Raw genomic sequence first — 115343 nt, 5'->3', positions numbered from 1 at the left:
TGACCGCCGACGCCCAGGCCAGCCTGCTGGCCTATAACTGGCCGGGCAATGTGCGCGAACTCGAACACCTGATCGGCCGCGCCGCCCTCAAGGCCCTGGCCGGTTGCAGTGAACGCCCACGCATCCTCAGCGTCGACAGTGCCCACCTGGATTTGCCGAGCAGCCAAGCCGTCACCGCACCTGTCACTCAAGGCGTAGCAGAGCCGCACCACCAACTGCCGCTGCGCGAGGCCCTCGACACCTACCAGAAACAACTGATCAGCCAGGCACTGGAGCGCCATCAACACAAATGGGCCGCCGCCGCCCGCGAGCTGGGCATCGACCGCGCCAATCTGATCCGCCTGGCCAAGCGTCTGGGTGTGGAAAAATAACTGAGCCGCACCGGGCGTACCGCCCCACAACGGCAGTTACGTTGCTAACCTCAATGGGCTCGTGATGCTAAAAAACCGCTGCGCCAATAGGTAAATGCAATTTGCTGCCCATACTGTAGAGGTAGCTAATGGCCAGCATTCAGCTACTTCCTCCAGAGAGTCTCCATGGCCGATGAAGCCAAACCTGACCGCATCAAAGTCGACGCAGCGCAACTGACAATCGGCATGTATGTGGTTGAACTGGATCGCCCATGGACGGACACCACCTTTCTTTTTCAAGGTTTTCGCATACGCCAGCAGCAAGACATTCGCCTGCTGCAAGAGGTCTGCAGTTACGTCTGGGTGGATGCTCGGCAATCCGTCACGGTAGATGATCAGGTCACCGCCAACATCGCCCAGCCCGCCGTGCTGCTGCCTGCAATCGCCAAGGTCGACTTCAACCTGGAAATGCTCCAGGCCGCCCCAACCTGGCATGCCGCGCGTGAGGAATCACTGCGCATTCTGCAAGCGGTCAAACTGGGCCAGGAGCTGGATGTAAGTGCGGTCAAAGCAATCATCAAAGACTGCGTCGAAAGTATTCTGCGTAACCCGGCCGCCATGCTCTGGCTGGCGCGCATCAAAAACAGCGACGAATACACCGCCGAGCATTCACTGCGCGTCTCCATTCTTGCCATTGCCTTGGGCAAAGAGCTGGGGCTGGCGGCTTATCAACTTGAGCAGATCGGCGTGTGCGGCATGCTCCATGATGTTGGCAAGATCAAGGTGCCCAGCGAGATTCTCAACAAACCCGGCGCCCTCACTGCCGAAGAGTTTTGCATCATGCAGGGCCACGCCGTCGAGGGCCGCAAACTGCTGATGAGCAATCAGCAGGTTACCGCCGCCACGGTCGACGTTGCCTACTCGCACCACGAGCGCCTGGACGGTCAGGGTTACCCGCGCGGCCTGGACGCCAGCAAGATTCCTTACTTCGCCAAAATCATCGCCGTGGCCGACAGCTACGACGCTATCAACAGCGACCGGATTTACAGCAAGGGCAAATCCAGCCTTGAATCGCTGCGGATCCTGCTGGAAGCGGTTAACAGCCATTTCGACGAAGGGATCGTTGGCTGCTTTATCCGCCTGATGGGCATCTATCCACCGGGGGAAATCGTCGAACTCACCAATGGCGAAGTCGGCATCATCATTGGCTGCCAACCCGGCAACAAGCTCAAACCCAGAGTGCTGCGCGTATTGGATGCCGAGAAAAAACCCTGCAAGGAAAGCATCATCGACTTGGCGAAAACGGCCAAGGACGCCAACGACAAACCCTACCGCATCCACGAAGTGCACAGCAGCGGAGCGTTTGGCGTCGACATAGAGGCCTACCGCAGCAAGGGCTTGGTCATCCCAACAGACCTTTGAAAACCCAAACACACACAAGCCCCGGATCTGCATTCGGGGCTTGTGGCTTTATTGCGTATCGGCGCAGCAGGCAAGGCATCCAGAAAGCGAAAGCCTAAGGTAAGTATCAGGGCCGGCCTGCCGACGAAGATCTGTACAGGCGTGTACGAGAACGGCTAAAGGCTGGGCACGGCATTCGAGCTACTGCCCGTCATGCGCAGTGCTCAAGATCCGCGACGCTATCTGATTAGCCAAGCGCAAAAAAGCCCCGCACTGATTCGCTCAGGCGGGGCTTTTTCTTACTTCTTGCTGTCACGCTGCTGTCACGACCAATTCTTCTGCTGCGACAAATAAACGTAAGTGCTTGATTTATATGGTCCAGGCTGGATTCGAACCCACGACCCCTGCCTTCGGAGGCCAATGCGGTACAGGAATTTTGCTTAACCGTATGAGCCTTAAAGTGCCTGCAAGCTATGTGACGTAGGGCTTTGCAGGTTTCCAGAAAACTGAACTCAAGGACTCTTGCCGACACTTAGTGCTCGATAACTTGGGCACAATCACGAGAATGGCTAAATCAATTTTTGACCACTAGCTGAGACGTACCCATTAACCTACTGCTAGGGATGTAGGAGTTCAGAGGGGATCCGCATACGCTCTCACACCGGTAAACCGTATTCGATCGAGTGGATTACTTGCAACACCGCCCGTTGGCCCGATTGCGTCACAATCAGATCAACTGGCCGCTCACACGCTAGCGTCTGAATCGGTGAAGTTAGCCAGCGGAGAGCGCTACCGCCAACGCTGGCATCACGGTTATGCATACGAAGCTCGCGGCGGATGTAGTGCAAATGCTGGCTAGTTCGCAGACAGAGCTGAAGATGTACTCTGCCGGCCTCAACGCTGCTCAGGGTAGTGCACCGCTTCAATCGGGTCTGGTGCAGCAGATCCAACTTAGCGGCACCACCGATGCGCGTTATCCGGCATGATGGCCACCGCTGCAGATATTTCGAAGTTTTACAGCCTGGGCATGATAGCTGCCGCCTAGAGACAATAAACTCGGCCTAGTACCGGGTTTCTGTGCTTGGGATGATGGGCAGTCGGCAATGCAGAACACTGGCCCCTAGCTTGTTTAGCCTGTAGTCGACGGTACAAATTGCCAAGATTACTGCGATCAACACCGGTATAAAACGAATCATCAGTAGAACGATCAGCACCCGCGCGCAGCGCGCCATGCAGCCGATAAAGACCAGTATCATCGTCAGTGCGGTAAGGCCCTGGCACATGGTATTTATCCCTCTAACGAGTTAATTGGACCTCCGGAGCGGCTGGCTGCTTACCAGTACCGCCAGCAACACTTCCTTGTGGTGCACCTCCAAGAGCCCAGCTTACTCAAAACCGAAATTGGGCTACTACGATATGTTTTGCGAGCTCCACTGACGAAGCCTGAAACCCAATGAACCGAGATAAAAAGTACTTTGTATGCAATGTATGAAATATTAGCTGACGCCGCTCATTGAGTTTCCAATTGCCCAACCGACACAAGGTTATGAGTCCGCGATTTGGCTTGGTACATTTAATGTGCCTGGCAAGCTTGAGCCATTGACAGTGAAAATAAGATTGAATGAAAAAACATCTGAATGATCAGCTTTACGAAATCATAATCTCAAGCATTAAAAAGGGTAGGCTTGAACGAGGAACCTTATTGCTGGAGGGACCACTGGCCGAGCTCTTCGGCGTCAGCCGCTCGCCGGTACGTCAGGCGCTGTTGAGTCTGCATCAGAACAGAATGATCTGTACGTTCGATGGCCGTGGGTACCTAGTCGGCAATGAACCAGTCGAGGTTCTCAAGCGGAAGCTAAGCATCAGCGATTTCAAACTCATTGAAGGCGATACGAAAGCACCGAGAAAGACGGAGACTTGGAAGTCAGTCTACGATCGCATCGAACGCGATCTGCTGCATCAGTCACTGTTTGGCAGCTACCGTATCAACGAACTCGAGTTGTCTCGCTACTACTCAATTAGTCGCACGGTTTCCAGTCAGGTACTGACACGCCTTTCGTTAATGGGCCTAGTAGAGCGTGATGAACGTTCGCGCTGGCAACTGACTCAATGGGATGAGGACCGCCTAGGCGAGCTTTACGAGGTACGTCGACGCCTGGAACCTTATGTTCTGATGCGCGCTGCTGAGTTCCTACAACCAGAGCAGATCCAGAGCTACATTGAACGCCTGCATAAGGCCATAGATCTCTACCCGAACATGGATAGTCGCCAGTTCGACGATCTTGAGAGCGACCTGCATATCGAGACCCTAGGGCGCTGCCCCAACCGGCAGATGCTTCAGATTCTGCGCCGCACACATTCGCTGCTGTTGTCGGGTAAGCACATACTGCTCGACAAGAGTTATTTCCCAGATGAGGAGCCTTTCTTCCGCGAGCACCTGTGCATTTTCGAAAACCTGCAGTCGGGCCGTGCTGATGTTGCTGCGGAGAGCATGGAGGAGCACCTGGTCATCGCCGAGCGGAAGGTCAAGCAGCGTCTGGCGTATTTCAGAGAGCACAACCGCATTGCAGCTGTGCCCTATCTGGAGCAGCTTGCCTGAGCGGCAATGCTCAGGCGCTGATATTGACTAGTTGAACCAGCCTGGGTCGGTCAGGTGACCGCGCCCACTTGCCATGGGACAAATTCGTTGTCCCCGTAGTTGTATTGCTCGCTCTTAGACGGCGCCCCCGAGGCAATCTCGATCAGAATGTCGAAGATCTTCTCGCCTGCTTCGGCGACGCTCAGTTCGCCATCGATGATGCCGCCACAGTTGATGTCCATGTCTTCTTCCAGGCGGCGGTACATGTCAGTGTTGGTGGCCAGCTTGATGCAGGGCGCCGGCTTGAAGCCTGATACCGAGCCGCGCCCGGTGGTGAAGCAGATCATATTGGCTCCTGAGGCGACCTGTCCGGTGACAGAAACCGGATCATAGCCGGGGCTGTCCATGAATACGAAACCATGCTCGGTGATGGGTTCACCCCATTCATAAACGCCGTTTAGCGAGCTGCTGCCACCTTTGGCTGCGGCACCCAGGGACTTCTCCAGAATAGTGGTCAAACCGCCGGCCTTGTTGCCTGGGGAGGGGTTGTTGTTCAGCTCCGCGCCATTGATGCGGGTGTAATTTTCCCACCAGGTCAGGCGATCGAGCAGCTTTTGCGCAATGTCGTGACTGGTGGCGCGAGCAATCAGCAAGTGTTCCGCGCCATAGATTTCCGGCGTCTCGCTGAGTATTGCCGTGCCGCCGTGGCGTACCAGTAGGTCAGCGGCGTAACCGAGCGCCGGGTTAGCGGAGATACCCGAGTAGCCATCCGAACCGCCGCACTGCATGCCGACCATGATGTGCTCCACACTTTCCGAGGTACGCTCCAGGCGCCCAATCGCCGCGAGCATGTCGGTGACCTGTTCGATGGCCTTGGCGATGCTGGCACGTGTGCCGCCGACATTCTGGATGTTGAATACGCGGAAGTTCGGCCCTTCGCTGAGGTTGTAGCGCTTCATCAGCGAGGAGATCTGGTTGGTCTCGCAGCCTAGGCCAATGATCAGCGCGCCGGCGATATTGGGGTTGCAGGCATAGCCCCAGATGCTGCGCTCAAGAAACTTGAAGCCTTCCGAGTCGGTGTTGATGGCGCAGCCGCTGCCATGGGTCAGCGCCACTACGCCGTCGATGTTGTATTGCTTGAGCAGTTCCGAGCCATTGAAGTGAGCGGCTACCGCACGGGAAACGGTGGCCGAGCAGTTCACCGTGGAGAGGATGCCGATATAGTTTCGCGTCCCCACACGCCCATCCGGGCGACGGTAGCCCATGAAGCGTCGGCGCTGCTCGGGCGGCAGCACGACGCTGCGCTCAATGGTCGGTGGCAACTCATTGCTGGCATGGCTGTCCGGCATGGCCACGTTGTGAGTATGCACGTGTGCGCCAGCGGCGATGTCCTGGGTGGCAACGCCGATGACTTGGCCGTACTTGAGGATTGGCTCACCTTTGGCGATGTCCTTGCGAGCGATTTTGTGGCCGCTGGGAATCTCTTCAGACGCGTCTAAACCAAGGGTTTCGACACGTACTCCCTGTGTCAGTGCTTTTCGCGCAACGGCGACTGAATCGATATCGCTCAGGACAACAACGGATTGATTTTGCGTAATGAGCTGCATGGGTTTTCTCATTTTTGTTTTGTAGAGTGCTATTTATTCTGACAAAAATGAACATTGCACGCAATATTTTCAATATGCTATGGTCGCTGCCACATAGCCGCCAAGCGGCATACAAAAACAACAATGTGAGGCTTTAAAGATGGCTCTAGCTGCCCATCAATTCTGTTCTTTCCGTACCGGCGCGAAACAGCAACCAGCTTCGTTTCCCAGGCTTGCCTGCCTAGCCGCGAATCGTCCTGACCGCCAGGGTGACCTCCATGCATAAAGTCATCGAAGGCTACTTCACTCTGCTGAAAGTGCTGGGGATCATCTGCCTAATCACCATGGTGGTGCTGGTATTCGGCAACGTCGTCCTGCGCTATGCCTTCAACGACAGCATCCTGATTTCCGAAGAAATTTCTCGGTGGGCATTTGTCTGGCTGACCTTCATTGGTGCGGTGGTGCTGCTGCGTGAGCGCGGCCACATGGGGGTAGACCTGGCACTGCGCGCATTGCCGAGCTGGGGCGAGCGGGGCTGTCTGATCGCCTCGCAGTTGCTGATGCTGGCCTGTTCGGGTCTGTTCTTCTGGGGTAGCTGGCAGCAGGCGCAAATCAACTGGAACATGCCGTCGCCAGTTGCCGGCTGGTCGATGGGGCTGTTCTACGGCTCCGGCGTGTTCTTCGGGGTGTCGGCCTGCGCCATTCACCTCTACGAAATCGCACGACTGGCCAATGGTGGTGAAATCCATCGCCCGGACATCTCTGCCGAACTCCATCAGTAACTCGCCCGCTAGCAGCCCACCACCGACTGGTGGTGCTCCCCACATAATAAAAACCGGAGTGATGTGATGGTCATCATCGCGATATTTGTAATCTCCCTGCTGGGCGCCATGGCGATTGGCGTACCGATTTCCTATTCGCTGATCCTGTGTGCCCTGGCCATGATGTATCACCTCGATCTGTTTGATGCGCAGATCATTGCCCAGGGCCTGATCAACGGGGCTGACAGCTTTCCATTGATGGCGGTGCCGTTCTTCATGCTGGCCGGCGAGTTGATGAACGCGGGAGGTCTGTCCAAACGCATCGTCAACATGGCGGTCGCGCTGGTAGGGCACATCAAGGGTGGTCTGGGTTATGTGACCATCCTGGCGGCCTGCGTGTTGGCCAGCCTGTCGGGCTCGGCCGCCGCAGACGCAGCGGCGCTGGCAGCCTTGCTGGTGCCAATGATGGTCAAGGTCGGGCATGACAAGGCAACCTCCGCGGGGCTCGTCGCTGCGTCGGGCATCATCGCGCCAGTCTTGCCGCCGTCGATTGGCCTGATTCTCTTCGGCGTGGCGGCCAACGTGTCCATTACCAAGCTGTTCCTGGCCGGTATCGCCCCGGGCTTGATGATGGGACTGGCGCTGTGTGTCGCCTGGTACCTCGTGTCGAATCGGGAAACCTTGATCATTCGTCCGCGCGCACCAAGAAAGGAAGTACTCAAAGCTTTCTATGAGGGCATTTGGGCGCTGCTGCTGCCGGTCATCATTCTGGTTGGCCTGCGCGCCGGGATATTCACCCCGACCGAGGCGGGCGTCGTCGCGGCGGTCTATGCGCTGTTCGTGTCGCTGGTGATCTACCGGGAGCTGACCTGGAAAAGCATGTACCAAGTGCTGCTGTCCTCGGTTATGACCACATCGATGGTCATGTTCCTAGTGGCCTCGGCCATGGTCGCGGCCTGGATGATCACCGTGGCCGATCTGCCAAGTGCCGTGGTTGGGGTCCTGGAGCCACTGATGGACAGCCCGCGCCTGCTGATGCTGCTGATCGTGGCGATCATCGTGGTCATCGGTATGGCGATGGACATGTCGCCGATCATCCTGATCCTGGCGCCGGTCATGATGCCGGTGGCAGTCGAGGCAGGCATCGACCCGATCTACTTCGGCGTGATCTTTGTCATGACCTGTGCCATTGGCCTGATTACCCCGCCGGTTGGCCTGGTGCTCAACGTCGTGGCCGGCGTTTCGAAGATCGACTTCCTGGCCACTGCTCGCGGCGTCATGCCGTTTCTGCTGGCGGAATTGTTGGTGATCGGCCTGCTGTTGATCTTCCCACAACTGTTGCTGATACCGGCGCAGTGGCTCTTCTAATCGAAAATCTTGCGCCAGCTGCCCGTGTGCAGTTGGCGTAACCGGGTGCATGCCCATTCCCGTGCCACAAAGGCCGTATAAAAATAAGAGGATCTAGCCATGAAGTTCATCCCTAAAGCTCTGACTGCACTGCTCTGTACATCGGCGATGCTGGTGACCGCTGCCGTACATGCAGAAGAAATCAACCGTCACAACATCAAGGTTGCCTTCGTACAGGCCAAGGATCACCCGCATGGTCTGGGAGCGAAGAAATTCGCGGAGATCGTCAAAGAGAAAAGCGGCGGCAAGATGAAGGTGACGGTATTCGCCAGCGGCACATTGGGTGGCGATGCTCAGGTGATCTCCTCCGTACAAGGCGGCACCGTGGACATGACGCTGGTCACGCCTGGCCTGCTCACCGGTATCGAGAAAGGCTTCGGTTTGTATGGTTTGCCATTCCTCTTCCAGAACGCTGCAGAAGTCGATGCCGTACTCGACGGCCCCGCCGGGCAGAACCTGCTGAAAACGCTGGAGCCGCACGGCATCATCGGCCTGGGCTATTGGGACCACGGCTTCCGCCACGTCACCAACAGCAAGCATCCGGTGAATACGCTGGAAGATATCAAGGGTTTAAAGCTGCGCCTGCAGCAAATCCCTACCGCTATCGAGACGTTCAAGGCGCTGGGTGCCAACGTGGTGCCGCTGTCGTTCACCGAGCTCTATACAGCTATGGAAACCCGCACCGTGGACGGCCAGGAAAATCCGCTAGCGGCTATCGAAACCTCGAAGTTCTACGAAGTGCAGAAGTACCTGTCGCTGACCGGCCACTTCTACGATCCACTGGTGTCGATTTTCAGCAAGCGTACCTGGGACAAGCTTAACGAGACTGAGCGTCAACTAGTGCGTGAGGCGTCCCTTGAAGCACAGGCTTACGAGCGCAAAGTGTCCCGCGAGATGGACGTCAGCTCGCGTGAGGCACTGGCCAAGCAGGGCATGGAAATCAACGAAGTGGCGCCAGCGGAGATCGAGCGCATGCGCGCTCAGGTCAAGCCGTCCAGCGACAAGCTGATTGCCGAATACGGCCCTGATCTGATGGCGGAAATGAACGCCGAGATCGCCAAGGTTCGCGCTGTCCAGTAACCCTTCATCGATAAGGCCGGCACAGCAGTGCCGGCCGCTGCATCCGCAAGCAAGGTGGATCTGTAATGACAACGATCAATGTAGGCTTGATCGGCCTAGGGCTGATGGGCCACGCCATGGCCGACAACATCCAGACCAAGGGCTTCAGCCTTGGTGTAATGGCACACCGTAACCGACAGCCGGTAGATGCTCTGGTGGCTAAAGGGGCGCATGAGTTCAGCAATGCGGCCGAACTAACCCGCGCTGTTGATGTGCTGATGCTGTGCCTGCCGGGCACACCCGAAGTCAGCCAGGCATTAGCCGGCGACACTGGCGTGCTGGCCGGGCTGCGCCCAGGGCAGACCGTGGTCGACTGCAGCACAGGCGATCCAAACCGCACGGCGGAGATAGCCGCGTTAGTCGTCGCGCACGGCGGCTATTACCTTGATGCGCCGGTTAACCGCACGCCGAAAGACGCCCAAGCTGGCCGCCTCAATGTGCTAGTAGGTGGCGATGCCGACGTGCTGGAAAAGGTTCGTCCCATCTTGCTGTGCTTTTCCGAAACCATCCACCACTTGGGGCCTCTGGGCAGCGGCCACAAAGCCAAAGTGATCCATAACTTTATCTCCCAGGGCAACGCCACCATTCTCGCCGAAGCTTTTTGCACGGCCGCGAAAAACGGTATCGACCTGACCGCATTTGCAGAAATTTGCAGCATGAGTGGCGGCAACAGCCGCACCTTCGAGCGGATTATTCCTTACGTTCTGCGCGGTGATGACTCGGGGCAGCAATTCGCCCTGTCCAACTGCGAAAAGGACATGCGTTATTACACCGAGCTGACCAAATCCACCCAGACCACAGGGATTGTTTCCGATGCGGTCTACCAGACGTTCATGCTGGCCAAAGCCCTAGGTCACGGCGACAAGTATGTGCCGCGCCTGTTCGACGTATTGGGTGAGATTAACGGCGTGAGCGTGCGCGCCAAGCCTGCGGAGAGCAAAGCATGAAGCTGCTGCGATACGGCCCACTGGGTTTGGAAAAGCCAGGGCTGCTCGCTGCCGACGGCAGCCTGCGCGATTTGTCACAGCACGTGCACGACATCAGCCCACTTACACTCGACCCCAAGGTACTCGACGAATTACGCGCACTAGACCACAAAAGCCTGCCCAAGGTTGACGGTGAGGTGCGCCTCGGCACGCCAGTGGCCGCCATTGGAAAAATAGTCTGCGTCGGGCTCAACTATGCCGACCACGCTAAAGAATCCAACTTGCCCGTACCCAGCGAGCCCGTGCTGTTTATGAAGGCCACCAGCGCCATCTGTGGGCCGAATGACGCCGTGATCATTCCACGCGGTGCAGAGAAGACCGACTGGGAAGTTGAGCTGGGCATCGTGATTGGGCGCAAGGCGCAGTATGTCGAGCGCGAGCATGCACTGGACTACGTGGCTGGCTACTGCATCGTCAACGACGTGTCTGAGCGCGCCTTTCAACATGAACGCGGCGGCTCCTGGGACAAAGGCAAGGGCTGCGACACCTTCGCACCAATCGGCCCATGGTTGGTAACGGGCGATGAAGTCGGCGATTTGCGCAATCTGGATTTGTGCCTAAGCGTGAACGACCAAGTACGCCAAAACGGCAACACCCGCACCATGATTTTTGCCATCGACGAGATCGTCAGCTACATCAGCCAGTTTATGACCCTCAACCCGGGTGACGTGATTTGCACCGGCACCCCGCCGGGCGTTGGTGCAGGCATGCAACCGCCGCAATTCCTTAAGCCGGGCGACCGCATGCGCCTGAGTATCAGCGGCCTTGGTGAGCAGTGCCAAAACGTGGTGGCTTGGCAGCCGTAAAGACCGGGGCGCAGTCAGCGCCCCTATCGCCCCAACTCGAGGTTTTGACTATGCAACGACGCCTGTATCAAGGGCGCGATTTTCGTCGTGCGCAAAATATTGAAGAACTGCGTGAAATGACCCGTCGTCGCCTGCCTAATTTCTCTTTTGAGTACGTCGAAGGCGGCGCGGACGATGAAGTAACCGTGAAGCGCAATCGCTCAATTTTCGAAAGCATAACCCTGCAACCACGTGCCCTGCGCAATGTTGGCCAGCGCAGCCTGGAGTGCAGCTTCTTCAGTAAGCCGGCGCAATTGCCGTTCATGATTGGCCCGACCGGGTTCAACGGTTTGCTGACCCGCGACGGCGATCTACACCTGGCACGTGCCGCTGCTGCTGCCGGCATTCCTTTTGTGCTGAGCAACGCTTCGACCACCTCAATGGAAGACATTGCCGCCGTCGACAACATCCGCGCCTGGATGCAGATTTACCTGTACCGCACCCGTGACCATGTGGCGCGACTTGTAGAGCGCGCTCAACGTTTAAACCTAGAGGCCATTGTGGTCACTATCGACAGTGCCATTTTGGGTAATCGCGAGTGGGATAAGCGCAACTACGCGAAGCCGCTACACCTCGATGTACGCAACCATTTGGACGTTCTGTGCCACCCACGCTGGATCTGGGATGTGCTGGTGCCTGACGGCGTACCGCGCTTCAAAAACCTCGGGGATTTGTTGCCGCCGGGCAAAGACACCGTCAAGGGCGCAGCGAGCGCGCTGGCGGCTGAACTCGACCCCACACTAAATTGGGATGACATCGCCTGGCTGCGCGATATATGGCGCGGCAAGTTGATCGTCAAGGGCGTGATCCACCCTGACGATGCGCGCTTGGCCATGCAATACGGTGTGGATGGCGTGGTGCTGTCTAACCACGGTGGCCGTCAACTCGACGGGGCTGTTTCCGCGATGGAAACCCTGCCGGAAGTGGCGCGAATCTGCCGTGGGCAAATGGAGGTGTTTCTCGATGGCGGCTTCCGCCGGGGCAGCGACATTGCCAAAGCCTTGCTGCTGGGTGCTTCGGGCGTGCTGATCGGACGCGCCGGGATCTACGGCCTGGCCGCCGGCAAAGGCCCGGGGGCGGCGCATGCCATTGATATTCTGCGCACCGAGTTGGACCGTACGCTGGGGCTGCTTGGCTGTTGCCGCCTGGAAGAGCTCACCCCTGACCTGATCCATGCGCCGCACTGGCGGGCGCGGGCTGAGGCCATTCGTCACTAGTTTTCCCTTCTGTCTCGCACACTCGCCGGTGCGAGGCAGTTTTTTTTATTGCTAGGCCCGTAGCCGCCAGATTGATTCGTCAACGTGGCGGCTATTTTTTGCGGACATAAAAAAGGAGCGGTTTAGCCGCCCCTTGCGTATCACGGCGTAACTTTAGAATGGATAGTAGCGTCCGGCTTCTTGCGCCGCTGTGCGCAACGCGGCCAGCACATCCTCAGGCAAGCTTAAGCCCTGCTCGTATGCCTTGGACCGGCGGGCAATGCCGGCGTGGCCGGGCATACGCACGGGCTGATCTGGCTGGCGCGGGCGACTGCTGAGGCAAGCGTCAACGAAGTGATCCATCTCCGCTTTTAGCTCGTCGACACCGCCGAAGAAGGCTGGGTCAAAGCACAGCACGGTGACGGCTGCGCCCCATTGTTTAACCCCATCTTTGCGCCCGAAACCACCCAAACCTGCGGTTAACGCCTCCACCATTGTGCCGAGAGCGAAGCCTTTGTGGCCAAACTCCAAGCTACCCAAGGGCAGGATGGCGGCCGGTGGCTGGGCAAAGAACGCAGCGGTATCACGGGTGGGCTGGCCGTCCTGACCGATCAGCGCGGGATGCTCCAGTTGAGCACCCGCATGGTACGTTTTATTGACCAAGCCATTGGTGATGGTAGACATGCTGACATCAATCAGAATCGGCTTGTCGCTGGTGGGAATACCGATACCGATTGGGTTGGGTGTGAACACCGGGTCTAGCCCACCATGCGGGGCGACAGAGGCCACGGCAGGGTCTGAGGTCAATACCAGCGGGATCAAGCCTTGCTCGGTGTAGCGCTGCAGATAAGCGGCCAAGCAGGCGATATGGTGCGAGCGGCGAATGGTCGCCACGCCGATGCCAAAGGTGCGCGCGGCTTGGGCGGTAAAGTTCAGCGCCTGCTCAACGCAGTAAGGGCCAAGCAGGTAATCTGCGTCATACAGCACTGCCGCAGGGCTTTGCTTGACGATGCGCAGGCTATCGATGTGGCCTTTGGCGTGGCCGTTGCGCAGGTCTTTCAAGTAACCCTGGGCCAGCTTTACCCCGTGGGTGTGGTGGCCGAGCAAATCACCCTCAACCAACACACGGCTGACCACACTCGCCACCTCGGGGCTGACTTGGGCATCTAGAAACAGTTGTTCGATAAAGTCTTGCAGGTGTTGCGGGGCGATACGGCTCATTCAATAGCCTCCTTAGGCGTTGACAGCGTTGCGGAGGAGCGCATGCGCCACAGCTTGGCGAACAGCGGAAACAGGGCAATCAGCAGCACAAGAAGGGCCAGACTGATGCTGATGGGCCGCTGTAGAAACGCAAGCAGGTTGCCGTCAGCCTTGATCATCGAAGTCATGAAGTTGCTTTCCAGGATATTACCCAGCACCAAACCGAGAATCGCCGGGGCGATGGGGAAATCGGCTGTCGCAATCAAGTAGGCAACCACACCGCAGGCCAACATGATCCAGATATCCGTCAGGCTGTTGTTAATCGCGAAAGCGCCAACCATGCAGAAGCACAAAATAAGCGGCATCAACACCCGAGTCGGGGTAACCGCAAAAATGTGCGCACTGCGAATGGCCATGTAACCAATGGGCAGCAGCACCAAGTTGGCGACAAAAAACGCGGTGAACAACCCATAAGCCATGGCGCTGTTGTCCATGAAAATAGTCGGGCCGGGGTTCATGCCTTTCATGTACAGCACGCCAATCACAATCGCGGTGATTGAGTCACCAGGAATACCGAACACCAACGCCGGCACCCACGCCCCTGCCACGGCGGAGTTGTTCGCCGAGCTGGCGTCCACTAACCCTTCAACATGACCGGTGCCATAGGCTTCGGGGGTTTTCGAGCGTTTCTTGCTCACGGCATAGGCGATCCACGCAGCAATGTCCGCGCCAGCGCCCGGCAGGGCACCAATAAACGCGCCAAGCGTGCTGCCCCGTACCACGTTCTTCCAGTAGCGCTTGAGGTGCATGGGCACTTTGCCGAATACCGTGCCGTGTTGCGGTGCAATGCTCGACGCGTTCGTGCCTGCGGTGCGTTTTCCCTGGCCGTAGAGCTTCATAACTTCGTACATGGCGAAGAAGCCAATCATCACCGGGATGAAGTTGATCCCACCCATCAGATCCGGCACATCGAAGGTAAAGCGCGGCGCGCCGGTGACTAGGTCAAGACCGACAGTGGCCAGCAACAAGCCAACCATCAGCGACAGAAAACCTTTAACTGCCGAGCCTTGGGAGATAAATACCGCACTGCCCAAGCCCAAAATCGCTAACCAGAAGTACTCGTACGAGCTGAAGTTAAGGGCGAATTCTGCGAGCGATGGAGCAATCATCACCAACACCAAAGTGCCGACCAGACCGCCAATAACCGAGCAGGTAACGTTAAGGCCCAGAGCCTCTCTGGCGCGACCCATCCGGCCCATGGCAGCGGAGTCTGCCACATAGGCAGCGGAGGCCGGGGTGCCGGGAATGTTCAGGTAGGTGCCGGGAATATCACCGGCAAAAATCGCCATAGCGGCCGTGGTAATGATGGCCGCAATCGCCGCCGTCGGCTCCATGGCAAAGGTAATAGGGACGAGCAACGCTACGGCCATGGTGGCCGACAGGCCGGGGATCGCGCCGACAAATACGCCGAAAATCGCCGCAACCAAAATCACCAGCAAGGTTGGCAGGTTGAACACCAACAACATGCCTTCAATTAATTCGTTCATCTGTGCTTCCTCAAAAACCCAGCGGGCCGGTTGGCAGGGGGACCTTGAGCAGGTGCCCGAACGACAGGCTGATCACGGCCGTGGCGATCACGCTGATCGCGAGTGCCGGCACATAGCGCACGCCCTGCTGGAGCAACAACACCAGCATGATGGCCCACATCACCAATGCCGAGCCTAAGGTTTCGCTGAGCAGGATGTATGCCACCACCATCAGGCAGGGCAGCAAGACGCCCAAGCTGGAGCGCAGCCAGTCGGCAGGTAAGCTCATAGCCACACCGTTTTGCCGCAGTTTCACCAGCGCACTGACACTCAATATCATGCCGCCACCCAGCATGCCGATGGCGATTAAGGTGGGGAACAAGTCAGCGCCGTATTGCATTCCCGGTACAACCGGGAAGTCGCGTGCAAGGATGATGACGGCGATACCGATCACGATGAAGGTCATACCGAATATGAGGTCTTTCATGGGAATCTGATCCAGCGGGACAATAAAAACGACGCTCCCGCAGGAGCGTAAAGAGGGGCTATGCGGTTACTTCTTCATTCCGATTTTCTCAATGATGCCACCCATATAGGTGTTGTTCTCTTCGAGGAACGTGCTGAAGTCAGCGGTGTTGCGCCACTCCATGCCAAAGCCGAGTTTGCGCATGTAGTCCTGGTACATCTGCGAGTTGTAGGCCTTCTCTATGGCTGCTTCGAGTGTTGCGGTAATTTCTGGTGACAGGTTCTTCGGCCCAGCAATACCGCGCCATTCACCCAGGGAGTAGTCGCTGCCCAAGGACTCTTTCAAAGTCGGGATGTTGGGGAACGCCGGGTTGCGCTCTGGGGAGAGAATCGCCAGCCCTTTGGCTTTACCCGCTTCAATCATCGAGCGTGCTTCGGGAACCGAGGTTGGCACCAGCTGGATACTGCCGGCAGCCAGTTCGACCATGGCCGGTGCAGCGCCCTGGCTCGGTACGAAAGTGATTTTCTGCGGATCGATACCTTGCTCCAGCAGCAACCCGGAGAACGCGACGTGCCAGATACCGCCCAGGCCAGTGCCAGAAGCCTTGATGGTGCCCTTGGGCTCGTTACGAATGGCCGTGAACAGCTCCTCAACGTTGTTGTAGGGCGCGTCGGCGGCTACTTGAATGCCGGGGTAGTCATAGTTGGTCATGGCAATTGGGGTGAAGTCTTTGTAGGTCAGCTTGGTCAGCCCCTGCCAGTGCATCATGTTCAGCTCGCCGGTGATGAAGCCCAGGGTGTAGCCGTCGGGCTTGGCTGCGGTCATCACGCTGTGGCCAACCACGCCATTACCGCCTGCTCGGTTAACCACGTTGATGGTCACACCCAGCTCTTTCTCCAGTGCTGCAGCAATGCCGCGCGCTGCGGCGTCACTGCCACCGCCAGCTGCCCACGGCACGATCAATTGGATGGGCTTGTCTGGGTAAGCCGCCATGGCCATAGGCGAGACCATGAGTGCGGAGAGCAGAAGGGTTTTGAGGGTGCGGCGTGCGGCGCCGGTCGGATAGGAAAGCATATTCAGTCACCTATTGAAATTATTGTTAGTGATTACGCCTGCGTATCAGCTGCCCAGTCGTAATAGCCCGCGCCAGAGAGGCGAGATGGCTAGCACCGTATTGTCTGACAACCTGGGCTGTCTAATGAGGCTTAGTAATCAACCCATAACGAAGAGTTATCTGCCGCTACTAAGCACTTGCTGTAGAGCCTCGTAAAACTGTACGGCATTGGCCGACAGCGGCTCGTCTTTGCGCTGGATCAAGCCATAACCAAGCGAGGGCGTGATGATCGGCGGCTCCAGTAATACCAGCTGTTGCAGGGCGACTTGCTGCTGCACGATGGCATCGGGCAACAGGGCAAGCGCCTGACTATGGTGCAGCAGGTGCAAGGTGGATTGCACGGATGCCGTTTCCACTCGGTTGCCGGGGAGGTGAATGCCGGCATCAGCAAAGGCCTGTTCAATCATCTGTCGTAGCGGGGTATTGGCTGGGTAGACAATCCAGGGCCATTGCTCCAGATCCTTGGTGCTGGGTGCCGCTTGGCTGGCGAGTGGGTGATTGGGGTCAGCGCATAAGCGAAACGGTTCGGTGGCCACCTCCTGGTAGCTGAAGTGTTCTTGTTGGCGAGGGTCGGTAAAGCGCCCGATAACCAGATCGAGCTGTTTGTGTAAGAGCATCTGCAGCAAATGGTCGCTGGTGTGCTCAAGTAATTCGATGGTCAGCAGCGGGCGTTTTTTCTTCAACCGCAACAGGCTGCTTGGCACCACCTGAGCGGTCGCGGCAAAAATGGCACCGATACGCAGATAGCCGTAGCCACCCAAGCGCAGAGTGTCGAGTTCTTGGGAGAAGTGCTGGCAGTCATTGAGGGTGCGATTGGCATAAGCGATCACCACCAGACCCAGCTCGGTCGCCACCAACTCACGCGGCTGACGGTCGAACAAAGGAAAGTCGAACATTAGCTCAATCTCACGCAGCATTTTGCTTACGGCTGGTTGGCTGAGCCCCATCTGCTGAGCTGTAGCATGCATGTTGGTGGTGGTGGCAAGGGAGGAGATTAATTGCAAATGGCGCAGACGCAACCAGTTGTGCAGGGCAGGAAGTTTACTGATGCTCACGTTTACAGAACTCCCAGGCAAGGTAGGGCGATAACTAATGTGTATTGGATGTTAACGATTCGTCATTGGTAGCAGGCACAAGCGCTTCGCTATGGTCGCACAGCGGCGCCATCCGGTATCCATTGACAGGGTAGCGTTGGGTCGCCTTCTTACTTCCCTTATCAAGAGTTTCATTATGGCCCGCTCCCTGATTCTGACCCCTGAGAACACGCTGCCCGGAGATGGCCTTGTCGGCACGTTGCTGGCACGTATCTGGCTGCCTGGTGACGTGCCTGGGCCGTTGCCGGTGCTGTTGCACGCCGACGGTGTATTTGACCTCAGCCCACTAGCGCCGACCATGGCGGGCTTGTGTGAGCTGGATGATCTAGTGACCCGTGTGCGCGCAGCCAGCACGCCGCGCGTTTGCAGCGTTGCCGAGCTATTGGCCAACAGCGGCAGTGAGCGTGACCCGGCGCGCCCGAGCCTGTTGGCGCCCGCTGATTTGCAGGTGATCAAGGCTGCCGGCGTGACCTTTGCCGCAAGCATGGTCGAGCGCGTTATTGAAGAACGCGCGGGCGGTGATCCACAGCGCGCCGAAGAAATTCGCAATCAGGTGCACGGGCTCATCGGCGAGAACCTGCGCAACATCGTGCCGGGCTCAGAGACTGCTCAGCGCTTAAAGACCCTGCTGCAAGCGCAAGGCTTGTGGTCGCAGTACCTTGAAGTAGGCATCGGCCCCGATGCTGAGGTGTTCACCAAGGCGCCCGTGCTGGCGGCCATGGGCAGTGGTATGGACATTGGTATTCACCCCGGTTCGGCTTGGAACAACCCAGAGCCCGAAGTGGTGCTGGTGGTTAACAGCGGCGGCCAGGTGATCGGCGCCACGCTGGGCAACGACGTTAACTTGCGTGACTTTGAAGGCCGCAGCGCGTTGTTGTTGAGCAAGGCCAAAGACAACAACGGATCGTGCGCCATTGGCCCGTTTATCCGCCTGTTCGACGCCAGCTTCAGCATTGATGACGTGCGCAATTGCGAGGTGGACCTGCGCGTCGAAGGTGACGACGGCTTCGTGCTTAACGGCCGCAGCAGCATGAACCAGATCAGCCGCGACCCTCTGGATATCGTCGGGCAAACCCTGAACGCCAACCATCAGTACCCCGATGGTTTTTTGCTGTACCTAGGCACGCTGTTCGCCCCCACCGAAGACCGCGACCAGCCGGGCAATGGCTTCACTCACAAGCTGGGTGATCACGTCAGCATCTCTAGCCGTCAGTTGGGCACGCTGCATAACTGCGTGCAGCACAGCAGTGCCCTGGCGCCTTGGACCTTCGGTTTGCTGGCGTTCTTCAACAACCTTGTCCAGCGCGGCTTGATCTAAACCCGCGCAGGGTTATTCCTCGTCCAGCGCCTGTTGCTCGTTACGCAGATGCTCCAGCAGCAGCGTGGCGAGCGGCGATAGGCTGCTGCCCTGGCGGTGGATGATCGAGCACGGCTCGGTGCGCGATTGCAGCGCCAACGGCAGGCGTCGTAACAGACCGAAGCCTTCGCTGGAGCCGGCTATGGAGTGCGGCATCACGGCCACCAGCAGTGGGTCTTCTTGCAGCAAGCTGAGCATGCTGAAAGTTGATGAGGTTTCCAACAGGTAACGCGGGAAGTCCAACCCCGCTTCCGCGAACTCGCGCTCCAGCACCGCACGCATGGGCGTGCCCGTGGGATACACCACCCAGCTGTAGGTGGAGAGTTCTTGCAGGCTCAGGGCAGGGTTGTCGTGCTGCGGGTGCTCGGGCCCAGCCACCAGCACCAAGCGTTCCGGGTGCAGGCTTAAGCACTCGTAGGCATCGGGGTGCTGGCTTCCGCTGGTGCGGGCGATGGCTAAATCGAGCCGGCCTTCGTCGAGCAGCTTGAGCAAGCGCGAGCTGATGTCTTCAACAATCTGCACCGAAATGCCCGGCTGTAGCTGGCGCAGTTTGGTTAAGGCTTTGGCCACCAGCGGCACGGAACCGGCGATGGTGCCCACCGTTACATGGCCGCCGTGGCCTTGCAGGATGCCCTGCATCTCATCGTGTAAGTGGGCGAGGTCGCTGTGAATCAAGCGCGCGTAGCGGATCACGCAGCGGCCCAGGTCGTTTGCCTGCAAGCCCTGTGCGCTGCGGACAAACAACGGCATGCCGAACGTAGTCTCGATCTCGTGCAGCGCTTTGCTCGCGCCCGGTTGGCTGATGGCCACGCGGTCGGCGGCACGGTGCAGCGTGCCCAGTTCGTCAAGGGCAATCAGCAGCTGTAGCTGGCGAATACGTAGGCGCGAAACGATGTAGGTCAGAGGTGGCAGCATATGGAATAACTAAAGGTTATCACCTGATCAGGAGCTTTCATTAGGCAGCACTTGGGTAACTTTTTAAAGTGCAGAGCAATGAAAGTCGCACGAGCGGCTAACAACGAACAACAGGAGTACTGCAATGCGTCTGATTCAGTTTGAAAACGAGCAAGGCCAACGTCAGGTCGGTATTGTCGGCGACAAGCACATCAGCGTAGTCAAAGGTGTGGCGACCACCCGTGAGCTGGCGTTGCAGGCCATCCGTAATGGCCACGGCTTGGTGGCCGAAATCGAGCGCTTAGGCACTGAGCCAGGCCCGCTTTACGGCGAGCTGATCGCCCAACGCCGCGTGTTGGCGCCGTTGGACCATAGCGATCCGGCTCATTGCTTGGTCTCTGGCACCGGCCTGACCCACCTGGGCAGCGCTTCGACGCGCGATAAAATGCACCAGCAGGTTGAAGCCCAGCAGGCCGACGGCAAGCTCACTGACACCATGCAAATGTTCCAGTGGGGCATGGCCAATGGTCGCCCAGCGGCGGGCAGCGAAGGCGCCCAGCCGGAGTGGTTCTACAAAGGCGACGGCAGCATCGTCGTGCGCCCCGGCGCAGACTTCCCCGTGCCCGACTTCGCCGAAGACTTCGGTGAAGAGCCAGAGCTGACCGGCCTTTACGTGGTGGGCGATGACGGCCAGCCGTACCGTATCGGCTTTGCTCTCGGTAACGAGTTTTCCGACCACGTGGTTGAGCGTAAAAACTACCTGTACCTGGCTCACTCCAAGCTGCGTTTTTGCTCCTTTGGTCCGGAAATGCTGATCGGCGAGCTGCCGCGGCATCTGTCTGGCGTTAGCCGCATTCATCGTGGTGATCAGGTGCTGTGGGAGAAGGAGTTTCTCTCCGGAGAGGACAACATGTGCCACACCCTAGAAAACCTTGAGTACCACCACTTCAAATACCGCCAGTTCCTGCGTGCCGGCGACGTGCACGTGCACTTCTTCGGTACCGCCACCTTGTCGTTTGCCGATGGTGTTAAAGCGCAACCGGGCGACACCTTTGAAGTCAGCTTGGATGCCTTGGGCGAGCCCCTGCGTAACGGCATCAGCGTGCATCAGCCGGCAATCCCGGTCGGTGGCGTGCGTCCGCTGTGATCTGCCCTTTGCCTGCGCCCCCACAAGGGGCCGGGTGCTGTTCTCTTCTTCATTAGGTCGTTGCTCAGGCAGCGACTCGCGCGGGTTCACAAGGCCGGCGCTCATTTATTTACCGTTGTCGGCGGCAATTTAACCGCCGTAACCTCAGGCAGGAGCAAGTCATGCTGAATCTGATTGGCCACAATTACATTGGCGGTGAGCGCCGCGCCTCGGGCAGCATTCAACACAAGAGTGTCGACGCCACCACGGGCGAGGCGCTGCCTTACGTATTCATCCAGGCCACGCCTGAAGAGGTCGATGCCTCAGCGGTTGCCGCCGCCGCTGCGTACCCGATCTACCGCAATCTTTCCGCTGCGCGCCGCGCCGAATTTCTCGACGCCATTGCCAACGAAATTGATGCCCTCGGTGATGATTTCGTCGCCCTCGTCACCCAAGAAACCGCACTACCGGCTGGCCGTATCCAAGGCGAGCGTGGCCGTACCAGTGGCCAGATGCGCTTGTTCGCCAAGGTGCTACGCAGGGGTGATTTTTACGGTGCACGGATTGACCAGGCACTGCCTGATCGTCAGCCAATACCGCGCCCAGATATCCGCCAGTACCAGATCGGTGTTGGCCCCGTGGCCGTGTTCGGTGCCAGTAACTTCCCGCTGGCGTTTTCCACTGCCGGTGGCGATACCGCCTCGGCCTTAGCCGCCGGTTGCCCTGTGGTGTTTAAGGCGCACAGCGGCCACATGGCCACCGCCGAGTGCGTAGCCAATGCGATCATCCGCGCCGCAGAAAAAACCAGCATGCCGCGAGGCGTGTTCAACATGATCTTCGGCTCAGGCGTCGGTGAAGCGCTGGTTAAGCACCCTGCCATCCAAGGCGTAGGCTTTACCGGTTCGCTCAAGGGTGGCCGTGCGCTGTGCGACCTCGCCGCTGCGCGCCCGCAACCGATTCCGGTGTTTGCCGAGATGTCCAGCGTTAACCCAGTGGTCGTTCTACCAGGTGCGCTGCGCGTTCGCGGTGCAACCGTGGCCAAAGAACTGGCCGCCTCAGTGGTACTGGGCAGCGGGCAGTTCTGCACCAACCCAGGCTTGGTGCTCGGCATTCGCTCGGCAGAGTTCACGGCGTTTATCGCCCAATTGGGCGAGTCCATCGCTGCCCAACCGACGCAGACCATGCTCAATGCCGGTGCTTTGAAGAGCTATGCCGCTGGCGTTGCGCAACTAAACGGCCACAGCAAAATCAAGCACCTGGCCGGTGGCGAGCAAAGCGGTAATCAGAGCGTGGCGCAGCTGTTCAGTGCCGACGTGAGCATGCTGCTGGAAGGCGATCACCTGCTGCAGGAAGAAGTCTTTGGCCCCACCACCATTGTGGTTGAAGTCGCCGACCAAGCCGAGCTGACCCGTGCGCTGCACAGCATGCACGGCCAACTGACGGCCACTCTGATCGCCGAACGCGATGACCTCGATACGTTTGCCGAGCTGCTCAGCCTGCTCGAAATTAAAGCCGGTCGCGTATTGCTTAACGGCTACCCAACCGGTGTTGAGGTGTGTGATGCCATGGTGCACGGCGGCCCATACCCCGCGACCTCCGATGCCCGTGGCACTTCGGTTGGCTCATTGGCAATCAACCGCTTCTTGCGCCCCGTGTGCTACCAGAACTACCCCGATGACTTCCTCCCCGAAGCGCTGCAAAACGCCAACCCGCTGAACATCCGGCGCTTGGTAGACGGCGTAGCGAGCCGCGAAACACTCAACTAAGCCCACCGGCTAACCGAATGATGCTGCGCCAGTAATGGCGCGGCGTTATCAACAGCGGTGCGCCTGCACCGTTGGTTTTTAACCTGCCTAAGATAAAAATAAATATGACTAAGCGCATGTGCCGTACCCCCGTATTCGCTGCCAGTAGCTTGGCAATCGCCATTGCCACACTGCCCATGGCCAGCCACGCCGCCGGTTTCGTCGAAGACGCTAAAGCCTCGTTGAACCTGCGTAATTACTACTTCAACCGCAACTTCATCAACCACACGGGCCCCGACGTTCGCGGTGATGACCAAGGCCAAGCCGCCGAGTGGACCCAGGGCTTTATTCTTGATGCGCGCTCTGGCTTCACCGAAGGCACCGTTGGCTTTGGTCTCGATGTACTGAGCATGGCCGCGTTTAAGCTGGATGGCGGCCAAGGCACCATCAACAGCGGCCTGTTGCCCGCTTATGGCAAAGGTAACGACCGCCACCCGGCTGATCAATTCGGCCGCACCGCTGTCGCCGCTAAGGTTCGCGTATCCAACACCGAGTTGAAGCTGGGCGAGTGGTTTGCCGTGCTACCTATTTTACGTGCTGATGATGGTCGCTCGCTGCCGCAAACCTTCCGTGGTGGTCAAATCACTTCCAACGAAATCGAAGGCCTGACCCTCTACGGTGGTCGCTTCAATGGCAATAGCCAGCGCAACGACGCCAGCCTAGAGCGCATGTCTTTCGGCGGCGTCGCCACCAACGCGTTTGATTTCGCCGGGGGTGAATTTAAGTTCAATGAAAACCGCACCCTACTGGGCCTGTGGCGCGCCGAGCTGAACGACATCTACCAGCAAAGCTATCTACAACTGACCCACAGCCAGCCAGTGGGTGACTGGGTGCTGAGCGCTAACCTTGGCTACATCGACGGTAAAGATGACGGCTCGGCCAAAGCCGGTAAGCTCGACAACAAGGTCTACCAGGGCATAGTCTCGGCCAAATACAGCAACAACACCGTCTCCGTGGCGTACCAGAAACTCAAGGGCGACACCAAGTTCATGCGTGTAGACGGCACCAGCGGCGGCTTGCTGGTTAACGATGGTTTCATCAGCAGCTTCGACAGCCCAGATGAGCGCTCCTGGCAGGTGCGCCACGACTACAACTTCGCCGGCCTCGGCGTACCTGGCCTAACCCTTATGAACCGCTATGTCAGTGGCGACGGCATTCACACCGCTAACCGTAAAAGCGCCGAAGAGTGGGCCCGCGAAACCGAGCTGGCGTACACCTTGCTAGAAGGTAACCTGAAAAACCTCAACGTACGTTGGCGCAACTCTAGCGTCCGTCGTGACGTTGGCCAAGACATCCATGAAAACCGCTTAATCATTAACTACCCACTGTCGATTCTGTAACCACAGTAGAGATAGCGCCCCAAAGACTCTTAGTGTTTAAGAGTTGATTGTCGCAGACCGAAACTACCCCAGTTGTTCAACTGCTCCTGCTCAACTTTTTGACAGGAGCACACCGGGTAATCAGAATAAAATGAAGTCGGCCCAGGCCTGTTACTGACCGCTGTGATGATGAGCATATGCTTGTTCTTCGCTAGGAGGCGCAACCACCCAAAAGGTGAAGTGATTCCCCTGAAACAGACGGTGAAAATATGTATTGAAGCCCTGTGGGGACTGATGACTATGTTCATCATTCTTGGTGCCATTCTCAGCGGCGTGTTCATGGCCACCGAGTCGGCATCAATTGCTGTGGTCTGGGCGTTTTTCGTCATCATGCTCATCTATAGCGACTACAAATGGAGCGAGTTATCCAATTTGATGCACCGAACAGTGCGCACGCTGTCGATTGTGATGGTACTGATCGCCTTTGCTGTCAGCTTCGGCTACATCATGACGCTGATGCAGATTCCGGCAAAAATCACCACGGCCTTCCTAACCTTTTCAGATAGCCGTTACGTGATCTCGGCGTGTACCACACGCCATGCTGCTGTTACTCGGGACACTGATGGATATGGCTCCGCTGATTCTGATACCGGTAATCATCAACATTGGCGTCGACCCGGTGCATTTCGGCATGATCATACTGGTCAATCTGGGTATTGGTCTGATCACTCCCCCGTGGGCGCCGTGTTATTTGTCGGCACGGTCAATATCGAAAGCACAGTCAAGTCGCTGCTGCCGTTCTACCTGGGACTGCTCTGGGCGCTGATGCTTGTGACGTACATCCCGGCAGTCTTGCTGTGGCTACCTAATACCCTGCTCTAATCTTGCAGCCCCTTTGCGATTTGCGAAAGGCCGCGTTACGACGCGGCCTTTCGTTATTTTTACATTTAGAACGACCACCAAACCGTCAACCGGCGCTTGTGCAAAGCCCGCTCATATGGAAATGCTGCCATGACTTCATCCGCGCTGTTGCCCCGCCATATAGCCGTTATGATCATCGCCCTGCTCGCGTGCTCTTTCGCCGGCAACCATGTGGCTGCCCGAATCGCATTCGACCATGACACCGGCTTATTGATGGCCATGCTCTGCAGAGCTGGGGTGACCATGCTGGCATTGATTGCGCTGGTGATGTGGCGGCGTGAATCACTGCGACTCACACCTCAGACTTGGGGCTGGCAATTGCTACTAGGGCTTTTGATTGCCATCCAGAGTTTTTGTATCTACTCGGCTGTTGCCCGCATTCCAGTGGCATTAGCGCTGTTGGTGGTTAACCTATCGCCTATCTTGCTGGCATTACTAATCTGGGCCTCAGGCGGTCCACGGCCAACACAACGCGCCAGCCTGTTGATGGGGCTGATTTTGTTTGGTTTGGTATTGGTACTCGACTTGCCCTCACGCCTTGCCAATCCCGGGGATATCGATGCCCGCTGGATAGAAGGCGTGTTATTTGGCATTACCGCCGCCGCCATATTTGCCTGCGCACTTTGGGTCACCGATCACCGGTTGGCGCGGATGCCCGGCTCGGTGCGCAGCATGCTCACCCTGGCGGTGGTATTCACCGTATCAGCTATCGCTGGCTCAGCAGGACTGGTACCTGGCGGCATGAGCTTACCCAGCGCACCAGCAGGCTGGATCGCCCTGGGCTGCTTGGTGGTGTTGTATGGCACAGCATTCTCCGCACTATTTATTCTCGTCACGCGGCTAGACATTGGCCGTAACGCACCCGTAATGAACATGGAGCCCGTCGCTGGGCTGCTATTCGGATGGCTGATTCTTGACCAATCACTCGGTGTAATACAGGTGGTTGGCGGGCTGATTGTAGTGTGTGGAATCGTCATGCTGGCGTATAAAAGAACCACCTAAAACAGACTGCGTTAAAAACCTGAACAAAAATTGAAGTTCGAGCTTCTATGCGAAATCTGAAATTTTAATCGTCCCAGGTGTTCTACACGAGCCGTTACTAAGTGAGGTGAATCGCCCCTAGTTTCGTAGACACCTCCAGGCCTCATAATACGGCCCATTAGGAGGTGCCATGAGCAACCCGCGTTATCCCGAAGAATTCAAAATCGAAGCAGTCAAACAGGTGACCGAGCGAGGTCTGCCGGTGGCTGAGGTAGCTGCTCGTTTGGGCATGTCTACACACAGCCTGTATGCCTGGGTGAAGCGCTACAGCAAGCCCCAAGAGCAGCGAGCGCAAGAGGACGACCAGCAAGCTGAGCTACGTCGTCTGCGTGCTGAACTCAAGCGCGTGACCGAAGAGCGAGACATCCTAAAAAAGGCCGCCGCGTACTTTGCCAAGGAGTGCGGCTGAAGTACGCCTTCATCAATCAGCTATCCGCAGACTATTCGGTTCGTCGTCTGTGCCTGACTCTGAAAGTACATGCCAGCGGTTACTACGCCTGGCTGGCTGAACCGAAGTCAGCACGAGCCAAGGATGATCAACGTCTGCTTGGTCTGATCAAGCACTCGTGGCTAGAGAGCGGTGGTGTGTACGGCTACCGCAAAATCCATGACGATCTGCGTGAGCTTGGAGAACAGTGCGGAAGGCATCGCGTTGCTCGGCTAATGCGCCAGGAAGGGCTGCGTTCGCAGACGGGGTATCGGCGGCGTCCGGGACGTTATGGTGGCAAGCCACCAGTGGCCTCGCCGAATCATCTTGAGCGTCGATTCAATGTCACCGAACCCAACAAAGTCTGGGTCACGGACATAACATACATCCGCACCTATGAGGGCTGGTTGTATTTGGCGGTGGTGCTAGACCTGTTTTCGCGGCAGGTAATCGGTTGGTCAATGAAACCGCAGATGACCTGCGACCTGGCTATTGATGCCTTGCTGATGGCGGTTTGGCGACGCAAGCCAAAGCAGGAAGTGATGATTCACTCAGACCAGGGCAGCCAGTTCAGCAGCGGCGACTGGCAGAGTTTCCTGAAAGCCAACAACTTGCTTGGCAGCATGAGTCGACGTGGCAACTGCCATGACAACGCGGTAGCAGAAAGTTTTTTCCAGCTGCTGAAGCGGGAGCGGATCAGGCGGAAGATCTACAGCACCAGGCAGGATGCCAGAGCCGATGTGTTCGATTACATCGAGATGTTCTACAACCCAAAACGCCGGCATGGTTTCAACAACCAGCTGTCACCGGTAGAGTTTGAGAAGCGACATTTACTGAGCCTGGAAAGTGTCTAGGGAATCCGGGGCGATTCAAACTGGCACCTGAAATGGCTGCCCCAATTGCAAAAGCAATCGAGTCTTTCAAGCAAGAAACTGGTGCCTATCCTGAGTCGCTGACCTCCCTCAGCCCCAAGTATCTGGTAAGCATTCCTGCCGTTCGGGTTGCCGTTTTTCAGCCTGAAATCATCTACCGCGTAAGGGAGGGGCGTCCCTCTTTAGCTGTACCTTCAGCTGCGGGGGATGCTTTTTCGATCTATGAATACAGCTTCGAAGACAAAAGCTGGGTTCACCACCGATGAGTTATGGGCTGAGGTTCGATTGAGGGCTAATACTCAAACGTCGAACTCGTCAAAAGGCGTTGCCAGACTTTAAGGCACGGTTTAGGCACAGAATTGGCACAGCCCGAAAATCAGCCGAAAACAAGCTGTTCAGGCAGTACTCATGTTGTGTTTCAAGCAGGGCTGTTTGAATTGCGAGGTTTGGTTGAGATTAAAGCAAGTCGATTTTATCGGATTTTTCAAAAAATCCTTTCAAATCAAAGGGATATGGCGCACCAGGCGGGATTCGAACCCACGACCACCGCCTTCGGAGGGCGGTACTCTATCCAGCTGAGCTACTGGTGCGTATGTGTTGCGGCGGTCTATTTGACCATTAGCTGACACCCTTCTCAACCCGATGAGTATTGCCTTCGGAGGGCAGTACTCTATCCAGCTGAGCTACTGGTGCAGCGCGGGCGCAATCATACGCATCTCGCTGGCGGGCGTCCATGCCGTTGCCTCGTTCGAGATTCTGCACGGCAGTGGACTACCCGCTATCTACCCACATAAAGCGCTTGAATAAGCACAGTATGGCGTTAATTTTTTCGAACAGACTCTTGCCCTTTACCCCTCTTGACCCTAGCATTCGTTTGAGATTTCAAACGCTCTTGCTGAAATTGTGCGTATAGCGCTCTTTTTGCCCGCCTATCAGCAACCCGAGCCCCACGCTCAAGCCGACCTGCGCTGCAGGCCGGCATATTCGATGACACGTACCGATGCCAGGGTGTCGGAATTTAGGAGACTGCCATGCAACTGAAAGATGCCCAGCTGTTCCGTCAGCAGGCTTATATCGACGGCACCTGGCTGGACGCTGACAGCGGCCAGACCATCAAGGTCAACAACCCGGCCACTGGCGAAATCATCGGCAGCGTGCCGAAGATGGGCGCTGCAGAAACCCGTCGCGCCATCGAAGCCGCCGACCGTGCGCTGCCAGCTTGGCGTGCCCTGACCGCCAAAGAGCGCTCGAACAAACTGCGCCGCTGGTTTGAATTGCTGATTGAAAACCAGGACGACCTCGGTCGCCTGATGACCCTGGAGCAGGGCAAGCCACTGGCCGAAGCCAAGGGCGAGATTGTTTACGCGGCCTCCTTTATCGAGTGGTTCGCTGAAGAAGCCAAGCGCGTGTATGGCGATGTGATTCCGGGCCACCAGCCGGACAAGCGCCTGATCGTGATCAAGCAGCCCATCGGCGTAACTGCCGCAATCACCCCGTGGAACTTCCCGGCAGCGATGATCACCCGTAAAGCTGGCCCGGCCCTGGCCGCTGGCTGCACCATGGTGATCAAGCCGGCTTCGCAGACGCCGTTCTCCGCCCTGGCTTTGGTCGCGCTGGCCGAGCGCGCCGGCATTCCGAAAGGCGTGCTGAGCGTGGTTACCGGCAGTGCTGGCGATATCGGCAGCGAGCTGACCGGCAACCCGATCGTACGCAAGCTGAGCTTCACCGGCTCCACCGAAATCGGCCGCCAGTTAATGGCCGAATGCGCCAAGGACATCAAAAAGGTCTCGCTGGAACTGGGCGGCAATGCGCCGTTTATTGTGTTCGACGATGCAGACCTGGATAAAGCCGTCGAAGGCGCGCTGATCTCCAAATACCGCAACAACGGCCAGACCTGCGTGTGCGCCAACCGCCTGTATATTCAGGACGGCGTGTACGACGCCTTTGCCGAGAAACTGGCCGCCGCCGTGGCCAAGCTGCAGATCGGTAACGGCCTGGATGAAGGCATCACCACCGGCCCGCTGATTGACGACAAAGCCGTGGCCAAGGTGCAGGAACATATCGCTGACGCTCTGAGCAAAGGCGCACGCCTGCTCACGGGCGGCAAGCCGCACGCCCTCGGCGGCAGCTTCTTTGAGCCGACCATTCTGGTCGACGTGCCGAACAACGCCGCCGTCGCCAAGGAAGAAACCTTCGGCCCACTGGCGCCGCTGTTCCGCTTCAAGGACGAGGCCGACGTGATCGCCATGTCTAACGATACCGAGTTCGGCTTGGCCTCGTATTTCTATGCGCGAGACATGGGCCGTGTGTTCCGTGTGGCGGAAGCCCTGGAATACGGTATGGTCGGCGTCAACACCGGGTTGATCTCCAATGAAGTCGCGCCGTTCGGCGGCATGAAAGCCTCGGGCCTGGGCCGTGAAGGCTCCAAGTACGGCATTGAGGATTACCTGGAAATCAAATACCTCTGCCTGGGTATCTAATCCTGGCGAAGTAGTAACCCCGCCTAAGACGCACGAGAGCGCTGCGCCTTAGGCTTTTGTATGGACATAGCTGTGGCCGGGTGTGCTGTGACAGTCGATCATCGAATACTGCCAAGCCATCGCCGGTAACACATCCTTGAACCACGCCGGCATTCAGCGGCGAATGAGGACACCATGAGCAAGACCAACGAATCTTTGATGCAACGCCGTATGGCCGCCGTTCCACGCGGTGTAGGCCAGATCCACCCGATTTTTGCCGAGCGCGCCGAAAACGCCACCGTATGGGACGTTGAAGGCCGTGAATACATCGACTTCGCCGGCGGTATCGCGGTGCTCAACACCGGCCACTTGCACCCGAAAGTGATTGCCGCCGTGCAAGAGCAACTGACCAAGCTGTCGCACACCTGCTTCCAGGTGCTGGCGTACGAGCCCTACGTTGAGCTGTGTGAGCAAATTGCCAAGCGCGTACCGGGCAACTTCGCCAAGAAAACCCTGCTGGTGACCTCCGGCTCAGAGGCCGTGGAAAACGCGGTGAAGATTGCCCGCGCTGCCACTGGCCGCGCCGGTGTGATCGCCTTTACCGGCGCGTATCACGGCCGCACCATGATGACCCTGAGCCTCACCGGTAAAGTCGCGCCGTACTCGGCCGGCATGGGCCTGATGCCCGCTGGCGTGTACCGCGCGCAGTCGCCGTGCGAGCTGCATGGCGTTAGCGAAGATGCCTCCATCGCCAGCATCGAGCGGATCTTCAAAAACGATGCGCAGCCGCAGGACATCGCCGCGATCATCATCGAGCCGGTGCAGGGTGAGGGCGGTTTCTACACCAACTCCCCAGCCTTTATGCAGCGCCTGCGCGCCCTGTGCGACGAGCACGGTATTTTGCTGATTGCCGACGAAGTGCAAACCGGCGCTGGCCGTACCGGCACTTTCTTTGCGACTGAGCAACTGGGCGTGGTTGCAGACCTGACCACCTTCGCCAAGTCGGTGGGCGGTGGCTTCCCAATTGCCGGCGTCTGCGGCAAAGCCGAGATCATGGATGTCATCGCACCCGGCGGCCTGGGCGGCACCTATGCGGGCAGCCCGATTGCCTGCGCGGCGGCGTTAGCCGTATTGAAGGTCTTCGACGAAGACAATCTGCTGGAGCGTTCACAAGCACTGGGCGAGAAGGTCAAAACCGGTCTGCGTGCCATCCAAGCCAAGCACAAGACCATCGGTGACGTTCGGGGCCTGGGCTCGATGATCGCCATTGAGCTGTTTGAGGGCGACGAGAAGCGCACGCCTGCGGCGGCACTGGTCGGCAAAATCGTTGCGCGTGCGCGCGAAAAGGGTCTGATCTTGCTGTCGTGCGGCACCTACTACAACGTCATCCGTTTCCTGATGCCGCTGACCATTCCTGATGCACAACTAGAGAAGGGCCTGGCAATTCTTGCCGAGTGCTTCGACGAACTGGCCTGATTCTTAGCTGGTTCACACAAAAAACCCGCCTCGGCGGGTTTTTTGTTTTCTGCCAGCGGTTTGAGGCATGGCGTCGGCGGTTAATCGATAGCCTCCGTTTAGGTGCTTTCGTTCCAACCGAGGCGCTCTAGCACAGCCTATTCAGCCAAGCTAAAAGCTGACCATGCGCTCAAAAAAATGCGGCGCTGTGCTGATTATTAACCCTGCGGCCCTTACACTTAGTGTGGCTATATCAATAACGCCGTTACGTTGCCATTGCGCTTTTACCTGAGGTTTCCATGACTGCCCGAGCCAACACTGCCGAGGTTCTGATTGCTGAAGCAGACCCCTGGACGGCGGATTTGCTCGTGCAGCTGGTGCGTGATGTTCGCCCTGACGCGCGCATTCTGCGGGCCACTGATGGCGAGGCAGCACTGGCCAAATGCAAGCGTCGTCTGCCTGATCTGGTCATCGCCGATGGTGACCTGCCTGGCGTTGATGGTCTGGAGCTGCTGCGTCAACTGCGCCGCCACCCGCGCACCCCGGCGCTGCCATTTATCCTGCTCAGCAGCCGCCTGGATGCCAACAGCGTGCGCGCAACGCGGCCATTGGCGCCGACAGCTTATCTGGCGAAACCGTTCAATGCCGAACAGCTGCGTCAACGACTGCTGAGCATTCTCGGCAGCGCTGTAACGCCTGCAGCCAACCTCAACGCGCCTTTGTTGGTCGACAGCCTTGAGGACTACCTCAATGCGGTGCGTGAAGAAGGCCAGGGCGCGCCACTGCTGGCCTCGGTACGCGACTCAGTGAGCCAGTGCCTGAAAGGCGATGAGACCAACCTGCGCGAGCTTGAGCAGGTATTTGCCCGCGACCCGCAGATCACCGCACGACTGATCGCCGCCGCCAATAGCGCCGCCCAACACCAGGGCGTAGCCTGCCAAACCTTGAGCCAAGCACTGCCACGCCTGGGCCTGGCGCGCGCGCTGAATCTGGTGTTGGGGATGGCCGTACAACGCAACGCGCAGCTCAGTGACCCGCGCTTGACCGAGATGGCCAACAGTGTTTGGGAAACCGCGCAGCGCAGCGCTGACCTGGCGCGCTGGCTGGCCAACGAGCTGCAGCTGGACGCCGAGTTGTGCTTTACCGCCGCGCTGCTGCACAACATCGGCGAATTAGCATTGCTGCGCAGCTTGCAAGATTGGCAGGACGCCGGTGGCGTGCTGCACGATGAGGACATCACGCAAAGCCTGCAACAGCGGGCCGCCAGCTTCGGCTCGGCGCTGCGCATTCGCTGGCGGTTGCCCTTCGGCCTACGCGAGCTGATTACCGCCTTTTACAGCCTCAGCAGCGGGGTGTTTTCACGCGAGGCGCTGGTGCTCAACCTGGTGCGCCTGTTACTTAACCTGCGCAGCAACCAGTCGCCCAAAGAATTGCGGGATGAACGCTGCGTGCGCTTGTTGCGCCTGGATATCAGCCTGCTGGAACGCATACCTACGCTATAGCGGCGGGTCATGCAGCGCGCGAGGAACACAGCCCGCTAGGGCGAGTTGGCGCCAGGCGATGCTAGCTTAGAACGGGCGATTTAATTGCGCTCACGGTCTCACTCAGCTCCAGTAACAAACCGGTGATTTGCTCGGCGCTCATGTTGAACGGATCGAAGTGGTCGCTGGCCGAATACTTGAGAAACAGTTCGCGGTTGGCCTGCTTGGCGCCGGCCCAGCCCATGCTCCAGTTGCTGTAACGGCGCATGCTGATTTCCGCGTAATCGAGGATGGTCAGGTCCTTGTGCCGGGTGTCATCGGCGAGGCGGTTGTACAAGGCATTCACCTCGGTACGCGGGCCTTCCAGCGCCTGCAGAAAGATATTGGCGTTGCAGCAGAGAATCCCCGTCAGGCCTTTGCTCGGATTATTACGCTGCGAGCTGTCGAGAATTTCACGAATCAACTCAGCAGAAACGCTATGACTGGCACGGCTGGCATAAGTTAGGCGGACAAGCATGGGAAGCTCCGGTGCGAATGATGTGAGCGAAGCTCAACGGATGAATAGGCTGCGGGCGAAGAGCAACGTACCGACGCCCCATGCCGCATTAACCAAAAAGCCAATCAGCATACGGCCCGGCAGTTTCGCCAGATCGAAACCCATGCCCTTGAGTGGAAACACCAGCAACAAGGCCACCGCCGTCAGCGCAATGCCACCAAATAATGATGCTTTGAGCCACGGCTGCGGCTGGTTCGGCTGCCACCGCAGCACCAACAGCATGATCACCGCCCACACACCGCCCCAGAAGGATGCAGACAGCAACGCCGGAACGCCGAGCGGCGCGGTTGGGTTAAGGCTGAAAGGCGCGATGGGTACAATACCGAGTGCGTTTAAAAGCCCGAGTACAGGCTGATGAAAAAACGGCACAGCGAGAAAACCCGCAATAAAAAACAAGCAAAGGCGCAGCATCGGTCGGTACTCGTGGTCAACGGTCACTAATTCTGCCTTATTTGTATAAGATCTGTACAACCAAACGCCGGTATGCCCAGCGTGCTGTAACAAATGCCCGCCGTCGCGCTCTAGGTTCTTATAGAAAGTTGCGGAGCGACGCCGCAGACTTGCCGCTATGCCGCGAACGCTTACCCCAGGTTAAGGAGTTACTTTTGCACGCCATGCTTCCGCTGCTCGACCAGCTCGCGTTTCCGTCTATCCGGCGAGGCCCGCTGCAAGCACTGCAGATCAACCTGACCTACCGCTGCAACCAGCGCTGCTTGCATTGCCATGTCAATGCCGGGCCGACCCGCACCGAGGCCATGACCGACGAAAGCCTGGCTCTGTTGCATCAGGTGATCGACGCCCACTCGGTGCACACCCTCGACCTCACCGGCGGCGCGCCGGAGATGCACCCGCGTTTTCGCGAGATCGTGACCCACGCGCGCCGCGAAGGCCTGCGCGTGATCGACCGCTGCAACCTGACCATCCTCAGTGAACCGGGTTATGCAGACCTGGCGCAGTTTCTTGCCGATCAGGGCGTCGAAATCAGCGCATCCTTGCCCTGCTACTCGCGCGATAACGTCGACAAGCAGCGCGGTGATGGCGTATTCGAGGCCAGCATCAAAGGCCTGCAACAGCTCAATGCCCTGGGCTACGGCCAGCCGGGTAGCGGCCTGACCCTCAACTTGGTGTACAACCCGCAAGGTCCGAGCCTGCCACCGCCGCAAGCCGCGCTGGAGGCTGATTACAAACGCCACCTGGCCGAGGACTTCGGCATTGTCTTCAACCACCTGCTGACCATCACCAACCAGCCGATTGCGCGCTTTGGCAGCACCTTGGTCAGCAAGGGCCAGTTCAACGGTTACATGCAGTTACTGCGCGACAGCTACCGCCCAGAAAACCTCGAGCCGTTGATGTGCCGCAGCCTGGTCAGCGTCGATTGGCAGGGCTACCTGTACGACTGCGATTTCAACCAGATGCTCGATTTGCCGCTGCAACTGCCCGAGGTGATCGGCCGTGACCGGCCGCACCTGCGTGACCTGCTGGGCGCCTCGCTTACCGGTAAACCCATCGTCACTCGCGATCATTGTTACGCCTGCACCGCCGGCCAGGGCTCCAGCTGCGGCGGCTCTTTAACTTCCTAAGGATCAATCCATGCAACCCACCAGTCTCACCGGGCTGTTCTTCTGGGGCTTTCTGCTGGTCTACGGCGCACTGATGCTGGCGTTATCGCCGCGTGCGGTGACCCTGGGCGGCTTCTTTAATGGCGAAGACAACCAGGGCCGCAGCGCCAGCCCGTGGTTGATCACCTCCAGCATCTTTATCAGCTGGATCTTCGCCAAATCGGTGACCAACGCCGCTAATCTGGGGGCGACTTATGGTCTGGTCGGCGGCTTGGCGTATGCCATGTACTGGCTGTCGATTCCGCTCACCGGCTTTGTTATCTACCGCCTACGCCGGCGCTTTGCGGCGACCGGCCTGGTCAGCTTCCTGAGCAGCCATTATGGCCGTGGCGCAGCGCTGGCGTTTTCCGCCGCGATTCTGATTCGTCTGTTTAACGAGGTGTGGAGCAACACCGCCGTGGTCGGCGGTTATTACGGCGACTCGGGCAGCATCGAATTTATCGCCTCAGCCCTGCTGTTTACCGCCGTGACCCTGGCCTACAGCCTGCGCGGCGGGCTGCGCAGCTCGATCCTGACGGATGCGGCGCAGGCGGCGATCTTCGTGATTGCCTTGGTCTGGGTGCTCGGCCTGGTGCTGCCGCAGCATTCGCCGACTGAGCTGGCCAGCACCAGCAATTGGGCGCTGAATGCCGGGGTCGACCTGCTGCTGGTCGCCGGTCTGCAAGCCTTCAGCTACGGCTTCCATGATCCGGTGCTGACCGACCGTGGCTTTATCAGCGAAGAGAAGGCCATGCGCCGCTCCTTTGTGATCGCCGGGGTGCTGGGTTTTATCGCCATCCTCGCCTTTAGCTTGATCGGCGTACACGCCCAGCTGGTCGGTGTTGCCGCCTCGGACAATGTGCCGGCGGCCCTGGCCAAGAGCCTGGGCATAGGCGCGCTACTGGTGATGACCGTGGTGATGGTGTCCGCAGCCGGCTCGACCCTGGATTCAACCTTCTCCAGCCTGGCCAAGCTGGCCGGCCGTGAGTTGCCGAAGCTGGCCGGTCGCGACCTCGGACAGAAAGCCATTGGCGTCGGCATGGCGGTGATGGTGGTGTTCGCCCTGCTCGGTAACCTGCCAATGATTGCAGGCACCGATATTCTCAAGGCCACCACCATCAGCGGCACCATGGTCATCGGCCTGGCCCCGGTGTTCGTGCTGCACGGCCTGACCACTCCGACGCGGTTGGGCTTTCACCTGAGCTTCTGGACCGGCCTGGGCCTGGGCGTCGCCCTGACCCTAAACTGGATTCCGCAGAGCTGGGCCATCGGTGATGGTAAATACGCGCTGTTGTTGGGCACCAACCTTTATGGCTTGGGCCTCTGCGTGCTGGGTTATCTATTGCCAGGTTGGTTGCTGCAGCGCAAAGCAGGTACAGCCTGATGCGCGCCGGCCGCGACTGCCCGTTGGACTACCGCCTGGCGCGGGATGCCTTTAGCGGTGAGCCGCTGTTCGACTGCGACGTGCTCTATGTAGTCGGCGGCTTATATGGCAATCGCCAGGCCCTGGCCGCCCTGCAACGACGCTTGGCCGCCGAGCCAAATGCACTCGTGGTGTTTAACGGCGACGCGCACTGGTTTGACCGCGACCCGCAGATTTTCCAGCAGATTGAGCAGGGCATCAGCGCCCATCTGGCCCTGCGCGGCAATGTCGAAACCGAACTCGGTCGTGCCAACGACAGCGGTGCAGGCTGCGGCTGCGCCTACCCGATGACGGTGGATGAAGCGGTGGTCGAGCGCTCCAATGCCATTCAGCAGGAATTGAACCGAACCGTGCAGGGCTTGCCCGGCATGGCCGAACGCCTGGCGTCACGGCCGAGCACCGCGATAGTCAGCGTGGCCGGCCAACGCGTGGCGATTAGCCATGGCGACGAGCAATCCCTGGCTGGCTGGAGCTGCTCGCGGGAATCGCTCAGCGAGCCGGAGCGCCAGGAGCAACTGGACGCCTGGTTTACCGCCAACAGGGTGCAGGTACTCGCCACCAGCCATACCTGCTCGGCGGTGGCCTTGAACCTTGAGCACGGCGCACTGATCAATAACGGCGCGGCCGGACTGCCGAACTTTGCCGGCGGCCGCTATGGCCTGCTCAGTCGCATCGCCACCACGCCACACCCGGCGGCCCTTTACCGTTGCCAGCGTGACGGCCTGTTTATCGAAGCGCTGCCGCTGAATAACGACCACACTGCTTTTCTCGCCGACTTCGACCGACAGTGGCCTGCCCATAGCCCGGCGGCGTTGTCCTATCGTTCGCGGGTGCTCGGCCAACTGACCGACCGCCCAGAGACTGCTCTGCTGGCCGGTTTTAGCCTGTGCCAAAGCCTTTGCGCCTTGGAGGCGCTGACTGATGAATAGCCGCAAACTCGCCCTAATGGGCCTGATCCTCGCGCTGCTGGGCAGCTTCTTTGTCTTCGACATCGGCCAGTACCTCAACCTGGAAGCACTCAAAGCGCAGCAAGCGGCGCTGAATGCTCAAGTGGCCGCGCAGCCCTGGCTAGCGGCGGGGCTGTTCTTTATCGCTTACCTCGCGGTCACGGCGCTGTCGCTGCCCGGCGCGGCGTTGATGACCTTGCTGGCCGGCGCACTGTTCGGTCTGCTCGAAGGCTTTGTGCTGGTGTCCTTCGCCTCGACGCTGGGCGCGACCCTGGCCATGCTCAGCAGCCGTTTTCTGCTGCGCGATTGGGTGCAAAGCCGCTTCGGCCAGCGCCTGGCCGGTATTGATGCGGACATCGAACGTGAAGGCGCGTTCTACCTGTTCGCCCTGCGCCTGGTGCCGCTGTTTCCGTTCTTTTTGATCAACCTGGCCATGGGCCTCACTCGCCTACCGGCGCGCACCTACTGGTGGGTCAGCCAGCTGGGCATGCTGCCGGGCACGCTGGTGTTCGTAAATGCCGGCCGCGAACTGGGCCAGCTCGACTCCCTGGCCGGCATCCTCTCGCCGGGGCTGCTCGGCGCCTTCGTGCTGCTCGGGGTATTCCCGCTGATCGCGCGCAAGCTGCTCGGCCTGATCCAGGCGCGGCGGGTGTATGCCGGCTGGCACAAACCAAAAACCTTCGACCGCAACCTGCTAGTGATCGGCGCGGGCGCCGGTGGTCTGGTCAGCGCCTATATCGCGGCGGCGGTGAAGGCCAAGGTCAGCCTGATCGAAAAACACCAGATGGGCGGCGACTGCCTGAACACCGGCTGTGTGCCATCCAAGGCGCTGCTGCGTTCGGCCAAGCTGGCCAATGAACTGAAAAAGGGCCCGGCGCTGGGCTTTACCGGCGTGCAGGGTACGGTGGATTTCCCCGCGGTGATGCAGCGCATCCAGCGGGTGATTGCCGATATCGAACCGCATGATTCGGTGGAGCGTTACACCGGCCTGGGCGTCGAAGTGATTCAGGGCGAAGCGAAGATCCTCTCGCCATGGAGCGTGGAAGTGAATGGCCAGACCCTGACCAGCCGCAACCTGGTTATCGCCGCCGGCGCGCGGCCGCTGGTACCGAAGATTCCTGGCCTGGAGCAGGTGCAGAGCTACACCTCGGACAGCATCTGGAGCCTGCGCGAACAGCCGCGCTGGCTACTGGTGCTCGGCGGCGGGCCGATTGGCTGCGAGCTGGCCCAGGCCTTCCAGCGCCTCGGCAGCCAGGTGATTCAGGTGGAATTGGCCGAACGCCTGCTGCCGCGCGAAGACGCCGATGCCAGCGAGCTGGTGTTGCAGAGCATGCGCAGCGACGGTGTCGATGTGCGCCTGCAACACCGCGCCGAACGCTTTGAAGTGGTGAATGGCGAACAGCGCATGGTCGCCCGCCGCGTGGACACCGGCGAAGAGGTGACCATCGCCTTTGATGGCCTGCTGCTGGCGCTGGGCCGGGTGGCCAATGTCAGCGGCTACGGCGTCGAGGAACTGGGCCTAACGGTGCGGCCTAACGGCACCCTGGAAACCGACGAATACCTGGCCACGCGCTTTCCCAATATCTACGCGGTGGGCGATGTCACCGGGCCGTACCAGTTCACGCATGTGGCGGCTCACCAAGCCTGGTATGCGGCGGTCAATGCGCTGTTCTCAGGTTTCAAGCGCTTCAAGGTGGATTACCGGGTCATTCCTGCCTGCACCTTTACCGACCCCGAAGTCGCCCGCGTCGGCCTCTCCGAAGGCGAAGCCAAGGCGCAGAATATCGCCTATGAGGTGACCCGCTACGGCATCGACGACCTCGACCGGGCGATTGCCGACGAGGCCGCACACGGCTTTGTCAAAGTGCTCACCGTGCCGGGTAAGGACCAGATCCTCGGCGTAACCATCGTTGGCGAGCATGCCGGTGAACTGCTCGCCGAATACGTGCTGGCGATGAAGCATGGCCTGGGCCTTAACAAGATTCTCGGCACCATCCACACCTACCCGACCATGGCCGAGGCCAACAAATACGCAGCCGGCGAATGGAAGCGTGCGCATGCCCCGCAGGGGCTGCTGCGTTTAGTAGAGCGCTTTCATAACTGGCGCCGCAGCTGATGCGCAGCTTATGGCTGGGCCTCTTACTCATCACTCCGCTGGCCCAGGCGGAGAACCTGCTAACGCCCTGGAGCGCAGGTCCGCCTGCTGGTGAATGGTCGACGCCGTGGAAGCTGGCGGATATACCCAAGCTCAAACCCTCCGCGCGCGCGCTGGTTGAGTTGGACGGTAAGCCGGTGTTGCGCATCCAGGCCGATGCCGCCGCCGGAGGCCTGCTGCATCCGCTGAATCTACAAGGCGACCAAGCCTGGCAACTAAGCTGGCAGTGGCGCACCGAGCGCAAACTGGAGCAGGCGCGCTTCGCCACCCGTGAAGGGGACGACTACGCCGCGCGGGTTTATGTGCTGCTGGATTACCCGCTGGATTCGCTGAGCTTTGTCACTCGGCAGAAGCTGCGCCTGGCGCGTACGTTCTTTGATCCCGACCTGCCGGCGGCAACCCTCAGCTATGTCTGGGACAACCGCGCGACACCCGGCACCCACGCGCGCAGCGCCTACACCGAGACGGTGGAAATGATTGCGCTGCGCGGCCCGGAAGCCGCGCTGGGCCAGTGGCAGAGCGAATCGCGCGACCTGCGCGCGGATGCCATCGCCGCTTTCGGCAGCGCACCGCGCAAGATCCTCGGCGTAGTCTTCGCTGCTGACAGCGACAACACCGGCGAGTCGGCAGAAAGCTATTTCGCCGCCCCGCAATTGCGCAGTGCGACGCCCTAAACAAGCTCTACCCCTGATTAAGTTGAGCCTTAAGCAGGTCGCGGAAGGTCTGAATCAAAGGCTCCCGCGAACGACCACGACGCAAAATCAACGAGAACGGCGCCTGATAGCCGAAGGTCGCCGGTAGCAGCACCTTGAGCCGACCCTGCTCGACCCAAGGCTGTGCGTAGTGCTCCGGCAGGTAGCCGATATAAGCGCCGGACAGCACCAGAATCAGCTGCGCTTCCATCGACTCCACCGTCGCCGCGCTGTGCTTGAAGCCGTGCCGGGCCAGTTCTGCCTGGCTCCAGTAGCCGCGCCCGACCATACGTTGCTGAGCGATCACTTCCTGAGGGATGCGCCGCTCGCTAAACAAGGAATGACGCTCACTGCAATACAGCCAGTGCTGCTCACGGTACAGCGGTTGGTAGACCAGGCCGTTCATCCGCGTGGAAAACGCACCGATAGCCAGATCCAGACGGTTGTCCAGTACCGCCAATTGCAGCTCGTAGGGGCTGGCCACCGACAAGTGCAGGTGCACGCCCGGATGCTCCTGGCTATAAGCACCGATCACCTCGGGCAAAGGCAGGGCAGGGTCGCTGACGGTGGAGTCCAGCACGCCGAGGTTGAGGGTGCCGCGCAACTCGCCCTTGAGCGCTGCCGAGTAACGCTCAAAGCCCTCCAGCTCACCCAGTAACCGCAGGGTTTCCTGATGAAACAGCTCACCCTTGCTGGTCAGGCTAAAGCCGCCACGGCCACGGTGGCACAAGCTAAGGCCCAGTTGGCTCTCCAGCTGACTCATATAGGTGCTGATGGCCGAAGTGGAGAGATTTAGATCCTGCTGCGAGGCAGCAAACCCCTGATGACGCACTACCGAGACGAAGATACGCAGCAGTTTCAGATCGGGCAGGGCTTGGCTCATCAGTGTGGGCTCTTCGGATGGGTTACACGATTCGGGCCATCCTACAGAGGCGCGTATTAGTTTAGAAATTTCTGAACTAAGTTTTTGCCTGCAGCAATTTGTCGCAAGCGCAGCCTGGCCAAGAATCGGCCCCACTCATAACCACAAGAATGCTGAGGCCTAGCCGTGGACAAGCTCCTGCACCAACCTCTGGGCGGTAACGAAATGCCGCGCTTCGGCGGCATCGCCACCATGATGCGCTTGCCGCATATCCAAAAAACTGAAGAGAAACGCGAACTGGATGTCGGCTTTGTCGGTGTGCCTCTGGATATCGGCACCTCGCTGCGCTCCGGCACCCGCTTCGGCCCGCGCGAGATTCGCGCCCAGTCTGTGATGATCCGCCCCTACAACATGGCCACCGGCGCTGCACCCTTTGATTCCCTGAATATCGCCGATATCGGCGATGTGCCGATCAACACCTTCAATATGGCCGAGGCCATCCGCATCATCGAGGAGGCCTACGACGAGATCCTCGAGCTGGGCATCATCCCGCTGACCCTGGGCGGCGATCACACCATCACCTTGCCGATTCTGCGTGCCATCAAGAAAAAACACGGCAAGGTCGGCCTGGTACATATCGATGCCCATGCCGATGTGAACGACCATATGTTCGGCGAAAAAATCGCCCACGGCACCACCTTCCGCCGCGCCGTCGAGGAAGACCTGCTCGACTGCGACCGCGTGGTGCAAATCGGTCTGCGTGCCCAGGGCTACACCGCCGAAGACTTTAACTGGAGCCGCAAGCAGGGCTTTCGCGTGGTCCAGGCCGAAGAGTGCTGGCACAAATCCCTGACCCCGCTGATGGAAGAAGTGCGCGCCAAGGTCGGCGGCGGCCCGGTGTACCTCTCCTTCGATATCGACGGCATCGACCCGGCCTGGGCGCCCGGTACTGGCACCCCGGAAATCGGTGGCCTGACCACCATCCAGGCCATGGAGATCATCCGTGGCTGCCAGGGTCTGCAGCTGGTTGGCGGTGATCTGGTGGAGGTCTCGCCGCCCTATGACACCACCGGCAATACCTCGTTGCTGGGCGCCAACCTGCTCTACGAAATGCTTTGCGTGCTGCCGGGGGTCAAGCAACGCTAAATCCCTGGTTTTTTATACTGATCGGGCACCTCGTGCGGTGCCCGTGCACTACAACAATAAATAGGGTGCCACGATGAACCACGACCAAAGCATGCCGCTGCTGGATGACCAGCCGCCCGCTCACAGCTCCTACAACCTACGCCAGCTGTTGATCTTTCTGATCCCCTCGCTGCTCGGCGTGCTGCTGTTTCTTACCCCCATCGTCTATGACGACAAGGTCACCATCGGCTTGGGCGTAATGGCCGACGCTTTGAAAGCCGCGCTAAGCGCCTGGTTGCCGGCCATCGCCACCGGCCTGCTGCTGTTTTCCGCCGCTCTCGGCCTGTTCGCCAGCCTGCTCAAGCCCAAGTGGCTGACCACACGCCCAACACTTAACGAGATGTTTAACCTCAGCCCGCTATGGCTCAGCCTGCGCGTGCTCGGCGCAGTGTTTGCCGCCATGACCTTCTGGCAGTTCGGCCCGGAATGGGTGTGGAACGCCAACACCGGTGGCGTGGTACTGAAAGACCTGGCCCCGGTGCTGATCACCTTCTTTCTGGTGGCCGGGCTGATCCTGCCGCTGCTCACCGATTTCGGCCTGATGGAGTTCTGCGGCACCCTGGTGCGCAATGTGTTCCGCAAGGTCTTCGGCCTGCCGGGCCGCTCGGCTATCGACGCCATAGCCAGCTGGCTCGGCTCCGGCACCGTCGGCGTGCTGATTACCGCCCAGCAGTACCAGAAGGGCTTCTACAGTGCCCGGGAAGCGGCGGTAATCGCCACCAACTTCTCGGTCGCCTCGATCGCCTTCAGCCTGCTGATCACCAGCTTTATGAAGCTCGACCACCTGTTCGTGCCCTTCTACCTCACCGTGGTGGTGGCGGGCCTGGCCGCGGCGATCATCACCCCGCGCATTCCGCCGCTGTCGTGGAAGAAAGACGACTACGTTGCCGGCGTCGGCAAGCAGATCAAGGAAGACGTACCGGCCGGCACCTCGCTGCTGCGCTGGGGCGTGCTGCAGGCGGTGAAACGCGCCAACAGCAACCCCTCGCCCGCGCAGATGGTCAAGGTCGGCGTGCATAACGTGGTGGATATCTGGCTCGGCCTGCTGCCGCTGGTGATGGCCATCGGCACGGTGTCCCTGGCTATTGCCGAGTTCACGCCGATCTTCAACTGGCTGTCCGCGCCGATCGTGCCGCTGCTGGAACTGCTGCAACTGCCGGAAGCGGCCAAGGCTGCGCCGGCCATCCTGGTGGGCTTTGCCGATATGTTCCTGCCGGCGGTGCTGGGCAAGGGGATCGAGAGTGAGTTGACCCGCTTCGTGGTGGCCTGCGTATCCCTGACCCAGCTGATCTATATGTCGGAAGTCGGCGTGCTGATCATCAAGGCCAAGCTGCCGCTGAACATCCTTGAACTGTTCGCCATCTTTATCATCCGTACTCTGATCACCCTGCCGATCATCGCACTGATGGCGCACTGGATCGTTTGAAAATGAGCGAGAACGCTATGAAAAAGGCTCGTTTTACCCGCATCGACCAGAGCACTGCCGACGATTGGCAGCTGGTGCTGCGCCATGACCAAGACTACCTCAGAGCCCTGCCGGATCACCTGCTGCGTACACTGGAAAAGATGGGTGAAGGGGACCAGCCCTACCAGATCACCCGCCTGCTGCATTGCCTGCAAACCGCCACCCGCGCTAAGCGCGCCGGAGCCGACGAAGAAATGATAGTCGCGGCCCTGCTGCACGATATTGGTGACGAGCTCGCGCTGTTCGATCATGCCCAGTTCGCGGCCGCAATCCTTAAGCCGTTCGTCTCGGCACGCACCCACTGGATCATTCAGCAGCACGACGTGTTCCAGGGGCACTACTACTGGCAGCATCTCGGCCTCGACCCGGATGCCCGAGAGAAATTCCGCGGACACCCCTGGTTCGATGCCTGCGAAGCCTTCTGCTTCGACTGGGACTGCCAGTCGTTCGACCCGAATTATGACACCCTGCCACTGTCCCATTTTGAACCCCTGCTACGCCGCATTTTTTCCCGCAGCCCGTTCAGCATCCTGGAGCAAACCTCGGCATGAGCCAGACCAGCTGCGGCGAATTTCTCGTCAAACAACTCGAAGCCTGGGGCGTCGATAGCGTATTCGGCATCCCCGGCGTGCACACCGTAGAGCTTTATCGCGGCCTGCCGCACAGCAACATCCGCCATATCACCCCGCGGCACGAACAGGGTGCCGGCTTTATGGCCGACGGCTATGCCCGCGTCTCAGGCAAACCAGGGGTGTGCTTTATCATCACCGGCCCGGGCATGACCAATATCCTCACGGCCATGGGCCAGGCCTACGCCGACTCGATTCCCATGCTGGTGATCTCCAGCGTCAATGAGCGTGACCGCCTCGGCTTGGGCAAGGGCTATCTGCATGAGCTGCCCAACCAGCGCGCGATGACCGCCGGGGTGACTGCTTTCAGCCATACCCTGATTAGTGTCGAGGAACTGCCCGCCGTGCTTGCCCGTGCTTTTGCCGTATTCGAAGGCGAGCGGCCACGGCCGGTGCATATCGAGCTGCCGCTGGACATTATCACCGCCGATGCCAGCCATATGCAGCTGGCCGCCAAACCGAGCATCCAGCGCCCGGCACCCAGCCGCGTGCTGATCCGCGAAGCGGCGGCCTTGCTGAAAAGCGCCAAGCGCCCGCTGCTGCTGCTCGGCGGCGGTTGCGTCAGCGCCCAAGCCGAAGCCCGCGCCCTGGCCGTGGCTCTGGATGCACCGACCGCACAGACCATCAACGCCAAGGGCCTGCTGCCGCCGGGCCATCCGCTGCTGCTGGGCAGCAACCAGTCGCTGGTCCCGGTACGCGAGCTGGCACTGGCCGCCGATGTAGTGTTGGCCATCGGCACCGAACTGGGCGAGACCGACTACGACGTGGTGTTCGATGGCAATTTCCAGATCAAAGGCGCGCTGATCCGCATCGATATCGACGCCCAGCAATTGCAGCGCAACTTCGCCCCCACCCTGGCTATCCAGGGCGATGCACGCCTGGCCATGCGCCTGTTGCTGGCCGAGTTCAACCCTGGCGAACAACGCGACAACAGCCCCGGGGCCATGCGCACCGCCGCCGTGCAGAAGCATCTGGCCGAGGAGTTCAGCGGCTGGTGGCATTACCGCCAGCTGTTCGACACAGTGCTGGAGGTGCTGCCCGAGGCGCGCTTTGTCGGCGACTCGACCCAGACCGTATACAGCGGCAACCACCTGGTGGAGCTGGACGGCGCGCGACGCTGGTTTAACGCCTCCACTGGCTACGGCACCCTGGGCTACGGACTGCCGGCGGCCATCGGCGCCAAGCTGGCCGAGCCAAACCGCCCGGTGATCAGCCTGATGGGCGATGGCGGCATTCAGTTTACCCTGCCGGAGCTGGCAAGCGCGGTGGAAGCCGGAGTCGGCATTATCGTGCTGCTGTGGAACAACGCCGGCTATGGCGAAATCAAGCGCTATATGGAAAGACGCGAGATCACCCCGATTGGCGTGGATATCTACACCCCGGACCTGCTGGCCATCGCCCGTGGCTTCGGCTGCGTGGCCGAACGCGCCCGCGATCATGCGCACCTGCGTGAGCTGCTGCGCAGCGCACCGAGCGACCGCCCGCTGATTGTCGAAGTGCTGGAGCAGGCGCCCTTCCATCCTTCTGTTGAAGGTGATGCATGAACGCACAACTGTTTATCGACGGGACCTGGCGCACCGCCAACAGCGCCAGCCAACTGCCGGTATTCAACCCCAGCACCGGCGAGCAGATCGCCAGCATGGCCTGCGCCTCGGCGGCGGATGTAGAGCTGGCGGTGCAGGCGGCCCGGCGCGCCTTGCCGGCCTGGACTCAGCGTGCGTCCAGTGAGCGCGCGGGTTATCTGCGCGCCTTCGCCGCAGAGATCGAGGCGCGTAGCCCGCAGCTGATCGAGTTGCAGATGCGCAACAGCGGCAAGCCGCGGCATGAGGCCGAGCTGGATATCAGCGACGCCATCGCCACCTTCGCCTATTACGCCGAACTGGCCGACGGCCTGGACGCCCGGCAGAACGCCGCCGTGGCCCTGCCAGATAATAGCTACCAGGCTTTTACCCGCCTGGAACCGCTGGGCGTGGTCGGGCTGATCGTGCCGTGGAACTTCCCTCTGGTCACCAGTGCCTGGAAGCTCGCGCCGGCCTTAGCCGCCGGCTGCTGTGTACTGCTCAAACCCTCCGAGTTGACACCACTGATTGAGTTGCAATTAGGCGACATTGCAACCGCCATCGGCCTGCCAGCGGGCGTGCTCAATATACTGCCAGGCGATGCCACTACCGGCGCAGCGCTGGTTAGCCATCCGCAGATCGCCAAGCTGTCCTTTACCGGTAGCAATGCGGTGGGCCGTAAAGTGATGCAGGCCGCTAGCGCACGCACCTTACCAGTGGCTCTGGAGCTGGGCGGCAAGTCGCCGATTCTGGTGTTTGCCGACAGCGATCTGGACCAGGCGGTGCAATGGATCATCGCCGGCATCTGCTGGAACGCTGGTCAGATGTGCTCAGCCACCTCACGACTGCTGGTCGAGGACAGCATCGCTGATGCCCTCTTAGACAAGCTGGCCAGCGCCATGGCAGCGATCAACGTCAGCGGCCCTCACAACGAAAGTTGCGAAATGGGCCCGATAACCAGCCAGGTTCAGCTGCACAAGGTGCTGGAATATTTCGCCATCGCCGAGCAGGAGGGCTTGCAACGCCTGAGCGGCGGGGGGCAACTGCCGGGGCCAGGTTGGTTCATCGCGCCCACACTTTACGCCGATGTACCCGCCAACAGCCGCCTGTGGCGAGAGGAAATCTTCGGCCCGGTACTTTGCAGCCGACGTTTTAGCGATGAAGCAGATGCTGTGCGGCAAGCCAACGACTGCGACTTCGCCCTGGCGGCTACCGTGATCAGCGCCGACCGCAACCGCGCCCTGCGCGTGGCCGCAGCGCTGGAAGCCGGGCATGTGTGGATCAACTCGGCGCAGGTGATCTACCCGCATACCTCTTGGGGCGGCGGTAAAGCCAGCGGCATCGGCCGTGAACTGGGGCCATGGGGGTTGTCGGCCTTTCAGCAGATCAAACACATCACCCTGCCGAGCGCAGACAGTTAAATCGAAACAACCTGATGGGCGACAGCCAAGCGCTTTAGTATTTACCATGCGTGTCTTTGCGCACCCCATGGAAGCTCTGCGTGACTCATCACTATGACCTGCTATTAATCGGCGCCGGTCACGCCCACCTCGGCGTGCTGCGTCGCTGGGCGTTGGTCGAGCGGCCGCCGGGGCGTATCGCCTTGCTCAGTGCCGGGCCAGTGGCCTGGTATTCGGGGATGTTGCCGGGTTTGTTGGCCGGGCGGCATAACGCTGCAGATTGTCAGGTTGAGTTACAAAGCCTGTGTCGTGCCGCCAAAATCGAGCTAATCATCAGCCCGGTTGAAGGCCTTTCTGCCGCCCAGCAGCAGGTGCAACTGGGCGATGGCCGTACCCTCAATGCCAGCTGGTTATCGCTGAATGTCGGCGCGCAAATCAGTGCGCCGCCCCAGCAGGGCGATGCCATGCAGCTGTTGGCCGTGAAACCCTTCGACAGTTTTCTCGCCGGCTGGCAGCGCTGGCAAGCCGCACCGCAGCCCATGGCGATTCTCGGTGGCGGCGCAGCGGGGGTCGAACTGGCCCTGGCAGTGGCCGACAAGGTGCCGCACCTGGCGTTGTTCTGCGCCGGTCATTTACTGGATGGATTGTCCTCTGGGGTGCGTTTGCGCGCGTTCGGCCATTTGCGCCAACACGGCGTTGAAGTGCGCGAGGATTGCCCGATTAACCGCATCGAAAATGACTGCCTGCTCAGCGGCAGCTCGCCGGTCTGGCGTGGCCAGCGGCTGTTGCTGGCCAGCGGCGCCAAGGCGTTTGCCTGGCCGGCGCACAGCGGGTTGGGCTGTGACGAAAAAGGCTTTGTACTGGTGGCGCCAACGCTGCAGAGCTACACCCACCCGACAATTTTCGCCGTGGGCGACTGCGCCAGCCTGCCCGGCGCCCGCAAAAGTGGCGTGTACGCGGTACGCCAGGGCCCGGTGCTGGCGGCCAACCTGAATGCAGCGCTGCGTGGCCTGCCGCTGAAACGTTACCGCCCACAACGACAGAGCCTGGCCCTGCTGGCCACCGGCGATGGCGGCGCACTGCTGGACTGGCATGGTTACAGCGCCGGCGGCCAATTTTATGGCCGCTGGAAGGACTTTCTCGATAAAGGCTTTATCCAACGCCACCGTTTTTAATGGCGCGGCGTATAACCTCGCCGGTATAACCAAACGCTAAGTAATTAGCGTGCCTGCGACCAAAGTGCCATGGCCGAATACGCGCCTGGCTGCTCGAATCAACCTCCGAGCAAAGGTTGGCCGCAGGGAGCGTCACCCGCTATGGTCTACAGATTCGTCGACAACGGCCGAAGGCCTGTGCAGGCATCTCCAGCTGCACATCGCCAGGCTGCAGTAGGCATGGCCCGCCCACAGCATCGCAGCGCGCCACTGACCGTAACCAGCGGCGCGGCGAGCAGAAGAAAAATAATGAGGTTTGTCATGCGCTCCGCGTTTATTACCTATCCCAAGGCGTGCTTGCTGCATGCCATCGGGTTGGCCGGGTTGATGCTGGTTTATCAGCACATCCAGCTGCCGTGGTTTATCAGCATCCCGTCCTTTCTGCTGCTGGCGCTATGGCCGTGGCTGGGGCCTTGGCAGCGCCAGTATGACGAGCCACCCACCGCTGCCAATTCGCCGCAGACGACGTTCAGCAGCCTGAGCCAGGACCTGTCCCGGCAAACCTGCCACAACGCCCTGGCGGCCGCCGAGGTCGCACATGCGGCGCAGCAACTGGCCGGCAAACTGCACTCGCAACTGAGCGCTACCGAGCAGATCAATCAGGCCGCCGAAGCCGTTACCCACACCGAACAGGACAACGCCCAGCGCGCCGAACAAACGCTGCTGGCGGCGCAAAGCGTGCGCCAGAACAGCAGCAGCGGCCAGCAGCAGCTGCGTAAAACCATCGAGACCATGCAGCAGCTAAGCGCGCAGACCGCCACCAGCCGCGAGCTGATTGACGGCCTGAGCAGCCGCACCGAGCAGATCGAAAAGGTCACCCAGGTGATCCAATCAATCGCCAGCCAAACCAACTTGTTGGCCCTTAATGCGGCCATCGAAGCCGCCCGCGCCGGTGAACTCGGCCGGGGCTTTGCCGTGGTCGCCGATGAGGTGCGTAACCTGGCCGGGCGCACCAGCAGCGCCACCGAGGAAGTGGGGCAGATTGTCAGCGACATCCGCCAGCAGAGCGTGGCGGTGGTCAGCCATATGCAGCAACAGGCCGAGCAGCTGGTTCAGGCGGCAGCCCAGGTCGAACACGCCGGCGAGCAATTGCAAGGCATCGCCAGCCTGGCAGAGGAGGTCGAGCACCAGGTCGAGCAAATCGACACCGGCACACGGCATAACCACGAACGCCTGGCCGAACTCTCGGTAGCGGTTGGTCAGTTGCGCAGTGATGTCGACGACAGCGAAGGGCAGACGCGCAAGCTCAGCAGCGCTGCCGAGCGCCTGGTCGGCCAAGCCGAAAGCATCAGCGAACAGCTCGCCGCAGTCGGCCTGGATGACTACCACCAACGCATCTTTGACCTCGCCCGCAGTGCTGCCACGCAGATTGCGGCGCAGTTCGAAGCAGACATGCAGGCCGGCCGCGTCAGCGCCAGCGACCTGTTTGACCGGCATTACCAGCCGATTGCCGGCAGCTTCCCGGCCAAATACAGCACACGCTTTGATCGTTATGCCGACCAGGTATTACCGGCGATTCAGGAGCCGCTGCTGAGCCAGCATGAGGGCCTGGTATTTGCCATCGCCTGCACCCCTCAAGGCTATGTGCCGACCCATAACAACGCCTTCAACCACCCACCGACCGGTGACCGCAGCGTGGACGCCGTCAAGAGCCGCAGCAAACGCCTGTTCAACGACCGCACCGGCATTCGTTGCGGCAGCCATCAGCAGCCGTTGCTGCTGCAAACCTACATGCGCGACACCGGCGAGCTGATGCACGACCTGTCGGTGCCGATCATGCTGCAGGGCCGTCACTGGGGCGGTTTGCGCCTGGGCTACAAGCCACAAGCGTGAGTAGCCTTTTGCAGGTTTAAAGGCCATGCCTGGCCTTGATAGGCATCATCAAGCCTTTCGAATTATCGCGAGCGGCCAATGCGCGTAGGATGGCTGTCTGCTCGTTCATCACGGACTGCGCCCCGAGGAATACATCATGAAGATTCTGCTGGTACTGACCTCCCACGACCAACTGGGCGACACCGGGCACAAGACCGGTTTCTGGCTAGAAGAATTCGCCTCGCCCTATTACGTGTTCAAGGATGCCGGCGCGCAGCTGACCTTGGCCTCACCCAAGGGCGGCCAACCGCCGCTTGACCCGAAAAGCGATGCAGCCGACGCACAAACGCCGGCCACTGAGCGCTTCAAGGCAGACCCAGCCGCGCAGCAAGCATTGGCCAACACCGTGCCGCTGAGCCAGGTGCAGGCAGACGATTTCGATGCGGTGTTCTACCCAGGTGGCCACGGCCCGCTGTGGGATTTAGCCGAAGACCCAATCTCGATTGCCTTGATTGAGCGCTTTCAGGCCCTGAACAAGCCTGTTGCCGCCGTCTGTCACGCACCGGGCGTGCTGCGCCACACCAAAGCGGCCAATGGCCAGCCGCTGGTCAGCGGCAAAAAGGTCACCGGGTTTAGCAACAGTGAAGAAGCAGCGGTGCAGCTGACCGACGTGGTGCCGTTCCTGGTGCAAGACATGCTCATCGCCAACGGTGGCCATTACTCCAGCACCAACGACTGGCAGAGCCATGTGGCGGTCGACCGTCTGTTGATCACCGGGCAAAACCCAGCGTCATCGGATGCCACCGCCGAAGCACTGATCAAGCTACTGAAAAGTACCGATCACTGAGGCAAGAGGCGCTCGGGCCACCGCCGCCGCGCACCGAGCGCCACACAACCCAACGCCCACCCAGAGTAACTGTGACCATGCAACTCAACGCCGATTTCAGCCAACGGGCACTGGTTCGCCCGGATGACAGCCCCTGGGTGGCATCGCCCATGCCGGGCGTGGAGCGGCGCATGCTCGACCGGATTGGCGAGGAAGTTGCGCGGGCCACCTCCGTTGTCCGCTACGCCGCGGGCTCTCACTTCAGCGCGCACCAGCACCCCGGTGGCGAGGAATTTCTGGTGCTGGAGGGCGTGCTTTCTGATGAACGGGGTGACTACCCGGCCGGCACTTATGTGCGCAACCCAATCGGCAGCCAACATGCACCGTTTAGCCGGGAAGGCTGCACCATCCTCGTCAAATTGATGCAGTTTGATCCGGCAGATGACCAGCACGTGGTCATCGACAGCAACCGCAGTGAATGGCGTCAGGGCTTGGTGCCCGGCTTACAGGTGTTGCCGCTGCACCAACACGGCACCGAACACGTGGCGCTGGTGCGCTGGGCACCCGGCACGTATTTCAATGCGCATCGGCACTGGGGCGGTGAGGAAATTTTTGTCCTGGAAGGCACGTTTCAAGATGAGTTCGGTGACTACCCCGCCGGCGCGTGGCTGCGCAGCCCGCATTTGTCACAGCACACCCCGTTCAGCGAACAGGGTTGCCTGATCTGGGTAAAAACCGGGCACCTGCCCGCTTAGCCAGGGCTGGCCATCAAGCGCTTGTACAGCCGGGTGCGCCACGCCGTTTTCAGTTGCTCCAAGAGCAAAGCGCGCAGCGGCGACACCTGGGCGTCAGTGCGCCTGCCTCGGCTCAGTTGGCGCAACTGAAACTTGACTGTGGCCATATAGGCCAATGAGGCGAATGTCTTGTTCTTCCAGCGAATCGGCGCCAGTTCGGCCTGTGCGTTAGGCTGCCCAGCCTGCCACTGCTTGGGCAATGCCGGCTGAATGGCCAGTGCCGTTGCGATGCCCGCCATGGCCACGCCGCTGGCCAGTACCTGCTCGACCACCGGCAGACGGCGGATACCCCCGGTGACCATGATCGGCATCTTTGCCACGGTGGCAATCTCACTGGCAAACGCCAGAAAGTACGCCTCGCGTGCCAAGGTCCGACCATCACGTGCATCGCCTTGCATGGCGGGAGCTTCATAGCTGCCGCCGGACAACTCAACCAGGTCCACGGCCAGTTCATTGAGCAACAGCACCACACGCTTGGCGTCGGCCTCGTCAAACCCGCCACGCTGAAAGTCTGCCGAGTTGAGTTTGACCGCCACACAGAACCCGGGCGTCACCACCGCCCGCACGGCCTTGATCACCTCCAGCAACAACCGCACGCGGTTTTCCAGCGCGCCGCCCCAGCGGTCGGTGCGCTTATTACTCAACGGCGACAGAAACTGGCTGAGCAGGTAACCGTGCGCGGCGTGAATTTGCACACCATTGAAGCCCGCCTGTTCGGCCAGCTGAGCGGAGCGAGCAAAGCGCTCAATCAATAGGGCAATCTCGGCCTCATCCAACGCCTTGGGCACGGCGAACATTTTCGACAAGCCACCCAGCGCCAGTGCCACTGCAGAAGGTGCGACCGTTGGCTGACCGAGGCTGGCCTGCATCTGCCGCCCAGGATGATTGAGCTGCATCCAGATCTGCGCGCCCTGAGCCCGGCCGACCCGCGCCCACTCGCGGAATTTATCCAGTTGGCGCTCATCTTCCAGCACCACGCCGCCAGGGCCGGTCATGGCGCGGCGGTCGACCATTACGTTGCCGGTGATCAGCAAACCGCTGCCGCCCTCGGCCCAGGCGCGATACAGCTGCAACAGCTGAGCAGACGGGCCTTGATTGGCGTCCGCCAGGTTCTCTTCCATCGCCGCCTTGGCGATGCGATTGGGCAGGGTGGTGCCGTTGGGCAAGTGCAGGGTTTCGAATGCGCGCATGGACAGCTCCAAGGGTGGTCAGCGCCGCAAGCCTAAGGTTAAAGTCAGGATGAAGGTCAATAGCCCGGAGTGACAATGATGAAGATTGGTGAACTGGCCGGCCGCAGTGGCCTGGCGCCCTCACGCATCCGCTTCTACGAAGCCAGCGGGCTGATCAGCGCCCAACGTCAGGCCAATGGCTATCGCCGCTATACCGAACAGGCACTGCAAACCCTCAGCATCATCAGCTGCGCCCAACACGCCGGGTTCAGCCTGGAAGAAATTCGCCGGTTGTTGCCGCAAGATCACACCCAAGGCTTGGCCCATCCTGAATTGCTTGCCAGCCTGCGCAGCAAAATCATCGAGATTGAGGCCATGCAGCAACACCTGGCGCAGAACAAGGCGCAGTTACTGACAATCATCGCAGGCATCGAAAGTAAGCCAGCAGGCATGCCCTGCACCGAGAATGCCGAGCGGCTGCTGGCAAACCTACGCGGCGGCTGAACACCGCAAAACAGCGGCAGACAATGTTTAGCCAAGCAGCAACCAAGCATGTGAAAAATCAGATTGAACCGTAGCTTGGGCCTATGTGAACCTGCTGGCCATGTGTACTTCCAGCAGATTTCCCCTCACCCCCCGATGCAGTACGCGACCCTCTGAACGGCACCTGTGCGCGCCCCAACAGAGCAACGTAAAACTGCCAAAAACCCTGGCCTTTTGGGCGCTGTGGCATTGCCGCCACGCACGCCCACCGGATGCCTGGCGCGTCGTCCTCTAAATTGCCTTGCAGCCAGCCGCGCTGGTTGCCGACGCTGAGCCCTGTGCGCTCACACCTCGCTAGCCGTACCCAGGAAGCTGCTTATGAATGCCGCCCTCAAACCCGTTATACCGGCCGCTGTGCGCTGCCCGTCCTATTACAGCGCCACGCTCAATGAAGAAACCGCCTACCCGACACTGCAAGGTGAGGTCAGCGTCGATGTGGTGATCATCGGTGGCGGCTTTACCGGCGTGGCGACCGCCGTTGAGCTGGCCGAACGCGGGCTCAAGGTGGCGATTGTCGAGGCCAACAAGATCGGCTGGGGCGCCACCGGGCGCAACGGCGGCCAGGTCACCGGCAGCCTGTCCGGCGATGCGGCAATGACCAAGCAGATGCGCAACACCTTGGGCGAGGAAGTCGAAGACTTTATCTGGCACTTGCGCTGGCGCGGCCACGCCATCATCAAGAACCGCGTAGAGAAGTACGCCATTCAGTGCGATCTCAAGCACGGCCACCTGCATGCGGCGATGAAGCCCACGCACATGCAGGAACTGGAAGCCACCTACGCCGAAGCGCAGCGCCGCGGCATGGGCGCTGACGTGACCCTGCTCGACCGCACCGGCGTGCGCAACCACCTGGCCAGCGACCTGTACAGCGGCGCACTGAAGAACACCCGCAACATGCACCTGCATCCGCTGAACCTGTGCATCGGCGAGGCCAAGGCCGCCGCCAGCCTGGGCGCGCTGATTTTCGAGCACTCGGAAGTGCTGGAGATTGTGCATGGCAACAACCCGGCGGTGGTCACCGCCCAAGGCCGGATCAATGCCAAGCAGGTGCTGCTGGCCGGCGACGTGTACCACAAGCTGGAGCCGAAAAAGCTCAAGGGCATGATCTTCCCGGCCATGGGCGGCATCGTCACTACCGCGCCGCTGGGGGAACTGGCCAAGCAGATCAACCCGCAGGACCTGGCCGTGTACGACTGCCGTTTCGTCCTCGACTACTACCGCATGACCGCCGACGGCCGCCTGCTGTTCGGCGGTGGCTGCAACTATTCTGGGCGCGACTCGCGGGATATCGCCGCCGAACTGCGCCCCGGTATCGAGCAGACCTTCCCGCAGCTCAAGGGCGTCGACATCGACTTCCAGTGGAGCTGCGCCATGGGCATCGTGATCAACCGTATCCCGCAGCTGGGCAAGCTCTCGGACAACGTCTGGTACTGCCAGGGCTACTCCGGCCACGGTATCGCCACCACCCACATCATGGGCGAGATCATGGCCAACGCGCTGACCGGCACCCTGGGTCACTACGACACCTTCGCCGCCTGCAAACACATCAAGGTGCCGTTGGGGGATGTGTTCGGCAACCCAATGCTGGCCGCCGGCATGTGGTACTACCAGATGCTGGAAAAGCTGCGTTAAGGCCGGTGTTGCGCTGACGCATGAGCACAGTCCGCTGATCAGCTGCCGGAGCACAAAGCCACCGGCAGCATTGAGTTTTTAATAATAATAATTATCATGTGCGCCTGAGTAGCCATCCGGCTGACCGGAGCTCACTGTGCCCGCCTCTGATTTTGACCTGTCCGCCGACCTCGACACGCTCTACCGCCAGCACCACGGCTGGCTGGAAGGCTGGTTGCGGCGCAAGCTGAACGACACCTTTGCCGCCGCAGACCTGGCGCAGGATACCTTCGTCAGCATCATTCACTCCGGTCAGGCCAGTGAAATTCGCGAACCTCGGCCCTTTCTGGCGACCATTGCGCGCCGGCTGATTGCCCACCGGCAGCGCCGCCAGCGCCTGGAAGACGCCTACCTTGAGGTGCTCGCCAGCCTGCCAGAAGCGGTGTACCCCTCGCCAGAAGAACAGCTGCAGGCACTGGAAACCCTGCGCCAGATCGACAGCGCCCTCGACGGCCTACCGGCCCAGGTCAAGGAAGCCTTCCTGCTCGCCCACCTGGAAGAACTCAGCTATGCCGAAATCGCCGAACGCCTGGGCGTATCCAGCAGCTCGGTGAAGCAGTACCTGATGCGCGCCAACCGCCAATACCTGTTTGCCCTGGCCAGCTGACATGAACGGACAGCACAGCGCGGTTTACCCCAACACACCCGCCAGGCTCTTGGCCGAAGGCCAGCCGATCAGCGCGGCGGTGGCCGACCAGGCGGTGGAATGGCTGACCCTGCTGATGTCCGGCGCAACCAGCGCCCAGGAGCAGCTGGCCTGGCAAGCCTGGCGCGCGGCCAGCCCTGAGCACGAACGCGCCTGGCGGCATATCGAGGCCATGACCGGCCGGCTCAAGGCATTGCCGGCCAAGAGTGCTTACCAGACGCTCTCGCCCTATGCCCGACAAACCGCTCAGGCCAGCCGCCGCACGCTGCTGCGTTCGCTGTTCTGGGGTGGCCTGCTGGCCGGCTCCGGGCTGCTGGCCAGCCGCACCCACACTTGGCAGGAACAGCTGGCTGAACACCGCACCGGCACCGGTGAGCAACGCCGCGTGACCCTCAGCGATGGCACCCGCGTGACGCTCAATACCGCCACGGCACTCAATCTGCAATTCGATGCGCACACCCGTCTGCTGTACCTGCGCGCAGGCGAGATCATGGTCGTCACCGCTGCGGCTCAGGGTCTGCAGCCTGTCGATCCGCGCCCGCTGGAGGTGCAGACCGCACAAGGGCGTATCCGTGCGCTGGGCACGCGTTTCAGCGTGCGCCAGGACGACGATCACAGCCGAGTTGCCGTGCAGGAAAGTGCCGTGCAGATCCACCCGGCCAACAATGAACGCGTGCAGGTGCTGCTGGCCGGGCAACGTACCGGCTTCAGCCGCACCCATATCGACCCACTGCGCCCACTGCATGAGGCCGATCTGGCCTGGACCCGTGGGCAGATCATTGCTGACGACATGCCCCTGGGCGAGTTCATCGCCGAACTCGCTCGCTATCGCCCTGGCGTGCTGCGCTGCGACCCACAAGTGGCAGGGCTGCGCCTGTCCGGGGTGTTCCCAGTGCACGACAGTGAACGCATTCTCGCCACCCTGCCCAGCGTTCTACCGGTGCGGATACGCACACGCAGCCGCTACTGGGTGCTGATCGAACAGGCGGGTTGAGCCTGCGCCCCACAGGCTGATCGGGCGCTGCGAAAAAATAATTCAGCGGCGCACTGCCCGATTGCCATTCTCGCGGCACCTACACAGCAAGAACCTTATCCGCCTTCTGTGCCAGGAGCCCCCATGCACCGTGCAAATCGCCCAGTGACGCCGCCGCGTCGCGCCGCACACCACCTCTCAGGCCTGCCGAGTGGCCGTTTGCTGCTGGCGCTGGCCTGCAGCCTGGCCCTGCAGCAACTACCTGGCGTGGCCCTGGCCACCGAAACAACGCCTGCTCAGCAGCAGGCGCACCAGTCGTTTGCGATTAGCGCCGGGCCCTTGGCACCGGCGCTGCGCAGCCTGTCGAGCAGCGCCAACCTGCTGCTCAGCTTTACTGCCGAGCAAACGGCCGACAAGTTCACTCAGGGTATTCAGGGCCACTTCAGCGCGCCCGCAGCACTCGCGGCGCTGCTGGCCGGCACCGGCTTGCAAGCCGTTCAGGTAGAGGGCGGCGGTTATGTGCTGCGGCCCACGCCTACGAATACGGACAACGCGCAGGCTCGCACCGAACTACCTGCCATGACCATTTCCGGTAAGGCCAGCCGTTACCAGAGCAGCGTGCCAGTGAGCAGCGCCACCCGCTCCGATGCCGACTCACTGGATGTGCCGCAGACGGTTGATGCGGTGCCGGCAGCGGTGCTGCGTGATCGCGGCGCGCGCTCGATCAAAGAAGCCCTGGCCTACACCCCTGGCGTGACAACAAGCACGGGTGAGGGCATTCGCGAGCAGTTCATCATTCGCGGCTTCTCGGCCATTTCTGATACCTATGTCGATGGCATGCGCGATGGCGGCAATACCTTCCGCGACACCTTCAACCTGGAGCAGGTTGAAGTGGTAAAAGGCCCCAGCGGCGTGCTCTACGGCCGAGGCTCGGCCGGTGGCTTGATCAACCTGGTGAGCAAACGGCCACAGCCGCTCGCGCAGACTGACCTGGCAGCCAGCCTGGGGTCCTACGATGCCCGACGCCTGACCCTCGACGTCAACCAGCCGCTGAACGAAGCGGTGCAGGTGCGCATCAATGCCATGGCCGACGAGGGCAACTCGTATCGCGATGAGGTCTGGTACAAGAAGCACGGCCTGGCGCTGGCGTCCACCCTGCGTTTCAGCGATGACGTAACCCTCGACCTGCGCGCCCAGCACCTGGCGGATGAGCGCGTATTCGACGCCGGCATTCCAAGCATCAATGGCAAGCCGGCGGATGTCTCGCGCTCGACCTATTACGGCTCGGCCAACCCCGGTGACAACGACAGCGGCACCAGCGCCGACAGCACCTTCCAGGCCGACCTCAAGGTGGACCTGAACGACACCCTACAACTGCGCAACACCCTGAGCTATCGCACCCTCGACCTTGAGCGCAACCAGACCACCATCAGCCGCCTGCTGCTAAACACCGCCACGCCCACCGTGCGCCTGTCGCGCAGCAACTTCGACAGCCAGCAGACCGACCTGGCCAACAAGCTGGAGCTGAGCAAGCAACTCGATTGGCTCGGCATTCGGCACGAACTGATGGTCGGCGCCGAGTACGCCATCGAGGAACGCGACACCCTGGCACGCGGCGGCGACCTGCCGGCGGCCTACAACCTGTCCGTGTATAACCCACACCTCAAGACCGTGCCCTACAGCGCCGCCTCGGTGCGCCGCGATGGCATCTATAACACCCACACCGCCGGTTACTACATCCAGGACCTGATGCGCTTCAACGAGCACTGGGTGATGCTGCTGGGGTTGCGCGAAGATCAGCTGGAGCGCGACTTCGACAACCGCGTGGGCAGTGATTACAGCCGTGATGACGATTACCGCAGCCCGCGCGCCGGCCTGGTTTATCAGCCCAATGACTGGTCGTCCTACTACCTGTCCGCTTCACGCTCCTACCAGCCTGGCAGCGCCACCGGGGTGATCGATCCGGGCAGCGCCATTCAGCCGCCGGAGATCACCACCAGCTATGAACTGGGCAGCAAGCTGCACCTGAATGACGGCGCCCTGGAACTGGGCCTGAGCCTGTTCCAAATCATCAAGGAAAACGTGCCGACCCGTGACCCCAGCGACCCGACTGGCCCGTCGTTGTATGTCGGTGAAATCACCGCCGAAGGCGTTGAGCTTTCCGCGCTGGGCGATCTCGGCCATGGCCTGAGCCTGCAAGGCGGGATCACCTACCTCGACGCGCGGGTGACTCAATCGAATAACACCACCGCACCGGCGATCAGCCCGACGCAGCCAGCCACAGCGCTGGAGGGCAAGCGGGCGGCCAACGCCCCACGCTTTAGCGCCACGCTGTGGGGCGTCAAGGAGCTGGGTAACGGCTGGCGCGCCGGCCTCGGTGTACGCCGCCAGGCGGACTCCTTCGCCTCGACCACCAACGCCGTGACCCTGCCAACCTACACCGTGCTGGATGCCGGGCTGTTCCATGAGCGCGGGCCGTGGGCGTTTGCCCTCAACGCACGCAACCTGGCCAACAAAACCTACTACGAGTCGGCCACCAATGATCTGGGCATCCTGCCGGGCGAACCGCGCTCGCTGCAGTTCACCACCAGCTACCGTTTTGAGTGAGACCACCATGCACCTGCGCGATGTTATCCAACCGGCCGCGACGGCCGGCCATGTTGTCGGCCTGTGTGCGCTGGCCTATTTCGCCAGTGCGCAACTGGTCGGTCTAAGCGGCCTGTTGGCCTGGTGGGCCGGCATGAGCCAAGGCGATGCGGTGATGCTGGCGATCATGCTCGGCTTTATGTACCTGCTGGTGTTACTGCTCTGGGCTTTTTCCCGCGAGCGCCGGCGTAACGCCTGGATGTTGCTCGCCAGCCTAAGCCTACTGGCCTGGGCCATGCCAATGCTGCTGCAGGGGCAACCATGAAAAACGGATTCAGAAGCCGCATGGGCGAGCTGCACACCTGGGCCGGCGTGTTGCTTGGCGCCTTGCTGTTCGCCATATTCTGGACCGGCAGCCTGTCGGTCTTTGACAAGGAAATCGACCGCTGGATGATGCCCAGCACCCGCCTGCACTGGGATGACAGCATGCAGCGGCCGTCGCTGGACCGCGACATTCGCCCGCTGCTGGAACAACGCGCCGCCAACTCACCGGTCTGGACCATTATCCTGCCCCTGGAACGCACGCCGTTTCTGACCCTCAGCTACGGCAGCGAAGAATCGCGCAAGAGCAGCCGCGACCTGTTCCATCCGATCACTCTTGAGCCGCTGGCCAAGCCGTTGACCCTGGGTGCCAGTGGCTTTATCTACCCCTTCCACCACAACCTGACGCTGCGCTACAAAAACATCGGCGCCTGGCTGGTGGGCATTGCCGGCATGGCCATGCTGTGTCTGCTGATTTCCGGCGTGGTCATCCACCGCAAGCTGTTCAGCGAATTCTTCACCCTGCGCCTGCATCGCGCCTTCGGCCGCAGCACTCTGGATGTGCATAACGTGGCCGGCGTGGCGCTGCTGCCATTCCACCTGTTGATCACCTTGTCCGGGCTGATCATCGCGTTCGCCATCTACTACCCGGATGCACCAGAACAGACCTACCGCGAGCAGGCGCAAAGCGGCGTCAGCGCCGAACGCGCCTTCCTCGGCGAAGCCCTCGGGCGCATGCGCCTGCGGGCCGCCAAACAGCCGGGTGAGCTGGCGCCGTTGGAGCCCATGGTGGCCAAGGCTGAACAGTACTGGGGGCCGGGCTCGGTGTACCTGCTGCGGGTGAATAATCCCAAGGATGCCAGCGGCAATGTGCTGCTGCGCCGCACCAGCCACAGCAGTGTGACCAAGGACATCGACAACTTCCGTTTTGCCAGCGTCAGCGGTGACGTGATGGGCCGCTTTCAGGCCTCGACTACGGTGAATACCTGGAACTTCATCGCCGGCCTGCATTACATCCAGTTCCGCCACGACGCCCTGCGCTGGTTGTATTTCCTCGGTGGGCTCGGCGGCTGTGTGGTGATCGCCACCGGGCTGTTCTTCTGGACCCAGGCCCGCCGTAAGAAGCAGCAGCGCCAAGGCCATCTCGGTGTCTCGCTGATGGATGCCCTGAGCATTGCCGGCGTGTGCGGGGTGATTCTCGCCACCCTGGCGTTCCTGCTGGCTAACCGCTGGCTGCCCATGCAGGAGCAGCTGTTCGGCCTGGGCCGCGCACGCGTCGAAGTCCTGAGTTTCTTTGCCCTCTGGCTGCTCGCGACTGCCCATGCCGTAACGCGTGTACTGCAGGACCCACGCCTCGGTTACCTGCACGCCTGGCGCGAGCAGTGCACGGCGATTGCACTGCTGGCGGTGCTGGCCGTCATCGCCAACTGGCTGACCACCGGCGACCACCTGCTGGCCACCCTGCGCGGCGGCAACGGCCCAGTGGCCGGTACGGACCTGTGCCTGCTTGCGGCGGCAGCCTTGGCCCTGCTGGCCGCGCATAAACTGCGCCGCCGTGTGCCGCAGCAACAAGCCCTGGAGGCCGCCCGTGTCTGACGCCACCCTGTATTCGCTGTTAGCCCTGCTGCTGGCGGTGCTGGGCTTTGCCTGGCTCGCCCTGGCATTACCCAATCACTGGCGTCAGGTGCACGGCAGCCTGCCATTGACTGCACCGCGTAAGATCGCCCTGCGCAGCGGCGCCAGCCTGATGCTCGTGCTGTCATTGAGCTGCAGCCTGGCGGGTGATTCGCCGGCCATGGCCATTCTGCTCTGGGTCATGCTGCTGGCCGTCGCCACGCTGATCGTTGCATTGACCTTAAGCTGGCGCGCGCAGTGGCTGGCCCTGCTCTGGCCCGCGCGGCCTCAGGCCGAGCGATCTGCCGACTGAGTGGCTGCGCGACTGGCGGGCGAGTGGCCTGAGGCTGTGGTCGGCGCCTTATCGCGGTCATCGGCAAAGGCCACTGCCGCCGAACCATCGGCATTCAGCTGGTAGATCGCGCTCGGCTGGCCGTTATCGTTGAAGAACACCTGGCCCAGCCCCGCGCCGTTCCACAGGCGCTCGCCGGCCTTGCTGCGCGAGGGAATGCGCGGCGTGACCTGCATGCGCCGACGCTTGGTCAGCCAGTTAAGCGGCGACCAGGGCGCGTAGAGCCAGCGGTTAAGGCGGTCGAACCAGTCGAGCAGGCGCGGCGGGAATTCGTTTTTCAAGCCGCTGCTGGTGATCTGCCACAGCTGCGGGCCGCGCTTGCGCTGGCGGATCAGCACCTCGTAAACAAACGAGTAATGCACATCGCCGGAGAGAATCACGTAGTTACCCGGCGTGCGCGAGTGGCGGAAGATGTTCAGCATCACCCGCGCCGCGCCACGGTGGGCCATCCAGTTTTCAGCATCGACCATCAGCGGATGGCCGGCCCAGCTGAAGAGCTTCTGGATGCTCTCGATCAGCTTGACGCCAAACATCGGCGCCGGGGACACGATGATCGCCGACGGCTGATCGAGCAGCGCCTGCTGGAACTCGCACAATGCCTCCCAATCCATTAACCCCGATGGCCGCTTGAGGTTGCGCTCGCTGCGCCAACGCCGGGTGCGGGTGTCCAACACCACCAGCGCCGGGGTGGTCGGCAGCACGAACTGCCACTGGTGAAAGCGCAGCAGCGCGTCGATCAACGCGTCCTGCGGCTGACAGTCCATATGGTTGGCAGCATCGCGGCCCTCGGTCATCGCACGGATCATCTGCAACGGCTTGGCGAACACATCCGGGTTGTTGCCCCAGCCCTGGCACAGCAGGTAGGCGATCAGCGCATTGCCGATGATGCGCTTGGAAAACGGGTGGCCGTAAGCCGTCTCTTCCCACTGCGCGGAGAGGTTCCAGTCATCGGTGATGTCGTGGTCATCGAAGATCATCAGCGTCGGCAAATGGGCGAGGGCGCGGGCGACCTGGCCCAGCCCGCCACGAAAGGCTTCGATGCGCCCACGTTCGGCCTGATAGCGCGGCACTTCCTCGGCGCTCAGCGCCGGCATCTCGGCATCCAGCAAGGTCCAGGGCACCGGCGACCAGACCAGCAAATACATGGCCAGCACTTCGGCGCAGGTCACCAGGTGATTGTCGGCGCTGCTGGTGGTGAACACCGGTTTTTCCACACCGCCGAAAAACCGCTCGCGCAGGGTGTCGTTGCTCTTTAGCGCCGGCAGCAGCTCGGCGCGCTGGTAGTAGCTGGCCGGGTGCTGGTACAGCGCCGTGCTGTCATCGACCACCGCACCTTGCAAATGCTCGCCAAACAAACCCAGGCGCTCAATCACCTGATGAATCGCCCGCAGCATCGGTCCGCTGACATCATCGGCGTAGATCTGATCGCCGCTCATCAACAACAACGCCGGGCGCTGTTCGGGGGCATGTGCTTCGGCCAACAGACGGTCGGCGCAGAGCAAGCCGTCAGCCGCCGGGTGATGCGGCTTGCGGCAAGAGCCGTGCAGGAGATGATCCAGCTGCGCGCGCAGCACAAAATTCGCCTGGGTCGCGCCGTCATACAGCAGGTGCGGTGCCCAGTCAGCGATGCCCAACACGGCCTGGTCGGGCTGCTCGATCAGCAGGTCGTAATCAATCTGCACATCGCAGGGCAGCGGCGCGTCGAGCGTCAGATCAATCAGGTGGATAAACGCCTGCTCACCGATCTGGATAACCTGGCAGCTGTCGCCCGTCAGCGGCAAGCGCTGTGGCTCGGGCGCGTCGCCATGGCTTAGCTGCAAGGTGAGCGATAAGGGCTGACGACCCACCAGCCATAGCACCAGGCGCTGCGGCTGCATGCGGCGCAGCAGCGGGCCGGCCAATACCAGCGGCAGGTCGGCGGGGGCGGCAGGGGGTGTAGCAGCGGTTATCGGCATCAGAACATCGGGCTCGGGTGGCATGCGGGTCGGCAATAGAGCGCCATTCTGCGCCACCGGTTCACTCTTTGCAGCCTGCCTGGCCGGTTTGGCTCACTGCGCGGCCTGGCGCAGGCGCGGCAAATCGAGGAGTTCGATCTCGCCATAGGTCAGGCGCAGAATGCCCTGGCCTTCCAGTTCCTTGAGTATCTGGTTGGTAGTCTGCCGGGAGATCGCCAGCATCAGCGCCAGCTGCTCCTGGGGCAAATGCAACACCCGGCGCGGCGCGCCTTCGCCGTAGTTTTCCGCGATCAGCAGCAGGCGACGGGCCAGGCGCGGGGCGGCAGGCAGCAGGCTCATTTCTTCCAGGGCGATAAACGCCAGGCGCAGTTTATGGCTCATCAGCAGGGCGAAATCACGCCAGTACTGCGGTTGCCGTTCGAGCAGCGCCAGTAGCCGCGCCTGCGGCACCAGCAACAGGGTGGTGGGGCCTTCGGCAAAGGCGTCGTGGGTGCGTGGCTGGCCATCAAACAGAGAGATTTCGCCAAACCAGTAGGGCGGCTCGACCAGGGTCAACAGCGCTTCCTTGCCGGTGGCACTCACGGCACCGATGCGCATGCCGCCCTCGACCACGGCATACAGGCCGCAGGGTTTGTCGCCCCGACGAAACAGCACCTGACCAGGCGCCAGTTGCTGCACCTGGGCAGCGGCCAGCAGTGCCTCTTGCAGGGCAACGGGCAGGGCGCTGAACCAGTGGCCCTGGCGTAGGCGCGCCTGATAGCTGTGGACGCTGTTCATCGACGGTTCCAAGCGGTTTGTCGGCTAGCTGACAGAGCGCTGCGCGGGCGTGGGTTCATGCTGGCCACCTGTCTTGCATAAGGAAAATAATAATGAAAACCCTGGTTGATCATCTGGCTCAATACGCGGCCTATCACCGCGACCCACGCAATATTCTCAGCCACTTTATCGGTATTCCACTGATCGTTGTGGCGGTGGCTGTGCTGCTGTCGCGCCCTGGCTTCGAGCTGCTCGGCCTGTGGCTGTCCCCCGCGCTGCTGGTGGCCGTGGCGGCGGGCGTGTTTTACCTGCGCCTGGACCTGCGTTTCGGCCTGCTGATGGCGCTGCTGCTGGCGCTCAGCCTGTGGGCTGCAGCAACCCTGGCCGTGCAGTCGACGGCGGTATGGCTAAGCAGCGGCATCGGCCTGTTTGTGATCGGCTGGATTATTCAGTTTGTCGGCCATTACTACGAAGGGCGCAAACCGGCGTTTGTCGATGACGTGATGGGCCTGGTGATCGGCCCGCTGTTCGTCGCCGCCGAAGCGGCCTTCCTGCTGGGCCTGCGCAAAGAGGTTGAGCACGCCATCGTCGAACGCGCCGGCCCGACCTGTATTCGCGAGAAGAAAGCCACCGCTTGATCGATTCACGCCTAGAACGTATTCAAGATCTCGCGAGCTAGAGTCCTGCAAGGCAAAAACAGGCGAGGAAGCGGAGTGTACTTTTGTACATGAGCATTCCGAACCTGTTTTTAACGCAGCAGGGCCGACGCGCAGCAGATCGTAGCCGGACTTAGTACATCGCCATCCATTGCGTGGTCAGCGAGCGGGTATGGCGATACACGGTGATTGGTGCAAACGGTCGGCCCGAGGCGCTCTGCAGGGCGCTGCTCTGGCTGTTGAGGTCGACCAGCGCGGCCTTGAGGTAATCCCAGCGGGTTTTCAGCTTGCCCACTTGTGGGTCGGCCTTGCCATCCAGTGCGGCCAGCTGCGCATCGACTGACGGCACGATTTTGCGTTCGTCCTGACCGAGGTAGGTGTCGGGCTGCTCGCGCGCGGTTTCGAAATTGCCGAAGTAGGCGCGGCTGAGGTACTGCACCGAGAGGTATTCGAGCTTGGCTGCCACCTCGCGGTCATCCGCGCTGGCGAGTGTGCGGGTTTGCCCCAGCACACCGAGCAGGGCTTTGCTGAGGTCTTCGGGGTAGCGCCAGGGCATGTCATCTTCACTCGGGCCAAAGGCCACGCCACGGCGAATCTGCACCACCAATTCCTGATGGGCGCTGCGCAGGGCATCGCTGCTTTGCGGCAGGCTCTGCACCGCTGCGGCCAGGGCCTGCAGATCGGTTTCCAGGGCCTCCTGGTGTTTCTTTTGGAAACCCTCGCCACGTAACAGCATCAGGCTACTGGTGACCCGGCTGGCCTGCACTTGCACCTGTTCATGGGGAGTAACGGCCTGGGCAAAGGTCAGCGGCGAGAGGCCGGCCAACAGCCCAATAACCGCGTGCAACAGCGAACGAGACAGCGTTGTAGAACGCATACGAGGGGTGCTCCTTATTATTTTTGTGAGCAGTGCTGAAGCCAGTCAGCGTGTACAAGCGCGCCACAGAGTACTGCAGGCCATCGCGGATAAAAGCAGCCTAAAGAGTGATTTCGTCGGAAACAGCCACCGCTCGGCCAGGTGCCCAACGCCGGCAACGCTGAGCTCGGCTCAACTTGCGCCGAGCAGTGACACCGACTTGACCTGAGCCCAGAGCGATTGGCCGCACTGAATGTTCAGGCGGTCAAAAGAGTAGCGGGTGATGCGCGCAATCAGGTGCTCATCCGCCACCTGTACGCGCACCAATACGTGCGCCTGCTCGGCGACTTGAATCAATTCAACAACCCGCGCCGGCAACAGGTTGAGCACACTGCTGTCCTCGGCCTGCCGCAGGCTCAAGCTGACATCGCGCGCCTTGACCTTGACCCGCACCGAGGTGCCCAGCGGCAGCGGCCCGTGCGGCAACTGCAGGCTGATGCTGCTACCGGGCAACTGCACGGCCAGCAACCCGTACAGCGGGTTATGCGCCGTAACCTTTGCATCCACCACCGCCTCGGCATCGTCTTCAAAAACAAACGGCAGGTCGGCGCGTAGCAACGTTTCCTTGAGCGGGCCACTGGCGCTGACCTTGCCGTCTTCCAGCAACACCAGGTGATCCGCCAGGCGCGCCACTTCATCCGGGGAGTGGCTGACGTAAACAATCGGAATTTCAAGTTCGCCGTGCAGGCGCTCCAGGTAGGGCAGCACCTCCTGTTTGCGCTTGAGGTCGAGGGACGCCAGCGGCTCATCCAGCAGCAGCAGGCGCGGGCTGGTCAGCAGGGCACGGGCGATGCCGACGCGTTGCTGCTCGCCGCCGGATAACTTGCCTGGCAAGCGCTCCAGCAGATGCTCAATTCCCAGCAGCTCGACTGCCTGCTCCAGAGCAATCCGCCGCTGCGCGGCGGGGATGCGCTTGAGCCCGTACTGCAAATTGCCGTGCACCGACAGGTGGGCAAACAGGTTGGCATCCTGAAACACATACCCCACGGCGCGTTGATGCGCCGGCACGAAAATGCCCTGGGCGCTGTCCTGCCACAGCTCGCCGTTAACCTGCAGGTAGCCCTCAGCGGGCTGATCCAGGCCGGCAAAGCAGCGCAGGCAGCTGGTTTTGCCCGAGCCGGAATCACCGAACAGGGCGCTGACGCCGCGACCGGGTAGGTTCAGCTCAACGTCCAGGCTGAAGCCGGTGTGTTCGACCTTAAAGCGCGCCTGGATTGCACCCAGCCCGGCGACGGTATGGATTGCTGGCGAGCGCCGCAAAAATGGCCAGATCATCGCCACACCCGCGCACGGCTGCGCCCAGAATAAAGCGCCAACAGCACGACAAAAGAAAACATCAGCAGGCCGCCGGCCAGCCAGTGGGCCTGGGCGTACTGCATGCTTTCCACGTGGTTGTAGATTTGCAACGACGCCACTTGGGTCTTGCCGGGGATGTTGCCGCCGATCATCAACACCACACCAAATTCACCCACGGTATGGGCAAACCCGAGAATCGCCGCCGTGATGAAGCCCGGCTTGGCCAGCGGCAACACCACCGTAAAAAAGCTATCCCAAGGCCCTGCGCGCAGCGTCGCTGCCGCCTCCAACGGCGCGCGGCCAATGGCCTCAAAGGCGTTCTGCAGCGGCTGCACCACAAAGGGCAGGGAATACACCACCGAGCCAATCACCAACCCGGTAAAGGTAAACGTCAGGGTGCCAAGGCCGAGGCTCTGGGTCAGCTGGCCGATAAAACCGTGCGGCCCCATGCTCACCAACAGGTAAAAACCGATCACCGTCGGCGGCAACACCAGCGGCAGGGCGACGATGGCGCCAATCGGCTGCTTCCAGCGTGAATCAGTGCGCGCCAGCCACCAGGCAATCGGTGTGCCGATCAGCAGCAGCACCACGGTGGTCAGCGCAGCCAACTCCAGCGTCAGCACAACCGCAGCAAAATCAGCTTGAGTCAGTGGCATCGCAACCCCTTTAAAGTCGGTAGCCATAGGCGTGAATAATCGCCGCCGCCTTGGCGCCTTTGACATACGCCACAAAGGCGGCCGCGACCGGGTTGTGTTCGCCCGTTTTGAGGATCAGCGCATCCTGCTTGATCGGCGTGTGTAAAGCAGCCGGCACCTGCCACGCCGAGCCGCTGCGCAGCTGGCCGTCCTTGTACACCTGCGACAGCGCGACAAACCCCAGCTCGGCGTTGCCGCTGGCAATAAATTGATGCGTCTGGGTGATGCTCTGCCCCTCCACCAGTTTGCCCTGCACGGCGGCACTCAGGCCCAGCTTTTCCAGCACTTCATAGGCAGCCGAGCCATAGGGCGCCGCCTTTGGGTTGGCAATTGCCAGATGCCTGAACTGGTTAGCCCTGAGCGGCGCATCGCTGCCATCCAGGTAGCCGGCGTTGGCCGACCACAGCACCAGGCTGCCGACCGCATAGGTAAAGCGCGAGCCACTGACGCCCAAGCCTTCGCTGTCGAGCTTGGCGACGCTGTGTTCGTCGGCGCTAAAAAACACCTCAAATGGTGCACCGTTACGAATTTGCGCATACAGCTGGCCGGTAGCGCCGAAGGAGGCGATCACGCGCTGCCCGCTGTCGCGCTCAAATTCGGCGGCAATCGCCTGCAACGGCGCGGTGAAGTTTGCCGCCACCGCGACCTGCACTTGGCCAGCCAGGGCATGGCCGCTAACAGCGACGGTCACCATTAGCCAAACGGCTGAGAACACAGCAACCCTCATGGAGCACTCCGGTGGGTAAGCACTGGCGGACTAACCCGCGCCCGGTACAGGCGCACAAGCCCAGCACGAAACCTGTCTATGACGGCAAATAGCCCGGCGCATAAGCGACCCGGAATAACTGCTGCTGCGCGCGAGCGCGCACAAGGGTGTTGTTCACTGCCGCGCATGGCTCACTCTGTTCGGCGCCAAACGCTGGCCAGCCAAGGCTGCTGGTCGCGCGGTAAACCTGCGGGGCGGTAGTAATGCTGCAGCTCACTGAAACCAGCGGCCGCCAGCAGCAAGCGCCACGTTGCCAGGTCGTAATAGGCCGCGTAGCGATCACCATGCCAACCCTCCTGGTTATCGCCACGCGGGTTGGAGCAGAACAGCACGCCGCCCGGCTTGAGAGTGGCACGCAGTTGCGCCAACACCCGCGGCAATTCCTGGCTGGGAATATGGAATAACACGGCATTGGCGAACACGCCGTCAAAGCGCTCAGGCGGCAAGTCGAGGTTGAGAAAGTCCTGCTGCCAGGCTTCGCAGCCACTGTCGGTGCGGGCCATTTCAACAAAGCGCGCGCAACCGTCTAAACCAACGGCGCTGTGGCCCATGGCGCTAAAGGTGCGCAGATCCCGCCCCGGGCCGCAGCCGAAATCAAGAATCTGGTAGGGCGCCGTCGCCTGGATAGACGCAAGCAGGGCGGCGATATTCTGGCTGACATCGTGATCGCGGGTGCCTTCGCGAAAGTCTTCGGCGCAGTCCTGATAGTGACGCACCGTCAGCGCGCTGATCTGCGCCAGTTCGTCCGCACTGAGCTGCATTCGCCGTTAACCCTCGGCCAATAAACGACGCAACTCGGCCAATACCGGAGCGCTGGCGGGGCGTACATCACGCCACAGGTAGAAGGCTTCAGCGGCTTGCTCCACCAACATGCCCAGGCCATCCAGAGTGCGCGCCGCGCCGTGTTCGGTAGCCCAGCGGTTAAAGGCAGTCAGCTGCTTGCCGTACATCATGTCGTAGCAGATTGTCTGACCCGGCTGGATCAGGCTGGGGGCAATGGGCGGCAACTCGCCGGCCAGGCTGGCCGAGGTGCCGTTAATGATAAGGTCCACCGGCGCGTCGATCCAGTCATAGCCGCTGGCGGCCACCGGGCCCAGGTCGGCAAATTCACGGGCCAGTTGTTCGGCTTTTTCCACCGTGCGGTTGGCAATCACCAGCGCGGCTGGCTGCTCGGCCAACAAAGGCGCCAGCACCCCGCGCACCGCACCGCCCGCGCCAAGCAGGAGGATACGTTTGCCTTTGAGGGTTATGCCGGCATTCACCGTCAGATCACGCACCAGGCCGGCGCCGTCGGTGTTGTCACCGAGCAGGCTGCCGTCAGCCAGCTTCTTCAGGGTATTCACCGCACCGGCGCGCTGCGCGCGATCACTCAGGCTGTCCGCCAGGGTAAACGCCTGCTCCTTGAACGGCACGGTGACATTAGCGCCTAGACCGCCTGCAAAGAATGCGCGGGCAAACCCTGGGAAATCCTCCAGTGGCGCGAGCAGGGCTTCATAGCTCAGCTGTTCGCCGGTCTGCTGGGCAAACAGGCGATGGATCAACGGCGACTTGCTGTGGCCGATGGGGTTGCCGAATACGCCGTAGCGGTCCATGAAAAATCCTTTCTTGTTGCAGAGCACATTCGTAGGTTGGGTCGGGCCGCGCAGGTTAGCGGCGCATACCCATTACAGAGCGACGACAATACAAGCCTGCGCGTAACCCATCCTACAAACTGCGTAAGCCGACATTGTAAAAGCCGTTGTAGCCCGGATGAAATCCGGGAAAGGTCGCTGGAACTCCCCGGATTTCATCCGGGCTACGCAATTACGCCTTGGCCGTAAGCCAATCGCGGTCAGTGAGGAAGTATTCAGTCAGGCGCGCTTCTTCGCTACCCGGCTCCGGCTTCCAGTCGTAACCCCAGCGTACGTGCGGCGGCAGCGACATCAGGATCGATTCGGTGCGCCCACCGGACTGCAAGCCGAACAGGGTGCCACGGTCGAACACCAGGTTGAACTCGACATAGCGGCCGCGGCGGAAGGCCTGGAATTCGCGCTCGCGCTCGCCATACGGCGTCAGCTTGCGGCGCTGCACGATGGGCAGATAGGCCGCGATGTAGGCATCGCCAATGGCGCGCATAAAGGCGAAGCTGGTGTCGAAATCCCACCGATTGAGGTCATCGAAAAACAGCCCACCAATGCCGCGCGGCTCGCCACGGTGCTTGAGGTGGAAGTAGCGGTCACACCACTCCTTGAACTTCGGATAAACCTCGGCACCGAACGGCGCACAAGCGTCGAAGGCGACCTGGTGCCAGTGCCGGCAGTCTTCTTCATTGGCGTAGTAGGGCGTCAGGTCGAAGCCGCCGCCAAACCACCAGACCGGCTCTTCGCCCGCTTTCTCGGCGCTGAAAAAGCGCACGTTGGCGTGAGAGGTCGGCACGTAAGGGTTTTCCGGGTGGATCACCAGGGACACACCGAGGGCCTCGAAACCACGCCCGGCCAACTCCGGACGGTGCGCGCTGGCCGAGGGCGGCAGGCTGTCGCCAAACACATGGGAGAAATTAACCCCACCTTTTTCGATCAGCGCGCCGTTTTCCATTACCCGGGTGCGCCCGCCACCTCCGGCCGGCCGCTGCCAAGCGTCCTCGAAGAACTCGGCACCGCCGTCTTCGGCTTGCAGGGCATTACAGATACGATCTTGCAGATCCAGCAGGTAGGCTTTGACGGCCTCAGTACGGTCACTCACGGCGGCACCTTAAAAGCGGGTAAGGCCAGGCGGCACGTGGCCGCGGGGAAAAATGGGCGGCCAGCATAACACCTGCCACCCCACGGCCGCAGTTGACGGCGGTCAATGCAGACGATTGGATAACGGTACCTTTGTGCCCATGCGGGCATCATCCAGGCACTCAATCGCGGAAGACTTTGAAAATGGCCATGCGTATCCAATTCAGCCGCCACGGCGGCCCGGACGTTCTCGAATACACCGACTACAGCCCCGCCGCACCAGGTCCTGATGAAGTGCGAGTGCACAACCAGGCGATCGGCCTGAACTTTATCGACACCTATTTCCGCAGCGGTCTGTATGCCCCGCCAACTCTACCGTCCAGCCTGGGTACTGAAGGCGCAGGCGTTGTCGAAGCGGTCGGCTCGGCGGTTACTCACGTTCAGGTGGGCGACCGCGTGGCTTATGCCACCGGGCCGTTGGGTGCTTACAGTGAACTGCATGTACTGCCTGCAGAGAAACTGGTGAAGCTGCCGGATGCAATCAGCTTCGAGCAGGCCGCGGCGGTCATGCTCAAAGGCCTGACGGTGCAGTATTTGCTCCGGCAAACCTTTGCCCTGCAGGGCGGCGAAACCATTCTGTTTCATGCCGCCGCCGGCGGGGTTGGCTCCTTTGCTTGTCAGTGGGCCAAGGCGCTGGGGGTCAAGCTGATCGGCACCGTCAGCTCGGCCGAAAAAGCCGCGCGGGCCAAAGAGCAGGGCGCCTGGGCGACCATCGATTACAGCCATGAGAACGTCGCCCAGCGCGTGCTGGAACTGACTGACGGGCAGAAGTGCCCGGTGGTCTACGACGGCGTCGGCAAGGACACCTGGGAAACCTCGCTGGACTGCGTGGTGCCACGCGGCCTGTTGGTCAGCTTCGGCAACGCATCGGGCGCGGTGAGCGGTGTCAACTTGGGCATTTTGGCGCAGAAGGGCTCGCTGTTTGTCACCCGGCCAACCCTGGCCGGTTACGCCGATACGCCGCAACGCTTACAGGCTATGGCAGATGAGCTGTTTGCCATGATCGCCAGCGGCCAGCTGCACGTGGACATCAGCAACCGCTATGCACTCAAGGACGCCGCATTGGCGCAAACGGCCCTGAGCGCACGGCAGACCACTGGTTCGAGCATTCTATTGCCGTAACTAACTGTCGCAGCTACGACTGTATGGATGCAGGAGGTAGAGCGAAGCAGGATGCTCGAGCCGAAAGCCCCTCCCACGTTTTTGCGACATCTGTGGGAGGGGCTTTAGCCGCAAGCTTTTGAGCTTTCAGGACGGCCGAATCACATCACCGCTGATCAGATCGCGGATCAGGCTGGGGTTCTTGCGCCCGCCCAATGCACCGCCGAGCACCCGGTCCAACTGACCCGGAAAATACTGCTCAACACGCAGGCGCGAACGCGCCGACGGACGACCCGCCGGGTTGGCCGAGGTTGAAACCAGCGGACCAGTCAGACGGCAGAGCGCACGCACCTGGGGGTGATCGCTGACGCGCAGGGCCACGCTGCTGTGTTGGCCACTGATCCATTCGGGTAATCGATTCTGATGCGGCACCAGCCAGGTATTGGGCCCCGGCCAGCTACCGCCCAGGCGTGCCAGCCAGATTTTCGGTAGGTCATCGAGAAGAAAGTCGAACTGTTCAATATCGGCGGCCACCAGAATCAGCCCCTTGTGCACCGGGCGATCCTTCAGCGCCAGCAACCGCTCCACCGCGTGATCATTCCAAGGGTCACAGCCCAGCCCCCATACGGCCTCAGTCGGATAGGCAATCACTCCGCCATTACGCACCACCCGTGCGGCCTGTTGTATTTGCCAGTTGCTGACCATTCACCGCTCTCCACCAAGGACTACGGGCAGTGTATCCAAGCCCGGCCCCTGTTCAAGCGGTGCGGGCCACCCAGCGGCCGTTTTCACAGGCCACTCGCCCCTCCAGCTCCAGCTCGGTCAACGCCGCCAACACCTCGGCCAAGGGCAAGCCACTGGCCGCCACCAGCGCCTCACTGCTATGCGGCGCGGCATGTAGCAAGGCCAGCAATGGATGACTGGGAAGCACCGGCGAAGGCGTGGCACTCGCCGCTGGCTGCATCTGCCAACCGCGCAAGGCTTGCAGAATATCCTCGATGCTCTCCACCAACGTTGCGCCTTCGCGGATCAACTGGTGGCAACCACGCGCGCCCGGATGATGGATTGAACCCGGGATCGCATACACCTCGCGGCCCTGTTCGGCAGCCAAGCGTGCGGTAATCAATGAGCCACTGGAGGGGCTGGCTTCCACCACCAGCACGCCCACAGACAGACCACTGATGATGCGGTTACGGCGCGGAAAATTGCTCGCCTGGGGCGGACAATCCAGCGGAAACTCGGAAACCAGTGCGCCGCCCTGCGCCACAATCGCTGCCGCTAGTGGCTTATGCCGTGCTGGGTACAAACACTGCAAACCGGTACCGAGCACCGCTACCGTTTTGCCGCCGGCATCCAGTGCGCCTTGATGGGCCGCGCCATCGATGCCCAACGCCAGGCCGCTGGTAATCACAAAGCCGCCACCGGCCAAACTGCGGGCAAAGCTATGCGCGGTATCCAAGCCTGGCCGCGAGGCACGTCGGCTGCCGACCATGGCCAGTTGCGGCTGCTCCAGCAGGGTCGGGTCGCCCTCAATGAACAGCAGTGGCGGTGCGTCCGTCAGTTCGGCCAGTAACCCAGGGTAGAGCGGGTCATCCCACATCAGCAGGTGCCGCGTATCCGCCTCCAGCCAGCACAGGCTTTGGGTAGCGCGCTCGCGCACTTCAGCGCTGCGCCGCGCGTCACTGCACACCTGTGGCAAACCCAATGCACGCCAGGCTCTGGCCGGCGCGCTGAGCGCAGCGGAAGCATTGTCAAAGGCACTTAGCAATTTGCGAAAACGGCGAGGCCCCAACTCCGGCAGGCAATGCAGGCGTAGACGGGCTTCAAGTTCGGCTGGGGGAATAAGGCAAAGTTGCGACATGCGGATCATCCTTGATCGGTCGCGCCACATGGGCGGCAGGACATTCAGGCAGCGGTAAAACGTTGCCGAGAGCAATTACCAACGTTACAACACAGCGGCATACGAGTGGCGGCCAGGGATGGCACGCCACAAAAAGCCCCGCATTAGCGGGGCTTTTCAGGGTTATGGGTTACGCACTTTGTCCATCAGTTCGAGTGAGCGCGAAGCTCCCAGCACCAGGCCATAGCTGAGTTTGTCATAGGTGCGGAACACCATCAGCAACCCCGAGCGCTCGTCAGGGATCTTCACCGACTCGCCCGTTATGCGGTCACGCACCGTTTCGCCGGTTTTGTAAATTGCCAGCACGTTGCCTTCGCTCAGGCCGTCACGGGCACCTTTATTGATGGTGACCACGTCAAACTGGCCAATCTGAGTTACGCCACGCGGCACATCAAGGATCACCCCGTTGACCTCACCCGCCGGTTCACTCGGCATAAAGGATGAGTTGATCGCACGCTCTTCAGTGGGGAACAAACGGTCACCGAGACGTACTTCCTGAGTCGAGCGGCTCAGCAGCATGGTGCCAACATCGCCTTCCTCGGCCACGATCTCACCTGAGCCGATGTCATCAGCGTTAATCCCAAGGAACTCCTTGGTCTCAGGGTCGACGTAGGTTTTACCCTGACGAAAGATGCCGTAAGCCGGCGCTGACTCATCAAACACCCCACGGGCATACACACGATCACCGGCGCCACTGACAACACGTTCAGCATTGCCGGCAACAATATAGGGCGCCCCCTGGAACTGCTCGGGGGTATCAACGATGCGGTTGCTCAGCAGAAAGCTGTTAATGGCTTCTAGCGGAATGGCCGGGATGGCTTCAGCCATCGGCGTGCTGCGCACATGCGGTGACAGCTTGATGGTGCCGCGCGACTCGCCACGGTTAAGCATCAGGCGCGGCTGACCATCGACATAAACCAGGCTGAGTTGGTCGCCCGGGTAAATAAGATGGGGGTTTTCCACCTGCGGGTTGGCATGCCAGATTTCTGGCCACTTCCATGGCTGGCTAAGGAATTTTCCGGAAATATCCCAGAGGGTATCGCCCTTGACCACGGTATAACGGTCTGGGTGACCGTCCTTGAGTTGCACGGCGGCCTGGGCCAAGCCAGTTGCCGCAACCAGCAGCAAGGCGAGTAGTGATTTCCTCATGCGGTGAATCCCTTTATTATGTGCCTTCACGTGGAGCGCCCTAGCGCCGCGACGAAACCCAGTCGTGCTGCGGCGTGAAGCCGTTTTTCGATGCTGCTCATCATCTTAGCAGCGGATTTTGACTTTATTCCACAAGTGCATCACAAACGCATATGGCCATTCTGAATATCCTCGAATTTCCCGATCCGCGCCTGCGCACCATCGCCAAGCCGGTGGATAAAGTCGATGACGCCTTGCGTCAGCTGATCGATGACATGTTTGAAACCATGTATGACGCCCCAGGGATCGGCCTTGCGGCGACCCAGGTCAACGTACATAAACGCGTGGTGGTGATGGACCTGTCCGAGGACAAGTCCGACCCACGGGTGTTTATCAACCCCGAGTTCGAAGCACTGACCGACGAAGTGGATCAGTACCAGGAAGGTTGCCTGTCCGTGCCGGGTTTCTACGAAAACGTCGACCGCCCGCAAAAGGTCAAAATCAAGGCCCTGGACCGCGACGGCAAGCCCTATGAGCTGATCGCCGAAGGCCTGCTGGCCGTGTGTATCCAGCACGAATGCGACCACCTCAACGGCAAGTTGTTTGTCGACTACCTGTCTAATCTCAAACGCGACCGCATCAAGAAGAAGCTGGAAAAGCAACACCGCCAGCAGGCTTGAGCCACACCTTTCAAAGGCTTGCTACGGCAAGCCTTTTTCTTTCTAGCAGTGAGAACCCATGTCTGAGTCTTTGCGTATTGTCTTTGCCGGCACCCCGGAATTTGCCGCCGAACACCTCAAGGCCTTGCTCGACACGCCACACCAGATCATTGCCGTGTACAGCCAACCGGATCGTCCAGCCGGCCGTGGCCAGAAACTCACCCCCAGCCCGGTCAAGCAGCTCGCCGTGCAGCATGAAATTCCTGTGTACCAGCCGCAGACACTGCGCGATCCCGCGGCACAAGCCGAACTGGCCGCGCTCAAACCTGACCTGATGGTGGTGGTGGCGTACGGCTTGATCCTGCCGCAGGTGGTACTCGATATTCCGCGTTTGGGCTGTATCAACAGTCACGCCTCCTTGCTGCCGCGCTGGCGCGGTGCCGCACCGATTCAGCGCGCAGTGGAAGCGGGCGATGCTGAAAGCGGCGTGACCGTGATGCAGATGGAAGCTGGTCTGGATACCGGGCCGATGCTGCTCAAGGTCAGCACGCCTATTTCTGCCGAAGACACCGGCGGCAGCCTGCATGATCGCCTCGCCACACTCGGCCCGCAGGCGGTAATCAACGCGATTAGCGGCCTGGCCGACGGCACGCTCAAGGGTGAAGTACAGGACGACAGCCTGGCCACTTACGCCCACAAGCTGAACAAAGAGGAAGCGCGGATTGACTGGAACCGTCCAGCCCTTGAGCTGGAGCGCCTCGTGCGCGCGTTCCATCCCTGGCCCATCTGCCACAGCACGCTAAATGGTGAGGCACTTAAGGTGCACGGTGCTGAGCTGGGCGAAGGCAGTGGGGCCGCAGGGACCATCCTCGCTGCCGATAAAACCGGCCTGACCATGGCCTGCGGCGAAGGCGCGCTGCGCCTGACGCGCCTGCAGTTGCCCGGCGGCAAGGCGCTGAACTTCAGTGACCTTTACAACAGCCGCCGCGAGCAGTTCGCCCCCGGCCTGGTGCTGTCGTGATGAGGGCATGCCAATGAACCCGCGTCTCGCCGCCGCCCGCGCCCTGGCGGTCGTACTCAATGGCAAAGCCTCGCTGGGCAGTAGCCTGCCGCCGCTGCTGGATAAGGTCGAGCCGCGCGACCGAGGTTTGGCCCAGGACCTGGCTTTTGGTACGGCCCGCTGGCAACCGCGCCTGGCCTTGATCGCCGACAAACTGCTGCAAAAACCGTTCAAAGCCGTCGACCGTGATGTCGAGGCGTTGCTGCTGATCGGCCTGTATCAGCTGTTCTACACGCGCATTCCGGCGCACGCCGCCATCGGCGAGACGGTGGCCTGCGTCGACAAGCTGAAGAAGCCTTCGCTCAAGGGCCTGCTCAATGCCGTACTGCGCAATGCCCAGCGTGAACATGAGACGCTGCTGGCTGAGCTGGATCGTGACCCGGTGCTGCACACCGCTCATCCACGCTGGTTGCAGAAGGCGCTGAAAGCCCAGTGGCCAGAACAGTGGGAAGCCATCTGCGCGGCCAACAACGCCCACCCGCCGCTGATTCTGCGGGTCAACCGCCGCCTCGGCAGCCGTGATGACTACCTGGCCGAGCTGCGCCGCGTGGGCTTTGAGGCAGAGCCAAGCACCTTTAGCCGTGACGGTATCCGCCTGCTGCAGGCCTGTGATGTCACCACCCTGCCGGGCTTTGCCGAAGGCCGCGTTAGCGTGCAGGACGAAGCGGCGCAGCTGGCGGCAGAACTGCTTGATCTGGCCCCCGGCCAACGGGTGCTGGACGCCTGCGCCGCGCCCGGCGGCAAGACCTGTCACCTGCTCGAAGCCGAGCCCGCACTGGGCGGCGTGGTGGCGGTGGATCTGGAAGAAAAACGCCTGGTGCGCGTACGCGAAAACCTCAAGCGCCTGGGCCTGACTGCCGAGCTAATCGCCGCCGATGGTCGTGACCTGGCCGCCTGGTGGGACGGCAAACCGTTCCAGCGCATCCTGCTCGACGCCCCCTGCTCAGCCACCGGGGTAATTCGCCGTCACCCGGATATCAAACTGACCCGTCAGGCCGATGACATTCCCGCACTGGCCAAGCTGCAGGGCGAACTGCTGGATAGCCTGTGGCAAACCCTGGAAGTCGGCGGCATCCTGCTCTACGCCACCTGCTCGGTGATGCCGGCGGAGAACAGCGAGAACATCGCCGCCTTCCTCGCACGCACGCCGGGCGCCCGCGAGCTGGATATTGCCGGTGCGTTCGGCCATAAAACCGCTCACGGTCGCCAACTCTTCCCGCAAGTCGACGGCCACGACGGCTTTTACTATGCCAAGCTGATTAAAATCGCTGCCGCTCCGCGCGGCTGAGGAACAGACTGCATGAAGATCATCATTCTCGGTGCGGGCCAGGTTGGCGGCACGCTGGCGGAACACCTGGCCAGCGAAGCGAACGACATCACCGTGGTCGACACCGACGGCGAACGCCTGCGTGACCTCGGTGACCGCCTGGACATCCGCACCGTGCAAGGCCGCGGCTCATTCCCCACGGTGCTGCGTCAGGCCGGGGCGGACGATGCCGACATGCTGGTGGCGGTGACCAACAGCGATGAGATCAACATGATCGCTTGCCAGGTGGCCTACAGCCTGTTCCACACCCCGACCAAAATTGCCCGCGTGCGCGAGGCGGCTTACCTGACGCGTAGCGGTTTGTTCAGCAACGAGTCGATCCCGGTCGATGTGCTGATCAGCCCCGAACAGGTGGTCACCAACTACATCAAGCGCCTGATCGAATACCCCGGCGCCTTGCAGGTGATCGACTTCGCCGAAGGCAAAGCCCAGCTGGTGGCGGTTAAGGCCTACTACGGCGGCCCGCTGGTCGGCCAGCAGTTGCGCCAACTGCGCGAGCACATGCCGAATGTTGATACCCGCGTGGCAGCTATTTTCCGCCGTAACCGGGCAATCATGCCGCAGGGCGACACCATCATCGAAGCTGATGACGAAGTGTTTTTTATTGCTGCCAAGGCACACATCCGCGCGGTGATGAGCGAAATGCGCCGCATGGAAGACAGCTACAAGAAAATCGTCATTGCCGGCGGTGGGCATATTGGCGAGCGCTTGGCCGAAGCCATCGAAAGCCGTTACCAGGTGAAGATCATCGAGATGAACCCGGCACGCTGCCGCTACCTCTCAGAAACCCTAGACAGCACCATCGTGCTACAGGGCAGCGCCTCGGACCGCGACCTGCTGGTGGAAGAAAATATCAGCGACGCTGACCTGTTCCTGGCCCTGACCAATGATGATGAAGCCAACATCATGTCGTCCTTGTTGGCCAAGCGCCTGGGCGCGCGCAAAGTAATGACCATCATCAACAACCCGGCTTATGTGGATTTGGTCCAAGGCGGCGAAATCGACATCGCCATCAGCCCGCAGCTGGCCACTATCGGCACCCTGCTGACCCACGTGCGCCGTGGTGATATTGAAAGCGTGCACAGCTTGCGCCGCGGTGCTGCCGAAGCCATCGAGATGATTGCTCACGGTGATGCCAAATCGAGCAAGGTGGTTGGCCGCGCGATCAAGGATATCGACCTGCCGCCTGGCACCACCATCGGTGCCATTATCCACAACGAAGAAGTCCTGATTGCGCATGACGCCACGGTCATTGAGTCCGGTGACCATGTGATTCTGTTTCTGGTCGACAAGAAGTACATCCGCGATGCCGAGCGCTTGTTCCAGGTTGGCCTGACCTTCTTCTAGGAGTCGCCCATGAGCACAGAAGCTCTGGAAAAAATGCTGGCCAAGGGCATGGACAATGCCCTGCTGCGCTTCGGCCTGGGCAAGGGCTATCTGGATGCGGCTGAGTTCGCCCGAGCAGCGCAGCACTTAGAGCATTGCGTGCGGTTCGACCCGCAGTATTCTGCAGCCTGGAAGCTGCTTGGCCAGGCGCTGAATAAGCAAGGGCTCAGCGATGAGGCGCGAGCAGCCTGGTTACAGGGCTTAGAGGTAGCAGAAGGGAAGGGTGACAAGCAGGCCGGCAAGGAGATCAGGGTGTTTCTCAAGCGCTTGGATAAACCGGCGCGATAACACCATAACGCCGTCTACTCAGACTCGGCCTGCATAAACCGCAGGCCGACGCCCAGCGCCTCAACACGCACCACTTCCAGCATCAAAATCGGCGCTTCCATCGGCAGACCCTGAACTTGTCCCTGCACGTGTTCGCCCATGGTCAGCATGTTTTGCGCTTGGTCCATCAGCACATACACGCCGCATTCAGAAATATCCCGGGTGGTAACGAGCATCTCACCGTGCACTGGGTGGTCGATACGCAGGCGCACCTTAAGCGGGGTGCGCACATTCTTTCGGCTATTACTCATACGGCGTCCATTTAGGTGAGTGTCAGCAGCCTAGTCGAGAGCGCACCTAGCCCGCAAGGGCTGGCGTCAGTACCACTTAGCCTCACCGGCAGGGCGCTTCTTGAAGCGCTTCATGCTCCACATGTACTGGCTTGGGTAGGTGCGTACATAACGCTCAATAACCTTGCTCATTGCCGCAACCGCCGTTGCCGTATCGGTGCTGTACATCTCCTCGGGTGCCGCCTCAAGAATCACCTTGAAGCCCGAGCCGTCCGGCAGGCGCAGGGCATGCAAAAACACCCCGCGCGCCTTGCCGCCGCTCAACATGCCGGCAACAAACTTACTGGTCAGTGCCTCGGTCCCTAAGAAAGGCACAAAGACCCCGGAGGATAGGCTTGGCTCAGGGTCAGCCGGAATACCCACCGCACCGCCTTTACGCACCTCCTTGATCACGCTGAGGATGCCTTCCTTGGTCGATGGTGCAACCCGATTACCCATTTGTACGCGTTGTTCGCGCAGCAGATCATCCACCGCCTTGAGCTTGGGCGGCCGGAAGAAAATGATTGGTTTGCACTGCGCACAGTAGAAGTGGTTCAGCACTTCCCAGTTACCCAAATGGCTGGTGATGCCGACCACGCCTTTGCCGCTGGCCAGGGCGTCCTTGAGCACATCCAGGCCTTCGACTTCGCGCACCAAGTTGATGGATTTCTGCGCGGGCCAGATCCAGGCACAGGCGCTTTCGGTCAAGGTTCTGCCGATATCCATCAGTGATTGCCGCAGCAAGCGTTGGTGCGCGGCTTCATCCAGTTCGGGAAAGCACTTGCGCAGGTTGATGCTGGCCACGTTGCGTGAGCCGTTCGGCAGCTTCCACATCAACCAGCCAATGGCTGCGCCCACCGCCTGTACCGCCCGCCAAGGTAGCAGGGCGAACAACCGCAAGAAGCCCACCACTAAGGCACCTTTGAGCTTTTCCACAGGCAACTCCTGAAAACAAAGAGGCGACTATTGTAGCCTCCTCGGCGCAGTCAGGGTTCGCTGATGCCCACAAGCCTCTCAGCCGTCAAACCGATCAAGGCCTGAGCCGCTGCAAAGAAGCGGCAGCAGACCGGCGGCATTAAACACACCAAGTAGTGGCCTGCACTGTGGATAAGTTTCACTCACACTACCCGCTCAGCGCGTTATAGCGCTCGCAGTCGCTGGTGTGGTCCATAACCATGCCGCTGGCCTGCATATAGGCATAACAGATGGTCGGGCCGACAAAGGTGAAGCCGGCCTTTTTCAGCGCCTTGCTCATCGCTTCGGCCTCCGCCGTAACCGCTGGCACCTGACTACGCTCGCTGAAATGATTGATCTTCGGTACGCCGCCCACAAACGACCAAAGCAGCGCTACCGGGTCTTCCAGTTTTAGCCAGGCTTGAGCGTTTTGCCGCACAGCTTTTAGCTTGAGGCGGTTGCGGATAATCCCGGCATCCTGCATCAGGGTGCCTTCGATGTAGTCGTCGGTAAGCGCCGCCAAACGTTGTGCATCAAAACCGAACAGCACCTCACGGTAGCGTTGCCGCTTTTTCAGCACGGTGATCCACGACAGCCCTGCCTGAAATCCCTCCAGCAACAACAACTCGAATAGCGCCTGAGCGTCGCGTTGCGGCACGCCCCATTCATGATCGTGGTAAGCGATATACAACGGATCGTCGGTGCACCAGAAGCAGCGTGGCATGCGGGTTTCCCTGAGCTTCGGTATACTCGCGGACTTTCTGAAGCCGCCAAAGTACGGGTGAAATTTGTGAGCCAGACTACGCCTGCCGTGCGCACCTTCCAAGATTTGATCCTCGCCCTGCAACAGTATTGGGCCGAGCAGGGCTGCGTAGTCATGCAGCCCTACGATATGGAAATGGGCGCAGGCACTTTCCACACCGCCACCTTCCTCCGCGCTATAGGCCCTGAGACTTGGAACGCCGCCTATGTGCAGCCTTCCCGTCGACCGGCTGATGGTCGCTACGGTGAAAACCCTAACCGTCTGCAGCATTACTATCAGTTTCAAGTGGTGCTCAAGCCCAACCCGGAGAACTTTCAGGAGCTGTACTTGGGCTCGTTGAAAGCCATCGGCATCGACCCGCTGGTGCACGATATTCGCTTTGTCGAAGACAACTGGGAATCGCCGACGCTCGGCGCCTGGGGGCTGGGTTGGGAAATCTGGCTGAACGGCATGGAAGTCACCCAGTTCACCTACTTCCAGCAAGTGGGCGGCATCGAGTGCTACCCGGTAACCGGCGAAATCACCTACGGCCTGGAACGTTTGGCCATGTACATCCAGGGTGTCGACTCGGTCTACGACCTGGTGTGGACCGACGGCCAGTTCGGCAAAGTCACCTACGGCGACGTGTTCCATCAGAACGAAGTGGAGCAATCGACCTACAACTTCGAACACGCCAACGTCGAAAAACTGTTCGAGCTGTTCGACTTCTACGAGTCAGAAGCCAACCGCCTGATCGAGCTGGAGTTGCCACTGCCGACCTACGAGATGGTGCTCAAGGCCTCGCACACCTTCAACCTGCTGGATGCACGCCGGGCTATTTCGGTGACCGCCCGTCAGCAGTACATCCTGCGCGTACGCGCCCTGGCCCGTTCGGTGGCGCAGAGCTACCTGCAAGCGCGGCGCAAGCTGGGCTTCCCGCTCGCCGCCCCCGACCTGCGTGACGAAGTATTGGCCAAGCTGGAGGCAGCAGAATGAGTACCCGTGATTTCCTGGTAGAACTGGGCACCGAAGAGCTGCCACCCAAAGCCCTGAAAACCCTTGGCGAAGCCTTCCTGGCGGGTATTGAAAAAGGCCTGAAAAGTGCGGGCCTGTCTTACCGCGCCAGTCGCTTTTACGCGGCGCCGCGTCGTTTGGCCGTGCTGATTGAACAGCTTGAAGAACAGCAGGCTGATCGCACCCAGAACATTGATGGCCCGCCCGTACAAGCGGCGTTCGACAAGGACGGCAACCCGACTCAAGCCGCGCTGGGCTTCGCCAAGAAGTGTGGCGTTGAGTTGAGCCAGATCGACCAGAGCGGCCCCAAGCTGAAATTCAGCCAGAGCATTCCGGGCCAGGCTGCGGCTGGCCTGTTGCCGGCTATCGTAGAAACCTCGCTGAACGAACTGCCGATCCCCAAGCGCATGCGCTGGGGTGCACGCAAAACCGAATTCGTTCGCCCGAGCCAATGGCTGGTGATGCTGTTTGGTGACGAAGTGATCGACTGCGAAATCCTCGCCCAGCAGGCCGGTCGCGTGTCCCGTGGCCACCGCTTCCATGCCAACCATGAAGTGCGCATCACCGCGCCGGCCAACTACGCCGAAGACCTGCGCAGCGCTTATGTGATTGCCGACTTCGCCGAGCGCCGCGCACAGATCGCTGCCCGTGTTGACCAACTCGCCGCCGAACAGCAGGGCAGCGCTATCGTACCGCCGGCGCTGCTGGATGAAGTCAGCGCCTTGGTTGAATGGCCAGTGCCGCTGGTGTGTTCCTTTGAGGAGCGTTTCCTTGAAGTACCGCAAGAAGCACTGATCACCACCATGCAGGACAACCAGAAGTACTTCTGCCTGCTCGATGGCAATGGCAAGTTGCTGCCGCGCTTTATCACTGTGGCCAACATTGAGAGCAAGGACCCGGCGCAGATCATCGCCGGCAACGAGAAAGTGGTGCGTCCGCGTCTGACCGACGCCGAGTTCTTCTTCAAGCAGGACAAAAAGCAGAAGCTTGAAAGCTTCAACCAGCGTTTGGCCAATGTGGTGTTCCAGGCCCAACTCGGTTCGGTGTTTGATAAAGCTCAGCGCGTCTCCGCCCTGGCTGGTTTTATCGCCCAACGCATCGGTGGCAATGCCACCCGCGCAGAGCGGGCAGGCCTGCTGTGCAAATGCGACCTGGCCAGCGAGATGGTCGGTGAGTTCCCGGAAATGCAAGGCATCGCCGGTTACTACTACGCCAAGCACGACGGCGAAGCTGAAGACATCGCCCTTGCGCTGAACGAGCAGTACATGCCGCGCGGCGCTGGCGCCGAGCTGCCAAGCACCCTGACCGGTGCCGCCGTGGCCCTGGCTGACAAGTTGGATACGCTGGTCGGCATCTTCGGTATCGGCATGCTGCCCACCGGCAGCAAAGACCCCTACGCCCTGCGTCGTGCCGCCCTCGGCGTGCTGCGCATTCTGATCGAGAAGCAGCTGGACCTGGATCTGGTTGAAGCCGTCGGCTTTGCCATCGGCCAGTTCGGCGACAAGATCAAGGCCGACGGCCTGGCTCCGCAGGTGCAGGACTTTATCTTCGACCGCCTACGCGCGCGTTATGAAGACGAAGGCATTGAAGTGGCCGTCTACCAGGCCGTGCGTGCCGTCAGCCCGACCTCGCCGCTGGATTTTGACCAGCGTGTGCAAGCCGTACAGGTCTTCCGTGCACTGCCACAGGCAGCAGCGCTGGCAGCAGCGAACAAGCGTGTATCCAACCTGCTGAGCAAAGCCGAAGGGCAGGTCGCAGCCAATGTCGAAGCGCATCACTTCGACAGCCCTAGCGAGTTCGCCCTCAACGCTGCCATCCAGCAGGCCGAGCACGCGGTACAGCCGCTCGCTCAGTCACGCCAATACAGCATGGCCTTAGCGCAGCTGGCGAACCTTCGTGAGCCCGTAGATGCTTTCTTTGAGGCTGTGCTGGTTAACGCTGAAGATGCCAACGTGCGCGCCAATCGCTACGCCTTGCTGGCCAAGCTGCGTGGTTTGTTCCTCGGCGTGGCGGATATCTCGGTACTCGGCTAAAGCCTGCCGCGAGCCTGATGGGCTGCGCACAGCCCATCATTACCTTTACCGACTGGCGGCTATCACCGCCAGCCGGTTACGGATTAACGCATGAAACTGCTGATTCTCGACCGCGACGGTGTCATCAATTACGACTCCGACGCCTACATCAAAAACCTCAATGAATGGATTCCGTTACCCGGCGCCATTGAGGCCATTGCACGCCTGTCGCAAGCCGGCTGGACGGTCGCCGTCGCCACCAACCAATCCGGGGTTGCTCGCGGTTATTACGACCTGACCATGCTGGAAGCCATGCACGCGCGACTGCGCCAACTGGTGGCGCAGCAGGGCGGTGAGCTGGGCCTAATTGTGCACTGCATCCACAGCCCGGATGAAGGCTGCAGCTGCCGCAAACCGAAACCTGGGATGCTCCAGCAGATTGCTGCCTACTATGGCGTTTCACTGAACGGTATCTGGTTTGTCGGTGACAGCATCGGTGACCTGACGGCGGCGCAAACCGTCGACTGTCAGCCTGTTTTAGTAAAAACCGGCAAGGGTGAGCGTACCCTGGCGCAAGGATTACCAGCGGGCACCCTGATATTCGATGATCTGGCGGCGGTTGCCGATCAGCTTCTCCACCTATAGAGCAGGCCCTGCCTGCGACGGTAAAGCTCTTATGTCGACAGTGCAGACTTTCAGAACCTTCCTCTTCTATCTGCTGCTGGCTTCCAGCGCCTTTCTCTGGTGTACCCTCAGCGTCTTCGTCGCTCCCTTTCTGCCGTTTCGCGCGCGCTACCGCTTCGTTGTGCAGAACTGGTGTCGCTGCGCCACCTGGCTGGCCAAAACAGTGGTCGGCATCAATTACGAGATCAAGGGCCTGGAAAATATCCCCGAGCAGCCCTGTGTGATTCTCGCCAAACACCAAAGCACCTGGGAAACCTTCTTCCTCTGCGGCTACTTCGAACCGCTAAGCCAGGTGGTCAAGCGCGAGCTGCTGTACGTACCGTTCTTCGGCTGGGCGATGGCCATGCTCAAGCCCATCGCGATTGACCGCAGCAACCCGAAGGCAGCCCTCAAGCAGTTGGCAAAACTCGGCCACAAACGCTTAGGGCAGGGCGCCTGGGTGCTGGTATTCCCGGAAGGCACACGCATTCCACCAGGCCAGATCGGCAAGTTCAGCCGTGGCGGCGCATCCCTCGCGGTGAATGCCAATCTACCGGTGCTGCCAATTGCCCATAACGCTGGTGAGTTCTGGCCCAAGCAGGGCTGGCGCAAAACCCCAGGCACCGTCCAGGTAATTATCGGCCCCCCCATGTACGCCGAAGGCACAGGCCCACGCGCCATCGCCGAGCTCAACGAGCGCGCCTTTGCCTGGGTTTGCCAGGCGCAACGCGATATCGGCTCGCTGGATGTGCAGAGCCAACCGCTGGAAGCCCACGAACCGGCCTAGCGTAATTGTGGATAACCTGTGCACGAAATACCGGCCGAGTGCCACAAAGCTGTCCAAGGTAATGATCCATAACCCTTTTTCAAGAAGGACCAACTTACCCCATTTCGTGCATAAGTTTTTCTAGCCCCCTTCAAGCCGGCCTCTGCGCCGGCTTTTTTGTCGATTAAATCTGCCGGCATACATGTCACTGTGATGTTCCACGTGAAACAAAAAAGCCCCTGCTGACGTTAATCGGCAGGGGCTTTATGTGGATGCTAAGGGCGAATTAGCAGCCGTTCATTCAACCGTTAGAAGTCGAGGTTGGACACGGCCAGCGCGTTGGTCTCAATAAATTCTCTACGCGGTTCAACAGCATCACCCATTAGGGTGTTGAAGATTTGATCGGCCGCGATCGCGTCTTCGATACGCACCTTGAGCATGCGGCGTACTTCTGGGTCCATGGTGGTTTCCCAGAGTTGATCCGGGTTCATTTCACCGAGACCTTTATAGCGCTGAATGCTGTGGCGTTTAGTGCTTTCTGCCATCAGCCAGGCCAGTGCATCCTTGAAGGTGGTTACGGCCTTCTTACGCTCACCGCGCTGCACATAGGCACCGTCTTCCAATAGGCTGTTGAGCTGATCGCCAAGGGTGGTAACGGTCTTGTAATCGTTGCTGGCAAAGAAGTCGCGGTTGAAGATGATGTAACTGGAAACGCCATGGGAGACCAACTCAACCTGCGGCAACCAGACGTGGCGCTCCTGATCTTCATGCAGGCTGGTTTTGTAAACCAACCCCGACTTTTCCATGCCTTTCAGACGCGTATCAAGCAAGCCCAACCATTGCTCCATCGCGGCTTTATCGGCTAACTGCTCGGCTTCTACGCGCGGGATGTAAACGAAGTGCTCGGTAAGCTCCAACGGGTACAAACGCGATAAGCGGTTGAGGGTCTTCATTACCAGACGGTAATCGTTAACCAGGGTTTCTAGCGCAGCGCCAGAAAGGCCGGGCGCACTTTCGTTAACGTGCAGGCTGGCATCTTCAAGAGCCGACTGGGTCATGTATTCCTCCATGGCCTCATCGTCTTTGATGTACTGCTCTTGTTTACCCTTCTTCACTTTATACAGTGGCGGTTGGGCGATATAGATGTAGCCGCGCTCAACCAACTCTGGCAACTGACGGAAGAAGAAGGTTAGCAACAGCGTACGGATGTGCGAGCCGTCGACGTCGGCGTCGGTCATGATGATGATGTTGTGGTAGCGCAGCTTATCGATGTTGTATTCATCGCGGCCAATACCACAACCCAGGGCCGTGATCAGGGTGCCGACTTCCTGGGAGGAAATCATCTTGTCGAAGCGGGCTTTCTCGACGTTGAGGATCTTGCCCTTAAGCGGCAGGATCGCCTGGGTCTTGCGGTTACGGCCCTGTTTGGCAGAGCCGCCCGCGGAGTCCCCTTCCACGATATAGAGTTCGGAAAGGGCAGGGTCTTTCTCTTGGCAGTCAGCCAACTTGCCTGGCAAACCGGCGATGTCTAGAGCGCCCTTACGACGAGTCATCTCGCGCGCTTTACGTGCGGCTTCACGGGCACGCGCGGCATCAATCATCTTGCCGACGACGAGCTTGGCTTCGTTGGGATTTTCCAACAGGAAGTCGGAGAAGTACTTACCCATTTCCTGCTCAACTGCCGTTTTCACTTCGCTGGAAACCAGCTTGTCTTTAGTCTGCGAGCTGAATTTAGGGTCCGGTACTTTTACCGAAATAATAGCGGTTAAGCCTTCGCGAGCATCATCACCGGTGGTGGCAATCTTGTGCTTCTTGGCCAGGCCTTCCTGCTCAATATAGGTATTCAGGTTACGTGTCAGCGCAGAACGGAAACCCGCGAGGTGAGTGCCACCGTCGCGCTGAGGAATGTTGTTGGTGAAGCACAACAGGTTCTCGTTGAAGCTGTCATTCCACTGCAACGCAACTTCAACGCCGATGCCATCTTCACGCTGAACGGTGAAATGGAACACCTGATTGACGGCTGTCTTATTGAGGTTGAGGTACTCAACGAAGGCACGCAGCCCGCCTTCATATTTGAACAGCTCCTCTTTACCGCTGCGCTCATCCTTCAGAAGAATGCCCACACCGGAGTTGAGGAACGACAATTCGCGCAGGCGCTTGGCCAAAATATCCCAACTGAAATGGATATTGGCAAAGGTGTCTTCGGACGGCTTGAAGTGGATCTGCGTACCGGTGACATCGCTATCGCCCACTGCTGCGATCGGTGCTTGAGGCACGCCATGGATGTAAGTCTGCTCCCAGATCTTGCCGCTACGGCGGATGGTCAGGATCAGTTCCTTGGACAGGGCGTTAACCACGGAGACGCCCACGCCGTGCAGACCACCGGAAACCTTGTAGCTGTTGTCGTCAAACTTACCGCCTGCGTGCAGTACAGTCATGATCACTTCGGCCGCAGAGACGCCTTCTTCCTTGTGGATATCCACAGGAATACCACGCCCGTTATCGCGCACACTGATCGACTCATCCGGGTGGATGGTGATGGTGATCTCGCTGCAGTGCCCTGCCAACGCCTCGTCAATCGAGTTGTCGACCACCTCGAATACCATGTGATGCAGACCGCTGCCATCGTCGGTATCGCCGATGTACATACCAGGCCGCTTGCGTACGGCATCCAGGCCCTTAAGGACCTTAATGTTATTGGAGTCGTACGTTTGGTTTTCGCTCATGCCTTCACTCCCGGTGGTCGTGGGTCTGGGTAATGCCACCATGTTCCACGTGGAACATGGCAACTGGCGTATCCGTGCGCCAGCCTTCCCTCAACAATTCATGGTCTACACAGGTGATAAATACCTGGCAGTGCAAATCTTCTAACAACCGACACAATGCACGACGATGCTGTTCATCCAGCTCTGACGGCAAGTCATCCACCAGATAGATACATTGGCCGTGCTTGGCCTGATTAACTAAGTGGCCCTGAGCAATGCGCAGGGCACATACAACTAATTTCTGTTGGCCGCGTGAGAGTATCTCGGCAGCATTGTGCGCGCCCAAGCGAAGCCTTAAATCGGCGCGCTGCGGGCCAGCCTGGGTGTGACCCAATTGCTGATCGCGGAGTAGAGTAGAAGCAAGCACGGTATTGAGCTCACGTTCCTTATCCCACCCTCGATAGTAACTAAGGGTTAGACCTTGCAACTCAACCAGTTCATTCAGGGTACGCTCGAAAACCGGTTTCAGGGCCTGAATATAGGCACGCCGATAACCGTCAATTTCGTCGCTGGCCAGGCACAACTCTCGGTCCCAGGCCGCCTGCGAAGCGGCGTCAAGTGTACCATGCCGCAGCCATGAGTTCCGCTGACGCAGGGCCTTCTGCAGGCGCTGCCAGGCCGGCAGAAACCGAGGTTCCACGTGGAACACGCCCCAATCGAGAAACTGCCTACGAATCTTTGGCGCGCCTTCAAGGAGGCGGAAACTGTCTGGGTTGATCAGTTGCAAAGGTAGAGTTTCAGCCAGTTGCGCCGCACTGCGCGCATTCTGACCATCGATACGAATCTGAAACTCACCCTGACGGTCCCGCGAGATCCCCAGATTACTCTGCCGACCATCCGACATTTGCACCTGCCCGAAAATCGTACAGGCGAGTTGATCGTATTGAATAACCGGAAGCAGGCGAGTGCTGCGAAAGGAGCGAGCTAAACCCAATAGATGAATGGCTTCGAGCAGGCTGGTTTTGCCGCTGCCATTGTCACCGGAAAGAATATTGATACGCGGGGAGGGGGAGAGAGTCACCGGGTGCAGATTACGCACCGCGGTGACGGTCAAGCGAGTAAGGGACATTCAGCGATTACAGACGCATCGGCATGACGACATAAGAGGAATCGTCGTTGTCAGCTTCCTGCACCAGTGCACTGCTGTTGGCATCAGAAAGAATCAGACGCACTTGCTCGGTGGTCATCACGCTCAGTACATCGAGCAGATAGCTGACGTTAAAACCGATTTCCAGCGAGCTGCCGGTGTAGTCCACGGCAATCTCTTCTTCTGCTTCTTCCTGCTCGGGGTTGTTGGCCTGAATTTTCAGCAGACCGGACTCCAGTTGCAGGCGAATACCGCGGTACTTCTCGTTAGACAGAATCGCGGTGCGGCTGAACGCTTCACGCAGGCCCTGACGATCAGCCACCACCAACTTGTCACCACCGCGCGGCAATACACGCTCGTAATCCGGGAATTTGCCGTCGACCAGTTTCGAGGTGAAGGTGAACTCTCCAGTGGTGGCGCGGATATGGTGCTGACCGAGAACGATGCTGACGCTACCGTCCTGCTCGGTGAGCAAACGAGCCAGCTCGAGAATACCTTTGCGCGGCACGATGACCTGGTGGCGCTCAACCTGCTCGATCGCCGCTTCCATCGAACACATAGCCAGACGATGACCGTCGGTGGCAACCGCGCGAAGGATACCGGTCTGTACTTCCAGCAGCATACCGTTGAGGTAATAACGCACGTCCTGCTGCGCCATGGCAAAGCTGGTGCGTTCGATCAAGCGACGCAGCCTGCTTTGCACCAGGCTAAAGGTCAGCGAGCCTGGGCCTTCTTCCACAGTGGGGAAATCATTGGCGGGCAGGGTGGACAGACTGAAGCGGCTGCGGCCAGCTTTGACCAGCAGCTTCTGCTCATCGATACGGATATCGATTAAGGCGTCAGCCGGCAGGCTTTTGCAGATATCCATCAGCTTGCGCGCCGGTACAGTGATTTCACCGGGCTGCGCAGGTTCTTCGAGAGTAACGCGACCAACCAGTTCGACTTCAAGGTCGGTACCGGTCAGCGACAGCTGTTGGCCTTCGACCACCAGCAGCACGTTAGAAAGAACCGGCAAGGTCTGACGGCGTTCCACGACGCCGGCGACCAGTTGCAGAGGTTTCAACAAGGCTTCGCGTTGAATGGTGAAATGCATGGTCTAGTCCCTTGCCTAGTGGAGTTGCGTAGTTAGGTTGTCAGCGTACGCAGCAAATTTTTGTAGTCTTCACGGATATCCGCATCGGATTCCTTGAGTTCAGCAATCTTACGGCATGCATGCAATACCGTTGTGTGGTCGCGACCGCCGAAGGCATCCCCAATTTCCGGGAGGCTGTGGTTGGTCAGCTCTTTCGACAAAGCCATGGCCACCTGACGCGGTCGCGCAACCGAACGCGAGCGGCGTTTGGACAGCAGATCGGAGATCTTGATCTTGTAGTACTCGGCGACCGTACGCTGAATATTGTCGATGCTGACCAGCTTATCCTGCAGGGCCAGTAGGTCCTTGAGCGATTCGCGGATCAGCTCGATGGTAATGTCACGGCCCATGAAGTGCGAGTGAGCGATGACACGCTTCAACGCGCCCTCGAGCTCACGCACGTTAGAGCGGATGCGCTGAGCAATAAAGAAGGCAGCGTCATGCGGCAAGTCAACTTTGGCCTGATCGGCCTTCTTCATCAGAATCGCCACGCGGGTTTCCAGCTCAGGCGGCTCGACGGCTACCGTCAGGCCCCAGCCGAACCGTGACTTGAGACGTTCTTCAAGGCCTTCGATTTCTTTCGGGTAACGATCGCTGGTGAGAATCACCTGCTGGCCACCTTCAAGTAGGGCGTTGAAGGTGTGGAAGAACTCTTCCTGGGAACGCTCTTTCTTGGCGAAGAATTGAATGTCATCGATCAGCAGTGCATCCACCGAACGGTAGAAGCGCTTGAACTCGTTGATGGCGTTCAACTGCAAGGCCTTGACCATGTCCGCGACAAAGCGCTCGGAATGCAGGTACACCACCTTGGCATTCGGATTCTTCGCCAGTAGATGGTTACCCACCGCATGCATCAGGTGAGTCTTACCTAAGCCCACGCCGCCATAAAGGAACAGCGGGTTGTAACCGTGCTTGGGATTGTCTGCCACCTGCCAGGCCGCTGCGCGGGCCAGCTGGTTGGATTTACCCTCGACAAAGTTATCAAAGGTAAAGGTGCGGTTCAGGTAACTGGTGTGCTTAAGCCCACCCTCAACCTGCACAGAACGTTCAGTTCGCGCCGGCGCCTGCTGGCTGGCCGCGCCAGCCATGGGGTCAAAACTTGCGCGCGAAGGTTCAGCCTGCATGACACTGGCTGCGGCCGTTACCACGGAAGATGGTGGTGGCGCGTTAGGAGCAGCTGTCTGTGTACTAGCAGTCGGCGTATTAACCGAAGCGGCGCGGGGAGCGGAGCTACGCTTGCTACCTATTAATAAGGAAAGCGCTGGGGCTAAACCATTGGTCCGCTCGGCAAGTAACTCCAGCAAACGACTGAGGTACTTCTCATTCACCCAATCGAGCACAAAACGGTTTGGCGCATAAACGCGAAGCTCGTCGCCTTGGGCTTCGACCTGCAGTGGACGGATCCAGGTGTTGAATTGCTGAGCAGGCAACTCATCGCGCAAAAGCTCGACGCACTGCTGCCAAAGTTCCACAGACACGGATATCCCCTAAATCGAAAGGCGCAAGGCAAAAATCAGCCGCCATTGTAGCGGGCAGGGCTTGAGTTATCCACATGTAAGCGTGCTCATGCGCAAGGAAAATCAACCTGTTAGTCAGATCCGGCGCAGATGGGTATCGCTGAATAAAGGCTGTGGATAACAACACCCAAGCTAATGGGATAACACAGGTCAAAAACCGGTGGAAAACCCTGCTGTGGGTAAAACAGCATTTCATCCTCAGCTTATGCGCTGCTTCCGCACAGTTGCAGCACGCCTTCTCGACAGACTTACCCTTGGCTCAACACGCCTATTTTAATGGGCTATGACTACTTATCCACAGGTGAGTGTCTTGCTAATAGTTACTAACATTACAAAGAATCTTTAAATATTCTCTTCTTTATATTTCTTTATTCAGGAAAAGCCTGGTTGGAAATTGACCTAACCCTCGGGTTTCTCTAGAATCGCCGGTCTCTTAAAACGGGGGCCATTCCGGCCCGTAGTCGACCACCCAGGTACCGCATCATGAAACGTACTTTCCAACCCAGCACTATCAAACGCGCTCGCACTCACGGTTTCCGTGCCCGTATGGCCACCAAGAGCGGCCGTGCTGTTCTGCAGCGTCGCCGCGCGAAAGGCCGTAAGCGTCTCGCCGTTTAAATTTCGGTCTTGTGGTGAGTCGAGACTTCAGTCGGGAAAAGCGTCTGCTAACTCCCCGACAATTCAAGGCAGTCTTCGACTCCCCTAACGGCAAAGCTCCGGGCAAAAATGTCCTGCTGCTGGCGCGCAACAATGAGCTTGATCATCCCCGTCTGGGGTTAGTGATCGGCAAGAAGAGCGTCAAGCTCTCGGTTGAGCGCAATCGTCTGAAGCGCCAGATCCGCGAATCGTTTCGCCTAAACCAAGACAACTTGGTGGGTTGGGACATTGTGGTGGTGGCGCGTAAAGGCCTTGGTGATTTGGAAAATGCGGAATTGGCTCGCCAATTTGGCAAACTCTGGAAACGCCTCGAACGCAGTAAGCCAAGCCCGGAAGCCGTTGCAACACCCGGGGTGAACGACAGTCCCCATGCGTAAACTGGTTTTGCTTCCCATCCAGTTCTACCGCTATGCCATCAGCCCTTTGATGGCCAGCCACTGTCGCTTTTACCCGAGCTGTTCCTGCTACGCGCTTGAAGCCATTGAACATCATGGCGCCATGCGCGGTGGCTGGCTGACGTTACGTCGGTTGGGCCGCTGCCACCCGTGGAATCCCGGTGGCTACGACCCGGTTCCCCCCGCGAAAACCTCCCGTTCCTCTTCGATGGCCGAATAATCATGGATATTCAACGCTCGATCCTGATCGTCGCCCTGGCAATCGTGTCCTATATGATGGTTCTCCAGTGGAACCAGGACTACGGTCAAGCGCACCTGCCGACAGAAATTGCCGCGACTAACAGCACTGTACCCAGCCTGCCGGATACCGCTGCAGCTGCCCAAACTAGCAGCGACGATATTCCAAACGCGGCAGCGGCCGTCGAACCGAGTGCGATCAGTGCCGCCCCTGCGGCTGCCAATGATGAGCTGATTCGGGTGAAAACCGACGTGCTGGATCTGGCCATCGATCCGCGCGGCGGTGATGTGGTGCAACTGCGGTTACCACAATACCCCCGTCGCCAAGACCGTCCGGATGTTCCATTCCAGCTGTTCGACAACGGCGGTGAGCGAACTTACCTGGCGCAAAGCGGTTTAATCGGCAGCAATGCGCCGGACAAATCCAGCGGCCGTGCTCTGTGGAGCACTGCACAAAAAAGTTATGCACTGGCTGACGGCCAGGATCAGCTGCAGGTTGACCTCACCCTCAGCGAAAATGGTGTTAATTACATCAAGCGCTTCACGTTCAAGCGCGGCCTCAACGCGGAATGTTCGGCCAAAGAACAACAGCTGAAAAAACCGGGTTGTGTAGACCCGTCGTCCTATCAGGTTGCGGTTAGCTACCTGATCGACAACCAAAGTACTCAGGCTTGGAGCGGCAACATGTTTGCTCAGCTCAAGCGTGATGGCAGCGACGATCCGTCCTCCACAACCGCCACCGGCACTGCGACCTACCTCGGCGGTGCGCTGTGGACCCCGGAAGAACCGTACAAAAAAGTGTCGATGAAAGACATCGACAAACAAGCCTTCAAAGAAACCGTTCAAGGAGGCTGGGTTGCCTGGCTACAGCATTACTTCGTCACTGCCTGGATTCCAAGCAAAGACAGCACTAACCAAATACAGACCCGTAAAGACAGCCAGGGCAACTACATTGTCGGCTTTACCGGCCCGGCCATTCAGGTTGCTCCCGGCGCTCAGGCTGAAACCAGTGCAATTCTGTATGCCGGCCCGAAGCTACAAGGCCACCTGAAGACCCTGTCTCCTGGTCTTGAACTGACTGTCGATTACGGCATGTTGTGGTTCTTGGCGCAGCCGATTTTCTGGCTGCTGGAACATATCCACAGCCTGTTGGGTAACTGGGGCTGGTCGATCATCGTGCTGACGCTGATCATCAAGTTGATTTTCTTCCCACTGTCTGCGGCCAGCTACAAGTCCATGGCGCGCATGCGTGCTGTAGCGCCTAAGCTGGCAGCGCTGAAAGAGCAGTTTGGTGATGATCGGCAAAAAATGTCCCAAGCGATGATGGAGCTGTACAAAAAAGAGAAGATCAACCCACTGGGTGGTTGCTTGCCTATTTTGGTACAGATGCCGGTATTCCTGGCGCTCTACTGGACCTTGCTGGAGAGCGTAGAAATGCGCCAGGCACCTTGGTTGCTGTGGATAACTGACCTGGCAATCAAAGATCCTTACTTCATCCTGCCGATCATCATGGGCGCTACCATGTTTATCCAGCAGCAGCTCAACCCGACGCCGCCGGACCCGATGCAAGCCAAGGTACTGAAAATGATGCCGATCATTTTCACCTTCTTCTTCCTCTGGTTCCCGGCGGGTCTGGTGCTGTACTGGGTGGTCAACAACGTCTTGTCGATCGCACAGCAGTGGTACATTACCCGCAAGATCGAAGCCGCAACCAAGGCGGCAGACGCCTAGCTGTGATGGCTTCTAAGCTGTAACAAACGCCCCTTTTCAGGGGCGTTTTGCTATGCCGTATTCAGGAGAACCGCATGCCACCTGTTGCTGAAACCATTGCTGCCGTTGCCACCGCCCAAGGCCGTGGTGGCGTGGGGATTGTTCGTGTTTCCGGGCCGCTAGCGAGCACATTGGCGCAGGCGATCTGCCAGCGTGAATTGAAACCCCGCTATGCCCATTACGGGCCATTTGTTGCCAGTGACGAACAGGTAATTGATGAAGGCCTGGCGTTGTATTTCCCTGGTCCAAACTCCTTTACTGGCGAAGATGTTCTGGAATTGCAGGGGCACGGCGGGCCGGTGGTGCTCGATTTACTGTTGCGCCGCTGTGTACAACTCGGCGCACGTTTAGCGCGACCGGGGGAGTTCAGTGAGCGCGCGTTTCTCAATGACAAACTCGACCTGGCCCAGGCTGAAGCCATTGCTGACTTGATCGAAGCCAGCTCAGAGCAGGCCGCAAGCAATGCCCTACGCTCGCTGCAAGGTGAGTTCTCGCGCCGCGTGCACGGCCTGACCGAACGCCTGATCAGCCTGCGCATCTACGTCGAAGCGGCCATCGACTTTCCCGAAGAAGAAATCGACTTCCTGGCTGACGGTCATGTGCTCAACTTGCTCGACGGTGTGCGCAGCGATCTGACAGGTGTGCTGCGCGAAGCCGGCCAAGGGGCGCTATTGCGCGATGGCATGACTGTAGTGATCGCCGGTCGGCCCAACGCGGGTAAATCCAGCCTGCTGAATGCGTTGGCGGGTCGTGAGGCGGCCATTGTCACCGAGATCGCGGGCACCACCCGTGACGTGCTGCGTGAACATATCCACATCGATGGTATGCCGTTGCACGTCGTAGACACCGCAGGCTTGCGTGACACCGAGGATCAAGTCGAGCGTATCGGTGTGCAACGTGCGCTGAAAGCGATTGGCGAAGCCGACCGGATTCTACTGGTGGTCGATGCTACAGCCCCAGAAGCCGACGACCCCTTTGCCCTCTGGCCAGAATTTCTCGACCAGCGTCCTGATCCGACCAAGGTCACTCTGATTCGCAATAAGGCCGATCTGTCTGGTGAGTCAATCGGCCTGGAAGTCTGCAATGACGCTCACGTCACCATCAGCCTGTCGGCTAAGTCCACTGAAGGGCTGGACCTGCTGCGTGAACACCTGAAAGCCTGCATGGGTTATCAACAGACCTCAGAGAGCAGCTTCAGCGCGCGCAGACGCCATCTAGAGGCACTCCGCCAAGCCGCTACTCATCTTGAGCATGGCCATGCACAACTGACCCTCGCTGGAGCCGGTGAACTGCTCGCTGAAGACCTGCGCATGGCTCAGCAGGCTCTGGGCGAAATCACCGGAGCCTTCAGTTCCGATGACCTGCTGGGGCGGATCTTTTCCAGCTTCTGCATCGGAAAGTAGTGTCTTCAGCTGCCCACAGCAGCACCGTAGGCCATCTTATCCACCGCTAACACTCATCCTCGCGCCACGTAGCCCGTCATTTCAGCCAAATCCGTGACGGGTTACAGCGCATCTCAGCGCTCCTTGTTTTCAATAGTGCCGCGCAGTGTGTTGAGCACTTTCATGCCCCGTGTCTGAAATTATTCTTTATTGCCAATCCGGTAGGCGTCCGCACGGGCTAAACATGCCCAGCCATTCATTTATTTTCACCTCTAAGCCCTGTGGAAAACCCTACCTAAGCACTGCGCATAACCCGGTGATAAAACGGGTGATAAACACCTCTGTGGATAACTACCACTTTAATCCACAGCTTGCGTACGGCAAGTAAACAGGCTGATGGCAGGATTAACACAACCTTTCAAAACTCTGTACACATTGATTTTGTTGGTCTGCAGCAATCTATCCACAGAAAAGTCATTGCTAAGTAATAAACATAAAAACAAGGCTTTATAAAAATTCATTCTTTTAATACTTATTAACCGGCTCGGTTGAACACCCTCAAAGGCAGCTGGCTATTTTTTGTGCAAAAGGCTTCTTTCACACTGGTGAAATCCCTATACTTGCCGCCTTTCCCGCTTTTCAATCCAAAAAGCCCCCCATTTCTCAACAGGCACGAGGTGCGTGGTGGATTTCCCTTCCCGTTTTCAAGTGATCGTCATCGGCGGCGGTCATGCCGGTACCGAGGCTGCACTGGCAGCTGCACGCATGGGGGTGAAAACCCTGCTGTTGACGCACAACGTGGAAACACTCGGGCAAATGAGCTGCAACCCCGCCATTGGCGGTATTGGCAAAAGCCATCTGGTCAAGGAAATCGATGCGCTGGGCGGCGCCATGGCGGAAGCCACCGACAAAGGTGGCATCCAGTTCCGTGTACTCAACAGCCGTAAAGGCCCAGCGGTTAGGGCTACGCGTGCTCAGGCGGATCGCGTGCTGTACAAAGCGGCCATACGTGAAACGCTGGAAAACCAAGCCAACCTGTGGATATTTCAGCAGGCAGCCGATGACCTGATCGTTGAAAACGACGAAGTCAAAGGCGTTGTCACCCAGATGGGTCTGCGTTTTCTCGCGGATTCCGTGGTGTTGACTACGGGCACTTTCCTCGGTGGACTTATCCACATTGGGCTGCAGAACTATTCCGGTGGCCGCGCTGGTGACCCGCCCTCGATTGCCTTGGCACAGCGCTTACGCGAGTTGCCGCTGCGCGTCGGTCGTCTGAAAACCGGTACACCCCCGCGTATTGATGGACGTTCAGTGGATTTCTCAGTGATGACTGAGCAGCCGGGCGACACCCCAACGCCGCTGATGTCTTTTCTCGGTCGCGCTGAGCAGCAGCCCCGCCAGGTCAGCTGCTGGATCACTCATACCAATGCGCGTACCCACGAAATTATCGCGGCCAACCTTGATCGCTCGCCGATGTATTCGGGTGTGATCGAAGGCGTCGGCCCGCGTTATTGCCCGTCGATCGAAGATAAAATTCACCGCTTCGCCGACAAGGACAGCCACCAGGTATTTATCGAGCCAGAAGGCCTGAATACCCATGAGCTGTACCCCAATGGCATCTCCACCTCGCTGCCGTTCGATGTGCAATTACAGATCGTGCGCAGTATTCGTGGCATGGAGAACGCGCACATCGTGCGTCCCGGTTACGCCATCGAGTACGACTACTTCGACCCGCGTGATCTCAAGTACAGCCTGGAAACCAAAGTGATCGCCGGGTTGTTCTTCGCCGGGCAGATCAACGGCACCACCGGTTACGAAGAAGCTGGTGCACAAGGTTTGTTGGCAGGCTGCAACGCTGCACTGCGCGCCCAGGGCAAAGACAGCTGGTGCCCGCGTCGCGATGAGGCGTACATCGGCGTATTGGTCGACGACCTGATTACCCTGGGTACCCAGGAGCCGTACCGTATGTTCACCTCGCGTGCCGAATACCGGCTGATCCTGCGCGAAGACAACGCGGATTTACGGTTGACCGAAAAAGGCCGCGAGCTCGGTTTGGTCGACGACGTGCGCTGGGCGGCGTTCGAAGCCAAGCGCGATGCCATCGTCCAGGAAGAGCAGCGTTTGAAAAGCACCTGGGTGCGCCCAGGTACGGCGCAGGGGGATGCGATTGCCGCACACTTCGGTACGCCGCTGACTCACGAGTACAACCTGCTTAACCTGCTGGCGCGTCCGGAAATTGATTACGCTGGGCTGATCTCAATCACCGGCGGCGGCGCGCACGACCCGCAAGTTGCCGAACAGGTCGAGATTAAGACCAAGTACGCCGGCTATATCGACCGCCAACAGGATGAAATCGCCCGGCTGCGCGCCAGTGAGGACACCAAGTTGCCAGTCGATATCGACTATGCGGGGATTTCCGGCTTGTCCAAGGAAATTCAGCACAAGCTCGGCAACACACGCCCAGAAACCCTCGGACAAGCCTCGCGGATTCCGGGCGTTACCCCAGCGGCGATTTCTTTGCTGCTCATCCACTTGAAAAAACGCACTGCCGGTCAGCAGTTGGAGCACAGCGCCTGATGTCGTTGGTTACCCCACGTCACGCCGAAGAACTGCGTGAAGGTGCCCGTGAATTGGGCGTCGATCTCAGCACCCAGCAGCACGAACAACTGCTCGCCTACTTGGCCCTGTTGATCAAGTGGAACAAGGCTTACAACCTGACCGCTGTGCGTAACCCGGACGAGATGGTTTCCCGTCACCTGCTCGACAGCCTCTCAGTGGTGCCTTTCGTCACCGAGGCTGGGGATAACTGGCTGGACGTCGGCAGCGGCGGCGGTATGCCAGGGATTCCTTTGGCCATTCTGTTTCCCGAGCGGCAGTTCACCTTGCTTGACTCCAACGGTAAGAAAACCCGCTTTCTGACTCAGGTTAAGTTAGAGCTGGGCCTCGCCAACCTGCAAGTTATCCACAGCCGTGTTGAAGCCTTCACCCCAGCCGAGCCATTCAACGGTATCTGCTCGCGAGCGTTCAGTTCCCTGGAAGACTTCAGTAACTGGACTCGCCATTTGGGTGACAGCACGACTCAGTGGCTGGCGATGAAAGGCGTGCACCCGGATGACGAACTGCAGGCCTTGCCTGCGGACTTTCGGCTCACCGCCACCCATGTACTCAAGGTTCCCGGTTGCCAAGGTCAGCGCCATCTGCTGATACTGCGGCGCTCGGTTTAGGGGAAACAGCAGCATGGCTAAGGTATTCGCAATCGCTAACCAGAAAGGCGGTGTGGGTAAAACCACCACGTGCATCAATCTGGCAGCGTCGTTGGTGGCAACCAAGCGCCGCGTATTGCTGATCGACCTCGATCCACAGGGCAACGCCACCATGGGCAGTGGTGTGGATAAGCATGCGCTGGAGCATTCGGTTTACGACCTGTTGATCGGTGAATGCAACCTGGTTGATGCCATGCAGTACTCCGAGCATGGCGGTTATCAACTGCTGCCGGCCAACCGCGACCTGACCGCCGCCGAAGTGTCGCTGTTGGAAATGAAAATGAAGGAAAGCCGGTTGCGTAATGCACTGGCGCCAATTCGCGAGAATTACGATTACATCCTCATCGACTGTCCGCCGGCGCTGTCGATGCTCACCATCAACGCCTTGGTCGCCGCAGATGGCGTGATTATTCCCATGCAGTGCGAGTACTTCGCATTGGAAGGGCTGAGTGATCTGGTCAACAGCATCCAGCGCATTGCCAAGCTGTTGAACCCGAGCCTGAAAATCGAAGGCCTATTGCGTACCATGTACGACCCGCGAATTAGCCTGACCAACGACGTTTCGGCGCAGCTCAAGCAGCATTTCCCAGACCAGCTCTACGACGTGGTCATCCCGCGTAACGTGCGCTTGGCCGAGGCCCCCAGCTTTGGTATGCCTGCGCTGGTGTACGACAAGCAATCGCGTGGGGCCATCGCCTATTTGGCCCTGGCCGGCGAATTGGTCCGTCGCCAGCGTGTTAACGCCCGCACCGCAACCGCATAAGGAAATTCCCATGGCTGTAAAAAAACGAGGACTCGGACGCGGTCTGGATGCGCTATTGGGCGGCTCCAGTGTCAGCGCTCTGCAGGAAGAGGCCGCGCACGTCGACAGCCGGGAACTGCAATACGTGCCGTTGGATTTAATCCAGCGCGGCAAATACCAGCCGCGTCGTGATATGGATTCGACCGCGCTCGAAGAGCTGGCCCATTCGATCAGGGCGCATGGCGTGATGCAGCCGATTGTGGTGCGGCCAATCGGCGAAGGCCGTTTTGAGATTGTCGCCGGTGAGCGCCGTTGGCGCGCGAGCCAGCAAGCTGGTCTGGATAAAATTCCGGCCATGGTCCGCGAGCTTGCTGATGAATCCGCTATTGCGATGGCGCTGATCGAAAATATTCAGCGCGAAGACCTCAACCCCATCGAAGAAGCCATGGCCCTGCAGCGGTTGCAGCAGGAGTTCCAGCTGACTCAACAGCAGGTTGCCGATGCTGTGGGTAAGTCGCGGGTGACCATCAGCAACTTACTGCGCCTGATTGCCCTGCCGGAAGAAATCAAGATCCTGCTGTCCCATGGTGATCTGGAAATGGGCCACGCCCGTGCGCTGCTTGGTTTGCCTGCCGAACAGCAGACTGAAGGTGCGCGACATGTTGTCGCACGCGGGCTGACCGTGCGCCAGACCGAGGCGCTGGTGCGTCAGTGGTTGAACAGCAAAGACAAGCCAGCCGCTGAGGTCAAGGCGGACCCGGACATTATCCGCCTGGAACAGCGACTGGCCGAGCGGCTGGGCTCGCCCGTGCAGATTAAGCACGGGCAAAAAGGTAAAGGTCAGCTGGTGATCAGCTACAGCTCTCTGGATGAACTGCAGGGTGTGCTTGCTCACATTCGCTGAAACAATTGTTTATGTAGTATTGCCCATCCGCGCACTACAGCAGGTTGATCGGTAACAGAGCTGCACCTATACTCGCCGCGCTGTTTTTATGCTTCAAGTTGGTTAATTTTAGCAGCTTGAATCGGAGTGTTGCTGGTTTGGCTATTCGCAATAAAACGCCGTATACCCAGCAACCCGGATTCCCTGTTCTGCTTGCGCAGGCAAGTGTGTGTCTGCTGGTTGCCCTGCTCTTTTTTCTGGGTAAAGGGGTAACCGCCGGTTACTCGGCACTATTGGGCGGCATGATTGCCCTGTTGCCGAATGCGTTTTTTGCGTACAAAGCCTTTCGTTACTTTGGTGCGCGTTCGGCTAAAGACATTGTCCTGTCCATCTGGTCGGGGGCAATGGGTAAATGGATTCTTACAGCAGTGCTGTTTGCGCTGGTGTTTGTGGGCATCGGTCAGTTGGATATTGCGGCGTTGTTCGTCGCCTACCTGCTGGCTGTGGCGGTAGCCGCTAGCGCTCCACTACTGATAAAAAATTTCTGAAGCATTAGAGCGTTTGAGGCGTTTATGGCAAACACCCCGGCAGAGTACATCCAGCATCACTTGCAAAACCTGGTCTATGGCGAACATCCGGAGAAGGGCTGGATTTTGGCTCAGACCCCTGAAGATGTTGCGCAAATGGGCTTTTGGGCCGTTCACGTAGACACCATGGGTTGGTCGGTGTTTATGGGGCTGATTTTCCTCGCCTTCTTCCGCATGGCGGCCACCAAGGCCACCACCGGTATTCCGGGCGGTCTGCAGAACGTTGCGGAAATGTGCATCGAATTCGTCCAGGGCATCGTCAAGGACACTTTCCACGGCCGCAACTCGTTGGTTGCTCCGCTGGCTCTGACGATCTTCATCTGGGTTCTGTTGATGAACAGCCTGAAGTGGATCCCGGTTGACTACATACCGGGTCTGGCTCATGCGCTGGGTCTTGAGTACTTCAAGATCGTTCCAACTGCAGATCCAAACGGCACCTTCGGCATCGCCCTGGGTGTGTTCATCCTGATCATTTTCTACAGCATCAAGGTCAAGGGTATCGGTGGTTTTACCAAGGAGCTGTCGTTTACTCCGTTTAACCACTGGGCATTGATTCCCTTCAACCTGTTTCTCGAAATCATCGGCCTGCTGACTAAGCCTTTGAGCTTGGCTCTGCGTCTGTTCGGCAACATGTATGCCGGCGAAGTGGTGTTCATCCTGATCGCGCTGTTGCCCTTCTATCTGCAATTCGGGCTCAACGTGCCATGGGCGATCTTCCACATTCTGGTGATCCCGCTGCAGGCCTTTATTTTCATGGTGCTGACGGTGGTGTATCTAAGTGCTGCGCACGAAGATCATCATTGATAGCAACTTGATGCCAGTAACCTGTTCAACAAAAAACCTTAACTTCTGAAACTCCGGAGCTTTATTTATGGAACTCGTCTATATCGCTGCTGCCCTCATGATCGGTCTGGGTGCACTGGGCACTGGCATCGGTTTCGCCCTGCTGGGCGGCAAGCTGCTTGAATCCACCGCGCGTCAGCCTGAGCTGGGTCCAATGCTGCAAACCAAGACCTTCCTGATGGCTGGTCTGCTCGACGCCGTACCAATGATCGGTGTTGGTATCGCGATGTACCTGATCTTCGTTGTTGCTCCGGCTGCTGGTGCTTAATCACTTTCCAGTGTGATGCGGGATTCGCCTTGGTGGGTCCCCATAGCTGTGAAATTGACACCGCTCATACGAGATAGCACGAGGTAAATCGCTGTGAACATAAACCTGACCCTGTTCGGTCAAACGATTTCCTTCGCTATTTTCGTCTGGTTTTGCATGAAGTTCGTATGGCCGCCGCTGACCAGCGCCATGCAAGAACGCCAGAAGAAAATCGCCGAAGGTCTGGATGCTGCAGGACGCGCTGAGCGTGATCTGCATCTTGCCCAGGAACGCGCTGCTCAATTACTGCGTGAAAGTAAAGAGCAGGCCAGCGCAATCATCGACCGTGCGAATAAAACCGCTAATTCGATTGTTGAAGAAGCCAAGACCCAGGCTCGCACTGAAGGTGAGAAGTTGATTGCCGGTGCCAAAGCCGAAATCGATCTGGAAGTGAACCGTGCCAAGGATCAACTGCGTGCTCAAGTGGCGGTTCTTGCCGTTGCCGGTGCCGAGAAGATTCTCGAGTCTTCGATAGACGGCGCAGCACACAATGATTTGGTCGCAAAACTGGCCTCACAACTCTAAGCGAGGCAAGCGATGATCAATACCATTACGCTTGGCCGGCCTTACGCTAAAGCCGCTTTTGAGTTCGCCAGCAGTGCCGGTCAGGCTGATGCCTGGTTGGCGATGTTGTCTTTTTCCGCTGCCGCCGTGCAGACCCCGGAAGTAGCACAGCAACTGGCTAATCCAGCGCTGACCAGCGAGCAGAAAGTCAAGATGCTGACTCAGGTGTGCAGTGGCCACGTTGATGACACGTTCATCAGCTACCTCGCCACCCTGAGCAGCAACGATCGTCTGTCGCTACTTCCGGTCATACTTGAGCAATTCACCGTTTTGAAAGCTGAAGCTGAAAGCACCCTCGACGTTGAGGTGCAAACAGCCTTCGAGCTCAGCGCGGAACAACTACAAACCCTGGCTGCCGCGCTTTCCAAGCGGCTTGCTCGAACTGTCCAACCCAAGCCGGTTGTCAATGCTGCCCTTATTGGCGGTTTGTTGATCCGCGCAGGTGACCTGGTCATCGACAGTTCGGTACGCGGCAAATTGAACAAGCTGGCCGAAGCGTTGAAATCCTGATTTGAGGGAACTGGCATGCAGCAACTGAATCCTTCCGAAATTAGCGAAATCATCAAGCAGCGCATTGGCGCGCTGGATGTGACCGCTCAAGCCCGTAATGAAGGCACCATCGTCAGCGTTTCCGACGGTATCGTGCGCATTTACGGCCTCGCCGACGTGATGTACGGCGAAATGATCGAATTCCCTGGTGGCGTTTTCGGTATGGCCCTGAACCTGGAGCAAGACTCCGTCGGTGCAGTCGTACTGGGCGCGTACACCACGCTCGCCGAAGGCATGAGCGCCAAGTGCACCGGTCGCATCCTCGAAGTTCCGGTTGGTCCGGAACTGTTGGGCCGCGTTGTCGATGCTCTGGGTAACCCGGTTGATGGTAAAGGCCCGCTGAACAACGTCGCTACCGACGCTGTTGAAAAGGTTGCACCAGGCGTGATCTGGCGTAAGTCGGTCGACCAGCCGGTGCAAACCGGTTACAAGTCGGTTGACGCCATGATCCCGGTTGGCCGTGGCCAGCGTGAGCTGATCATCGGTGACCGTCAGATCGGTAAAACCGCTCTGGCCATCGATGCCATCATCAACCAGAAGAACAGCGGCATTAAGTGCGTCTACGTCGCCATCGGTCAGAAGCAATCGACCATCGCCAACGTGGTACGCAAGCTGGAAGAAAACGGTGCGCTGGCTAACACCATCGTTGTCGCGGCTTCTGCGTCCGAATCCGCTGCGCTGCAGTTCATTGCACCGTACGCCGGTTGCACCATGGGCGAATACTTCCGTGACCGCGGCGAAGACGCGCTGATCGTGTATGACGATCTGTCCAAGCAAGCAGTGGCTTACCGCCAGATTTCCCTGCTGCTGCGCCGTCCGCCAGGCCGTGAAGCCTACCCAGGCGACGTGTTCTATCTCCACAGCCGTCTGCTGGAGCGCGCTTCCCGCGTTTCCGAAGAGTACGTTGAGAAGTTCACCAATGGCGCTGTGACCGGCAAAACCGGTTCCCTGACCGCGCTGCCGATCATCGAAACCCAGGCTGGCGACGTTTCCGCGTTCGTTCCGACCAACGTGATTTCCATCACCGACGGTCAGATCTTCCTGGAATCGGCCATGTTCAACTCGGGTATCCGTCCTGCGGTCAACGCCGGTATTTCGGTATCCCGCGTAGGTGGTGCTGCTCAGACCAAGATCATCAAGAAGCTCTCCGGTGGTATCCGTACCGCTCTGGCTCAGTACCGTGAACTGGCAGCATTCGCCCAGTTCGCTTCTGACCTGGACGAAGCCACCCGTAAGCAGCTTGAGCACGGTCAGCGCGTTACCGAGCTGATGAAGCAGAAGCAGTACGAACCTATGTCCATCGCGCAAATGTCGGTATCGCTGTACGCCGCTGAGCGTGGCTTCCTGACCGACGTGGACGTGAAGAAGGTAGGTGCCTTCGAAGCGGCGCTGCTTGCCTACTTCAACCGTGATCACGCCGATCTGATGGCGAAGATCAACGAGAAGGGTGACTTCAACGACGAAATCGATTCTGGCCTCAAAGCCGGTATCGAGAAGTTCAAAGCCACCCAAACCTGGTAACCGCAGCGGGGGCTTATGCCCCCGCCTGCTTGAACCAAAAGGTGTGAAATGGCAGGCGCAAAAGAGATTCGCAGTAAGATCGCGAGCATCAAAAGCACGCAGAAGATCACCAGCGCCATGGAAAAAGTGGCGGTCAGCAAGATGCGCAGAGCTCAATCGCGCATGGCTTCTGGTCGTCCGTATGCCGATCGTATCCGTCAGGTTATTGGCCATTTGGCCCATGCCAACCCGGAATACCGCCACCCGTTTATGGTGGAGCGCGAAGTTAAGCGCGTCGGCTACATCGTGGTCTCGAGTGACCGTGGTCTGTGTGGTGGCTTGAACATCAACCTGTTCAAGGCACTGCTGAAAAGCATGGCCGAATGGCGTGATGCCAAGGTCGAAGCAGACTTCTGTGTTGTGGGCGGCAAGGGCGCGAGCTTCTTCCGCAGCTACGGCGGTAATGTGGTTGCAGCCATTAGCAAGCTGGGTGAAGAGCCTTCACTCAACGACCTGATTGGCAGTGTAAAGGTCATGCTCGACGCATATAGCGACGGCCGAATTGATCGCCTGTATCTGGTGTCGAATAAATTCGTCAACACCATGACGCAGAAACCGGAAGTGCAGCAATTGCTGCCGCTGGCCGCGACCGAAGAAGAAGGCGTGCAGAAAGGGCTGTGGGATTACCTCTACGAGCCTGATGCACAGTCGCTGCTTGATAGCCTGATGGTTCGCTTTATCGAATCGCAGGTGTATCAGTCCGTGTTGGAAAACAACGCGTGCGAACAAGCGGCCCGGATGATCGCGATGAAGAATGCTACCGACAACGCCGGTGACCTGATCAGTGGTTTGCAACTGGTCTACAACAAGGCGCGTCAGGCAGCGATCACCCAGGAAATTTCGGAAATCGTCGGCGGCGCTGCCGCGGTTTAAGAACGGTTCAAATATTCGAGGAACCAAAGATGAGTAGCGGACGTATCGTTCAAATCATCGGCGCCGTTATCGACGTGGAATTTCCGCGTGATCAAGTGCCGAATATTTATGAAGCGCTGAAAGTAGTCGGCGCTGAAACCACCCTCGAAGTTCAGCAGCAGCTGGGCGACGGCGTGGTACGTACCATTGCGATGGGTTCGACCGAAGGCCTCAAGCGTGGCCTGAACGTCGACAGCACCGGTGCAGTCATCCAGGTACCGGTTGGGGTGAAAACCCTGGGCCGCATCATGGACGTACTGGGCAACCCAATCGACGAAGCCGGCCCAATTGGCGAAGAAGAGCGTTGGGGCATTCACCGCCCAGCACCTTCCTACGCTGAACAGTCGAGCTCCAACGAACTGCTGGAAACTGGCATCAAGGTTATCGACCTGGTTTGCCCGTTCGCCAAGGGCGGTAAAGTCGGTCTGTTCGGTGGTGCCGGTGTAGGCAAAACCGTAAACATGATGGAACTGATCCGTAACATCGCCATCGAGCACAGCGGTTATTCCGTGTTCGCCGGTGTGGGTGAGCGTACTCGTGAGGGTAACGACTTCTACCACGAGATGAAGGACTCCAACGTTCTCGATAAGGTAGCCCTGGTTTACGGTCAGATGAACGAGCCACCAGGCAACCGTCTGCGCGTAGCACTGACCGGCCTGACCATGGCTGAGAAGTTCCGCGACGAAGGTCGTGACGTACTGTTGTTCGTTGACAACATCTACCGTTACACCCTGGCCGGTACCGAAGTATCCGCACTGCTCGGCCGTATGCCGTCGGCAGTAGGTTATCAGCCGACTCTGGCCGAAGAGATGGGCGTTCTGCAAGAGCGTATTACGTCGACAAAGACCGGTTCGATCACCTCGATCCAGGCCGTATACGTACCTGCGGACGACCTGACCGACCCAAGTCCGGCGACCACCTTCGCCCACTTGGACGCCACCGTCGTACTGTCCCGTGACATCGCTTCCCTGGGTATCTACCCAGCGGTTGATCCACTCGACTCGACGTCGCGTCAGCTGGATCCGCTGGTTATCGGCCAGGAGCACTACGACACCGCTCGCGGCGTTCAGTACGTGCTGCAGCGTTACAAAGAGCTGAAGGACATCATCGCGATCCTCGGTATGGACGAGCTGTCTGAAGAAGACAAGCTGCTGGTATCCCGTGCTCGTAAGATTCAGCGCTTCCTGTCCCAGCCGTTCTTCGTGGCTGAAGTATTTACCGGCTCGCCGGGTAAGTACGTCTCCCTGAAGGACACCATCGCTGGTTTCAGCGGCATTCTTAACGGCGACTATGACCACCTGCCAGAGCAGGCGTTCTACATGGTTGGCGGTATCGAAGAAGCCGTCGAAAAAGCCAAGAAGCTGTAATCGGTGCGCCCGGCAACGGGCGCTCACGTGAGGTTAGATATGGCCATGACAGTCCATTGCGATATCGTCAGTGCGGAGGGGGAAATCTTCTCCGGCCTGGTGGAAATGGTGATCGCACACGGCAACTTGGGCGACCTGGGTATTGCACCCGGTCACGCGCCTCTGTTGACCGACCTCAAGCCAGGTCCCATCCGCTTGATCAAGCTGGGTGGCCAGACTGAGGTGTTTTACATCTCTGGCGGCTTCCTCGAAGTTCAGCCGCACATGGTGAAGGTTCTCGCCGACACTGTGCAGCGTGCTGCCGATATCGATGAAGCGGCTGCTCAGGAGGCTCTCAAGGCCGCCGAGCGTGCACTGCACGAGAAAGGCGCGGAGTTTGACTACGGTTCCGCAGCCGCTCACCTGGCTGAGGTTGCGGCTCAGCTGCGTACCGTTCAGCAGTTGCGCAAGAAGTTCGGCGGTTAACTCCGCCGCTTCATCGCCAACGAGTAAAAGGGTAGCCTTGGCTACCCTTTTTCTTTGCCTGTGATTTAGCAGGTAACCCGGATGTAATCCGGGACGATCATCCCCGGATTGCATCCGGGCTACTTAATAGGATCTGCCCTTTATGTCGCTCGATATCGTTATCCTCGCCGCCGGCCAAGGCACTCGCATGCGTTCCGCTTTGCCGAAAGTGCTGCACCCGGTGGCTGGCAAAACCATGCTTGGTCATGTAATCGATACGGCTCGTCTGCTTAAACCGCAAGGCATTCATGTGGTAATCGGCCATGGCGCGGAACTGGTGCGTGAGCGCCTGGCGGCGGATGACCTGAATTTCGTGCTGCAGAGCGAGCAACTGGGCACCGGTCATGCCGTAGCTCAGGCATTGCCGGCCTTGAGCGCCGAGCGCGTGCTGATTCTTTATGGTGATGTGCCGCTGATCGAAGTGGAAACCCTGCAGCGCCTGCTGCAAAAGGTCAGCGAGCAGCAGCTGGGATTGCTCACGGTCAATCTGAATGATCCGACTGGTTACGGCCGCATCGTTCGCGATACTGCGGGCGTAGTGAAAGCCATTGTTGAACACAAAGACGCCAGCGCCGAGCAGCGTCTGATCAGTGAAGGCAACACCGGCATCCTCGCCGTACCGGGGAAAAAGCTGGGCGACTGGCTTGGCCGCTTGTCCAACAGCAACGCCCAGGGCGAGTACTACCTGACGGACGTGATCGCCATGGCGGCAGCCGATGGCCTGGTGGTCGCCACTGAGCAGGCGGCTGACGAGATGGAAGTGTTGGGCGCCAACGACCGCATCCAGCTTTCGCAGCTGGAGCGCCACTATCAGTACCGCGCCGCGCGCCGGTTGATGGTGCAGGGCGTCACTCTGATCGACCCAGCGCGTTTCGACCTGCGCGGCGAAGTCACGGTGGGCCGCGATGTATCGATCGATATCAACGTGATCCTCGAAGGCCAGGTGGTCATCGAAGACGGCGTGCAGATCGGGCCGAACTGCGTGATCAAAAACTCGATCCTGCGCAAAGGTGCCATCATCAAAGCCAACAGCCATCTGGAAGGTGCCGAAATGGGCGAGGGCGCCGATTGTGGTCCGTTCGCGCGTCTGCGTCCGGGTTCAGTGCTGGGCGCTAAGGCCCATGTGGGTAACTTCGTCGAACTGAAGAACGCCAAGCTGGGTGAAGGCGCCAAGGCTGGGCACTTGAGCTACCTGGGCGACGCCGAGATTGGTGCGCGTACCAACATCGGTGCCGGCACGATCACCTGCAACTACGACGGTGCCAACAAGTTCAAAACCGTGCTCGGCGAGGACGTGTTTATCGGCTCCAACAGCGCCCTGGTCGCCCCGGTGACGTTGGGTTACCGCGCCACCACAGGCGCCGGTTCGGTGATTACCGGCGATGTGCCGGATAACACCCTGGCCGTCGGCCGTGCCAAGCAGCGCAATATCGAAGGCTGGAAGCGCCCGGTGAAAATCAGCAAATAAGCGCTGTGTAACGGGCGCTGAGCCGCAAAGCAAAAGGCAGCCAGAGCTGCCTTTTGTCGTTTTCAGGCTTGACGCAAAAGCTTCGTTAGGTTTTGATTCGCACCGCTAACTTTCGAATCGAAACCTTTAATGTCGAAACGCAACACGCCGCAACGCCGTCACACCATTCTTGCCCTGCTCGCCGAGCAAGGCGAGGTGAGTGTGGATGAGTTGTCGAAAGCCTTCGCCACCTCGGAAGTGACCATTCGCAAAGACCTCGCCGCCCTGGAAAAAAGCGGCCTGCTGTTGCGCCGTTACGGCGGTGCGGTGCCCATGCCGCAGGAGCTGATCAGCGATAGCCAGCCGATCTCCCAGTACAAGCAGGCCATCGCCCGCGCCGGTGTGGCGCGCATTCGTGAACATGCGCGGATCATTATCGACAGCGGCACCACCACCGCGGCGATGATCCCGCAACTCGGCCACAAGCCCGGCCTGGTGGTGATGACCAACTCGCTCAACGTGGCCCGCGCCATCAGCGAGCTGGAGCACGAGCCGGTGCTGCTGATGACTGGCGGCACCTGGGACCCGCATTCCGAGTCATTCCAGGGCCAGGTCGCCGAGCAGGTGCTGCGCTCTTACGACTTCGACCAACTGTTTATTGGCGCCGATGGCATCGACCTGAATCGTGGCACCACCACCTTCAATGAATTGCTCGGGCTTAGCCGGGTGATGGCCGATGTGGCCCGCGAAGTGGTGGTGATGGTCGAGAGCGACAAGATCGGCCGCAAGATTCCCAACCTGGAGCTGCCCTGGAGCGGCATCCATACCCTGATAACCGACGAACGCCTCAGCCCTGAGGCGCGTGAACAATTGACTGCGCGCGGCATCAAGCTGATCTGCGCTGCTGTTGAAGCTTAAGGAGAAGACTATGTGCGGCATCGTAGGCGCAGTCGCCGAACGCAACATCACCGCTGTGCTGGTGGAGGGCCTCAAGCGCCTGGAATACCGCGGCTATGACAGCGCCGGGGTGGCGCTGCTGACCGAGCAGGGCACGCTCGAGCGCCGTCGCCGCGTGGGCAAGGTCAGCGAGCTGCAGGTTGCCCTGCAGGCCGAGCCCCTGGCCGGGCGCTTGGGCATTGCCCACACCCGCTGGGCCACCCATGGTGCGCCGAGTGAGCGCAACGCTCACCCGCACTTTTCTGGTAAAGAGCCGGGCCAGGAGCTGGCGGTGGTGCACAACGGCATTATCGAAAACCATGAAGAACTGCGTGAACAGCTCAAGGGCCTGGGCTATGTGTTCAGTTCCGACACAGACACCGAAGTGATCGTGCACCTGCTCAATCACACCTTGAAAACCCAGCCAGACCTCACCGCCGCGCTGAAACAGGCAGTCAAGCAGCTGCACGGCGCCTATGGCCTTGCGGTGATCAGCAGCAAGCAACCGGATCGTCTGCTCGCCGCCCGCAGCGGCAGCCCACTGGTGATCGGCTTAGGGCTCGGCGAGAACTTCCTGGCGTCCGATCAGTTGGCCCTGCGCCAGGTCACCGACCGCTTTATTTACCTGGAAGAAGGCGATATCGCCGAGATCAAGCGTGACAGCGTGCAGATCTGGACGGTCGATGGCCAGCCAGTGGAGCGCGAAAGTGTGCAATACCACGAAGGGGCGGAAGCCGCCGACAAGGGCGAGTATCGCCACTTTATGCTCAAGGAAATTCATGAGCAGCCCAAGGTCGTGCAGCGCACCCTGGAAGGCCGTTTGGGTTCTGACCACGTGCTGGTTCAGGCTTTCGGTCCGCAAGCCGCTGAGCTGTTCGCCAAGGTGCGCAACGTGCAGATCGTTGCCTGCGGCACCAGTTACCACGCCGGTATGGTCGCCCGTTACTGGCTGGAAGGCCTGGCTGGGATTCCTTGCCAGATCGAAGTGGCCAGCGAGTTCCGCTACCGCAAGGTGGTGGTGCAGCCGGATACCCTGTTTGTCAGCATCTCCCAGTCCGGCGAAACCGCCGACACCCTGGCCGCGCTGCGCAATGCCAAAGAGCATGCGCCTGGCCAGGGCGGCTACCTGGCCAGCCTGGCGATCTGCAACGTCGGTATCAGCTCGCTGGTGCGCGAATCCGACCTCACCCTGCTGACCCAGGCCGGCCCGGAAATCGGCGTGGCTTCAACCAAGGCCTTCACCACCCAGCTGGTCGCGCTGATGCTGCTGACCCTGTCCCTTGGCCAGGTGCGTGGCACGCTGGATAAAGGTCTGGAAGCCGAGCTAGTCGATGAACTACGCCGCTTGCCGACCCGTCTGGGCGAAGCCCTGGCCATGGACAGTGTGGTGGAGAAGGTCTCCGAACTGTTCGCCGAGAAGCACCACAGCCTGTTCCTCGGCCGTGGCGCGCAGTACCCGGTGGCAATGGAAGGTGCGCTCAAGCTTAAGGAAATTTCCTATATCCACGCCGAAGCCTACCCGGCTGGTGAGCTCAAGCACGGCCCGCTGGCCCTGGTCGACAGCGATATGCCGGTGGTCACCGTGGCGCCGAACAACGAGCTGCTGGAAAAGCTCAAATCCAACCTGCAGGAAGTGCGCGCCCGTGGCGGTGAGCTGGTGGTGTTTGCCGATGAGCAAGCCGGCATGAGCAATGGCGAGGGTACCCACGTGGTGAACATGCCGCATATCCACGACGCCCTGGCGCCAATCCTATACACCATTCCGCTACAGTTGCTGTCTTATTACGTAGCAGTGCTCAAAGGCACCGACGTCGACCAGCCACGCAACCTGGCTAAGAGCGTAACGGTTGAGTAAGCAGGGGCGAGTTGATGCAGCGTGAAGACATAAAAAACAAGCAAGCCCAGGGTGTGGTCTTTGATACCCATATCATCGTCAACCCGGCCAATACCCGGGAATGGATCGTGCTGTTGAAGAAAGGCGCGGGCACCAGCTTCTTTCTGGTCGATGACCAGGAGCAGGTGGAGTCCTTCGCCGATCTCAATAGTCTGATTGAAGAGCTGCGCCTACTCGGCATAAAGGGCGCGGAGATTCATCTCTAAGCCCTGCCGTTCACCCGAGGCACTTATGCCTATTCGCTATGCGAGAAGCCTGACCGGACGGACGCGCAGTGTCGCAGCCAATCGGCATCTGGGTTTTGCCCTGGCTTTCGTTGCAGGAGCGATCAATGCCGGTGGCTTTCTTGCCGTGCAGCAATACACCTCGCACATGACCGGCATTGTTTCGGCCATGGCCGACAATATCGTTCTGGGCGCTTATGGCCTGGTGTGGAGCGGCCTCGGCGGGGTGCTGTCGTTTCTGTTGGGGGCAGCCTGCTCGACGGTGATGATCAATTACGCGCGGCGCCGCCAGCTGCACAGCGAGTACGCCTTGCCATTGTTGCTCGAAGCCGCGCTGTTGCTGTGTTTTGGTTTTTCTCGGCGCGTCGCTGGCACAGATTACTGGCTTGTTCGTACCGCTGACGGTGATGCTGCTGTGCTTCATCATGGGCCTGCAGAACGCGCTGATTACCAAGCTTTCCAGGGCGGAAATCCGTACCACCCATATTACCGGAATCATCACCGACATCGGCATCGAGCTGGGCAAGCTGTTCTATTGGAACCGCACGCGCGGTCCTGATTGTGCTCGGGTGATGGCCGACCGTCAGCGGTTGTGGATACTCAGCCTGTTGGCGCTGTACTTCTTCCTTGGCGGGGTGGTTGGCGCACTGGGGTTCAACCACCTCGGTTACATCGCCACCGTGCCGCTGGCCTTGCTGCTGGTGTTACTGGCCTGTGTGCCGGCGCTGGATGATCTGCTGCGGCTCACACGGCGCGTATTGCGCCGATAAGCTTGGCCGACTGCCCACGGCTCAGTCTTCTGCCGGCCTGAACAGGTGCTGATGCTCGGCGTTGTACAGCGCCGAGTCGGCGAACTGTTCGGCGTGCAGCACGCGGCCGACGAGGATCAGCGCGGTGCGGCGAAAGCCCTTGGCGCGCACCTGCTCCTCAATGG

General features: G+C 59.7%; 107 protein-coding genes, 1 tRNA gene and 3 pseudogenes (2 of these 111 running past the window's edge). 78 read left to right on the top strand and 33 right to left on the bottom strand.

Annotation, left to right across the window (positions count from 1 at the left end; translation table 11 throughout):
* The 3 genes and pseudogenes from norR to AC0J6G_RS16970 form a co-directional block, all read left to right on the top strand.
* Positions 1-371: the 3' portion of a nitric oxide reductase transcriptional regulator NorR gene (gene norR, locus AC0J6G_RS16980; RefSeq protein ID WP_475249720.1), read on the top strand. It extends 1183 nt beyond the left edge of the window; 371 of the gene's 1554 nt are visible here — the last part of the coding sequence; its start codon lies off the left edge, out of view; the stop codon is at positions 369-371.
* A gap of 165 nt (positions 372-536) precedes the next feature.
* The gene (locus AC0J6G_RS16975) at positions 537-1772 is read left to right on the top strand and encodes an HD-GYP domain-containing protein (protein WP_475249718.1); all 1236 of its coding nucleotides are present in this window, start codon (positions 537-539) and stop codon (positions 1770-1772) included.
* 62 nt (positions 1773-1834) lie between these two features.
* Positions 1835-2002: pseudogene (locus AC0J6G_RS16970) on the top strand (recombinase family protein); the annotation flags it as partial.
* Positions 2003-2407: 405 nt separating this feature from the next.
* Here the strand turns inward: AC0J6G_RS16970 and AC0J6G_RS16965 are convergent.
* A complete protein-coding gene (locus AC0J6G_RS16965) occupies positions 2408-2572 on the bottom strand; it encodes an antitoxin Xre/MbcA/ParS toxin-binding domain-containing protein (protein WP_475249716.1) in 165 nt (54 codons plus the stop codon).
* On the opposite strand from AC0J6G_RS16965, the gene AC0J6G_RS16960 reads away from it, so the two are divergent.
* Positions 2567-2737, top strand: coding sequence for a hypothetical protein (locus AC0J6G_RS16960; protein ID WP_475249714.1), 171 nt, complete (start codon positions 2567-2569; stop codon positions 2735-2737). The genes AC0J6G_RS16965 and AC0J6G_RS16960 overlap by 6 nt on opposite strands.
* A 635-nt stretch (positions 2738-3372) precedes the next feature.
* Entirely contained in the window at positions 3373-4350 is a 978-nt protein-coding gene (locus AC0J6G_RS16955; protein WP_475249712.1) for a GntR family transcriptional regulator, read from the top strand.
* Between the two features lie 50 nt (positions 4351-4400).
* On the opposite strand, the gene AC0J6G_RS16950 is transcribed toward AC0J6G_RS16955, so the two are convergent.
* Positions 4401-5936 carry a UxaA family hydrolase gene (locus AC0J6G_RS16950; RefSeq protein WP_475249710.1) on the bottom strand — a complete coding sequence of 512 codons (1536 nt, stop codon included), beginning with the start codon at positions 5934-5936 and terminating at the stop codon, positions 4401-4403.
* Positions 5937-6193: 257 nt separating this feature from the next.
* Here AC0J6G_RS16950 and AC0J6G_RS16945 point away from each other — a divergent pair, with 257 nt between their 5' ends.
* From AC0J6G_RS16945 to AC0J6G_RS16920, 6 genes are all read left to right on the top strand, one after another.
* Positions 6194-6697, top strand: coding sequence for a TRAP transporter small permease (locus AC0J6G_RS16945; RefSeq protein WP_475249708.1), 504 nt, complete (start codon positions 6194-6196; stop codon positions 6695-6697).
* A 66-nt stretch (positions 6698-6763) separates the two neighbouring features.
* Complete coding sequence (locus AC0J6G_RS16940; RefSeq protein WP_475249706.1) at positions 6764-8044, top strand: TRAP transporter large permease subunit; 1281 nt, start codon at positions 6764-6766, stop codon at positions 8042-8044.
* Between the two features lie 99 nt (positions 8045-8143).
* Entirely contained in the window at positions 8144-9163 is a 1020-nt protein-coding gene (locus AC0J6G_RS16935) for a TRAP transporter substrate-binding protein (protein WP_475249704.1), read from the top strand.
* 65 nt (positions 9164-9228) lie between these two features.
* Positions 9229-10149: an NAD(P)-dependent oxidoreductase gene (locus AC0J6G_RS16930; RefSeq protein WP_475249702.1), complete on the top strand. Its 921-nt coding sequence runs from the start codon at positions 9229-9231 to the stop codon at positions 10147-10149.
* Complete coding sequence (locus AC0J6G_RS16925) at positions 10146-10994, top strand: fumarylacetoacetate hydrolase family protein (RefSeq protein ID WP_475249700.1); 849 nt, start codon at positions 10146-10148, stop codon at positions 10992-10994. The genes AC0J6G_RS16930 and AC0J6G_RS16925 overlap by 4 nt, the downstream gene beginning before the upstream one ends.
* A gap of 50 nt (positions 10995-11044) precedes the next feature.
* On the top strand, positions 11045-12250 hold the full coding sequence (locus tag AC0J6G_RS16920; RefSeq protein WP_475249698.1) for an alpha-hydroxy acid oxidase: 1206 nt from the start codon (positions 11045-11047) through the stop codon (positions 12248-12250).
* 153 nt (positions 12251-12403) lie between these two features.
* Here AC0J6G_RS16920 and AC0J6G_RS16915 read toward each other — a convergent pair whose 3' ends face one another.
* The 5 genes from AC0J6G_RS16915 to AC0J6G_RS16895 all read right to left on the bottom strand — a co-directional run bounded on the left by AC0J6G_RS16915 (position 12404) and on the right by AC0J6G_RS16895 (position 17590).
* The gene (locus tag AC0J6G_RS16915; RefSeq protein WP_475249696.1) at positions 12404-13450 is read right to left on the bottom strand and encodes an Ldh family oxidoreductase; all 1047 of its coding nucleotides are present in this window, start codon (positions 13448-13450) and stop codon (positions 12404-12406) included.
* A complete protein-coding gene (locus AC0J6G_RS16910) occupies positions 13447-14976 on the bottom strand; it encodes a tripartite tricarboxylate transporter permease (protein WP_475249694.1) in 1530 nt (509 codons plus the stop codon). The genes AC0J6G_RS16915 and AC0J6G_RS16910 overlap by 4 nt, the downstream gene beginning before the upstream one ends.
* A gap of 10 nt (positions 14977-14986) precedes the next feature.
* Entirely contained in the window at positions 14987-15442 is a 456-nt protein-coding gene (locus AC0J6G_RS16905; protein ID WP_475249692.1) for a tripartite tricarboxylate transporter TctB family protein, read from the bottom strand.
* A gap of 66 nt (positions 15443-15508) precedes the next feature.
* Positions 15509-16495 (bottom strand): tripartite tricarboxylate transporter substrate binding protein, encoded by a 987-nt coding sequence (locus tag AC0J6G_RS16900; protein WP_475249690.1) that lies wholly within the window; start codon positions 16493-16495, stop codon positions 15509-15511.
* A gap of 156 nt (positions 16496-16651) precedes the next feature.
* Entirely contained in the window at positions 16652-17590 is a 939-nt protein-coding gene (locus AC0J6G_RS16895; RefSeq protein WP_475249688.1) for a LysR family transcriptional regulator, read from the bottom strand.
* A 175-nt stretch (positions 17591-17765) separates the two neighbouring features.
* Here AC0J6G_RS16895 and AC0J6G_RS16890 point away from each other — a divergent pair, with 175 nt between their 5' ends.
* Positions 17766-18947, top strand: a complete 1182-nt coding sequence (locus AC0J6G_RS16890) for a fumarylacetoacetate hydrolase family protein (protein ID WP_475249687.1) — start codon at positions 17766-17768, stop codon at positions 18945-18947.
* Between the two features lie 12 nt (positions 18948-18959).
* On the opposite strand, the gene AC0J6G_RS16885 is transcribed toward AC0J6G_RS16890, so the two are convergent.
* Entirely contained in the window at positions 18960-19901 is a 942-nt protein-coding gene (locus AC0J6G_RS16885; protein ID WP_475249685.1) for a LysR family transcriptional regulator, read from the bottom strand.
* Between the two features lie 124 nt (positions 19902-20025).
* Between AC0J6G_RS16885 and araD1 the strand changes: the two genes are divergently transcribed.
* From araD1 to AC0J6G_RS16850, 7 genes and pseudogenes are all read left to right on the top strand, one after another.
* A complete protein-coding gene (gene araD1 / locus AC0J6G_RS16880) occupies positions 20026-21027 on the top strand; it encodes an AraD1 family protein (RefSeq protein ID WP_475249683.1) in 1002 nt (333 codons plus the stop codon).
* Positions 21028-21188: 161 nt separating this feature from the next.
* Entirely contained in the window at positions 21189-22772 is a 1584-nt protein-coding gene (locus AC0J6G_RS16875; protein ID WP_475249682.1) for an aldehyde dehydrogenase (NADP(+)), read from the top strand.
* A 116-nt stretch (positions 22773-22888) separates the two neighbouring features.
* Positions 22889-24151: an OprD family porin gene (locus tag AC0J6G_RS16870; protein ID WP_475249680.1), complete on the top strand. Its 1263-nt coding sequence runs from the start codon at positions 22889-22891 to the stop codon at positions 24149-24151.
* A 141-nt stretch (positions 24152-24292) separates the two neighbouring features.
* Positions 24293-25012, top strand: a pseudogene (locus tag AC0J6G_RS16865) (TRAP transporter large permease subunit); the annotation flags it as partial.
* A gap of 129 nt (positions 25013-25141) precedes the next feature.
* Positions 25142-26053, top strand: coding sequence for an EamA family transporter (locus tag AC0J6G_RS16860; RefSeq protein ID WP_475249678.1), 912 nt, complete (start codon positions 25142-25144; stop codon positions 26051-26053).
* A gap of 169 nt (positions 26054-26222) precedes the next feature.
* Positions 26223-27373, top strand: a protein-coding gene (locus tag AC0J6G_RS16855; RefSeq protein ID WP_475249676.1) for an IS3 family transposase whose coding sequence is annotated in 2 segments (ribosomal slippage) — positions 26223-26466 and positions 26466-27373 — 1152 coding nt in all. Because the reading frame shifts where the segments join, the coding sequence is not laid out codon by codon here.
* A gap of 32 nt (positions 27374-27405) precedes the next feature.
* Positions 27406-27657, top strand: a complete 252-nt coding sequence (locus tag AC0J6G_RS16850; protein WP_475249674.1) for a hypothetical protein — start codon at positions 27406-27408, stop codon at positions 27655-27657.
* A gap of 247 nt (positions 27658-27904) precedes the next feature.
* On the opposite strand, the gene AC0J6G_RS16845 is transcribed toward AC0J6G_RS16850, so the two are convergent.
* Positions 27905-27981 (bottom strand) — tRNA-Arg (locus tag AC0J6G_RS16845).
* 441 nt (positions 27982-28422) lie between these two features.
* On the opposite strand from AC0J6G_RS16845, the gene gabD reads away from it, so the two are divergent.
* The 3 genes from gabD to AC0J6G_RS16830 all read left to right on the top strand — a co-directional run bounded on the left by gabD (position 28423) and on the right by AC0J6G_RS16830 (position 32807).
* Entirely contained in the window at positions 28423-29871 is a 1449-nt protein-coding gene (gene gabD, locus AC0J6G_RS16840; RefSeq protein WP_475249672.1) for an NADP-dependent succinate-semialdehyde dehydrogenase, read from the top strand.
* A 174-nt stretch (positions 29872-30045) separates the two neighbouring features.
* A complete protein-coding gene (gene gabT / locus AC0J6G_RS16835; RefSeq protein WP_475249670.1) occupies positions 30046-31326 on the top strand; it encodes a 4-aminobutyrate--2-oxoglutarate transaminase in 1281 nt (426 codons plus the stop codon).
* A 278-nt stretch (positions 31327-31604) separates the two neighbouring features.
* Positions 31605-32807, top strand: a complete 1203-nt coding sequence (locus AC0J6G_RS16830) for an HDOD domain-containing protein (protein ID WP_475249668.1) — start codon at positions 31605-31607, stop codon at positions 32805-32807.
* A gap of 61 nt (positions 32808-32868) precedes the next feature.
* Here AC0J6G_RS16830 and AC0J6G_RS16825 read toward each other — a convergent pair whose 3' ends face one another.
* The gene (locus AC0J6G_RS16825; protein ID WP_475249666.1) at positions 32869-33303 is read right to left on the bottom strand and encodes a BLUF domain-containing protein; all 435 of its coding nucleotides are present in this window, start codon (positions 33301-33303) and stop codon (positions 32869-32871) included.
* A 33-nt stretch (positions 33304-33336) separates the two neighbouring features.
* Entirely contained in the window at positions 33337-33780 is a 444-nt protein-coding gene (locus AC0J6G_RS16820; protein WP_475249664.1) for a hypothetical protein, read from the bottom strand.
* Positions 33781-33956: 176 nt separating this feature from the next.
* Between AC0J6G_RS16820 and arsS the strand changes: the two genes are divergently transcribed.
* From arsS to AC0J6G_RS16795, 5 genes are read left to right on the top strand one after another with little or no spacing between them, the layout of a single operon-like run.
* Entirely contained in the window at positions 33957-34922 is a 966-nt protein-coding gene (gene arsS / locus AC0J6G_RS16815; RefSeq protein WP_475253801.1) for an arsenosugar biosynthesis radical SAM (seleno)protein ArsS, read from the top strand.
* A 10-nt stretch (positions 34923-34932) separates the two neighbouring features.
* The gene (locus AC0J6G_RS16810; RefSeq protein ID WP_475249662.1) at positions 34933-36324 is read left to right on the top strand and encodes a sodium:solute symporter family transporter; all 1392 of its coding nucleotides are present in this window, start codon (positions 34933-34935) and stop codon (positions 36322-36324) included.
* Positions 36324-37292, top strand: coding sequence for a hypothetical protein (locus tag AC0J6G_RS16805; RefSeq protein WP_475249660.1), 969 nt, complete (start codon positions 36324-36326; stop codon positions 37290-37292). Before AC0J6G_RS16810 ends, AC0J6G_RS16805 begins: the two co-directional genes overlap by 1 nt.
* Positions 37285-39426, top strand: a complete 2142-nt coding sequence (locus AC0J6G_RS16800; RefSeq protein WP_475249658.1) for an FAD-dependent oxidoreductase — start codon at positions 37285-37287, stop codon at positions 39424-39426. Before AC0J6G_RS16805 ends, AC0J6G_RS16800 begins: the two co-directional genes overlap by 8 nt.
* Entirely contained in the window at positions 39426-40139 is a 714-nt protein-coding gene (locus tag AC0J6G_RS16795; RefSeq protein WP_475249656.1) for a DUF3047 domain-containing protein, read from the top strand. Before AC0J6G_RS16800 ends, AC0J6G_RS16795 begins: the two co-directional genes overlap by 1 nt.
* Positions 40140-40146: 7 nt before the next feature.
* Here the strand turns inward: AC0J6G_RS16795 and AC0J6G_RS16790 are convergent, their stop codons facing one another.
* Positions 40147-41040 carry a LysR family transcriptional regulator gene (locus AC0J6G_RS16790; RefSeq protein ID WP_475249654.1) on the bottom strand — a complete coding sequence of 298 codons (894 nt, stop codon included), beginning with the start codon at positions 41038-41040 and terminating at the stop codon, positions 40147-40149.
* Positions 41041-41205: 165 nt separating this feature from the next.
* On the opposite strand from AC0J6G_RS16790, the gene speB reads away from it, so the two are divergent.
* The 9 genes from speB (at position 41206) to AC0J6G_RS16745 (ending at position 51864) form a co-directional block, all read left to right on the top strand.
* A complete protein-coding gene (gene speB, locus AC0J6G_RS16785; protein WP_475249652.1) occupies positions 41206-42165 on the top strand; it encodes an agmatinase in 960 nt (319 codons plus the stop codon).
* A gap of 73 nt (positions 42166-42238) precedes the next feature.
* Positions 42239-43630 carry a YjiH family protein gene (locus AC0J6G_RS16780; RefSeq protein WP_475249650.1) on the top strand — a complete coding sequence of 464 codons (1392 nt, stop codon included), beginning with the start codon at positions 42239-42241 and terminating at the stop codon, positions 43628-43630.
* Positions 43631-43632: 2 nt separating this feature from the next.
* A complete protein-coding gene (locus tag AC0J6G_RS16775) occupies positions 43633-44220 on the top strand; it encodes an HD domain-containing protein (RefSeq protein ID WP_475249648.1) in 588 nt (195 codons plus the stop codon).
* Complete coding sequence (locus AC0J6G_RS16770; protein WP_475249646.1) at positions 44217-45842, top strand: 5-guanidino-2-oxopentanoate decarboxylase; 1626 nt, start codon at positions 44217-44219, stop codon at positions 45840-45842. Before AC0J6G_RS16775 ends, AC0J6G_RS16770 begins: the two co-directional genes overlap by 4 nt.
* On the top strand, positions 45839-47278 hold the full coding sequence (locus tag AC0J6G_RS16765; RefSeq protein ID WP_475249644.1) for an aldehyde dehydrogenase family protein: 1440 nt from the start codon (positions 45839-45841) through the stop codon (positions 47276-47278). The genes AC0J6G_RS16770 and AC0J6G_RS16765 overlap by 4 nt, the downstream gene beginning before the upstream one ends.
* An 80-nt stretch (positions 47279-47358) precedes the next feature.
* Complete coding sequence (locus tag AC0J6G_RS16760) at positions 47359-48432, top strand: FAD-dependent oxidoreductase (RefSeq protein WP_475249642.1); 1074 nt, start codon at positions 47359-47361, stop codon at positions 48430-48432.
* A gap of 69 nt (positions 48433-48501) precedes the next feature.
* A complete protein-coding gene (locus AC0J6G_RS16755) occupies positions 48502-50304 on the top strand; it encodes a methyl-accepting chemotaxis protein (RefSeq protein WP_475249640.1) in 1803 nt (600 codons plus the stop codon).
* Positions 50305-50440: 136 nt separating this feature from the next.
* On the top strand, positions 50441-51130 hold the full coding sequence (locus tag AC0J6G_RS16750) for a type 1 glutamine amidotransferase domain-containing protein (RefSeq protein WP_475249638.1): 690 nt from the start codon (positions 50441-50443) through the stop codon (positions 51128-51130).
* A 77-nt stretch (positions 51131-51207) separates the two neighbouring features.
* Positions 51208-51864 (top strand): cupin domain-containing protein, encoded by a 657-nt coding sequence (locus AC0J6G_RS16745; protein WP_475249637.1) that lies wholly within the window; start codon positions 51208-51210, stop codon positions 51862-51864.
* Here the strand turns inward: AC0J6G_RS16745 and AC0J6G_RS16740 are convergent.
* Complete coding sequence (locus AC0J6G_RS16740; RefSeq protein WP_475249635.1) at positions 51861-53093, bottom strand: NADH:flavin oxidoreductase/NADH oxidase family protein; 1233 nt, start codon at positions 53091-53093, stop codon at positions 51861-51863. The two genes, AC0J6G_RS16745 and AC0J6G_RS16740, sit on opposite strands and share 4 nt — an antisense overlap.
* Before the next feature lie 78 nt (positions 53094-53171).
* Here AC0J6G_RS16740 and AC0J6G_RS16735 point away from each other — a divergent pair, with 78 nt between their 5' ends.
* From AC0J6G_RS16735 to AC0J6G_RS16700, 8 genes are all read left to right on the top strand, one after another.
* The gene (locus AC0J6G_RS16735; RefSeq protein WP_475249633.1) at positions 53172-53576 is read left to right on the top strand and encodes a MerR family transcriptional regulator; all 405 of its coding nucleotides are present in this window, start codon (positions 53172-53174) and stop codon (positions 53574-53576) included.
* Between the two features lie 357 nt (positions 53577-53933).
* A complete protein-coding gene (locus AC0J6G_RS16730) occupies positions 53934-55247 on the top strand; it encodes an NAD(P)/FAD-dependent oxidoreductase (RefSeq protein WP_475249631.1) in 1314 nt (437 codons plus the stop codon).
* 136 nt (positions 55248-55383) lie between these two features.
* Entirely contained in the window at positions 55384-55893 is a 510-nt protein-coding gene (locus AC0J6G_RS16725; protein WP_475249629.1) for a sigma-70 family RNA polymerase sigma factor, read from the top strand.
* A gap of 1 nt (position 55894) precedes the next feature.
* Complete coding sequence (locus AC0J6G_RS16720) at positions 55895-56926, top strand: FecR domain-containing protein (protein ID WP_475249627.1); 1032 nt, start codon at positions 55895-55897, stop codon at positions 56924-56926.
* Positions 56927-57049: 123 nt separating this feature from the next.
* Positions 57050-59512: a TonB-dependent receptor gene (locus AC0J6G_RS16715; protein ID WP_475249625.1), complete on the top strand. Its 2463-nt coding sequence runs from the start codon at positions 57050-57052 to the stop codon at positions 59510-59512.
* Between the two features lie 7 nt (positions 59513-59519).
* Positions 59520-59816 carry a hypothetical protein gene (locus AC0J6G_RS16710; RefSeq protein ID WP_475249623.1) on the top strand — a complete coding sequence of 99 codons (297 nt, stop codon included), beginning with the start codon at positions 59520-59522 and terminating at the stop codon, positions 59814-59816.
* Complete coding sequence (locus AC0J6G_RS16705) at positions 59813-61408, top strand: PepSY-associated TM helix domain-containing protein (protein WP_475249621.1); 1596 nt, start codon at positions 59813-59815, stop codon at positions 61406-61408. Before AC0J6G_RS16710 ends, AC0J6G_RS16705 begins: the two co-directional genes overlap by 4 nt.
* Complete coding sequence (locus AC0J6G_RS16700; RefSeq protein WP_475249619.1) at positions 61401-61739, top strand: DUF3325 domain-containing protein; 339 nt, start codon at positions 61401-61403, stop codon at positions 61737-61739. Before AC0J6G_RS16705 ends, AC0J6G_RS16700 begins: the two co-directional genes overlap by 8 nt.
* On the opposite strand, the gene AC0J6G_RS16695 is transcribed toward AC0J6G_RS16700, so the two are convergent.
* A complete protein-coding gene (locus tag AC0J6G_RS16695; protein ID WP_475253799.1) occupies positions 61715-63733 on the bottom strand; it encodes an alkaline phosphatase D family protein in 2019 nt (672 codons plus the stop codon). The two genes, AC0J6G_RS16700 and AC0J6G_RS16695, sit on opposite strands and share 25 nt — an antisense overlap.
* A gap of 93 nt (positions 63734-63826) precedes the next feature.
* Positions 63827-64510, bottom strand: a complete 684-nt coding sequence (locus AC0J6G_RS16690; RefSeq protein ID WP_475249617.1) for a Crp/Fnr family transcriptional regulator — start codon at positions 64508-64510, stop codon at positions 63827-63829.
* Between the two features lie 92 nt (positions 64511-64602).
* Between AC0J6G_RS16690 and AC0J6G_RS16685 the strand changes: the two genes are divergently transcribed.
* A complete protein-coding gene (locus AC0J6G_RS16685) occupies positions 64603-65127 on the top strand; it encodes an Mpo1 family 2-hydroxy fatty acid dioxygenase (protein ID WP_475249615.1) in 525 nt (174 codons plus the stop codon).
* Positions 65128-65278: 151 nt separating this feature from the next.
* Here AC0J6G_RS16685 and AC0J6G_RS16680 read toward each other — a convergent pair whose 3' ends face one another.
* The 7 genes from AC0J6G_RS16680 to hemF form a co-directional block, all read right to left on the bottom strand.
* Positions 65279-66022, bottom strand: coding sequence for a hypothetical protein (locus AC0J6G_RS16680; RefSeq protein WP_475249613.1), 744 nt, complete (start codon positions 66020-66022; stop codon positions 65279-65281).
* Between the two features lie 171 nt (positions 66023-66193).
* On the bottom strand, positions 66194-67285 hold the full coding sequence (modC, locus tag AC0J6G_RS16675) for a molybdenum ABC transporter ATP-binding protein (RefSeq protein ID WP_475253797.1): 1092 nt from the start codon (positions 67283-67285) through the stop codon (positions 66194-66196).
* A 47-nt stretch (positions 67286-67332) separates the two neighbouring features.
* Complete coding sequence (gene modB / locus AC0J6G_RS16670; RefSeq protein WP_475249611.1) at positions 67333-68040, bottom strand: molybdate ABC transporter permease subunit; 708 nt, start codon at positions 68038-68040, stop codon at positions 67333-67335.
* On the bottom strand, positions 68024-68779 hold the full coding sequence (gene modA, locus AC0J6G_RS16665; RefSeq protein WP_475249609.1) for a molybdate ABC transporter substrate-binding protein: 756 nt from the start codon (positions 68777-68779) through the stop codon (positions 68024-68026). The genes modB and modA overlap by 17 nt, the downstream gene beginning before the upstream one ends.
* 170 nt (positions 68780-68949) lie before the next feature.
* Positions 68950-69579 (bottom strand): class I SAM-dependent methyltransferase, encoded by a 630-nt coding sequence (locus AC0J6G_RS16660; RefSeq protein ID WP_475249607.1) that lies wholly within the window; start codon positions 69577-69579, stop codon positions 68950-68952.
* Positions 69580-69585: 6 nt separating this feature from the next.
* Positions 69586-70410 (bottom strand): shikimate dehydrogenase, encoded by an 825-nt coding sequence (aroE, locus tag AC0J6G_RS16655; protein WP_475249605.1) that lies wholly within the window; start codon positions 70408-70410, stop codon positions 69586-69588.
* Positions 70411-70621: 211 nt separating this feature from the next.
* Complete coding sequence (gene hemF, locus AC0J6G_RS16650) at positions 70622-71539, bottom strand: oxygen-dependent coproporphyrinogen oxidase (RefSeq protein ID WP_475249603.1); 918 nt, start codon at positions 71537-71539, stop codon at positions 70622-70624.
* Between the two features lie 182 nt (positions 71540-71721).
* Here hemF and AC0J6G_RS16645 point away from each other — a divergent pair, with 182 nt between their 5' ends.
* Complete coding sequence (locus tag AC0J6G_RS16645) at positions 71722-72699, top strand: NADPH:quinone reductase (RefSeq protein ID WP_475249601.1); 978 nt, start codon at positions 71722-71724, stop codon at positions 72697-72699.
* A 126-nt stretch (positions 72700-72825) separates the two neighbouring features.
* Here the strand turns inward: AC0J6G_RS16645 and tsaC are convergent, their stop codons facing one another.
* The 3 genes from tsaC to AC0J6G_RS16630 form a co-directional block, all read right to left on the bottom strand.
* Entirely contained in the window at positions 72826-73383 is a 558-nt protein-coding gene (gene tsaC, locus AC0J6G_RS16640; protein WP_475249599.1) for an L-threonylcarbamoyladenylate synthase type 1 TsaC, read from the bottom strand.
* A gap of 52 nt (positions 73384-73435) precedes the next feature.
* Positions 73436-74539: a DNA-processing protein DprA gene (gene dprA, locus AC0J6G_RS16635; RefSeq protein ID WP_475249597.1), complete on the bottom strand. Its 1104-nt coding sequence runs from the start codon at positions 74537-74539 to the stop codon at positions 73436-73438.
* 162 nt (positions 74540-74701) lie between these two features.
* Entirely contained in the window at positions 74702-75727 is a 1026-nt protein-coding gene (locus AC0J6G_RS16630; RefSeq protein ID WP_475249595.1) for a LysM peptidoglycan-binding domain-containing protein, read from the bottom strand.
* Positions 75728-75879: 152 nt separating this feature from the next.
* Between AC0J6G_RS16630 and def the strand changes: the two genes are divergently transcribed.
* The 5 genes from def to AC0J6G_RS16605 are packed head-to-tail and all read left to right on the top strand — an operon-like array spanning position 75880 to position 80426.
* Positions 75880-76386, top strand: a complete 507-nt coding sequence (gene def / locus AC0J6G_RS16625) for a peptide deformylase (protein ID WP_475249593.1) — start codon at positions 75880-75882, stop codon at positions 76384-76386.
* A gap of 58 nt (positions 76387-76444) precedes the next feature.
* Complete coding sequence (gene fmt / locus AC0J6G_RS16620; protein ID WP_475249591.1) at positions 76445-77386, top strand: methionyl-tRNA formyltransferase; 942 nt, start codon at positions 76445-76447, stop codon at positions 77384-77386.
* Positions 77387-77399: 13 nt separating this feature from the next.
* Entirely contained in the window at positions 77400-78713 is a 1314-nt protein-coding gene (gene rsmB, locus AC0J6G_RS16615; RefSeq protein WP_475249589.1) for a 16S rRNA (cytosine(967)-C(5))-methyltransferase RsmB, read from the top strand.
* A 12-nt stretch (positions 78714-78725) separates the two neighbouring features.
* On the top strand, positions 78726-80099 hold the full coding sequence (gene trkA / locus AC0J6G_RS16610; protein WP_475249587.1) for a Trk system potassium transporter TrkA: 1374 nt from the start codon (positions 78726-78728) through the stop codon (positions 80097-80099).
* A 9-nt stretch (positions 80100-80108) separates the two neighbouring features.
* The gene (locus tag AC0J6G_RS16605; RefSeq protein WP_475249585.1) at positions 80109-80426 is read left to right on the top strand and encodes a tetratricopeptide repeat protein; all 318 of its coding nucleotides are present in this window, start codon (positions 80109-80111) and stop codon (positions 80424-80426) included.
* A gap of 14 nt (positions 80427-80440) precedes the next feature.
* On the opposite strand, the gene AC0J6G_RS16600 is transcribed toward AC0J6G_RS16605, so the two are convergent.
* The 3 genes from AC0J6G_RS16600 to AC0J6G_RS16590 all read right to left on the bottom strand — a co-directional run bounded on the left by AC0J6G_RS16600 (position 80441) and on the right by AC0J6G_RS16590 (position 82412).
* Positions 80441-80716: a PilZ domain-containing protein gene (locus tag AC0J6G_RS16600; protein WP_475249583.1), complete on the bottom strand. Its 276-nt coding sequence runs from the start codon at positions 80714-80716 to the stop codon at positions 80441-80443.
* Between the two features lie 66 nt (positions 80717-80782).
* Positions 80783-81670, bottom strand: coding sequence for a lysophospholipid acyltransferase (locus AC0J6G_RS16595; protein WP_475249581.1), 888 nt, complete (start codon positions 81668-81670; stop codon positions 80783-80785).
* 187 nt (positions 81671-81857) lie between these two features.
* Positions 81858-82412, bottom strand: coding sequence for a DNA-3-methyladenine glycosylase I (locus AC0J6G_RS16590; protein WP_475249579.1), 555 nt, complete (start codon positions 82410-82412; stop codon positions 81858-81860).
* Positions 82413-82478: 66 nt separating this feature from the next.
* On the opposite strand from AC0J6G_RS16590, the gene glyQ reads away from it, so the two are divergent.
* From glyQ to AC0J6G_RS16570, 4 genes are all read left to right on the top strand, one after another.
* A complete protein-coding gene (gene glyQ, locus AC0J6G_RS16585) occupies positions 82479-83426 on the top strand; it encodes a glycine--tRNA ligase subunit alpha (RefSeq protein WP_090240920.1) in 948 nt (315 codons plus the stop codon).
* On the top strand, positions 83423-85477 hold the full coding sequence (gene glyS, locus AC0J6G_RS16580) for a glycine--tRNA ligase subunit beta (RefSeq protein WP_475249576.1): 2055 nt from the start codon (positions 83423-83425) through the stop codon (positions 85475-85477). The genes glyQ and glyS overlap by 4 nt, the downstream gene beginning before the upstream one ends.
* Before the next feature lie 90 nt (positions 85478-85567).
* The gene (gmhB, locus tag AC0J6G_RS16575; protein WP_475249574.1) at positions 85568-86101 is read left to right on the top strand and encodes a D-glycero-beta-D-manno-heptose 1,7-bisphosphate 7-phosphatase; all 534 of its coding nucleotides are present in this window, start codon (positions 85568-85570) and stop codon (positions 86099-86101) included.
* A 31-nt stretch (positions 86102-86132) separates the two neighbouring features.
* The gene (locus tag AC0J6G_RS16570; protein ID WP_475249572.1) at positions 86133-86906 is read left to right on the top strand and encodes a lysophospholipid acyltransferase family protein; all 774 of its coding nucleotides are present in this window, start codon (positions 86133-86135) and stop codon (positions 86904-86906) included.
* A gap of 287 nt (positions 86907-87193) precedes the next feature.
* Here AC0J6G_RS16570 and gyrB read toward each other — a convergent pair whose 3' ends face one another.
* From gyrB to dnaA, 4 genes are read right to left on the bottom strand one after another with little or no spacing between them, the layout of a single operon-like run.
* On the bottom strand, positions 87194-89611 hold the full coding sequence (gyrB, locus tag AC0J6G_RS16565; RefSeq protein ID WP_475249570.1) for a DNA topoisomerase (ATP-hydrolyzing) subunit B: 2418 nt from the start codon (positions 89609-89611) through the stop codon (positions 87194-87196).
* Between the two features lie 4 nt (positions 89612-89615).
* On the bottom strand, positions 89616-90719 hold the full coding sequence (recF, locus tag AC0J6G_RS16560; protein WP_475249568.1) for a DNA replication/repair protein RecF: 1104 nt from the start codon (positions 90717-90719) through the stop codon (positions 89616-89618).
* A gap of 7 nt (positions 90720-90726) precedes the next feature.
* Positions 90727-91830, bottom strand: a complete 1104-nt coding sequence (gene dnaN / locus AC0J6G_RS16555; RefSeq protein ID WP_475249566.1) for a DNA polymerase III subunit beta — start codon at positions 91828-91830, stop codon at positions 90727-90729.
* Between the two features lie 32 nt (positions 91831-91862).
* Positions 91863-93347 carry a chromosomal replication initiator protein DnaA gene (gene dnaA / locus AC0J6G_RS16550; RefSeq protein WP_475249564.1) on the bottom strand — a complete coding sequence of 495 codons (1485 nt, stop codon included), beginning with the start codon at positions 93345-93347 and terminating at the stop codon, positions 91863-91865.
* 522 nt (positions 93348-93869) lie between these two features.
* Here dnaA and rpmH point away from each other — a divergent pair.
* The 23 genes and pseudogenes from rpmH to AC0J6G_RS16435 all read left to right on the top strand — a co-directional run.
* Positions 93870-94004 carry a 50S ribosomal protein L34 gene (rpmH, locus tag AC0J6G_RS16545; protein ID WP_090240950.1) on the top strand — a complete coding sequence of 45 codons (135 nt, stop codon included), beginning with the start codon at positions 93870-93872 and terminating at the stop codon, positions 94002-94004.
* 11 nt (positions 94005-94015) lie between these two features.
* Positions 94016-94420 (top strand): ribonuclease P protein component, encoded by a 405-nt coding sequence (rnpA, locus tag AC0J6G_RS16540; RefSeq protein WP_475249562.1) that lies wholly within the window; start codon positions 94016-94018, stop codon positions 94418-94420.
* Positions 94413-94658 carry a membrane protein insertion efficiency factor YidD gene (yidD, locus tag AC0J6G_RS16535; RefSeq protein WP_475249560.1) on the top strand — a complete coding sequence of 82 codons (246 nt, stop codon included), beginning with the start codon at positions 94413-94415 and terminating at the stop codon, positions 94656-94658. Before rnpA ends, yidD begins: the two co-directional genes overlap by 8 nt.
* Positions 94659-94660: 2 nt before the next feature.
* Complete coding sequence (yidC, locus tag AC0J6G_RS16530) at positions 94661-96406, top strand: membrane protein insertase YidC (RefSeq protein WP_475249558.1); 1746 nt, start codon at positions 94661-94663, stop codon at positions 96404-96406.
* 74 nt (positions 96407-96480) lie between these two features.
* Entirely contained in the window at positions 96481-97848 is a 1368-nt protein-coding gene (gene mnmE / locus AC0J6G_RS16525) for a tRNA uridine-5-carboxymethylaminomethyl(34) synthesis GTPase MnmE (RefSeq protein ID WP_475249556.1), read from the top strand.
* 663 nt (positions 97849-98511) lie between these two features.
* Positions 98512-100404, top strand: coding sequence for a tRNA uridine-5-carboxymethylaminomethyl(34) synthesis enzyme MnmG (mnmG, locus tag AC0J6G_RS16520; protein WP_475249554.1), 1893 nt, complete (start codon positions 98512-98514; stop codon positions 100402-100404).
* On the top strand, positions 100404-101051 hold the full coding sequence (rsmG, locus tag AC0J6G_RS16515) for a 16S rRNA (guanine(527)-N(7))-methyltransferase RsmG (protein ID WP_475249552.1): 648 nt from the start codon (positions 100404-100406) through the stop codon (positions 101049-101051). The genes mnmG and rsmG overlap by 1 nt, the downstream gene beginning before the upstream one ends.
* A gap of 13 nt (positions 101052-101064) precedes the next feature.
* The gene (locus tag AC0J6G_RS16510; RefSeq protein ID WP_475249550.1) at positions 101065-101853 is read left to right on the top strand and encodes a ParA family protein; all 789 of its coding nucleotides are present in this window, start codon (positions 101065-101067) and stop codon (positions 101851-101853) included.
* Positions 101854-101863: 10 nt separating this feature from the next.
* Complete coding sequence (locus AC0J6G_RS16505) at positions 101864-102736, top strand: ParB/RepB/Spo0J family partition protein (protein WP_475249548.1); 873 nt, start codon at positions 101864-101866, stop codon at positions 102734-102736.
* Between the two features lie 137 nt (positions 102737-102873).
* Entirely contained in the window at positions 102874-103263 is a 390-nt protein-coding gene (locus AC0J6G_RS16500) for a F0F1 ATP synthase subunit I (RefSeq protein ID WP_475249546.1), read from the top strand.
* 24 nt (positions 103264-103287) lie between these two features.
* Positions 103288-104106, top strand: a complete 819-nt coding sequence (atpB, locus tag AC0J6G_RS16495) for a F0F1 ATP synthase subunit A (protein ID WP_475249544.1) — start codon at positions 103288-103290, stop codon at positions 104104-104106.
* Between the two features lie 67 nt (positions 104107-104173).
* Positions 104174-104413: a F0F1 ATP synthase subunit C gene (gene atpE / locus AC0J6G_RS16490; protein ID WP_475249542.1), complete on the top strand. Its 240-nt coding sequence runs from the start codon at positions 104174-104176 to the stop codon at positions 104411-104413.
* A 93-nt stretch (positions 104414-104506) separates the two neighbouring features.
* The gene (locus AC0J6G_RS16485) at positions 104507-104977 is read left to right on the top strand and encodes a F0F1 ATP synthase subunit B (RefSeq protein WP_325506903.1); all 471 of its coding nucleotides are present in this window, start codon (positions 104507-104509) and stop codon (positions 104975-104977) included.
* Between the two features lie 12 nt (positions 104978-104989).
* On the top strand, positions 104990-105526 hold the full coding sequence (locus tag AC0J6G_RS16480; RefSeq protein ID WP_475249540.1) for a F0F1 ATP synthase subunit delta: 537 nt from the start codon (positions 104990-104992) through the stop codon (positions 105524-105526).
* A 15-nt stretch (positions 105527-105541) separates the two neighbouring features.
* The gene (atpA, locus tag AC0J6G_RS16475; protein WP_475249538.1) at positions 105542-107086 is read left to right on the top strand and encodes a F0F1 ATP synthase subunit alpha; all 1545 of its coding nucleotides are present in this window, start codon (positions 105542-105544) and stop codon (positions 107084-107086) included.
* 48 nt (positions 107087-107134) lie between these two features.
* The gene (gene atpG, locus AC0J6G_RS16470; protein WP_475249536.1) at positions 107135-107998 is read left to right on the top strand and encodes a F0F1 ATP synthase subunit gamma; all 864 of its coding nucleotides are present in this window, start codon (positions 107135-107137) and stop codon (positions 107996-107998) included.
* Between the two features lie 29 nt (positions 107999-108027).
* A complete protein-coding gene (gene atpD, locus AC0J6G_RS16465) occupies positions 108028-109404 on the top strand; it encodes a F0F1 ATP synthase subunit beta (RefSeq protein WP_475249534.1) in 1377 nt (458 codons plus the stop codon).
* Positions 109405-109443: 39 nt separating this feature from the next.
* Positions 109444-109869 (top strand): F0F1 ATP synthase subunit epsilon, encoded by a 426-nt coding sequence (locus AC0J6G_RS16460; RefSeq protein ID WP_475249532.1) that lies wholly within the window; start codon positions 109444-109446, stop codon positions 109867-109869.
* 142 nt (positions 109870-110011) lie between these two features.
* Entirely contained in the window at positions 110012-111376 is a 1365-nt protein-coding gene (gene glmU / locus AC0J6G_RS16455) for a bifunctional UDP-N-acetylglucosamine diphosphorylase/glucosamine-1-phosphate N-acetyltransferase GlmU (RefSeq protein ID WP_475249530.1), read from the top strand.
* Positions 111377-111505: 129 nt separating this feature from the next.
* Complete coding sequence (locus AC0J6G_RS16450) at positions 111506-112273, top strand: DeoR/GlpR family DNA-binding transcription regulator (protein ID WP_475249528.1); 768 nt, start codon at positions 111506-111508, stop codon at positions 112271-112273.
* A 10-nt stretch (positions 112274-112283) separates the two neighbouring features.
* The gene (gene glmS, locus AC0J6G_RS16445; protein ID WP_475249526.1) at positions 112284-114146 is read left to right on the top strand and encodes a glutamine--fructose-6-phosphate transaminase (isomerizing); all 1863 of its coding nucleotides are present in this window, start codon (positions 112284-112286) and stop codon (positions 114144-114146) included.
* A 14-nt stretch (positions 114147-114160) separates the two neighbouring features.
* The gene (locus AC0J6G_RS16440) at positions 114161-114391 is read left to right on the top strand and encodes a hypothetical protein (protein WP_475249524.1); all 231 of its coding nucleotides are present in this window, start codon (positions 114161-114163) and stop codon (positions 114389-114391) included.
* 25 nt (positions 114392-114416) lie between these two features.
* Positions 114417-115164: pseudogene (locus tag AC0J6G_RS16435) on the top strand (YoaK family protein); the annotation flags it as partial.
* A 36-nt stretch (positions 115165-115200) separates the two neighbouring features.
* Here the strand turns inward: AC0J6G_RS16435 and cobM are convergent.
* Positions 115201-115343: the 3' portion of a precorrin-4 C(11)-methyltransferase gene (cobM, locus tag AC0J6G_RS16430; protein WP_475249522.1), read on the bottom strand. Its footprint extends 613 nt past the window's final position; 143 of the gene's 756 nt are visible here — the last part of the coding sequence; its start codon lies beyond the right edge, outside the window; the stop codon is at positions 115201-115203.

Source organism: Pseudomonas sp. TS_SC_3 (assembly GCF_056156225.1).
Note: the sequence above shows the minus strand (reverse complement) of the source record. Positions and strands in the feature narration are given on the sequence as shown.

Coding starts and splice junctions, on each gene's coding strand:
- AC0J6G_RS16975 (WP_475249718.1), top strand. CDS start 537: ATGGCCGATGAAGCCAAACCTGACCGCATCAAAGTCGACGCAGCGCAA.
- AC0J6G_RS16960 (WP_475249714.1), top strand. CDS start 2,567: ATGCATACGAAGCTCGCGGCGGATGTAGTGCAAATGCTGGCTAGTTCG.
- AC0J6G_RS16965 (WP_475249716.1), bottom strand. CDS start 2,572: ATGCATAACCGTGATGCCAGCGTTGGCGGTAGCGCTCTCCGCTGGCTA.
- AC0J6G_RS16955 (WP_475249712.1), top strand. CDS start 3,373: ATGAAAAAACATCTGAATGATCAGCTTTACGAAATCATAATCTCAAGC.
- AC0J6G_RS16950 (WP_475249710.1), bottom strand. CDS start 5,936: ATGCAGCTCATTACGCAAAATCAATCCGTTGTTGTCCTGAGCGATATC.
- AC0J6G_RS16945 (WP_475249708.1), top strand. CDS start 6,194: ATGCATAAAGTCATCGAAGGCTACTTCACTCTGCTGAAAGTGCTGGGG.
- AC0J6G_RS16940 (WP_475249706.1), top strand. CDS start 6,764: ATGGTCATCATCGCGATATTTGTAATCTCCCTGCTGGGCGCCATGGCG.
- AC0J6G_RS16935 (WP_475249704.1), top strand. CDS start 8,144: ATGAAGTTCATCCCTAAAGCTCTGACTGCACTGCTCTGTACATCGGCG.
- AC0J6G_RS16930 (WP_475249702.1), top strand. CDS start 9,229: ATGACAACGATCAATGTAGGCTTGATCGGCCTAGGGCTGATGGGCCAC.
- AC0J6G_RS16925 (WP_475249700.1), top strand. CDS start 10,146: ATGAAGCTGCTGCGATACGGCCCACTGGGTTTGGAAAAGCCAGGGCTG.
- AC0J6G_RS16920 (WP_475249698.1), top strand. CDS start 11,045: ATGCAACGACGCCTGTATCAAGGGCGCGATTTTCGTCGTGCGCAAAAT.
- AC0J6G_RS16915 (WP_475249696.1), bottom strand. CDS start 13,450: ATGAGCCGTATCGCCCCGCAACACCTGCAAGACTTTATCGAACAACTG.
- AC0J6G_RS16910 (WP_475249694.1), bottom strand. CDS start 14,976: ATGAACGAATTAATTGAAGGCATGTTGTTGGTGTTCAACCTGCCAACC.
- AC0J6G_RS16905 (WP_475249692.1), bottom strand. CDS start 15,442: ATGAAAGACCTCATATTCGGTATGACCTTCATCGTGATCGGTATCGCC.
- AC0J6G_RS16900 (WP_475249690.1), bottom strand. CDS start 16,495: ATGCTTTCCTATCCGACCGGCGCCGCACGCCGCACCCTCAAAACCCTT.
- AC0J6G_RS16890 (WP_475249687.1), top strand. CDS start 17,766: ATGGCCCGCTCCCTGATTCTGACCCCTGAGAACACGCTGCCCGGAGAT.
- AC0J6G_RS16885 (WP_475249685.1), bottom strand. CDS start 19,901: ATGCTGCCACCTCTGACCTACATCGTTTCGCGCCTACGTATTCGCCAG.
- araD1 (WP_475249683.1), top strand. CDS start 20,026: ATGCGTCTGATTCAGTTTGAAAACGAGCAAGGCCAACGTCAGGTCGGT.
- AC0J6G_RS16875 (WP_475249682.1), top strand. CDS start 21,189: ATGCTGAATCTGATTGGCCACAATTACATTGGCGGTGAGCGCCGCGCC.
- AC0J6G_RS16870 (WP_475249680.1), top strand. CDS start 22,889: ATGTGCCGTACCCCCGTATTCGCTGCCAGTAGCTTGGCAATCGCCATT.
- AC0J6G_RS16860 (WP_475249678.1), top strand. CDS start 25,142: ATGACTTCATCCGCGCTGTTGCCCCGCCATATAGCCGTTATGATCATC.
- AC0J6G_RS16850 (WP_475249674.1), top strand. CDS start 27,406: ATGGCTGCCCCAATTGCAAAAGCAATCGAGTCTTTCAAGCAAGAAACT.
- gabD (WP_475249672.1), top strand. CDS start 28,423: ATGCAACTGAAAGATGCCCAGCTGTTCCGTCAGCAGGCTTATATCGAC.
- gabT (WP_475249670.1), top strand. CDS start 30,046: ATGAGCAAGACCAACGAATCTTTGATGCAACGCCGTATGGCCGCCGTT.
- AC0J6G_RS16830 (WP_475249668.1), top strand. CDS start 31,605: ATGACTGCCCGAGCCAACACTGCCGAGGTTCTGATTGCTGAAGCAGAC.
- AC0J6G_RS16825 (WP_475249666.1), bottom strand. CDS start 33,303: ATGCTTGTCCGCCTAACTTATGCCAGCCGTGCCAGTCATAGCGTTTCT.
- arsS (WP_475253801.1), top strand. CDS start 33,957: ATGCTTCCGCTGCTCGACCAGCTCGCGTTTCCGTCTATCCGGCGAGGC.
- AC0J6G_RS16810 (WP_475249662.1), top strand. CDS start 34,933: ATGCAACCCACCAGTCTCACCGGGCTGTTCTTCTGGGGCTTTCTGCTG.
- AC0J6G_RS16805 (WP_475249660.1), top strand. CDS start 36,324: ATGCGCGCCGGCCGCGACTGCCCGTTGGACTACCGCCTGGCGCGGGAT.
- AC0J6G_RS16800 (WP_475249658.1), top strand. CDS start 37,285: ATGAATAGCCGCAAACTCGCCCTAATGGGCCTGATCCTCGCGCTGCTG.
- AC0J6G_RS16795 (WP_475249656.1), top strand. CDS start 39,426: ATGCGCAGCTTATGGCTGGGCCTCTTACTCATCACTCCGCTGGCCCAG.
- AC0J6G_RS16790 (WP_475249654.1), bottom strand. CDS start 41,040: ATGAGCCAAGCCCTGCCCGATCTGAAACTGCTGCGTATCTTCGTCTCG.
- AC0J6G_RS16780 (WP_475249650.1), top strand. CDS start 42,239: ATGAACCACGACCAAAGCATGCCGCTGCTGGATGACCAGCCGCCCGCT.
- AC0J6G_RS16775 (WP_475249648.1), top strand. CDS start 43,633: ATGAGCGAGAACGCTATGAAAAAGGCTCGTTTTACCCGCATCGACCAG.
- AC0J6G_RS16770 (WP_475249646.1), top strand. CDS start 44,217: ATGAGCCAGACCAGCTGCGGCGAATTTCTCGTCAAACAACTCGAAGCC.
- AC0J6G_RS16765 (WP_475249644.1), top strand. CDS start 45,839: ATGAACGCACAACTGTTTATCGACGGGACCTGGCGCACCGCCAACAGC.
- AC0J6G_RS16755 (WP_475249640.1), top strand. CDS start 48,502: ATGGCCGAATACGCGCCTGGCTGCTCGAATCAACCTCCGAGCAAAGGT.
- AC0J6G_RS16750 (WP_475249638.1), top strand. CDS start 50,441: ATGAAGATTCTGCTGGTACTGACCTCCCACGACCAACTGGGCGACACC.
- AC0J6G_RS16745 (WP_475249637.1), top strand. CDS start 51,208: ATGCAACTCAACGCCGATTTCAGCCAACGGGCACTGGTTCGCCCGGAT.
- AC0J6G_RS16740 (WP_475249635.1), bottom strand. CDS start 53,093: ATGCGCGCATTCGAAACCCTGCACTTGCCCAACGGCACCACCCTGCCC.
- AC0J6G_RS16735 (WP_475249633.1), top strand. CDS start 53,172: ATGAAGATTGGTGAACTGGCCGGCCGCAGTGGCCTGGCGCCCTCACGC.
- AC0J6G_RS16730 (WP_475249631.1), top strand. CDS start 53,934: ATGAATGCCGCCCTCAAACCCGTTATACCGGCCGCTGTGCGCTGCCCG.
- AC0J6G_RS16720 (WP_475249627.1), top strand. CDS start 55,895: ATGAACGGACAGCACAGCGCGGTTTACCCCAACACACCCGCCAGGCTC.
- AC0J6G_RS16715 (WP_475249625.1), top strand. CDS start 57,050: ATGCACCGTGCAAATCGCCCAGTGACGCCGCCGCGTCGCGCCGCACAC.
- AC0J6G_RS16710 (WP_475249623.1), top strand. CDS start 59,520: ATGCACCTGCGCGATGTTATCCAACCGGCCGCGACGGCCGGCCATGTT.
- AC0J6G_RS16705 (WP_475249621.1), top strand. CDS start 59,813: ATGAAAAACGGATTCAGAAGCCGCATGGGCGAGCTGCACACCTGGGCC.
- AC0J6G_RS16695 (WP_475253799.1), bottom strand. CDS start 63,733: ATGCCGATAACCGCTGCTACACCCCCTGCCGCCCCCGCCGACCTGCCG.
- AC0J6G_RS16690 (WP_475249617.1), bottom strand. CDS start 64,510: ATGAACAGCGTCCACAGCTATCAGGCGCGCCTACGCCAGGGCCACTGG.
- AC0J6G_RS16685 (WP_475249615.1), top strand. CDS start 64,603: ATGAAAACCCTGGTTGATCATCTGGCTCAATACGCGGCCTATCACCGC.
- AC0J6G_RS16680 (WP_475249613.1), bottom strand. CDS start 66,022: ATGCGTTCTACAACGCTGTCTCGTTCGCTGTTGCACGCGGTTATTGGG.
- modB (WP_475249611.1), bottom strand. CDS start 68,040: ATGGCTACCGACTTTAAAGGGGTTGCGATGCCACTGACTCAAGCTGAT.
- modA (WP_475249609.1), bottom strand. CDS start 68,779: ATGAGGGTTGCTGTGTTCTCAGCCGTTTGGCTAATGGTGACCGTCGCT.
- AC0J6G_RS16660 (WP_475249607.1), bottom strand. CDS start 69,579: ATGCAGCTCAGTGCGGACGAACTGGCGCAGATCAGCGCGCTGACGGTG.
- aroE (WP_475249605.1), bottom strand. CDS start 70,410: ATGGACCGCTACGGCGTATTCGGCAACCCCATCGGCCACAGCAAGTCG.
- AC0J6G_RS16645 (WP_475249601.1), top strand. CDS start 71,722: ATGGCCATGCGTATCCAATTCAGCCGCCACGGCGGCCCGGACGTTCTC.
- tsaC (WP_475249599.1), bottom strand. CDS start 73,383: ATGGTCAGCAACTGGCAAATACAACAGGCCGCACGGGTGGTGCGTAAT.
- dprA (WP_475249597.1), bottom strand. CDS start 74,539: ATGTCGCAACTTTGCCTTATTCCCCCAGCCGAACTTGAAGCCCGTCTA.
- AC0J6G_RS16630 (WP_475249595.1), bottom strand. CDS start 75,727: ATGAGGAAATCACTACTCGCCTTGCTGCTGGTTGCGGCAACTGGCTTG.
- def (WP_475249593.1), top strand. CDS start 75,880: ATGGCCATTCTGAATATCCTCGAATTTCCCGATCCGCGCCTGCGCACC.
- fmt (WP_475249591.1), top strand. CDS start 76,445: ATGTCTGAGTCTTTGCGTATTGTCTTTGCCGGCACCCCGGAATTTGCC.
- rsmB (WP_475249589.1), top strand. CDS start 77,400: ATGAACCCGCGTCTCGCCGCCGCCCGCGCCCTGGCGGTCGTACTCAAT.
- trkA (WP_475249587.1), top strand. CDS start 78,726: ATGAAGATCATCATTCTCGGTGCGGGCCAGGTTGGCGGCACGCTGGCG.
- AC0J6G_RS16605 (WP_475249585.1), top strand. CDS start 80,109: ATGAGCACAGAAGCTCTGGAAAAAATGCTGGCCAAGGGCATGGACAAT.
- AC0J6G_RS16600 (WP_475249583.1), bottom strand. CDS start 80,716: ATGAGTAATAGCCGAAAGAATGTGCGCACCCCGCTTAAGGTGCGCCTG.
- AC0J6G_RS16590 (WP_475249579.1), bottom strand. CDS start 82,412: ATGCCACGCTGCTTCTGGTGCACCGACGATCCGTTGTATATCGCTTAC.
- glyS (WP_475249576.1), top strand. CDS start 83,423: ATGAGTACCCGTGATTTCCTGGTAGAACTGGGCACCGAAGAGCTGCCA.
- gmhB (WP_475249574.1), top strand. CDS start 85,568: ATGAAACTGCTGATTCTCGACCGCGACGGTGTCATCAATTACGACTCC.
- AC0J6G_RS16570 (WP_475249572.1), top strand. CDS start 86,133: ATGTCGACAGTGCAGACTTTCAGAACCTTCCTCTTCTATCTGCTGCTG.
- gyrB (WP_475249570.1), bottom strand. CDS start 89,611: ATGAGCGAAAACCAAACGTACGACTCCAATAACATTAAGGTCCTTAAG.
- recF (WP_475249568.1), bottom strand. CDS start 90,719: ATGTCCCTTACTCGCTTGACCGTCACCGCGGTGCGTAATCTGCACCCG.
- dnaN (WP_475249566.1), bottom strand. CDS start 91,830: ATGCATTTCACCATTCAACGCGAAGCCTTGTTGAAACCTCTGCAACTG.
- rpmH (WP_090240950.1), top strand. CDS start 93,870: ATGAAACGTACTTTCCAACCCAGCACTATCAAACGCGCTCGCACTCAC.
- yidD (WP_475249560.1), top strand. CDS start 94,413: ATGCGTAAACTGGTTTTGCTTCCCATCCAGTTCTACCGCTATGCCATC.
- yidC (WP_475249558.1), top strand. CDS start 94,661: ATGGATATTCAACGCTCGATCCTGATCGTCGCCCTGGCAATCGTGTCC.
- mnmE (WP_475249556.1), top strand. CDS start 96,481: ATGCCACCTGTTGCTGAAACCATTGCTGCCGTTGCCACCGCCCAAGGC.
- rsmG (WP_475249552.1), top strand. CDS start 100,404: ATGTCGTTGGTTACCCCACGTCACGCCGAAGAACTGCGTGAAGGTGCC.
- AC0J6G_RS16510 (WP_475249550.1), top strand. CDS start 101,065: ATGGCTAAGGTATTCGCAATCGCTAACCAGAAAGGCGGTGTGGGTAAA.
- AC0J6G_RS16505 (WP_475249548.1), top strand. CDS start 101,864: ATGGCTGTAAAAAAACGAGGACTCGGACGCGGTCTGGATGCGCTATTG.
- atpB (WP_475249544.1), top strand. CDS start 103,288: ATGGCAAACACCCCGGCAGAGTACATCCAGCATCACTTGCAAAACCTG.
- atpE (WP_475249542.1), top strand. CDS start 104,174: ATGGAACTCGTCTATATCGCTGCTGCCCTCATGATCGGTCTGGGTGCA.
- AC0J6G_RS16480 (WP_475249540.1), top strand. CDS start 104,990: ATGATCAATACCATTACGCTTGGCCGGCCTTACGCTAAAGCCGCTTTT.
- atpA (WP_475249538.1), top strand. CDS start 105,542: ATGCAGCAACTGAATCCTTCCGAAATTAGCGAAATCATCAAGCAGCGC.
- atpG (WP_475249536.1), top strand. CDS start 107,135: ATGGCAGGCGCAAAAGAGATTCGCAGTAAGATCGCGAGCATCAAAAGC.
- atpD (WP_475249534.1), top strand. CDS start 108,028: ATGAGTAGCGGACGTATCGTTCAAATCATCGGCGCCGTTATCGACGTG.
- AC0J6G_RS16460 (WP_475249532.1), top strand. CDS start 109,444: ATGGCCATGACAGTCCATTGCGATATCGTCAGTGCGGAGGGGGAAATC.
- glmU (WP_475249530.1), top strand. CDS start 110,012: ATGTCGCTCGATATCGTTATCCTCGCCGCCGGCCAAGGCACTCGCATG.
- AC0J6G_RS16450 (WP_475249528.1), top strand. CDS start 111,506: ATGTCGAAACGCAACACGCCGCAACGCCGTCACACCATTCTTGCCCTG.
- glmS (WP_475249526.1), top strand. CDS start 112,284: ATGTGCGGCATCGTAGGCGCAGTCGCCGAACGCAACATCACCGCTGTG.
- AC0J6G_RS16440 (WP_475249524.1), top strand. CDS start 114,161: ATGCAGCGTGAAGACATAAAAAACAAGCAAGCCCAGGGTGTGGTCTTT.